General features: G+C 64.5%; 101 protein-coding genes and 1 riboswitch (2 of these 102 running past the window's edge). Of the genes, 65 read left to right on the top strand and 36 right to left on the bottom strand.

What is annotated here, in order from left to right; translation table 11 throughout:
• Positions 1–63, bottom strand: the beginning of a protein-coding gene (locus CLV47_RS01675; protein ID WP_106347481.1) for a TetR/AcrR family transcriptional regulator. It extends 534 nt beyond the left edge of the window; only the first 63 of its 597 coding nucleotides appear in the window; its start codon is at positions 61–63; its stop codon lies beyond the left edge, outside the window.
• Between the two features lie 108 nt (positions 64–171).
• On the opposite strand from CLV47_RS01675, the gene CLV47_RS01680 reads away from it, so the two are divergent.
• Both CLV47_RS01680 and CLV47_RS01685 read left to right on the top strand, forming a co-directional pair.
• A complete protein-coding gene (locus tag CLV47_RS01680; RefSeq protein WP_238145162.1) occupies positions 172–1596 on the top strand; it encodes an aldehyde dehydrogenase family protein in 1425 nt (474 codons plus the stop codon).
• 99 nt (positions 1597–1695) lie between these two features.
• On the top strand, positions 1696–2004 hold the full coding sequence (locus CLV47_RS01685; RefSeq protein WP_106347252.1) for an EthD family reductase: 309 nt from the start codon (positions 1696–1698) through the stop codon (positions 2002–2004).
• Between the two features lie 95 nt (positions 2005–2099).
• Here CLV47_RS01685 and mftD read toward each other — a convergent pair whose 3' ends face one another.
• A complete protein-coding gene (mftD, locus tag CLV47_RS01690; RefSeq protein ID WP_106347253.1) occupies positions 2100–3275 on the bottom strand; it encodes a pre-mycofactocin synthase MftD in 1176 nt (391 codons plus the stop codon).
• A gap of 54 nt (positions 3276–3329) precedes the next feature.
• Entirely contained in the window at positions 3330–3560 is a 231-nt protein-coding gene (locus tag CLV47_RS01695) for a hypothetical protein (RefSeq protein WP_106347254.1), read from the bottom strand.
• Between the two features lie 235 nt (positions 3561–3795).
• On the opposite strand from CLV47_RS01695, the gene CLV47_RS01700 reads away from it, so the two are divergent.
• From CLV47_RS01700 to CLV47_RS01710, 3 genes are all read left to right on the top strand, one after another.
• Positions 3796–4470, top strand: a complete 675-nt coding sequence (locus tag CLV47_RS01700) for a DedA family protein (protein WP_238145163.1) — start codon at positions 3796–3798, stop codon at positions 4468–4470.
• A gap of 77 nt (positions 4471–4547) precedes the next feature.
• Entirely contained in the window at positions 4548–4973 is a 426-nt protein-coding gene (locus tag CLV47_RS01705) for a rhodanese-like domain-containing protein (protein ID WP_106347483.1), read from the top strand.
• A gap of 131 nt (positions 4974–5104) precedes the next feature.
• Positions 5105–6628 carry a class I adenylate-forming enzyme family protein gene (locus CLV47_RS01710; RefSeq protein WP_106347256.1) on the top strand — a complete coding sequence of 508 codons (1524 nt, stop codon included), beginning with the start codon at positions 5105–5107 and terminating at the stop codon, positions 6626–6628.
• A 113-nt stretch (positions 6629–6741) separates the two neighbouring features.
• On the opposite strand, the gene CLV47_RS01715 is transcribed toward CLV47_RS01710, so the two are convergent.
• The 6 genes from CLV47_RS01715 to CLV47_RS01740 all read right to left on the bottom strand — a co-directional run bounded on the left by CLV47_RS01715 (position 6742) and on the right by CLV47_RS01740 (position 14497).
• Complete coding sequence (locus tag CLV47_RS01715) at positions 6742–8415, bottom strand: DUF885 domain-containing protein (protein ID WP_106347257.1); 1674 nt, start codon at positions 8413–8415, stop codon at positions 6742–6744.
• Positions 8416–8473: 58 nt separating this feature from the next.
• Positions 8474–9025, bottom strand: coding sequence for a nucleosidase (locus CLV47_RS01720; RefSeq protein ID WP_106347258.1), 552 nt, complete (start codon positions 9023–9025; stop codon positions 8474–8476).
• 49 nt (positions 9026–9074) lie between these two features.
• On the bottom strand, positions 9075–10646 hold the full coding sequence (locus tag CLV47_RS01725; protein ID WP_202862323.1) for a PH domain-containing protein: 1572 nt from the start codon (positions 10644–10646) through the stop codon (positions 9075–9077).
• On the bottom strand, positions 10643–11170 hold the full coding sequence (locus CLV47_RS01730; protein WP_106347259.1) for a PH domain-containing protein: 528 nt from the start codon (positions 11168–11170) through the stop codon (positions 10643–10645). Before CLV47_RS01730 ends, CLV47_RS01725 begins: the two co-directional genes overlap by 4 nt.
• A 74-nt stretch (positions 11171–11244) precedes the next feature.
• Positions 11245–13749, bottom strand: a complete 2505-nt coding sequence (locus CLV47_RS01735) for an ABC transporter permease (protein WP_106347260.1) — start codon at positions 13747–13749, stop codon at positions 11245–11247.
• Positions 13730–14497, bottom strand: a complete 768-nt coding sequence (locus tag CLV47_RS01740; RefSeq protein ID WP_202862324.1) for an ABC transporter ATP-binding protein — start codon at positions 14495–14497, stop codon at positions 13730–13732. The genes CLV47_RS01735 and CLV47_RS01740 overlap by 20 nt, the downstream gene beginning before the upstream one ends.
• 407 nt (positions 14498–14904) lie before the next feature.
• On the opposite strand from CLV47_RS01740, the gene CLV47_RS01745 reads away from it, so the two are divergent.
• From CLV47_RS01745 to CLV47_RS01795, 11 genes are all read left to right on the top strand, one after another.
• Positions 14905–15933 (top strand): ABC transporter ATP-binding protein, encoded by a 1029-nt coding sequence (locus CLV47_RS01745; protein WP_202862325.1) that lies wholly within the window; start codon positions 14905–14907, stop codon positions 15931–15933.
• On the top strand, positions 15930–16964 hold the full coding sequence (locus tag CLV47_RS01750; protein ID WP_170110913.1) for an ABC transporter ATP-binding protein: 1035 nt from the start codon (positions 15930–15932) through the stop codon (positions 16962–16964). Before CLV47_RS01745 ends, CLV47_RS01750 begins: the two co-directional genes overlap by 4 nt.
• Positions 16965–17013: 49 nt before the next feature.
• Positions 17014–18594, top strand: a complete 1581-nt coding sequence (locus tag CLV47_RS01755; protein WP_106347262.1) for an ABC transporter substrate-binding protein — start codon at positions 17014–17016, stop codon at positions 18592–18594.
• 10 nt (positions 18595–18604) lie between these two features.
• On the top strand, positions 18605–19663 hold the full coding sequence (locus CLV47_RS01760) for an ABC transporter permease (RefSeq protein WP_170110914.1): 1059 nt from the start codon (positions 18605–18607) through the stop codon (positions 19661–19663).
• Position 19664: 1 nt separating this feature from the next.
• On the top strand, positions 19665–20564 hold the full coding sequence (locus tag CLV47_RS01765; protein WP_106347264.1) for an ABC transporter permease: 900 nt from the start codon (positions 19665–19667) through the stop codon (positions 20562–20564).
• Positions 20554–21663, top strand: a complete 1110-nt coding sequence (locus tag CLV47_RS01770; protein ID WP_170110915.1) for a CoA transferase — start codon at positions 20554–20556, stop codon at positions 21661–21663. Before CLV47_RS01765 ends, CLV47_RS01770 begins: the two co-directional genes overlap by 11 nt.
• The gene (locus CLV47_RS01775) at positions 21660–23021 is read left to right on the top strand and encodes a CaiB/BaiF CoA transferase family protein (protein ID WP_106347266.1); all 1362 of its coding nucleotides are present in this window, start codon (positions 21660–21662) and stop codon (positions 23019–23021) included. Before CLV47_RS01770 ends, CLV47_RS01775 begins: the two co-directional genes overlap by 4 nt.
• Positions 23018–24262, top strand: a complete 1245-nt coding sequence (locus CLV47_RS01780) for an acyl-CoA dehydrogenase family protein (RefSeq protein WP_106347267.1) — start codon at positions 23018–23020, stop codon at positions 24260–24262. Before CLV47_RS01775 ends, CLV47_RS01780 begins: the two co-directional genes overlap by 4 nt.
• Positions 24259–25374, top strand: a complete 1116-nt coding sequence (locus CLV47_RS01785; RefSeq protein ID WP_106347268.1) for an acyl-CoA dehydrogenase family protein — start codon at positions 24259–24261, stop codon at positions 25372–25374. Before CLV47_RS01780 ends, CLV47_RS01785 begins: the two co-directional genes overlap by 4 nt.
• A 39-nt stretch (positions 25375–25413) precedes the next feature.
• Positions 25414–26268 carry an enoyl-CoA hydratase-related protein gene (locus CLV47_RS01790; RefSeq protein ID WP_106347269.1) on the top strand — a complete coding sequence of 285 codons (855 nt, stop codon included), beginning with the start codon at positions 25414–25416 and terminating at the stop codon, positions 26266–26268.
• Between the two features lie 118 nt (positions 26269–26386).
• Entirely contained in the window at positions 26387–27001 is a 615-nt protein-coding gene (locus CLV47_RS01795; protein WP_106347270.1) for a TetR/AcrR family transcriptional regulator, read from the top strand.
• 44 nt (positions 27002–27045) lie between these two features.
• On the opposite strand, the gene CLV47_RS01800 is transcribed toward CLV47_RS01795, so the two are convergent.
• The gene (locus CLV47_RS01800; protein WP_106347271.1) at positions 27046–28239 is read right to left on the bottom strand and encodes an MFS transporter; all 1194 of its coding nucleotides are present in this window, start codon (positions 28237–28239) and stop codon (positions 27046–27048) included.
• Between the two features lie 377 nt (positions 28240–28616).
• Between CLV47_RS01800 and CLV47_RS01805 the strand changes: the two genes are divergently transcribed.
• The 10 genes from CLV47_RS01805 to CLV47_RS01850 all read left to right on the top strand — a co-directional run bounded on the left by CLV47_RS01805 (position 28617) and on the right by CLV47_RS01850 (position 40833).
• On the top strand, positions 28617–29834 hold the full coding sequence (locus CLV47_RS01805; protein WP_106347272.1) for a CaiB/BaiF CoA transferase family protein: 1218 nt from the start codon (positions 28617–28619) through the stop codon (positions 29832–29834).
• A gap of 1 nt (position 29835) precedes the next feature.
• Positions 29836–30963 (top strand): acyl-CoA dehydrogenase family protein, encoded by a 1128-nt coding sequence (locus tag CLV47_RS01810; RefSeq protein ID WP_106347273.1) that lies wholly within the window; start codon positions 29836–29838, stop codon positions 30961–30963.
• On the top strand, positions 30963–32030 hold the full coding sequence (locus CLV47_RS01815) for an acyl-CoA dehydrogenase family protein (RefSeq protein ID WP_106347274.1): 1068 nt from the start codon (positions 30963–30965) through the stop codon (positions 32028–32030). The genes CLV47_RS01810 and CLV47_RS01815 overlap by 1 nt, the downstream gene beginning before the upstream one ends.
• A gap of 4 nt (positions 32031–32034) precedes the next feature.
• Positions 32035–32802, top strand: a complete 768-nt coding sequence (locus CLV47_RS01820; protein ID WP_106347275.1) for an enoyl-CoA hydratase/isomerase family protein — start codon at positions 32035–32037, stop codon at positions 32800–32802.
• 459 nt (positions 32803–33261) lie between these two features.
• On the top strand, positions 33262–34128 hold the full coding sequence (locus CLV47_RS01825) for a hypothetical protein (protein ID WP_146135253.1): 867 nt from the start codon (positions 33262–33264) through the stop codon (positions 34126–34128).
• Entirely contained in the window at positions 34125–35264 is a 1140-nt protein-coding gene (locus CLV47_RS01830; protein ID WP_106347277.1) for a CoA transferase, read from the top strand. The genes CLV47_RS01825 and CLV47_RS01830 overlap by 4 nt, the downstream gene beginning before the upstream one ends.
• Positions 35261–36550: a CaiB/BaiF CoA transferase family protein gene (locus CLV47_RS01835; RefSeq protein WP_106347278.1), complete on the top strand. Its 1290-nt coding sequence runs from the start codon at positions 35261–35263 to the stop codon at positions 36548–36550. Before CLV47_RS01830 ends, CLV47_RS01835 begins: the two co-directional genes overlap by 4 nt.
• A gap of 70 nt (positions 36551–36620) precedes the next feature.
• Positions 36621–37877 (top strand): acyl-CoA dehydrogenase family protein, encoded by a 1257-nt coding sequence (locus CLV47_RS01840; RefSeq protein ID WP_106347279.1) that lies wholly within the window; start codon positions 36621–36623, stop codon positions 37875–37877.
• Positions 37874–38995: an acyl-CoA dehydrogenase family protein gene (locus tag CLV47_RS01845; RefSeq protein ID WP_106347280.1), complete on the top strand. Its 1122-nt coding sequence runs from the start codon at positions 37874–37876 to the stop codon at positions 38993–38995. The genes CLV47_RS01840 and CLV47_RS01845 overlap by 4 nt, the downstream gene beginning before the upstream one ends.
• Before the next feature lie 41 nt (positions 38996–39036).
• The gene (locus CLV47_RS01850; protein WP_106347281.1) at positions 39037–40833 is read left to right on the top strand and encodes a gamma-glutamyltransferase family protein; all 1797 of its coding nucleotides are present in this window, start codon (positions 39037–39039) and stop codon (positions 40831–40833) included.
• 22 nt (positions 40834–40855) lie between these two features.
• Here the strand turns inward: CLV47_RS01850 and CLV47_RS01855 are convergent, their stop codons facing one another.
• Positions 40856–42364, bottom strand: a complete 1509-nt coding sequence (locus CLV47_RS01855) for a flavin-containing monooxygenase (protein WP_106347282.1) — start codon at positions 42362–42364, stop codon at positions 40856–40858.
• Between the two features lie 126 nt (positions 42365–42490).
• On the opposite strand from CLV47_RS01855, the gene CLV47_RS01860 reads away from it, so the two are divergent.
• Positions 42491–43024: a DUF488 domain-containing protein gene (locus CLV47_RS01860; protein WP_106347283.1), complete on the top strand. Its 534-nt coding sequence runs from the start codon at positions 42491–42493 to the stop codon at positions 43022–43024.
• 17 nt (positions 43025–43041) lie between these two features.
• On the opposite strand, the gene CLV47_RS01865 is transcribed toward CLV47_RS01860, so the two are convergent.
• Both CLV47_RS01865 and CLV47_RS01870 read right to left on the bottom strand, forming a co-directional pair.
• Complete coding sequence (locus CLV47_RS01865) at positions 43042–44223, bottom strand: MFS transporter (RefSeq protein ID WP_106347284.1); 1182 nt, start codon at positions 44221–44223, stop codon at positions 43042–43044.
• Position 44224: 1 nt separating this feature from the next.
• The gene (locus tag CLV47_RS01870; protein WP_106347285.1) at positions 44225–45256 is read right to left on the bottom strand and encodes an adenosine deaminase; all 1032 of its coding nucleotides are present in this window, start codon (positions 45254–45256) and stop codon (positions 44225–44227) included.
• A gap of 129 nt (positions 45257–45385) precedes the next feature.
• Between CLV47_RS01870 and CLV47_RS01875 the strand changes: the two genes are divergently transcribed.
• Positions 45386–45979, top strand: coding sequence for a hypothetical protein (locus CLV47_RS01875; protein ID WP_146135254.1), 594 nt, complete (start codon positions 45386–45388; stop codon positions 45977–45979).
• Here the strand turns inward: CLV47_RS01875 and CLV47_RS01880 are convergent.
• From CLV47_RS01880 to CLV47_RS01905, 6 genes are all read right to left on the bottom strand, one after another.
• Positions 45976–46821, bottom strand: a complete 846-nt coding sequence (locus CLV47_RS01880; protein WP_106347287.1) for an energy-coupling factor transporter transmembrane component T family protein — start codon at positions 46819–46821, stop codon at positions 45976–45978. The genes CLV47_RS01875 and CLV47_RS01880 overlap by 4 nt on opposite strands.
• Complete coding sequence (locus tag CLV47_RS01885) at positions 46821–48296, bottom strand: ABC transporter ATP-binding protein (RefSeq protein WP_238145167.1); 1476 nt, start codon at positions 48294–48296, stop codon at positions 46821–46823. The genes CLV47_RS01880 and CLV47_RS01885 overlap by 1 nt, the downstream gene beginning before the upstream one ends.
• A complete protein-coding gene (locus tag CLV47_RS01890; protein ID WP_170110916.1) occupies positions 48293–48925 on the bottom strand; it encodes an ECF transporter S component in 633 nt (210 codons plus the stop codon). The genes CLV47_RS01885 and CLV47_RS01890 overlap by 4 nt, the downstream gene beginning before the upstream one ends.
• A 68-nt stretch (positions 48926–48993) precedes the next feature.
• Positions 48994–49095: riboswitch (TPP riboswitch) on the bottom strand.
• Positions 49096–49167: 72 nt separating this feature from the next.
• On the bottom strand, positions 49168–49989 hold the full coding sequence (locus CLV47_RS01895; RefSeq protein ID WP_170110917.1) for a PP2C family protein-serine/threonine phosphatase: 822 nt from the start codon (positions 49987–49989) through the stop codon (positions 49168–49170).
• A 106-nt stretch (positions 49990–50095) separates the two neighbouring features.
• Positions 50096–51706 carry a cation:proton antiporter gene (locus CLV47_RS01900; protein ID WP_106347291.1) on the bottom strand — a complete coding sequence of 537 codons (1611 nt, stop codon included), beginning with the start codon at positions 51704–51706 and terminating at the stop codon, positions 50096–50098.
• Positions 51707–51841: 135 nt separating this feature from the next.
• On the bottom strand, positions 51842–52618 hold the full coding sequence (locus CLV47_RS01905) for an SIR2 family NAD-dependent protein deacylase (protein ID WP_106347292.1): 777 nt from the start codon (positions 52616–52618) through the stop codon (positions 51842–51844).
• 147 nt (positions 52619–52765) lie between these two features.
• On the opposite strand from CLV47_RS01905, the gene CLV47_RS01910 reads away from it, so the two are divergent.
• Both CLV47_RS01910 and msrA read left to right on the top strand, forming a co-directional pair.
• Positions 52766–53035: a hypothetical protein gene (locus CLV47_RS01910; RefSeq protein ID WP_106347293.1), complete on the top strand. Its 270-nt coding sequence runs from the start codon at positions 52766–52768 to the stop codon at positions 53033–53035.
• 35 nt (positions 53036–53070) lie between these two features.
• Entirely contained in the window at positions 53071–53766 is a 696-nt protein-coding gene (msrA, locus tag CLV47_RS01915; protein ID WP_202862326.1) for a peptide-methionine (S)-S-oxide reductase MsrA, read from the top strand.
• Positions 53767–53793: 27 nt separating this feature from the next.
• Here msrA and CLV47_RS01920 read toward each other — a convergent pair whose 3' ends face one another.
• Entirely contained in the window at positions 53794–54411 is a 618-nt protein-coding gene (locus tag CLV47_RS01920) for a TetR/AcrR family transcriptional regulator (RefSeq protein ID WP_170110918.1), read from the bottom strand.
• A gap of 163 nt (positions 54412–54574) precedes the next feature.
• Here CLV47_RS01920 and CLV47_RS01925 point away from each other — a divergent pair, with 163 nt between their 5' ends.
• From CLV47_RS01925 to CLV47_RS01950, 6 genes are read left to right on the top strand one after another with little or no spacing between them, the layout of a single operon-like run.
• On the top strand, positions 54575–55708 hold the full coding sequence (locus CLV47_RS01925; protein WP_106347295.1) for an acyl-CoA dehydrogenase family protein: 1134 nt from the start codon (positions 54575–54577) through the stop codon (positions 55706–55708).
• 41 nt (positions 55709–55749) lie between these two features.
• Positions 55750–57705: an AMP-binding protein gene (locus CLV47_RS01930; RefSeq protein WP_106347296.1), complete on the top strand. Its 1956-nt coding sequence runs from the start codon at positions 55750–55752 to the stop codon at positions 57703–57705.
• On the top strand, positions 57702–58175 hold the full coding sequence (locus tag CLV47_RS01935; protein WP_106347297.1) for a MaoC family dehydratase: 474 nt from the start codon (positions 57702–57704) through the stop codon (positions 58173–58175). The genes CLV47_RS01930 and CLV47_RS01935 overlap by 4 nt, the downstream gene beginning before the upstream one ends.
• A complete protein-coding gene (locus tag CLV47_RS01940; RefSeq protein ID WP_106347298.1) occupies positions 58172–59689 on the top strand; it encodes an acyl-CoA carboxylase subunit beta in 1518 nt (505 codons plus the stop codon). The genes CLV47_RS01935 and CLV47_RS01940 overlap by 4 nt, the downstream gene beginning before the upstream one ends.
• 19 nt (positions 59690–59708) lie before the next feature.
• Positions 59709–60536, top strand: coding sequence for an HpcH/HpaI aldolase/citrate lyase family protein (locus tag CLV47_RS01945; RefSeq protein WP_106347299.1), 828 nt, complete (start codon positions 59709–59711; stop codon positions 60534–60536).
• 20 nt (positions 60537–60556) lie between these two features.
• Positions 60557–62320, top strand: coding sequence for an acetyl/propionyl/methylcrotonyl-CoA carboxylase subunit alpha (locus CLV47_RS01950; protein ID WP_106347488.1), 1764 nt, complete (start codon positions 60557–60559; stop codon positions 62318–62320).
• 414 nt (positions 62321–62734) lie between these two features.
• Here the strand turns inward: CLV47_RS01950 and CLV47_RS01960 are convergent, their stop codons facing one another.
• Together CLV47_RS01960 and CLV47_RS01965 are read right to left on the bottom strand one after the other, a co-directional pair.
• A complete protein-coding gene (locus CLV47_RS01960) occupies positions 62735–63919 on the bottom strand; it encodes an ATP-binding protein (protein ID WP_106347301.1) in 1185 nt (394 codons plus the stop codon).
• A gap of 59 nt (positions 63920–63978) precedes the next feature.
• Positions 63979–64770: an LLM class flavin-dependent oxidoreductase gene (locus tag CLV47_RS01965; RefSeq protein ID WP_106347302.1), complete on the bottom strand. Its 792-nt coding sequence runs from the start codon at positions 64768–64770 to the stop codon at positions 63979–63981.
• 73 nt (positions 64771–64843) lie between these two features.
• Here CLV47_RS01965 and CLV47_RS01970 point away from each other — a divergent pair, with 73 nt between their 5' ends.
• Positions 64844–66013 (top strand): MFS transporter, encoded by a 1170-nt coding sequence (locus CLV47_RS01970; RefSeq protein ID WP_170110919.1) that lies wholly within the window; start codon positions 64844–64846, stop codon positions 66011–66013.
• 142 nt (positions 66014–66155) lie between these two features.
• Here the strand turns inward: CLV47_RS01970 and CLV47_RS01975 are convergent, their stop codons facing one another.
• Positions 66156–67463, bottom strand: a complete 1308-nt coding sequence (locus tag CLV47_RS01975; protein WP_202862327.1) for an MFS transporter — start codon at positions 67461–67463, stop codon at positions 66156–66158.
• A 164-nt stretch (positions 67464–67627) separates the two neighbouring features.
• On the opposite strand from CLV47_RS01975, the gene gltB reads away from it, so the two are divergent.
• Positions 67628–72148 carry a glutamate synthase large subunit gene (gene gltB, locus CLV47_RS01980; RefSeq protein ID WP_106347305.1) on the top strand — a complete coding sequence of 1507 codons (4521 nt, stop codon included), beginning with the start codon at positions 67628–67630 and terminating at the stop codon, positions 72146–72148.
• Positions 72141–73607 carry a glutamate synthase subunit beta gene (locus CLV47_RS01985; protein WP_106347306.1) on the top strand — a complete coding sequence of 489 codons (1467 nt, stop codon included), beginning with the start codon at positions 72141–72143 and terminating at the stop codon, positions 73605–73607. Before gltB ends, CLV47_RS01985 begins: the two co-directional genes overlap by 8 nt.
• Positions 73608–73625: 18 nt before the next feature.
• Here CLV47_RS01985 and CLV47_RS01990 read toward each other — a convergent pair whose 3' ends face one another.
• Positions 73626–74192 (bottom strand): mismatch-specific DNA-glycosylase, encoded by a 567-nt coding sequence (locus CLV47_RS01990; protein WP_106347307.1) that lies wholly within the window; start codon positions 74190–74192, stop codon positions 73626–73628.
• A gap of 41 nt (positions 74193–74233) precedes the next feature.
• Here CLV47_RS01990 and CLV47_RS01995 point away from each other — a divergent pair, with 41 nt between their 5' ends.
• Positions 74234–74692 carry a hypothetical protein gene (locus tag CLV47_RS01995; protein WP_106347308.1) on the top strand — a complete coding sequence of 153 codons (459 nt, stop codon included), beginning with the start codon at positions 74234–74236 and terminating at the stop codon, positions 74690–74692.
• A gap of 282 nt (positions 74693–74974) precedes the next feature.
• On the opposite strand, the gene CLV47_RS02000 is transcribed toward CLV47_RS01995, so the two are convergent.
• Positions 74975–76051, bottom strand: coding sequence for an IS110 family RNA-guided transposase (locus CLV47_RS02000; protein ID WP_106347489.1), 1077 nt, complete (start codon positions 76049–76051; stop codon positions 74975–74977).
• Positions 76052–76445: 394 nt separating this feature from the next.
• On the opposite strand from CLV47_RS02000, the gene CLV47_RS02005 reads away from it, so the two are divergent.
• Positions 76446–76658 (top strand): ribbon-helix-helix protein, CopG family, encoded by a 213-nt coding sequence (locus tag CLV47_RS02005; RefSeq protein WP_106347309.1) that lies wholly within the window; start codon positions 76446–76448, stop codon positions 76656–76658.
• The gene (locus CLV47_RS02010; RefSeq protein ID WP_106347310.1) at positions 76655–79021 is read left to right on the top strand and encodes an FUSC family protein; all 2367 of its coding nucleotides are present in this window, start codon (positions 76655–76657) and stop codon (positions 79019–79021) included. The genes CLV47_RS02005 and CLV47_RS02010 overlap by 4 nt, the downstream gene beginning before the upstream one ends.
• Before the next feature lie 83 nt (positions 79022–79104).
• On the opposite strand, the gene CLV47_RS02015 is transcribed toward CLV47_RS02010, so the two are convergent.
• Positions 79105–80346 (bottom strand): acyl-CoA dehydrogenase family protein, encoded by a 1242-nt coding sequence (locus CLV47_RS02015; RefSeq protein ID WP_106347311.1) that lies wholly within the window; start codon positions 80344–80346, stop codon positions 79105–79107.
• Between the two features lie 257 nt (positions 80347–80603).
• Between CLV47_RS02015 and CLV47_RS02020 the strand changes: the two genes are divergently transcribed.
• The 8 genes from CLV47_RS02020 to CLV47_RS02055 are packed head-to-tail and all read left to right on the top strand — an operon-like array spanning position 80604 to position 91802.
• The gene (locus CLV47_RS02020) at positions 80604–81929 is read left to right on the top strand and encodes an MFS transporter (protein ID WP_238145169.1); all 1326 of its coding nucleotides are present in this window, start codon (positions 80604–80606) and stop codon (positions 81927–81929) included.
• Positions 81929–84052: a molybdopterin oxidoreductase family protein gene (locus tag CLV47_RS02025; RefSeq protein ID WP_106347313.1), complete on the top strand. Its 2124-nt coding sequence runs from the start codon at positions 81929–81931 to the stop codon at positions 84050–84052. Before CLV47_RS02020 ends, CLV47_RS02025 begins: the two co-directional genes overlap by 1 nt.
• The gene (locus CLV47_RS02030) at positions 84049–85686 is read left to right on the top strand and encodes an FAD-dependent oxidoreductase (protein ID WP_106347314.1); all 1638 of its coding nucleotides are present in this window, start codon (positions 84049–84051) and stop codon (positions 85684–85686) included. The genes CLV47_RS02025 and CLV47_RS02030 overlap by 4 nt, the downstream gene beginning before the upstream one ends.
• Before the next feature lie 10 nt (positions 85687–85696).
• Positions 85697–88300 (top strand): nitrite reductase large subunit NirB, encoded by a 2604-nt coding sequence (gene nirB / locus CLV47_RS02035; protein ID WP_106347315.1) that lies wholly within the window; start codon positions 85697–85699, stop codon positions 88298–88300.
• A complete protein-coding gene (gene nirD / locus CLV47_RS02040; protein ID WP_106347316.1) occupies positions 88297–88707 on the top strand; it encodes a nitrite reductase small subunit NirD in 411 nt (136 codons plus the stop codon). Before nirB ends, nirD begins: the two co-directional genes overlap by 4 nt.
• Positions 88704–89930, top strand: a complete 1227-nt coding sequence (gene cobA, locus CLV47_RS02045; protein ID WP_106347317.1) for a uroporphyrinogen-III C-methyltransferase — start codon at positions 88704–88706, stop codon at positions 89928–89930. Before nirD ends, cobA begins: the two co-directional genes overlap by 4 nt.
• Entirely contained in the window at positions 89927–91069 is a 1143-nt protein-coding gene (locus CLV47_RS02050) for a uroporphyrinogen-III synthase (RefSeq protein WP_202862328.1), read from the top strand. The genes cobA and CLV47_RS02050 overlap by 4 nt, the downstream gene beginning before the upstream one ends.
• Positions 91062–91802, top strand: coding sequence for a sirohydrochlorin chelatase (locus CLV47_RS02055; protein ID WP_106347319.1), 741 nt, complete (start codon positions 91062–91064; stop codon positions 91800–91802). Before CLV47_RS02050 ends, CLV47_RS02055 begins: the two co-directional genes overlap by 8 nt.
• A 13-nt stretch (positions 91803–91815) precedes the next feature.
• Here CLV47_RS02055 and CLV47_RS02060 read toward each other — a convergent pair whose 3' ends face one another.
• The 3 genes from CLV47_RS02060 to CLV47_RS02075 all read right to left on the bottom strand — a co-directional run bounded on the left by CLV47_RS02060 (position 91816) and on the right by CLV47_RS02075 (position 95278).
• A complete protein-coding gene (locus CLV47_RS02060) occupies positions 91816–93021 on the bottom strand; it encodes an amidohydrolase (protein WP_106347320.1) in 1206 nt (401 codons plus the stop codon).
• A 222-nt stretch (positions 93022–93243) separates the two neighbouring features.
• Positions 93244–93747: a DinB family protein gene (locus tag CLV47_RS02065; protein ID WP_106347321.1), complete on the bottom strand. Its 504-nt coding sequence runs from the start codon at positions 93745–93747 to the stop codon at positions 93244–93246.
• Positions 93748–94429: 682 nt separating this feature from the next.
• Positions 94430–95278, bottom strand: a complete 849-nt coding sequence (locus CLV47_RS02075) for an SDR family NAD(P)-dependent oxidoreductase (protein WP_106347322.1) — start codon at positions 95276–95278, stop codon at positions 94430–94432.
• Between the two features lie 110 nt (positions 95279–95388).
• Here CLV47_RS02075 and CLV47_RS22290 point away from each other — a divergent pair, with 110 nt between their 5' ends.
• The gene (locus CLV47_RS22290) at positions 95389–95682 is read left to right on the top strand and encodes a LysR family transcriptional regulator (RefSeq protein ID WP_170110920.1); all 294 of its coding nucleotides are present in this window, start codon (positions 95389–95391) and stop codon (positions 95680–95682) included.
• Between the two features lie 26 nt (positions 95683–95708).
• On the top strand, positions 95709–96305 hold the full coding sequence (locus tag CLV47_RS02080) for a LysR substrate-binding domain-containing protein (protein ID WP_238145171.1): 597 nt from the start codon (positions 95709–95711) through the stop codon (positions 96303–96305).
• Between the two features lie 120 nt (positions 96306–96425).
• On the opposite strand, the gene CLV47_RS02085 is transcribed toward CLV47_RS02080, so the two are convergent.
• Positions 96426–96932 carry a hypothetical protein gene (locus CLV47_RS02085; RefSeq protein WP_106347323.1) on the bottom strand — a complete coding sequence of 169 codons (507 nt, stop codon included), beginning with the start codon at positions 96930–96932 and terminating at the stop codon, positions 96426–96428.
• A gap of 414 nt (positions 96933–97346) precedes the next feature.
• Here CLV47_RS02085 and CLV47_RS02090 point away from each other — a divergent pair, with 414 nt between their 5' ends.
• The 3 genes from CLV47_RS02090 to CLV47_RS02100 are packed head-to-tail and all read left to right on the top strand — an operon-like array spanning position 97347 to position 99953.
• Entirely contained in the window at positions 97347–98456 is a 1110-nt protein-coding gene (locus CLV47_RS02090) for an Rv3169 family protein (RefSeq protein ID WP_106347324.1), read from the top strand.
• A 10-nt stretch (positions 98457–98466) separates the two neighbouring features.
• Positions 98467–99501 (top strand): phosphotransferase family protein, encoded by a 1035-nt coding sequence (locus CLV47_RS02095; RefSeq protein ID WP_106347325.1) that lies wholly within the window; start codon positions 98467–98469, stop codon positions 99499–99501.
• Entirely contained in the window at positions 99498–99953 is a 456-nt protein-coding gene (locus CLV47_RS02100; protein WP_106347326.1) for a hypothetical protein, read from the top strand. Before CLV47_RS02095 ends, CLV47_RS02100 begins: the two co-directional genes overlap by 4 nt.
• A gap of 13 nt (positions 99954–99966) precedes the next feature.
• Here CLV47_RS02100 and CLV47_RS02105 read toward each other — a convergent pair whose 3' ends face one another.
• Positions 99967–100560 carry a TIGR03086 family metal-binding protein gene (locus CLV47_RS02105; protein WP_106347327.1) on the bottom strand — a complete coding sequence of 198 codons (594 nt, stop codon included), beginning with the start codon at positions 100558–100560 and terminating at the stop codon, positions 99967–99969.
• Between the two features lie 32 nt (positions 100561–100592).
• The gene (locus tag CLV47_RS02110) at positions 100593–101360 is read right to left on the bottom strand and encodes a maleylpyruvate isomerase family mycothiol-dependent enzyme (RefSeq protein WP_170110922.1); all 768 of its coding nucleotides are present in this window, start codon (positions 101358–101360) and stop codon (positions 100593–100595) included.
• Between the two features lie 119 nt (positions 101361–101479).
• Here CLV47_RS02110 and CLV47_RS02115 point away from each other — a divergent pair, with 119 nt between their 5' ends.
• The 4 genes from CLV47_RS02115 to CLV47_RS02130 all read left to right on the top strand — a co-directional run bounded on the left by CLV47_RS02115 (position 101480) and on the right by CLV47_RS02130 (position 106114).
• On the top strand, positions 101480–103033 hold the full coding sequence (locus CLV47_RS02115; protein WP_106347329.1) for an AMP-binding protein: 1554 nt from the start codon (positions 101480–101482) through the stop codon (positions 103031–103033).
• Positions 103033–103800, top strand: a complete 768-nt coding sequence (locus tag CLV47_RS02120) for a crotonase/enoyl-CoA hydratase family protein (RefSeq protein ID WP_106347330.1) — start codon at positions 103033–103035, stop codon at positions 103798–103800. Before CLV47_RS02115 ends, CLV47_RS02120 begins: the two co-directional genes overlap by 1 nt.
• 68 nt (positions 103801–103868) lie before the next feature.
• A complete protein-coding gene (locus CLV47_RS02125) occupies positions 103869–104609 on the top strand; it encodes an aminotransferase class IV (protein ID WP_170110923.1) in 741 nt (246 codons plus the stop codon).
• A 26-nt stretch (positions 104610–104635) separates the two neighbouring features.
• The gene (locus CLV47_RS02130) at positions 104636–106114 is read left to right on the top strand and encodes an SDR family NAD(P)-dependent oxidoreductase (protein ID WP_238145172.1); all 1479 of its coding nucleotides are present in this window, start codon (positions 104636–104638) and stop codon (positions 106112–106114) included.
• A gap of 5 nt (positions 106115–106119) precedes the next feature.
• On the opposite strand, the gene CLV47_RS02135 is transcribed toward CLV47_RS02130, so the two are convergent.
• Together CLV47_RS02135 and CLV47_RS02140 are read right to left on the bottom strand one after the other, a co-directional pair.
• Complete coding sequence (locus CLV47_RS02135) at positions 106120–108048, bottom strand: alkyl/aryl-sulfatase (RefSeq protein WP_106347333.1); 1929 nt, start codon at positions 108046–108048, stop codon at positions 106120–106122.
• Between the two features lie 35 nt (positions 108049–108083).
• Entirely contained in the window at positions 108084–109433 is a 1350-nt protein-coding gene (locus tag CLV47_RS02140) for an MFS transporter (protein WP_238145173.1), read from the bottom strand.
• Positions 109434–109567: 134 nt separating this feature from the next.
• On the opposite strand from CLV47_RS02140, the gene CLV47_RS02145 reads away from it, so the two are divergent.
• Complete coding sequence (locus tag CLV47_RS02145) at positions 109568–110491, top strand: LysR family transcriptional regulator (protein ID WP_170110924.1); 924 nt, start codon at positions 109568–109570, stop codon at positions 110489–110491.
• On the opposite strand, the gene CLV47_RS02150 is transcribed toward CLV47_RS02145, so the two are convergent.
• Both CLV47_RS02150 and CLV47_RS02155 read right to left on the bottom strand, forming a co-directional pair.
• Entirely contained in the window at positions 110492–111364 is an 873-nt protein-coding gene (locus CLV47_RS02150; RefSeq protein WP_106347335.1) for a LysR family transcriptional regulator, read from the bottom strand. It abuts the gene before it with no gap.
• Between the two features lie 18 nt (positions 111365–111382).
• Positions 111383–111889, bottom strand: a complete 507-nt coding sequence (locus CLV47_RS02155) for a winged helix-turn-helix transcriptional regulator (protein WP_106347491.1) — start codon at positions 111887–111889, stop codon at positions 111383–111385.
• 107 nt (positions 111890–111996) lie between these two features.
• Between CLV47_RS02155 and CLV47_RS02160 the strand changes: the two genes are divergently transcribed.
• From CLV47_RS02160 to CLV47_RS02180, 5 genes are all read left to right on the top strand, one after another.
• Complete coding sequence (locus CLV47_RS02160; RefSeq protein ID WP_106347336.1) at positions 111997–112392, top strand: tautomerase family protein; 396 nt, start codon at positions 111997–111999, stop codon at positions 112390–112392.
• Positions 112393–112435: 43 nt separating this feature from the next.
• On the top strand, positions 112436–113275 hold the full coding sequence (locus CLV47_RS02165; RefSeq protein WP_106347337.1) for an MBL fold metallo-hydrolase: 840 nt from the start codon (positions 112436–112438) through the stop codon (positions 113273–113275).
• A gap of 142 nt (positions 113276–113417) precedes the next feature.
• The gene (locus CLV47_RS02170) at positions 113418–114206 is read left to right on the top strand and encodes a crotonase/enoyl-CoA hydratase family protein (RefSeq protein ID WP_106347338.1); all 789 of its coding nucleotides are present in this window, start codon (positions 113418–113420) and stop codon (positions 114204–114206) included.
• Positions 114207–114282: 76 nt separating this feature from the next.
• Positions 114283–115017 (top strand): enoyl-CoA hydratase-related protein, encoded by a 735-nt coding sequence (locus CLV47_RS02175; RefSeq protein ID WP_202862329.1) that lies wholly within the window; start codon positions 114283–114285, stop codon positions 115015–115017.
• Between the two features lie 59 nt (positions 115018–115076).
• Positions 115077–115343, top strand: the 5' portion of a protein-coding gene (locus CLV47_RS02180; protein WP_238145174.1) for an SDR family oxidoreductase. Its footprint extends 447 nt past the window's final position; only the first 267 of its 714 coding nucleotides appear in the window; its start codon is at positions 115077–115079; its stop codon lies off the right edge, out of view.

Raw genomic sequence — 115343 nt, forward strand, 5'->3', positions numbered from 1 at the left:
GCGTACGGCCACTTGCAGGAGCGAGTTGGCATCGTGTTGTTTGCGGCGTACTGGCTTGGTCATGGCTCCACTCGGGACGAAACCGACCGTTCGGTCGGGCGTAACGTTAGTGTGCACCAAAACCACGTAAAACTCCATACAAACGCACGGATCGACTATCAAGGAGCATCGGTGAACAACTACGACATTTACGTCGGCGGCAAGTGGGTACCCTCCACCTCTGACAAGCGCATCGAGGTCATCAACCCGACGACCGAAGAGGCCATCGCCACCGTCCCTGACGGCACTAAAGAAGACGTCGACGCCGCCGTCACCGCGGCTCGCAAGGCATTTCCCGAATGGTCGTCGAAGACTCCGCAAGAGCGCGCGGAATACCTCGTCAAGGCCAACAACCTGCTGAAGGAGCGGTCCGCCGAATACGCGCAGACCGTCACCGACGAGCTCGGCGCTCCGATCAAGATTTCCAACATGGTCCACATGGGTACGCCGATTGGCACGCTCAAGACCTACGCCAAGCTGGCTGACGAGTTCGAGTGGGAGAAGGAGGTCAACAACTCCATCATCGCGCACGAGCCAATTGGTGTCGTTGGTGCGATCACGCCGTGGAACTACCCGCTGCACCAGGTGACGGCCAAGACCGCCCCGGCCCTGCTCGCCGGTAACACCATCGTGCTCAAGCCGTCCGAGCTGGCGCCGCTTTCGGCGTACAACTTGGCGAAGGTATTCGACGAGATCGGCCTGCCTGAAGGTGTTTTCAATGTCGTCAGCGGTCGCGGCGAGGTTGTCGGCGACGCGATGTCGTCCCACCCGGACATCGACATGATCTCCTTCACCGGCTCGGGCCGCGCGGGTACGGCGATCTCTAAGAACGCCGCCGACACGATCAAGCGCGTCGCTCTTGAGCTTGGTGGCAAGTCCGCGTCGGTCATCATGGACGACTTCGACGACGAGGGCTTCGCGAAGGCGGTCAAGTCGACGGTCAACCAGTGCTTCACCAACGGCGGCCAGCGCTGCACCGCGTTCTCCCGGATGCTCGTGCCGGCGGCGAAATACGACCAGGCCCTTGAATTCGCGAAGGCCGCGGCCGAGAAGCACGCCCCGGGCGACCCCAACGACGAGTCGACCCGCCTCGGCCCGATGGTCTCCGAAGCGCAGCGCGACCGGGTGCGTGGCTTCATCGACCGCGCAGTAGCCGATGGCGCCACCGTCGTAACCGGCGGCTCGGAAGCGCCCGAGGGCCTGGACAAAGGCTTCTTCGTCAAGCCGACCGTCCTCGCAGGGGCCAAGGAAGACAGCGAGGTCGCGCAGGACGAGGTGTTCGGCCCGGTCATTACGGTTTTCCCGTACGACGACATCGACGACGCCGTACGCCTCGCCAACAACACGAAGTACGGCCTCGCGGCCGGCGTGTACGGCGCGGACGCCGACAAGTCGCTCGCCGTCGCCCGCCGGCTGCGCGCAGGTCAAGTCGACATCAACGACGGCCGCTGGAACTTCATGGCGCCGTTCGGTGGCTACAAGCAGTCCGGCAACGGCCGCGAGCTGGGCTCGGAAGGTCTCGCCGAGTTCCTCGAGACCAAGGCGATGCAGCGCTAGTTCGTCGATTTCATAGTTAACTGGGAAGATCGGGCTCGGACTACCGGGCCCGATCTTCCTGTCTATCGCTCGAGGGCGGGCTCGGTTACGATCCGAACTATGACTACCTCATTGTTTGTGACCTACCGTGTGCCCGACGACGCCGCGGCGTTCGACAAGAGCTACTTCGACGGGCATGTCCCGTTGGTCAACAAGATGCCGGGGCTGCTCGAGAACCGCGTCAACAAGGTCGTGCAGAATATCGCCGGCGAGCAGAAGCTCTACGTGATCACCGAACTCGTTTTCGAGAACGCCGAGGCCGCCCAGAAGGCGCTGGGTTCTGAAGAGGGCAAGGCGACCAGCGTCGACCTCGCGTCCTGGGGCGGCGACAAGCTTGCTTCGATCTACCTATCCGAGCGCGCCGTCTAACCCGCACCTTCAAATAAGGTCATACGTCCCGGTCGCGAGCCTTCACAGGCCGAAGTTGCCGCCGGGACGTATGACGCTATTTGGTTGACGACGTCCTAGGCGCCGAGGGCGCGCATGAAGCCCGGCTGGATGACGAGGTCGTCGATCGACAGATCGTGCACCGAGGAGTGCCCGAGCCCGAGTACGCCGGAGTCGATACCGCCGCGCAGGATGTCCAGGACGTTTTCGACGCCGGCCTGTCCGTTGGCGCCGAGGCCCCACAGGTAGGCGCGACCGATCATCACCGCACGTGCGCCGAGCGCGAGGGCCTTCACCACGTCGCTGCCACGTCGTACGCCGCCGTCCATCACGACCTCGATCTCGTTGCCGACCGCCTCGACGATCGGTCGTAGGGCGCGGATCGACCCGGGAGTGCTGTCAAGATTGTTGCCGCCGTGATTGGACACCGAGATAGCCGAGACGCCCGCATCGACCGCGCGACGCGCGTCGTCCACCCGCATGACGCCCTTGAGCATGAACGGCCCGCCCCATTGTTCGCGTAACCAGGCCACGTCCTCCCAGGTCGGCAGCGGGGTCTGCATCCACTCGCCGTACGCGCCGAAGAACGTCGGCGCCTCGCCGCCGGGCGGCGTGAGATTAGGGGTGGTCAGGTCCGGGATCTTGCCGGCCTTGGCGAAGTCCAGCAGCCAGCGTGGCCGGCGCAGCCCCTCGGGCGCGAACTTGATCATGGTCTTGAGGTCGAGCTTCTCGGGGATTGCCGGGCTGCCCCAGTCGCGGCCGTTGGAGAACGACCAGTCCAGGGTCATAATCAGCCCCTTCGCCCCGGCCGCGCGGGCGCGTTCCATCCGCTGCACGAGCACGTCGCGGGTGCCGACCCAGTACATCTGAAAGAACGTCTTGGGGTTGACGGCGGCTACTTCCTCGATCGACTTGCTGGCAAACGAGCTCAGCGCCATCGTCGTACCTCGCGCCGCCGCGGCTCTGGACACGGCGACCTCGCCTTCGGGGTGCACGGCCTGTACGCCGGTCGGCGAGATCATTACCGGCATCGAGATTTCCTGGCCCATCACGGTGGTGCCGAGTTCACGTTTCATTGACAGGCCCGCGACGTGCGGCGCGAAACCGAGCTCGCTGAACGCGGCCATGTTGTCGTCGATGGTCAAGCCCTTTTCCGACCCGGCGACCAAGGCGCCGTACACCGAAGGCAGCAGCCGTTTCTTAGCGCGTCGCTGCGCCTCGGCAACGGTCTCAAACCATTCGTTCTTAGCCATGACAGAACCCTTCAATCGACGTCATCAACCGATAAGTTTGCCCGTGCGGATCGGCTAGGCGGCGTCGGGGGCCTCGTCGTACTCCCGGTCCTTCGGCGGAGCAAGGTCAAACAGGAATCCCGAGTAGACGATCTCCGGCTCATTGCCGGACCGTTTGAGCCGGCGGGCGCGGACGGCAAATACGGCGGCGATCGCCCAGGCGAGCAGGGCGGTGACGGCGCCGGCCGCGACGATCAGACCGAGGATGACGAGCACAAACAGCGTCGTCGAGCTCGTGTCGAACATGGGTAGCGCCTCCCGCCGGCCGGTGGCCGAGACCAAAAAGCCAATAGTACGTCGGCGAGCCGAATTTCTCGGGCGCGCTGGGCGCATGTCTGTCGGTGCGGGGACGGTACCTCGGGTGGGTGAGCGTCGTTCGGAACGGCGTGTTTCGTACGGCCGGCCGCTCGTCGCGGCGAAACGGCGGTGAGTTGGGCCGCGTCCACAGGCAACGTTCAAGTTTCACAGATAAGGTTTTGGCGTGACAGTGACATATCAGGCCTCGATCCTGCCCAGTTGGCTCGACCCCGCCAACATAATTTCCGGCATGGGCGGGTTCGCACTGCTCGGAATCTGCCTGATCCTGTTCGCCGAGTGCGCGCTGTTGATCGGCTTCTTCCTGCCCGGCGACACGCTCCTGTTCTTCGCCGGCATCTTCTGGGCCAGTGGCGCGATTGCGACGCCGCTCGTCGTACTGCTGGCAGCAATGGCGCTTGCGGCGTTCATCGGCAACATGGTCGGCTATTGGATCGGCTACAAGGTCGGGCCAGCGGTGTTTAAACGCCCGGACGCGAAGTTCCTTAAACCGGAGTACATCCAAAGGTCCGAAAAGCTCTTCGACAAGTACGGCAAGCCGGCGATCGTGCTGGCGCGGTTTGTGCCGGTCGTCCGTACCGTCGCGCCGGTTATGGCCGGCGCCTCGAAGATGGACCGCAAGATCTACGCGCTCTATTCAGCGATCGGCGGCGTCGCGTGGGTCGTCGTGGTGACACTGCTCGGGATCTGGCTCGGCCAGGTCGCGTTTATCCGGGACCATCTCGACCTGGTGATCGTCGCGGCCGTGGTGATCGTCGTACTGTTCTCCGCGGCTCCGGCGCTGATGCATTTCGTGCAGAAGCGCAAGAATCGGACTCAGACCGCTGAACCGACCGACTGACGTCTCGACGCTCGGTACGCCGCGGGCTTGCGGTCGCGTGATTAGATCGACATCACGTGGCAACGAAGGAGAAGCCGATGACCGACAATACGCGACCACCGCTGAAAAAGGGCGTCATGCAGCTCGTCGACGAAGCGATGAGCGAGGTAGTCACGCTCACCGTGGACGAGGCAGCGGCCAAGGTTAACGATCCGAACGTCTTGTTCGTCGATATTCGCGACTCGCGTGAGCTCGACCGGGAGGGGCAGGTTCCGTCGGCGTTCAACGTGAACCGCGGAATGCTCGAGTTCTGGGTCGATCCGCAGTCGCCGTACTTCAAAGAGCCGCTTGGTGATGACCGCGAGAAGGTCTTGTACTGCGCCGGTGGCTGGCGATCTGCGCTCGCGGCCAAGACCCTTCAAGACATGGGCATCTCGAACGTGTCGCACATCGAAGGCGGATTTGGTGCCTGGAAGGAGGCCGGCAAACCGGTCGTCGACAGGGAGAGGCACGGCAAGAAGTAGCCACGCGGGCAGTTGCGACCTATTCCCAAGAGGATGGGTCCGCAGTAATTTAGATGCGGGCGTTGCCGCACATCTCAGTCGAGCCAGCCGTTGCCTCGACGCGTTACTTGTAGCGCCGGGGGAGCACCACCATGAACCTCGCGAATATCTTGAGCCGCGCCGCAACGGAGCACCCGGACCGGGTCGCGCTGCGCATGGGCAGCGTGGAGGTGACCTATGCGCAGTTCGTCGAGCAGAGCCGGAGATTTGCCGGATTTCTGCGCGAGCAAGGGCTGAAACCAGGCGAGCGCGTCGCCTGTTGGGCGCCGAACTGCCTGGAATACCTGCCGGTGATCTTTGGTGCATGGTGGGCCGGCGGCGTGGCGGTCCCGCTCAACTATCTGTTCGGGGCCGACGCGCTACGCCATGCCGTCACTGATTCCGAGGCTCAGTGGGTGTTGGCACGAGGCGAGGATGTCACTCGGCTGCAAGAGCTGCTGACCGGTCTTCCGCTCGCCGGACGGATCATCTCGGCTGCGGGGGCGGAGCACTCAGACTATGACTTCGCGACGATCTCGCGGACCGCTTCGCCGCTGGCGGAAGTGCAGCCGCGACTCGACGACGAGGACGCGCTGCTGATGTACACCAGCGGGTCGACCGGCATGCCCAAGGGCGTGCGGCAGACGCACCGCAACACCGGCTCGCAGGTCGACGCGGTGATCGACATCTGGGGGATTAACGGCGACGACCACGCGCTGAACTCCATGCCGTTGTTCCACGTCGGCGGACTTCAACTGTGTAGCTTGCCGGTGTTGGCGCGCGGCGGGCAGATCACGTTCATGCCGAAATGGGACCCCAACGAGTGGCTGAGATTGGTCCAGGAGTCGCGACCGTCGATCGGCGGGCTGATCTCCACCATGCTCATCGACGTCGGAAACCTCACTCAGGACAACCCGACTCGGTTGGACTCGATGCGCATCTGCATGTTCGGCGGATCGCGTACGCCGCCCGCGCCGGTGCAACGTTTCGTGCGCGGGACCGGCGTCGTACCGACCGAGATCTACGGCCAGACCGAACAGAACGGCCTTGCCGTGACATATCGCGCCGGCGAATCGCCGCGCGAAGAGTCGATGGGTCGCGCCCTGGACCAAATCATGCGGTGGCAGCTGGTGCCGCCGGGCGGTGACGAGGCACTGCCGTCAGGCTCTGAGGACGTCGGCGAATTCTGGGTGCGCGGCGACGCGGTGACGCCAGGGTACTGGCGGATGCCGGAGTTAAACGCCGAACGATTTGTCGACGGCTGGTTCCGCACCGGGGACCTGGTGCGAGCAGACAGCGAGGGATACTTGTACTACGTCGACCGGATCGACGACATGATCGTCAGCGGCGGTGAGAACGTCTATCCGCAGATGGTGGAGTCGCATCTCGCGTCTTGCCCGCAGATCGCGGAGGTCGCGATCATCGGCACCGCCGACGACCGGTGGGTGCAAAAAGTAACGGCGGTCGTTGTGCCGTCGGCCCGGGGAGTCAGCGCTGAGGACATCTATAGCTACTGCGAAACCGATCCGAATCTTAAAGGACTGCAGCGACCGAAGCGCATCGAGTTCGTCGATGCCCTGCCCCGTACCGGAAGCGGCAAGCTCAACCGGCCCGAGTTGCGGCAGCAGTTCCCCTGACAAGCCGTCTGATTCGATAAGCGAGTGCTCGTGACCCTCGACAGCCGCATCAGCCGCGCACCCGATGTGCGCTGCGCGGTCGCCACTCCGTAGGGCTATCGGTAAACCGTGGGTCAGTCGAGGAGCGCGGAGCGCAGAGTATCCAGGCCGACGCCGCCGATGTCGAGAGCGCGGCGGTGGAAATCCTTCAGCGAAAACGCGTCGCCTTCGCGGCGGCGTACCTCGTCACGCAGCTGTTCCCAGATGCGCTGGCCCACCTTGTACGACGGTGCCTGACCGGGCCAGCCGAAGTAGCGGTTGACCTCGAACCGGACGAACGCCTCCTCCATGTTGACGTTGTCGTTCATGAAGTCGAACGCGTAGTCGTAGTCCCACACGCCCTTGCCGTCGAGCCGCTGCTTGCCCAGGTGCACGCCGATGTCGAGTACGACGCGGGCCGCGCGCATTCGTTGTCCATCGAGCATCCCGAGCCGGTCGGCCGGGTCGTCGAGGTAGCCGAGATCTTCCATGAGGCGTTCGGCGTACAGCGCCCACCCCTCTGCGTGCCCGCTGGTGCCACCGAGTTGCCGCCGCCACGTGTTGAGCAGCGCACGGTTGTAGACGGCCTGGCCGATCTGCAGGTGATGGCCAGGCACGCCCTCGTGGTAGACGGTCGTGGTCTCGCGCCAGGTGTCGAACTCCGTGACGCCCTCGGGCACCGACCACCACATCCGCCCGGCGCGGGAGAAGTCGTCACTTGGCCCGCTGTAGTAGATCCCGCCGTCCTGGGTCGGCGCGATCATGCACTCGATCCGGCGTACCGGCTCCGGGATGTCGAAGTGCGACTTTGACAGGTCCGCGACGGCGGTGTCGGCCAGCCGCTGCATCCATTCCTGCAGCGCCTTTGTGCCATGCAAGCGCTGCGACTGATCGGCCTCGAGGTGCGCGATCGCCTCCTTGACCGACGCGCCGGGTTTGATCTCGTTGGCTATCGTGGTCTGTTCGGTGACCATCCGCTCGAGCTCCTCGACGCCCCATTCGTAAGTCTCATCAAGGTCGATCACGGCGCCGAGGAACCTGCGCGACTCCAGCGCGTAGATCTCCCGGCCGACCGCGTCCTGGTCCGTAGCCGCGGGCGCGAGTTCTTTGGCGAAGAAGTCCGCGAGTTCGCCGTACGCCGCCGCGGACGCGTTCGCCCCCTTCGCGAGGTCGGCCGTGAGCGATGCCGGCAGGGGGGCCCCGGAGTCCAGTGCGGCCGCGCCGGCGAATGTACCGAAGAAGCCGTCCGCCGCGGCATGCCGTTTCAGCTGGTCGAGCACTTCGCGTACCTGACGCCGAGCCGGGGTTTGCCCGTCGCGGATACCCGCTCGCAGGGTTTCGACGTACCCGCGTACGGCGCCGGGCAGGTTGCCCAGACGCTCGGAGATGGTCTCCCAGTCGCCCTCGGTCGCGTGAGGCATGAGATCGAAGATGCCGCGGATCGACTGCGCAGGCGACTCGAGCACGTTGACATCGCGCTTCCACAGGCCGGCGTCGTACTCCTCGACGGTCAGTCGCAGGTCGGCGAGCATGTCGGTCTTGGTCACCTGATCGACCGAATCGGCGACCTCGGCCGTTTCAAGTGCAGTGATGACTTTTTTGGTCGCGGCGATGCGCTCCTCATGGCCGGCGGGGGATAGGTCGGCGTACTCGCCCACGCGGCCGGGGAGACCGATCCAGACAGCGATGTCGGGGACGAGGTCGGCGAGGGTGACGACCCAGCCTTCGGCTATACGGTCGATGGGCGTGGGCTGGCGCGTCGGAGTCATACCCTTCAGCGTAGTGACGGTCGCGTGTCCTGTCGCCGTACCCGTGCACGCTGACCGTTCAGCGGAGGTTGTCGCGCAGCCAGTCGGCCAGGATCCGCGCGCTGTGATCCACCTGCTGTGGCCAGTCCATGGCGGATTCGTCGGCCTGGTCGCTGATGTGCTTCACCAGCCGCACCGGTATGCCGAGTTGCGCGCAGGCCCGGGCGATCGCGAACCCTTCCATATCCACCATGTGCGCCTCCCTGGCAAGTGCGTCGCGTACGGCGGGATCGGTGATGAAGCTGTCACCGGTGGCGAGCGTCGTACCGTCCCCGCCGTCGATCTCGATCTCGTCGACCACGGGGTAGCCGAGTGAACGCAAAACCGCGGCGCTGATGTCGTGGTTGCGCACCAGCGACGGCGTAAACAAGCCAGCGACGTCGGGGCGAAGTGCGCCGGCGGTACCGATGTTGATCACTGTCGGCTGGCCGTCCGACTCAAGCACCGCGCGGGTCACGGCGATGGCGGCGTCGACCTTTCCGATGCCGCAGATCACGACCCGGAAGTCGGTGGGCACGTACGCCGCCTCGGACTGCGTTGCGGAAACGACGATGACATCGGACGTGGACACGGGGTCCTCTCGGTTGAGTGGTGCGGTCGGAGAAGAGGTGGGGCAAACGTCAGGCGAGGAACTGTCGCAACAGACCTGGTACGGCGGACTCGGCGAACTCGACTGCTATCGAGGGCTCCAGGTCGCGGATGTCGTAGTGCTGAGCGCCCGCGGCGGTGGTTGCGGTGAGGGTGATAACGCCGGACCGGCGTTGAAAGAACGACTGACGCAGATTCCAGCCAATGACGCCGTCACGCTGCAATACCGACGTACGCCGTGACAGCGATCCGGCCCGGCGCACCAGGTAACCGTCGTGCAGGGCGTGGCCGAGGTTGCGGTAGCGGTCTCGGGCCAGTAGTGCGCCGATCGGAATCAGCGCGAGTGACACCACGGGAACGACGCCGGACAGGTCCGGGATCAGCGGCAGGCCGGGCTTCCACGCCAGTACGGCGATCGCGATCACGACGCCCGAGACCAGGAATGCGCGGCTGTAGCGCCGACGGTTCGCGATCGGGCCGTGCCGGGTAAGGGGCGCAGTCAGCGCGCCCCGATCGCGCAGCACCTCGCCGCCGACCTGGGACGCGACGGACACCGGTGCGGGTGGGACCAGCGTCGATCCGCCCTCGCCATTGCTCTCGCGACCCTTGGCGCGAAGGCCGGTCGAGATTGCGGACATCCGTCCCGCATGGGCAATGCGCAGTAGTAGCGGTTCGACGAGCTCGACGCCGCGCAGCCGTCGTTCCTCGATGCTGGTCGCTCGCGTCGTGAGCAGCCCGCGGCTGACGTGCAGTGTGCCGCCGTCGTGTCTGCTGAGCCGGAACCTCCAAAACGCGAGGACGTAACCGACGACCGAAAGCAGCGTGACGATGAGGAGAAGGGCGATAGTAACGATCGCGACGGCTACCCAGGTGGAGAGCTTCGCGAGCGCCTGTGTCGTCTGCTCGATCGCGGCGATCCTGTTGATCTGCCCGCCGATCTCATTGAGAATCCGCCACGCGAAACCGACGATGATCAGACCGGAGATGACGCCGGACAACGTAAGCGGCGCGTACCGGATCCATTTCGGATCGAGCCGCAAGATCAGATGCTTGGCCGTAGCGTCCGGCAAAGTGGTCGGTATGGCGACCGTTTCGCCGGACGTCAGCGAGTCGGCGTGCGAGGCCGGCGTACGCCGATGGAGCAGGTCGATGCGAAGCTGCTGCGCATCTTTGGTCGGTAACGAGTCGAGGATGAGCCGGTTGTCCCGGCCGGTGCTCGCGGTCCCGATCTCGACCTTGGCCAGCCCGAGCGCCCGGTGCAGGATGTCTGAGGTCAGATCGACGGTGCGCACCCTGTCTGCGGACGCCGCCAGCGCCTTACGACGAAACAGCCCGGTGCGCACTTCGATCTTGTCCGGCGTGATCCGGAAACGGGTGGTGACCCACCGCAGGAGCGCCATCATGATGACCAGGACGCCGGCGCCGAGCGCCCACCAGTGTCCTTTGCCGCCTGAGTTGCCGAGGAAGAACACCCCCACGAGCGCCGGGAAGAAGCGTCCGATTTCCTTGATGGGATGGATGAGGAGCATCCGCGCATTGAGCCGGCGCCATTCTGAATCCGCCTCCGGTAGGTTGGCGAATCCTTCGCGCAGAGTCTCGGTCACGTCGCGTCGTCCTGTGCGGCTTCGGCCGAGGCCGTCAGGTCGCGGATGACCTGCTCGGCGACGGGACGGTCGAGCCCGGTGATCTTGAGCGGCCCCGCCGCCGATGCGGTCGTGACAGTGACTTCGGCCAGCTTGAACAACTGCTGGATCGGACCCCGCTCCAGGTCGACGGTCTGCACGCGTGACAGCGGTGCGATACGTCGTTCCTGGGTGAACCAACCGGACTGCGTGTAGACCGCCGTGTCGGTGACTTCCCAGCGATGCACCCGATAACGCCACTGCGGTTCGATGATCGTGTTGAGGGCGAGCAGCACCAGCGTCGCGATCGCAATTGGCCAACGCCACTGCGAGTCTCCGTCATCGATCACCCACCAGATGACCTGAGCGACGATGACTGGGATCCAGCGGAGCGGCGTACGCGCCGTCCAGTACCAGATCGCACGCTTACTCACCAGATACGCCGGAGGGCGTAGCGCGAAGTCGGTCCGGTCATCAGCCGTGTCGGAGTGGGCGGGTATGGTCATGCTCCTAGCGTGCCATGTCCCCTCTGGCCGCGCGTGGTCGTGAGTCACGATGCGGCCCCTGACATCTGTCATGGCTATTCGCGGGCCGAGATCACGTCCGCCGGGGCCGGTCGCAAAGCCGATCTGGCGGCAAGGGAACTCGCGGCCCACGTGAGTGCGCCGGCTGCGGCGACGATGACGCCGTACATCCACCACGTGATCGATGCGGGACCGTTAGTCACGCCATGCGCATATGCGTTCACTGTTGCAAGGCCGATCGTCGTACCGAGTACGACGGCAACCAAAGTCGCGGCGCCGACTTCCAGGTGCAGCATGCGGATTACGCCACGACGTTTCATGCCGGCGAGCCGCAGCAGTGCGAACTCGCGGGACCGTGCGGCGGTTGCCATGGCGAGCGTGTTGAAGACCGCGATTGAGGTGAAGCCGCCGATCAGCGCGAGAATCATGTAGCCCATTCCCTTGGACACGCCTTCGCCGCTGCTATGTTGTGCGGCGCGGAACTGGTCCGCCGACATCACTTGTACGCCGGCAACCGCATTCCGGAGCTGCGCCGTCGATGCTCCGCTGATCTTCAGGGACGAGCTATACGCCGAATCACCGTGCGCAGCCAGCAGATCGAAGGACAGCACAACTCCTGGAAAAGCCAGGTCGTTGCGATATATCGCGCCGACGACCAGGCTGATCGGCGTGCCGTCGCTGAGCCGTAGGTCGACCGGCTCGCCCACGCGCAGCCCGAGATCGTTCGCAGTCGCGCGAGAGAGCGCGAGCTGGTTGTCGTTGAGATTCGCGCTACCGCTGATGACGCCGAGATCGATATTGTCCCTTAAACCGTCGAGTGTAAGACCGGTGGCGTCGTACTTTTCGCGCCCAAACCACACCTTTCCGTGGGTCTCCTGGGTGACCGCGTGTACGCCGGACACCGAGCGTGCGGCGGCCGCTTGGGTGGCGGTGACCCCGGGACCGGGAGCGACGATCACGGAGTCTGCGCGCGTCGCGGCTACTCGTTGGGCGGCGGTCGCATCTTGCAACGCGGTCGGCGGGAACAGAATCGTGCACGCCATTGCGACCCCAAGCGCCATTGGCGTGACGATGGAGGCAAGCCGTCGAGCATTGGTGCGGTTGTTGGCGGCTGCGAGGAATCCGGACCGACGTGACAGCACCGACAGCCCGACGCCGAGAACAATCGACGCGCCGCGCATGAGCGTCGGGCCGAGCAACGCGATCGCGACCGCTGCGGCAATCACGGACAAGAAGCTCACTGGCGAGGCGCCCGCGTCGCTATGCAGATGCGCGGTTAGGAAGATGAACCCTGCGCCGACGCCGGCTGCAACCACGCCCAGCACAATGCGCACGACACCAAGACGCCGCGGGCCGACTGCCGCGTCGGCGAGAGCCTCTGTCGGGCGAATCGCTGTCGTACGACGCGCGCTCACCCGGGCAGCAGTCCACGCCGCCATGACGGTGGCGACCACTGCTATGCCGATCGGAATCAGCCCGACGTCGATTCTGAGATTCGGCGGTATAACGCCAAAGTGGGCGAACCCATCGCCCAGGAGTCGCGACAGAGGGATCCCCACTCCGGCCCCGATCAGGCTGGCAACAATACCGAGCAGCAACACCTCCGCGCCGATCATCTTGCGCACTTGCTTGGGTGTGGCGCCCAGCGCGCGCAGGAGCGCGAGTTCGCGTTCGCGTTGTCCGATGGACAGTGCCAGAGTGCCTGAGACGACGAGGATCGCAATCAGCAATGAGATACCGCCGAGTACAGCGCCGAGGCTGATCAACGTCGTACTCGACCTGGCTACGCCAGGAAACTCCACCGCCCCACGGCGATCGCCTGTGAATGCCTCCGCGCCTGCTTTACCTGCGGCGGCCTGGATGGCGGTTAAGTCGGAGTGCGTGGCGCCCGGAAGGCCGATCGCATAGAGCAGCCCCGGATGGGCCGCGAGCGCACTTGCCTCGGAGTCGGCGAAGAAAATGGTCGTCTGATGCGATAGCTGCTGTTTGGTGATGCCGGAGACGACGTACGGCGTGGCGCCGGCCGCCGTCTGGATATTTACCGCGTCGCCGACGTGAAGTCCCGCTATATAGGCGATCCGCGCATCCACGACGACCTCACCAGGCAACTTCGGCGGACTGCCCTCAGCGAGGGTGAATGGTGCGAGACCCGCCGAGCCCCACCCGTGACCGAGCGACTCGCCGTACCTCGAAGTCGGGATCGGCGTACCGTCCGGACGCAGCACGGAGGCGCCAAAAGTGAGCTCGCCGACGGCGTCCTGCCCGCCCGGTAGTCCTTGAATCTGGTCGAGTAGTGAAGCATCGATCCACTCGTGCTGCGTCAAGGCCTTGGTCTTGATCTTCGTCTTGTCTCCGGAGATCTCCGACACTTTTAGGAGTTGGTCGGCGGCAACGACCACCGGGGTTGCGGTGTACCGCTCGGTCGAAACGGCGCCGCGGATACCGGACTCGAGCAGACTGCCGCACGCAGCGACGAGCGCTGCCGCACATATAAGAGTGACGAAGGCGGCGATGAAGCTGCCCTTGCGGGCGCGGAGTGTCTCAAACGCGAGCGTGCGCATGCGTGGTCCCCGTTCGCAGGTCGGACATGCGAGCGGCAATCGCCTCCGTCGAGGGGCGTCCGAGCACTCCCGCGATTTCGCCGTCGGCAAGGAAAAGTACGTGGTCGGCGATTGCCGCAGCCACGGGATCATGCGTCACCATCACGACCGACTGGTGCATCTGGTCGACGGTGTTTCGCAGTAGCATCAGCACATCGTGACCCGTGGCGCTGTCGAGTGCTCCGGTCGGCTCGTCGGCGAAAATGACATCCGGCCGCGCGACCAGGGCGCGCGCGATCGCGACTCGCTGCTGCTGGCCGCCGGAGAGCTGGGCCGGACGGTGCGTGGTGCGTTCGCCTAGCCCGACCCGCTCGATCACCTCGTGCAGCCAGGCGCGATCCGGACGATGACCGGCCAGCCGCATCGGGAGCGTGATGTTGTTCAGCACGCTCAGGGACGGGATCAAGTTGAAAGACTGGAAGATGAATCCCACGCGTTCGCGGCGCAGCTCGGTGAGCTTCACTTCGCGCATGCCGGTCAGGTCGGTGTCGCCGAGCGTGATCTGTCCGGAGGTCGGTAGGTCGAGACCGGCAGCGCAGTGCAGGAAGGTGCTCTTACCCGAGCCGGACGGTCCCATGACGGCGGTGAACGAGCCGCGGGGGAGGGTCACGCTCACCTCGCGGAGTGCATGTACGGCGGTCGCGCCCTTTCCGTACCGCTTGGACACGTCGACCAGTGTGACGCACGGGTCCGTCATCATCGGAATCATGCCCCAACGCTATGAGCGGGGTGGCGTGTGCGCGATGGCGGCAGATCCCGCCTTCTACCTGTAGTTATCTCCAGTACTGGGCGCGCGCCACGGTTCGCCCCTTGGCACGCCAACCTCCTCCTTGTCCTGGCAGATGCGACATGACGGGGAAGAGACTCAGCCGACAAGGAGTCGGTTGCCGATCATGCCTGCCGCGCCGCTACGTGTGCGGCAGGTCACTTCTCAGGTCTTGTCTTTCTAGAATCTGTCGTGCAAACTATGTGCAGTGCAACTGCAAGTAGGGGCGCAAGTCGCGCTGTTCTTGCGATCTCGGCGTGGCAGGCGATAAGCCGTGACTCCGAAACGCTAACCACCGCACGGATTCGTGCGGTCGATCTTTCGTACCCTCAAACTGGAAGTAGCGGCCCATGAACCCGCGCATTGAAATGACGTCGACGTCGGCGTCACCTACCGTCCTTGATCGGGCGCGCCTCCTTGCCGTCGATAGTTTGGGTGTCTCGATCGGCGGCGTGGAGTTGCTCTCCGAAGTGTCGTTCTCGGTCGATGCCGGCGAGGTTGTCGGCCTCGTGGGGGAGTCGGGATCCGGGAAGACCCTGACTGGGTTGAGCTTGATGGGTCTTCTGCCGGGTTCGGCGGTCGTGTCCGGATCGGTTCAGTTCCAGGGCAAGGAATTGCTTGCAGCGGAGCCGGAGGAGCTTCGTCAACTACGCGGCAACGAGCTGAGCATGATTTTTCAAGAGCCGCGGGCATCGCTGCACCCGGCCCGCCCGATTGGCAAGCAATTGCTCGACGTCATCCGGGCGCATGAGGACGTCTCAAAGGACGTGGCTCGTGCGCGCGCAATCGATTTGCTGAGTCAGGTGGGTCTGCCGAACCCGAGACGAACACTAGATTCGTACACGTATGAGCTTTCCGGTGGCATGTGCCAGCGGGTGATGATCGCTATGGCCCTGATCTGCGAACCCGCGTTGCTGATAGCGGATGAGCCGACGACTGCTCTGGATGTCACTATCCAGCAGCAGATCATCTCGTTGCTGCGGAACCTGGCCGAGGAACGCGGGATCTCGGTCGTTCTGATCAGTCACAACCTCGGTGTCATCAGTGACATCTGTTCGCGAGTTGTCACAATGTATTGCGGGCAGGTCGCCAATATCGATTCCACGGATGGACTTCTGCGCCATCCGCAACACCCATATCCCAGCGCGTTGTTACAAGCGTCCAAGATCGATCTCGACAAAACTGACGACTGGGTCGGTATCGGCGGCTCACCGGCGAACCCAGCAAACCCGCCCAGCGGATGCCGCTTCGGCCCACGATGTGCATATCGCCGTGACGAATGCGCCGCGGCGATCCCGCCGATAGCGATCGCGTCTACCGGTGCTCTGACCAGATGTATCAGGCACGCCGAGCTCGAACTGGTCGGGGTGACCGAATGAGCGTCGTCAATGCGGACCGCGCGGCAACTATCGACCGCGGCCGCGATGTCGCGTTGCGCGTCAACGACCTGGTTGTCTCGTACGGGAGTGGACGTAACGCATTGCGTGCGGTCGATGGCGTGACGGTCGAGATCGAGCGTGGCAAGACACTCGGCGTTATCGGAGAGTCCGGGTCCGGGAAGTCGACCCTGGCGATGTCTATCGCGGGGCTGGTTCGGGCCGCGTCCGGAACCATCGAGCTGAGCACCGGTGGGAGCGAACTCCAACCAGCGGCGAAGTCGATCGGTCGTGATGGGTTCGTGCAGGTCATCTTCCAAGACCCGCTGCTTGCGTTGAGCCCGAGTATTCCGATTTGGAAGAGCGTGGTGGAGCCTCTCGTACCGTCCAAGCTCCGGATTCCGACCAAGTTGAAAACCAGGGCAGTGGAGCTTCTCGAGCGTGTTGGACTGAGCGCGGATCTCGCTGACCGACGACCAGCTCAGCTGTCCGGCGGGCAGCGCCAGCGAGTCACGATCGCCCGGGCGCTCGCGTCGAAGGCGCCGATCATCATGTGCGACGAGCCCGTGTCCGCGCTCGACATCTCATTGCAGGCCGGCGTACTGAGACTCCTGGACGAACTTCGGAAGGATGACGGGCTCACGTATCTGTTCATCTCGCACGATATGTCTTCAATAGCGCGCCTCGCCGATCAAGTTGGCGTCATGTACCTCGGTCAGCTCGTGGAGATCGGGCCGGTGAAAAGCATTCTTCGACGGCCAATGCATCCCTATACGAGCGCACTTATCAGTGCGATTCCGGTCGTCACGCTCGAGAAGCGAACCGATAAGCGAATGTTGTTGCCCGGCGAGATCCCGGATGGGCGCAACCCTCCGTCTGGATGCCGATTCCGCACGCGATGCCCATTCGCACAGCCGCTGTGCGCGCAGAAAGCACCGCCAATGCAGTTAGCAGACGAAGACTCCAGTCATCAAACCGCGTGCCACTACTGGCGCGAGATCCGCGACGGCGAACTGCAACCGCGATCCGCCTAATCCTGCATTCCCTGTGTATCAACGACTTACTGCCCAAGAAGGAGACCTGATGGCCCACACGTTAAGAGGCGTTCCACGCCGAAAGCTCGCTCCCGTGATTGCGATGGCGGCGAGCGCGCTCACCGCATTAAGCGTGGTGTCATGTTCGTCGGGCGCCTCGGGGAGCACCGACACGGCCGCCAATAAGGACGCGACACTGAAGGTCGTCCAGGGCGCCACCCCAAACCAGTTCGACCCCTGTGGAACGGCCAACGGCTCCGAGACAACCTCGATGAACTTGATTTACGCGCCGTTGATCCGGGGCAATCCGGCAACAGGCGAGCTGTCCCCGGGCCTCGCGACAAGCTGGAAATTCTCTGACGACTCGCTGTCGCTCACGCTGACCCTGCAGGAGGGCTTGACGTTCCAAGACGGCACCCCATTGAATGCTTCCACCGTCGCCGAAAGCCTCAACCAGTGCCTCGCGCTGGGAAGCCAGACCGTCGACGAGATCGAGAGTGTCAAGGCCGAGGGCACGAAGACGCTGGTCTTCCACCTCAATGCGCCCAATGCCGGCCTACCTGAGATCCTCTCCTCTCGGCTCGGGCTGATCGCATCGCCTGCGGCTCGCGAGAAGGAAGGTACGGCCTTTGGGTCGAAGCCCGTCGGTGCCGGACCGTTTACGCTCGAGACATTCACGCCCGGCTCGACCATCAGCCTCAAGAGGTGGACCGGCTACAAGGAGGCCGGAGTGCCGGCGCCGAAGGTCGCCGCTATAGAGATTTCGATCATTACCGATCCCTCCGCCCAAGTTGCTGCGTTGTCCGGCGGTCAGGCGGACTTCGCGTTCTCGCTTAACTCCACGGCGGCGAAGACCCTGAAAGACACGCCTGGCGTCACGTTCGATAGTTACCTCGGGGTGTCCGTGGCTGATCTGAATATCGACCGAAGCCACGGGCCGCTCGCCGACGTGCGGGTGCGCCAGGCCATCAGCTATGCGATTGATCGTAAGGCTCTTGCCGAAGTAGGCACCGACGGTCTGAGCGACGTTGGGTCCGTCCAGCCATACCCGCCGGGCCATCCGTACTACGACAAGGGGCTGGCCTCGACGTACGACTACAACCCGAAAAAGGCGAAGCAGCTGCTGGCAGACGCCGGCTACCCCAATGGCTTGAAACTCAATGGGGTGGGTCTGGACGGCGCAATCTATGTCAACAACGGAATCGTGATCGCCGACCAGTTGGCAAAGGTTGGCATCGACGTGACATTCGAGGCGAAGGCGCTCCCCGAGGCGACTAAGTCGTTCTATACCGATCACAAATACGATCTGATGTCGACCGGGATGAACTCCGGGCCAGACTGGTACTCGATCTACCGGCGACTACTGACCACGTCGTCAGCGGGCAACGCAGGACACGTGCCCTTGGACGGCGGCAACGAGGCCGTCGCAGCCCTAGGCGCATCGAAAGACCAGGACGAGCTGAACGCCAATATCAAAGCAGCCAACAAGGTCTACCAGGCCGAGCTGCCGATCATCCCGCTCTTCTACAACCCGATCTCGGTCGCGTGGACCGACAAAGTCGACAATGCAAAGAGCGCTCTGGCGATCAACGGACAGCCCGATCTCGCTGCTCTCTCGATCAAGCAGTAGGGCATCGACAATGCATGCGATCGAGAAGACGGCGCCGCGACTGGTCGGGGGTGAACCGGCCGGTGCGGCGCCGGAAACCGGACAACCCGAAGATCCGGCAGAATCGAAAGGGTCGTCCCGCAAGATCGGGCGATTCGTTCTTCGGCGCCTTCTATTGTTCATCCCGACTGCGATCGGTGCGGGCTTTCTGACCTTCCTGCTCGTCAAGATCATCCCTGGCGGCCCTGCGTACGCGCGGCTGGGAGAGGACGCAACGCCGCAAGCCATAGCGGTGGTCGAAAAGCAACTGGGGCTGGACCGACCGTTTTTCGAGCAATTCTTCTCCTGGCTCGGCCGAGCGGTGACCGGTGACCTCGGAGAGTCCTTCCAGACCGGGCAACCAGTGATGGATCTGGTCAAGAACGCCCTGCCAGTCACCATCGAGCTAGTGCTCATCGGGATCGTGGCAACCGTACTTATCGCCATACCGATCGGCGTTTTTACCGCCAAACGAGCCGGACGGCCATCGGCAAACTTCGTCAAGAGTGTTTCCGGCCTCGGTCTCGCGGTGCCTGACTTCTTCCTTGCTCTGTTGCTGATCGACCTCTTTGCGGTGTGGCTGGGCTGGTTCCCGCGGCTCGGTTACCCGCGGTTTACCGAAGACCCGCTGGGAAACCTCTATCACATAGTGCTTCCTGTGGTGCCGATGATTTTAGGAGGGTCTGCCATCGTCATCCGGCAGGTCAGCGCCGCGATGATCGACGCGCTAGCGAGCGATCACACGCGAACAGCCCGGGCTATGGGGATCCCGGAACGGGTGGTGGTCTGGAAATACGCATTTCGTGCTGCGATGCCCACCGTGCTCAATGTGGTTGCGCTTCTAGCGCTGGGGATGCTCGGCGCCACGCTCATCATCGAGAAGATCTTCGTGCTTCCCGGGATGGGAGGCACGTTGGTCAACGGTATCGCCGTACGTGACTACACGCTGATCCTCGGAATCGTGCTCATCTACGTCGTGATCGCGCTGCTGGTGAACCTGATCGTCGACATCATCAGCGGAATCGTCAATCCTGCGACAAGGGGTGCATGAGATGGATTCTGCAGTCGACACGGAACCCCGAAACTTTGGGGCGACCAGGCGCTCGCGACGGCGTCCCAAGATCGGTCTGATTGTTGCGGTCGCCGTACTCGCTCTGGTATTGCTCGCGGCGATCTTTGCCCCTTGGGTCGCTCCGCACAGCCCTCTGACCAACGACCTTCCCAATCGTCTCGCGGGCCCGTCCGCGTCTCACTGGCTCGGCACCGACCAGTTCGGGCGGGACGTCCTCAGCCGGCTGATCTGGGGCGGGCGCAACGCGTTCGGTGGAGTTGCCATCGCGATCGGAGTGACACTCGTCGTGGGGATCCCCTGGGGCACGGTGGCTGGCTACTTCCCGAAGTACGTCGGCACTACGCTCATGCGCGTCGCCGACACCGTCATTGCCTTCCCGACGTTGGTCCTGGCGATCGCGATCACCGGTTCCCTCGGGGCCGGGCTGGTGACGTCGATGATCGCCATCGGGCTGGTCTTTTCGCCGAAGACCGCACAACTGACGCGCGCGGGTGTTCTCGCGCTACGTAGCCAGGAGTTCGTCCTGAGCGCGCGGCTCGGCCGGGTGCGGATGCCGATCATCGTGATCCGGCATATTTTGCCGATCGCGCTGCGCCCGGTCGTCGTACAAGTCACGATTTATACCGGTCTCGCGTTTGTGATCCAGGGCGTGTTGGCGTTTCTCGGACTTGGTCCACAACGCCCGACACCAAGCTGGGGCAGCGATCTGTCTGATGGATACGCGCAAATACTGTCCTCGCCGGGGCAGATCATCGCACCTGGTCTTCTGCTCGGAATTGTGGTGATGTGCGTATATCGCGTGGGAGATGCACTTCGGGACCGGATGAGTGCCGGTGCCCTTGATGATCAAGCTGCAAAGGATGAGGTCGTTGTCGCCTAATACCCAGTCGCCACTGTCCGGGGTCGTTGTCCTCGACACGAGCGAAAGTATCGCCGGCCAGTACGCCGGACGCCTGCTTGCTATGCACGGCGCGGACGTACTACTCATGGAACCGCCGGGAGGCACCCGCACACGAACAATGACTCCGCGTACTTCGGACGCTGACTCATATCTGTTCCGACATCTCAACCAGGGCAAGCGTTCGGTAGCACTCGACCCTTCGACTGACAGAGAACTTCTCCGCGGCCTGGTCAAGCGCGCCGACGTCATACTGCGCGGGCCTGACTCACCGCCGATGGGCTCGGTCCCGGACTCGGCGATCGACTGTGAGGTAAGGGATTTCCCGACCTCCGGACCGTATCGGGACTGGCAGGGCAGTGAGTTGATCCACTACGCGCTGAGCGGCACGATGAATGCCACCGGCGATATCACGCGCAAGCCGATCTACGGCGTCGGCCGGCGATCGTCCTACGCAACCGGCACTTCGGCGTACATCACCGTCGTGTCGGCGCTGTGGGAGCGTCGCTCATCCGGCCGCGGGCAGCATGTAGAGGCGACGGTGTTCGAGTCCCTGGCGGCAATGGGGCAAAACCTGATTAGCCAGTACAGCTACAACGGCACCGCCGAGACGCGCGCGAAGTACCCCGGATTCCTTGCGATGCTTCAGTGCAAGGACGCATGGGTCATCATGTTCGCGATCAGGGGCTGGCCCACGATGTGCCGGGTCTTCGGGCTTGAGGAACTCATCGACGATCCGCGCTTCCTTACCTCAGGTGATCGCTTGGCGAACTGGGAAGCGGCAGTAGAGATGTTCCGCGGCCCGGCCAGCACGATGCTCGCCGATGACGTCGTCGCCCAAGCGCAGGCCGGTCGAGTCAGCGCGGAACGGGTCAGCTCGCTGTCCGACCTTGTCGGATCGCAGCAGTGGTCCGCACGCAGCATGCTGCGCACCGTGCCATCCACCGACGGGCAACGCGAAGAGGTCGCGATGAGCCGGATCTTCACCAACTCCTCGGCAGACACAGAAGTGCGATTTGCCAGTCCCTGCTACGGAGACGACGTGGTGTTTGCGCAGTCAATTGCTGGGGAGTCGAAATGATCGAACGAGTACGGACCGGGCCGCTAAGCGGCGTACGAGTCTTGGAGTTCTCTACGGCATGGGCCGGGCCGTACGCCGGTCGGGCGCTGGCTTTCCTCGGCGCCGAGGTCATCAAAATTGAGGCGCCGAACCATCCAGACTCCTGGCGTGGCACTCGGTCGGCGGGCGCACCGGTCTACTACCCCGAGCTCACGCCCGGCGAGTCGCCGCAAAATCGAAGCGTCCTGTTCAACTCGCAGAATATCGACAAACTGTCGATCGGGCTGAACCTCAAGTTGGACGGTGCCCTCGGTGTCATGTACAAATTGGTCGAGCAGGCTGACGTCGTACTGGCCAACTTCACGCCCGGCGTCCTCGACCGGCTCGGAATCGGCCACGCCGATCTGAGCAAGATCAACCCACGCATCATCGTCGTGGAGATGCCCGCATTCGGCCCGGGTGGTCCTATGGCGACGCACCAGGGTATGGGCAAGACTATGGAACCGGCAGCCGGAATGACCGCACTGATGGGTTACGGCGACGGCAAACCGGTGCTCACTGGCCCGGCGATCGTGGACCCCACTGGCGGTCTCAACGCGGTGTCGGCCACCGTCACCGCGCTGGAGCTGCGTGAGCGTACCGGCGTCGGCAGCAGGGTCGAGCTCGCTCAGGTCGAGGCCGCATCCCACTGGATCGGCGAGTTTGTCTTGGCCAACGCCGATACCGGGATCAACCCGACGCCGCAAGGCAATCGGGTTGACTACGCGGCGCCGCACGACGCGTTCGCCTGCGCCGGTGACGACGAATGGGTCGTGATCGCCGTTGAGGAGGCCGACCAATGGATGGCCCTGTGCCGCGCGATCGGTGATGCTGGGCTTGTCGACGACCCGAGATTTGCCACGTTGGAAGCACGTCTGGCACACCAGGACGAGCTGGACCCGATCATCGAGTCATGGACGGCGCGTCACGGCAAATGGGAAGCCGCCGGTCTCCTCCAGTCCGTCGGCGTACCGGCGGCACCGGTGCTCGGTGGTGCTGAGATTGCCGAGAGCGAGGCGATGCGCGAAGCGGATGGGCTGATCGTCTCACTCAATCATTCGGCGGTCGGCACCCGTGACTACAGCGCCTTTGGATTCCGGCATGGCCGCACTCAAGGTGCGCATCGCTACGCCGCACCGCTGTTCGGTGAGCACAACGACGAGGTGTTGGGTGACCTTCTTGGATTTGATCCGACTGAGATCGCGGAGCTACGGGCATCGGGAGCAGTAGGGGATCGGCCTACCGCAGATACCGATACGCCGCGCACTGTCCAAACGACCGACGTGTCAGCCGCAGCCAGCGACGGGCATCTTGAGCCCGCAAAAGGAGGTCATGCATGAGCACGACAGGTGCACCTTCGCCAATCGCGTACAGCGAGTCGGCGTTGTCGTTCCGCAAGGAGATCCGCATTTGGCTGGCCGATAACGCGCCCGACGAAGTCCGCGGCCTCCGTGTCCCGCGAGAGCCGTCACCCGAGATCGAAGCGGTGATCGCCCGGTGGGCGCAGACGCTCACCGAAGCGCGGCTCATGTGCGTCGCGTGGCCGGAAGAATACGGCGGCCGAGGACTCTCCGGCGTCGAGGTCGCGATCATGAACGAAGAGTTCGACCGGATCGACGTACCGCGATTGACCCGTGGAATGGGCGAGTCGCTCGTCGGTCCGGCCATCATCGCGCACGCGACCCCCGAGCAAAAGCGGAGATTTCTACCGCCGATCATTTCCGGGGAACACGTCTACTGCCAAGGGTTCTCCGAGCCGGGCGCAGGATCGGACCTCGCCAGCCTGACGACCTCAGCGATCGTCGACGCCGACCGCCTCGTGATCAATGGCCAGAAAGTATGGACCTCGGGGTTCTTCAAGGCGAACATGATCTTCACGCTGGTGCGCACCAATCCGGATGCGCCGAAACACCATGGAATCTCGTATGTCCTTGTGCCGATCACCATCGACGGGAAGCCCAACGGCATCGAGTTTCGGCCGATCAACCGGATGACCGGACTGGCCCACTTCTCGGAGACGTTCTTCGCGGATGCGGTGGCGCCCCTGGACAACGTGATCGGTGGCCTCAACCACGGGTGGCAGACGGCGATGACCACGCTCGGCAGTGAGCGAGGCGCCAGTGCGACGACCGCCCATCTGGCGTTCTTCCGCCGGTTCTGGCAGCTCGTCGGTCAGGTGCGGGCGCGCGGCCTCATCGACGATGTGCGGGTGCGAGAGCAACTTGCCTGGATGTATGCCGAGGCAGAGGTGCTGCGCTACACCGGTTTCCAACTCATGGCGACCCTTGCCAGTGGCAACACGCCAGGCGGCGCCGGCAATGGATCGAGCAACAAGATCCGGTGGTCGGAGTACGAACGCCGCATGGCCGAGATTGCGATGGACCTGCTCGGCCCGGACTCGCTGGTGGTCGGTCCCGGTTACGAACTCGATGAGTGGCAGGAGGAGTTTCTGGTCACCCGGTCCCACACGATCTGGGGCGGGACCGCAGAGGTGCAGCGAAACATCGTCGGTGAACGAGTCCTCGGCCTACCGAAAGATCCGCAGCCGATAAGCAGCACGACGCCGAGAGGTAACCAATGACACTGGCGATCACGGACGAACAGAACGACCTGCGAGCGACGGTGCGCCGTTTCGTCGACCGTGAGCTATCACTCGACCGAGTGCGCGAGCTGATGGCGACGACCGAGGTGTTCGACCGCGACCTCTGGGTGCGGTTCGACACCGACCTCGGGATACTCGGCCTGTCGATCCCCGAGGAGTACGGCGGCAGCGGCGCCGGACAGCAGGAACTCGGCTATGTCTTCGAGGAGTTCGGCCGGTCGCTCGTGCCGTCGCCACTGTTGGCAACTCATGGTCTTGCGGTACCGGCACTCCTCGCGAGTGCCGATGTGGCTGCGGCGCGGCGGATACTTCCCCAGATCGCTGTTGGATCCACGGTCGCGACCGTTGCCTGGATGGCGCCCGGGGGCGACTGGGTCGTGCTCGCCCCCGAAGTCGTGGGCACGCAGACCGCGGACGGATGGCGGCTGACCGGGCCGACGTCTTACGTGCTCGACGGGCTCAGTGCCGATGTACTGCTGATCGTCGCACGTACCGAGGACACCGTCAGTCTCTTCGCGGTGACGGACGATGCGGCTGGAGTACGGCGTACGGCACTTCCGCCGCTGGATCAGACCCGCCCGTTAGCCAAGATCGAGCTGACCGAAGCTCCGGCAACCCTGATCGGCGAGTACGGCGATGGTGGGCGCATCCTCTCGACTGCGCTCGACTACGCCGGCACCTTGCTGGCCGCGGAAATGGTCGGTGGGGCACAGGCCTGCGTGGACATGAGCGTCGAATACGCCAAGGTCCGTGAGCAGTTCGGCCGACCCATCGGCTCTTTTCAGGCGATCAAGCACAAATGCGCCGAGATGTACGTCGCCGTCGAGGGCGCGCGCGCCGCCGCCTACTTCGCCATGTGGACGGCCACCGAAGACCCGACCGAACTGCCGCGCGTCGCGACGGTCGCAAAGTCAATGGCCGCCGAGGCGTACTTCCGCGCGGCGGCCGACAACGTCCAAATCCACGGCGGTATCGGGTTCACCTGGGAACACGATGCGCACCTGTATTTCAAGCGCGCCAAGGCATCGATGCAGCTCTTTGGTGATGTCGGGGCGTACCGACGGCGGTTGGCCGACCGAATCGGCCTCTAGACGAGCTAACGAACAGATCGCTACCGAGAGGGAGACAGAATGACAACCGCTCAACTGAAGACCGACTACGAGTCGATCATCGCCGAACGCCGAGAGCGGGTCGGCATCGTGACGCTGAACCGTCCGGACCGCTTGAACTCGTGGGACTGGCTGATGTCCGCGGAGATCAACCACGCATTCGGCGAGTTCGACCGCGATGACAGTATCGGCGCGATCGTGCTGACCGGGGCGGGCCGCGCCTTCTGCGCCGGCGCCGGGCTGCAGCCGGCTGGGAAGACTTTCGACGGCTCACTCACCAAGGAAGACGCCGAGTCGAAATATCCGGGTGCGGTCCGTGGCGCGGATAAGCTTCGCACCCCGGTGCTTGCCGCGGTCAACGGTGCGGCCGTCGGTGCCGGCATCACGATGGCGCTGCGCTGCGACATCCTGTACGCCGCCGAGGACGCCAAGCTGGGGTTTGTCTTCAACCGCCGCGGCGTGATCCCGGACGCGGACCTACTCTGGAGCCTCCCACGGCTCATCGGCTACTCGCGGGCGATGGACCTGCTGCTCACTGGGCGAATCTTCAGCGGCGAGGAGGCCTACCACGTCGGGCTCGTGTCCAAGGCGCTGCCGAAGGAAGAGGTTCTGGAGGCGACCCTAGCCGCCGCGCACGACATCGCCGAAAACGTGGCGCCCGTGTCTGCGGCGCTTACCAAGCTCGTCGCCCGCAAGTTCCTTGAGGAGACCGACCGGACCGCGGCCTTGGAGCTCGAGCGGGTGCTTTTCCGGTGGGCCGGGCAGCACGCCGATGCGCCTGAGGGCGTCAACGCCTTTGTCGAGAAACGCTCGCCGAAGTGGACGCTGTCGAAAAATGACGACTTCCCGACCGAGCTTTTCGACGACGGTCGGTGATCAGTTTCTGAGGTGCTCGCCATTGAATTCGCGGCGGGTGCCTCAGATCCCATCGGTTTGTCCTACGGTTGTCAGTAGCCGAAAAGGAGAAGAGTCCGTCCACAGTTAGGAACACCAGGTGCCGGATCCGTCAGCCAAGGTCGATGGGCGAACGCTTCGCGCGGAAAGAACACGTGAGTCCGTCATCGATGCGTATACCGCGCTGCTATTAGGTGGGAATCTCAAGCCGACCGCGCAGGAGATTGCCGCCAAGGCAAACGTTTCGCAGCGCGCTGTGTTCAACAACTTCAATGACCTTGAGACGCTGGTGGCGGCGGTCGGCGCCCGGACATTGGCGATTGCGACGAAGGACTTTGAGAGGATCCCCGTCGATCTGCCGCTTGCCGAGCGGATCCTGCGGTTCAGCCGGCGGCGAGCCAAGGTACTCGAGAGCATTGGGCCAATTACCCGGGCGGTCCAGTTGCGGATACCGTTCTCGGCCGACGTACAGAAGAGCCGCGCTCGACATTACGACCGAGTACGACGTGAGATCCGCAAACTGTTCGCCGATGAGCTCGCGGCAGCGGTAGACGAGAAGAGCCTCACGAAGGCGCTGCTGGTCGCCAGCTCGGCGGCGGCGTGGTCGTCCGCCCGGGATGATCTGGGGTTGGGCGCGGAAGAAGCCACCGAGATACTGCGTCGTACCGTCACCGGTCTGATCCGCGACTCAGTCAACCCGTCCGTTAGCGACTGACCGGCCCACACGTCCGCAACGAGACGACTGAGACGGCGGTGGCGTCACCACTGCGGCGTGGACTCGTCGCGGACCGGCACCATGAAGATCGCGGCAAACGGTACGACGGCCGCGACCGCGAACCCGACGGCGTACCCGGATGATCCGATCAGCGCGCCGAGCGCGATGGGTGTCGCCGACCCGACGATGTTCTGACCGGTGTTCTGGATGCCGAGCGCGCGGCCTGACCACGCCGAACCGGCTATCTCGGCTACCGCGGTGAAGGCTAGCCCGTTGTCTGCCACGCTTGCGATCCCGCCGACCACCAGCATCGCTACCGCGAGCCACGGCGCGATCGCGTCGCCGAGCGCGAAGACAAGCAGAATGATCGTGACGCCGATCGCGAGCTGGCGCATTGGCCGTAGCCGGGACTCGACCCGATCGGACCACCAGCCGGACGCGATTCGACCGACGGCGCCGACGATCTGGATGCCGGCGACGAACGCGCCCGCGGCCTTGATGCCCCAACCCTCTTCGTGGACCAGATAGTCCGTAGCGAAGGCGCCGATGAGGAACTGGGGTACGACGAGCATCGCGCTTGTGGCGTGCACCCGCCAGAGCACCGGCTTGCGGTACGGCGAGGGAGTGCCGACCGTGTCGGACCGAGGTGGCCTGGGCGGGTCTGGTGCAAATGCGGCGACAAGCAGGGCCGACAACAAGCACAACGCGGCCGGCAACAGCAGCGACCGAAACACGCCGTGCGAGATGGCTAATGCGGGCAACGCGAGCCCGGCGACCGCCACGCCCAGCGGCTGGGCGGTCTGCCGGATGCCCATCGCCAGCCCACGTTCGGTGCGCGGAAACCAGCCCATGATCATCCGACCGCTGGCGGCGAAGACACAGGCAGCCATCGCGCCGCCTACCCCGAGCAGCAACAGCAGCGCCGTGCCGTCCAATGACCCGAACCCGAGAGCGCCCACAGCCACGGAGGCGAGCGCCAGCCCGGAGGCGATTACGACCCGCTCGCCGTACCGATCGGCGGCCGCACCCCAGAGGATCAGCGTCAGCAACAGCCCGGTCGTCGGCGCGGCGACGTAAATGCCGGCGTGCGCGAGTGTCAGGTCGAGCGTGTCTCGCAAGGTCGGGACGAGGAACGGTACGCCGTACACGAACGAGCAGGCCGACAGCTGAGCCAGTACGCCGATCGCCAGGACCACCCAGCGCCGTCTCGAAAGGTGTTGCGCTGGTAGGTCGGTCACATCCGGTGACGGTACGCCGACCGTCCATATCTTGGTAACTCATCCCACGATGTAGCACCGTCAACACTGCGTGCACCGCAGGCCTCCCGGCCGGCACGTTTGGCCCCTTGTCGCGGAGGCCTCCTCCCGGTCGCTGCGTAAGAGGAATGACGGGAAGAAGTCTCGGTCGATAAGAACCGGCCAAACTGGAAATGACGTCCGCGTCGAGTTTGCTCAAAGAGAAATGCGCAGGTCAAAGCACTCATGTAGGGCCATGAGCGAGCCATTTGCTGCACCGCGCGGAGCGCCTCGACGGTCGCGACGTAAATTGTTAGCCAGCCGAAGTACCCGCCGTACCCTCGCGGCGCTGGTAACAGTTTTCAACAGCGGAGAGTGCCGTGAGCAGTGCTGAGACCGATGACCGAGCGCAGATTGCCGATCAGGCGCATAAGGAAGGGCCCCTCGCTGGGATCAGAGTCCTTGACCTGACGCGCGTGGTCATGGGCCCGCTGGCCACCCAGGTGCTCGCCGACCAGGGCGCGGACGTCATCCTCGTCGAAGCCAATGGCGGCGACACCAATCGCGTGATGGGCCCCGGGCCGCATCCTGAGCTGTCCGGTGTCGCGCTCAACCTGCTGCGCAACAAGCGCTCGATCGACGTCGACCTCAAGTCCGAGGAAGGTATGGCGCTGATCCATCGATTGGTCAAGACGTGCGATGTGGTCATGGCAACGATGCGACCGCAGGTGCTCACCCGGCTCGGCCTGGACTACGAGTCGCTCAGCAAGATCAAGCCGGACCTGGTCTACTGCCAGGCGCAGGGCTGGCCGATGGCGAGTGAACGAGCCGAGGAACCGGCGTACGACGACATCATTCAAGCCGCTAGCGGCGTCTCAGATGCGCTGGAGCGGATTTATGGCGAACCGGGGCTCGTACCGACGATCTTCGCCGACAAGGTCAGCGGACTGGTGATGGCGCAGTCGGTCTCGGCGGCACTGTTCCATCGGGAGCGGACCGGCGAGGGACAGCACATCGAAGTGCCGATGCAGCAGGCGACCAGCGCGTTCATGCTCGTCGAGCACGGCAGTGGCGCGATCACCGAACCGCCGCTCAACGTGCCCGGCAGGCCAGCAGCCGGGTACCAACGCATTCTCTCGCCCGAACGCCGCCCACACCGCACCAAGGACGGCGAGATCCACATCTTCCCGTACCTGCCGAAGCACTACGTCGCGCTGTTCAGTGAGGCCGGAATGCCGGATGCGGAAAACGATCCACGGTACGCCGACAAGCGCGCGTCGCTGGTGCACTCCGACTCGCTCTATCGCGACATTCGCAAGATCGCGCCGTCCCGCACCACCGCCGAGTGGCTGACGTACTGCAAGACGGCAGGCATCCCGGCGACCGATGTCGCGAGCCTGCAGGACTTGGTCGATGCGCTGCCGCTTTCCGAACACCCGACGGTAGGCAAGTACCGGGTCATTCCCGCGATGGCAAACTTTGGTAAGACACCGATCGGAGTGGTACGCCGTACCGCCCCGCTGATCGGTCAGGACACCGACGACGTGATCGCGGAGCTGGACCAGCTCGAATCCGACAACACAAAGCACAGGGGCTGACATGCAACTCGAGGCAACGGAACTCACCGAGGCCGAAATGGCCTTGCAGATGGAGGTTCGGGAATATCTGCAACAACGACTGCCCGCCGGCACCTACGAGGTCGGTCTGGGCATGGCCGCCAACAACGATGTGGAGTTCTCCAAGGATCTCGGCGCCAAGGGCTGGCTGGGCATGGCGCTGCCCAAGGAGTACGGCGGCGGCGGTCGGACCGCGGTTGAACGACTGATTGTGGTCGAGGAGTTACTTGCCGTCGGTGCACCGATTGGTTTCCATTGGGTCGGCGACCGGCAGTCCGGGCCGAGCATCGCCAAGCACGGAACCGAAGAGCAGAAGCAGGCGTTCCTGCCCGGGATCGCCAGCGGCGAACTCGGTTTCGCGATCGGCATGAGTGAACCGGATTCAGGATCGGACCTCGCGTCGCTGCGCTCGCGCGCGGAGAAGATCGATGGGGGCTGGCGCATCAACGGCACCAAGATCTGGACCTCAGGCGCCTACCAGGCGACCACAATCCTCGGGCTGTTCCGTACGTCGGAGCACAAGCACGAAGGCTTGACGCAGTTCATCATCGACCGCAACGTCGAAGGCCTCACAATTTCGCCGATTCCATTCATCGACGGCACGCGGCACTTCTGCGAATTGTCGTTCGAGGACGTCTTCATCCCGGACGAGCGCCGCCTCGGAGAGGTCGGCGGCGGCTGGGCCCAGAACACCGGCGAACTCGTCCTCGAACGCGGCGGCGTCGACCGCTGGATGTCGCTGATGCCGATTCTCGAGTGGTGGGCCGCATCCGACGCGGTCAAAAACAGCCCTGGCGCGCAGGCGGACTTGGGCGCGATCGCGGCCCGTTCGTGGGCTTTCCGCGGCATGAACCTAGCGGTGGCCCGCATGGTCGACGACGGAAAGTCGCCGGTCACCGAGGCCGCGCTCATCAAGGAGATGGCTACCCGGTTCGAGCAGGAGAGCCTCGATACCGTTGCCCGGCACTACGGACGTGCGCCGGACCTGAATTCCGACGACCCGCACGAGTCGCTGTTGGCCCGCGCGATCTTGGTCTCCCCGTCGTGGAGCATCCGCGGTGGCACCAACGAAATCTTGCGCACCGTCATCGCGAAGGGACTGGGAAAGTAATGACTACCACCAATGACCACACGGTTGACCGCGACCTGATCGCGACCGTTATTTCGCTGTTCGCCGCTAAGAGCGGTCACGACGTTGTCATCAAAGCCGAGGAAGAGGGACTGCTTCCAAGTCTGTGGGCCTCGGTATCAGAACTCGGGCTTCCGCTCGTCGGTATCGACGATACTGCCGGCGGTTCCGGCGGCACGCTGCTCGATCTGCTGGCGATCCTGCACGCTGCCGGCCAGCACGCCGTACCCTTGCCGTTGTCCGAGACCCATCTGGCGGCATGGCTTCTGAGTGAAGCCGGTCAGCAGGTGTCCGATGGTCCGATGACGGTCGTGCCAGGTACGCCGAAGGACACGCTGGCCCTCACTGATGGCGTGGTGAGCGGCCGAGCGTACGACGTGCCGTGGGCCCGCGGCGTCGACCGGATCGTCGCGCTTGTCAACGATTCGAGTGGCGCGCCGTACGTCGTCACGATCGATCCGGGCGCCTGCGAGATTACGCCGGGGACCGACCTCGCCGGCCAGCCGCGCGATGTCATCGAGGTAAAAGACCTTGCGGTGGAGGCAGTCTCGTCGCCGGTCGACCGGGACGGGCTGCTGCTTCGCGGTGCGCTCGTGACGGCCGCGAAGATGGCCGGCGCGCTCGAGACGATCGCGACACTCACCCGCGGCTACACCGAGGAGCGGGTCCAGTTCGGGCGTCCGATCAGCAAGTTCCAGGCCGTCCAGCAGCACGTGGTCACGCTGTTCCAGATGGCGACTATGGCCAGCCTTAACGTCAGTCGGGCTGGGCGTACGGCGATGGATGGGCCGGCGTCGTTTGAGATCTGCGCACTGAAGCAGGTCGTCGACAAGAACGCCTCGATCGCCATCCGCGCGGCGCATCAGGCACACGGCGCGTTCGGCATGACGCAGGAATACCGGCTGCAGCAGCTCACCCGCAGGCTCAACGCGTGGCGGAGCGAGTTCGGCGACGAGCTACAGCTGGCGTCCCGTATTGGCAAGGCAATCAGTAACGCAGGAAAACTCGAGCACGTCATCGTCGGCGGCAGCGCCGTACTGGAGGTATGAGCACATGAGCGACCAACTGTCCGTTGAGATCAACGACTTCGTCGCGGTCATGGAGATCCATGGCGCGCCCAACAACTACTTCAACAAGTCGCTCGTCAGTGAGATAGCCGAACGCGGCTTCGAGCTCGATAATGACCCGAATTGTCGCGCGATCGTGCTCTGCTCTGAAGGCAAGCACTTCTGTGCCGGCGCCAACTTCGGCGACGACAGCATGGAGGGCGACCGCACGCAGACTTCATCCGAGCTCTACCGCGCAGCGGTCCGCATCTTCGAGATCAAGACGCCGATGATCGCGGCCGTCCAGGGATCTGCCGTCGGTGGCGGCCTCGGTCTCGCCTGCGCCACGGACTTCCGGGTGGCATCGCCCGCCAGCCGTTTCGTCGCCAACTTCTCGCTGCTGGGCTTCCACCAGGGTTTCGGACTGAGCGTGTCGCTGCCGGAGATCATCGGCAAGCAGAAGTCCATGGACATGCTCTACTCGGGACGTCGGGTCGGTGGCGAGGAAGCCTTTGCAATCGGTCTGGCCGACCGCCTGGTCGAGGACGGCAAGCAGCGCGAAGAGGCCATCGCTTGGGCGAAACAGATCGCCTCCGCGGCGCCGCTGGCGATCACGTCGATCCGAGAGACGCTTCGCGATGGTCTCGCCGAGCGCATCCGCGTCGTACTCGAGCGTGAGCTCGATGAGCAGAGCTGGCTCTGGAAGACGAAGGACTCGCAGGAAGGCGTCGCGGCTAACCTCGCCCGTCGTACGGCGGTCTTCACCGGCGAGTAACCCGCCGGTCCGTCACAAAATCTCTGCCGATCCGTCACAAAATTCCGCCGATCCGTCACAAAATCTCTGCCGATCCGTCACAAAATTCCGTTCCGTCCGTCACCCTCGCACCGTGCGTCGCGCTTGAGTTGCCATTCAAGCGGGCTGGACACAGACGACGCCGTTTCGGTCTAGTTCCGCTCCCCGTTACCGGCGTAGGACCACATTTGTACCGCTTCGCAGCACGCGCCAGATGCATTTTGCTGCGAAATAGCACAAATGTCCGATTATGCGGATCGTGCGTGACGAGGTCGCGGACGGTGGGCTACGAACTCGCGGATTCTCGTACGACGAAAGCGTGGCGCTCGGGATGTGCGTAAACCTTAATCCGACGATGTGCTGATTGCGCGGAATCGACTCGTAGGGTAGAAGTATATGCAGTGAAAGTGCACATACTTATAGTCGCGAGGTGGATTCTGCATGTCAATAGAGCAAAACGTGATCGCGGGAATGACGCGGCGACCGCGCAACCTGCATCAGGGGAAGCCCGGCAGTATTCACGACGACTCGACGGCACGGAAGCTCGGTTTCCGCGGGGGCACTATTGCTGGCAGTTACCACATGGAGCAGGCCGTGCCGTTGGTCGCGCACCACTTGGGCGCAACGCCGGAGGAGTGGTTCAACAGCGGGACGATGGCCGCGTATTTCCTGCAACCGACCGTTGACGACCAGCAGGTCACCGCGTTTCTGAGCCCCGACGCAGGATCGGATGCGAATCGTGCGGACCTGTGGATGGAGACGGCAGACGGCGGGCGCGTGTTCGAGGGCTCGGCGAGTGTCGGAGAGCCTGATGGGCCGAGCGCGCTCGCGGCGAAGATGAATAGCCGTGGCGCGGACGAGCGCAGGATTCTTGCGGCGATCGAACCGGGAGAAGAACTCGATCTCGGGGAGATCGTCGCAAAGGGCGAGTCGCAACGAAATCGCCTCGCCCAAGGCCTGATGGCTGAACCATTGCCCTGGTATCGCGGCGAATCGCCGTGGGGCGGGGCGATTGCCTCTCCCGTGGTGGAGGTCGGCTTCACATTCGAGAATGTCAAGCAGGAAATCATCCAACGTCGTGGACCGGGCGTCGTCGGCCTGTATGGAGCCATCGAGGTCCGCCACTTCGGGGAACCGCTGTTGCTCGATGAGAGCTATCGCGTGACGAGCACCGTCCGCGATATGGGTTGCACTCCTAAGACGGAGTACATGTGGACCGAGACCGTCGCGAGCCGAGCGGGCCGCCCCGTCCTGTCGGTGCTGATGATGAGCCGTGTCATGAAGGCCTCGTCTGAGCTGTACGCATGAGCGGCTCTGTTGCGAAGCGGGCGCCGCGAAAGGCGGACGTCCGCCCTCCTGCTCTGCGGCACCTGCACGTGGTGGACCTCAGCGCCGGGGTCGCCGGGCAATATTGCTGCCGTGTCTTAGCCTCTGCCGGCGCCCGCGTGACTCTTGTGGAGCCGCCAGAGGGTACGGCGACTCGACGTATGCCGCCGTACGACGCGAGCGGCGACTCGACCCTGTTCCGTCACCTGAACCAGGGCAAGCACGGCGTCGTTGTGCCGAACTCTGCCGATGGCGATGCTCGCCTGGCCGATCTTGTCGCGTCCGCGGACGTGATCGTGCGAGACCTCCCCGGCGGGGAGATCAGTTCGGCGGTGCCCATTCCGGAGAGCGCCATCGACTGCGTGATCAGTGACTTCCCGGAGGACGGGCCGTACGCGACGTGGAAAGCGGACGAGATGGTGCACCAGGCGCTGTCGGGCTATATGAACGCCACCGGGCGCGGAGACCGACGTCCGCTATTCGGAGTCGGCCACCGGGCGTACTACGCCTGCGGTACGACGGCCACCACCAGCATCCTCGCAGCGCTGCACGAACGCCGTCGCTCCGGGCAAGGCCAGCGCGTACGTGCGACCGTCTTCGAGTCGATTGCCGCGATAGGGCAGAACTTCGTCACGCAGTACACCTACAACGGCACCTCAGAAAGTCGTGCCCGCTACACAGGCCTGCTCGCAACGCTGCGCTGTTCGGACGGATACATCGTCATGTTCGCGATGCGCGACTCAGCGGCCGTCTGCCGGACTTTCGATGCCGAGCACTTGATCACCGATCCTCGATTCGATAGGCCCGCCTCACTCATCCGCAACTGGGACGAGCTCGTGCAGGTCTTCCAGGCCAAGGCGCAAACAATGACCACCGCTGAGGTGGTCCGCCGCGCTCAGGCAGAACGAATCAGCTGCGAGCGGGTCGCCACCCTGGGTGAGTTACTCGATTCAGAGCAGTGGCGCGAGCGAGACGTAGTGCGAGCTGTTGGGCCCGCTGACGGAGGGCCGACAGAGTTCGCATTGGGACCCCTATACCGAGTCTCGGGATCACCAGGTGGCGTAACCACGTCGAGCCCACGCCTAGCGCCCGCATCGCGACGGGTGGCTGGTCGATGAATCACACGAACACCACTTTGACGGGGCCGCTCAGCGATATTCGGGTTCTCGACATGACCACGGCGTGGGCGGGGCCGATGGCGAGCCGGAGCCTTGCGTGGCTCGGCGCGGACGTCATCAAGATCGAGGCTCCTGGTCGCCCGGACGGTTGGCGCGGATTCCTGACCGGCGGGGCGGCACACCACTATCCCGATCTCGAGCACGGCGCGCGACCGTACAACCGCGACCTGCTGTTCAACACGCAGAACCACGACAAGAGGTCCCTTGTCCTCGACCTGAAAGCGCCGCACGGTCGCGATGTGTTCCTTGAACTCGCGGCGTTGAGCGACATCGTCGTTGCTAACTTCACGCCGGGTGTGCTCGACCGGCTGCGGATCGGGTACGACGATTTAGCCGAGGTAAACGACCAGATCATCGTCGTGGAGATGCCCGCCTTCGGATCGACCGGACCGATGGCCTCGCATTTCGGCATGGGCAAGACCATGGAAGCCGCGTGCGGGATGGCGGATCTGATGGGTTATGGAGATGACGATCGGCCGGTGCTCACCGGACCCGCGATCCTGGATCCCATCGGTGGGTTGAACGCCGCCAACGCCGCGGTTGCGGCGCTCGAACTGCGCGCCGAGACGGGAATTGGTTGCCATATCGAGGTCGCCCAGACCGAAGCAGCCGCGCACTGGATCGGCGAACTCTTCCTCAACGAGCTGGGAGGCGGTGCGCCGCAGATCAAAGACGGCAATCGGATCCCGGGGGTGACTCCGCACGAGGCCTTCCCCGCTCTAGGAGATGACCAGTGGGTCGTCGTTGCCGCACGAGACGAGCAAGAGTGGCAGTCGCTATGTGAGGTCATTGGCCGACCCGACCTTGCCGCCGATAGCGAGCTCGCGAACCCCGATGGCCGGTACCGTCGCAAGGACGACGTTGAATCCGCAGTGGCGGAGTGGACCGCGCAACGCGACAAGCGCGCCGCCGCCACGTTGTTACAGGCCGCGGGAGTTCCGGCCGCACCGGTCTGCGATGGTGCCGACGTAGCGGGCGATCCTGGGTTGGTGGCGAGCGGGATGCTCCAAGAGATAACCCATCCGGAGGCTGGCACACACATCTACCCCGGTCTGGCGTATCGCCTCGACCGCACTCCTGGCGGCATGTCTCGCCCAGCCCCATTGTTCGCGGAGCACAACGAAGAGATCCTCTCCGAGATGCTCAGCAAGTCTGAGGAACAGATCGCCGCGCTCGCCGCGACGGCGACCATTAGCGACACACCCGTCATCAAACCGACCAAATAGACAGCGCCCGTGCCGACGTCCGCTGCCGAGCCCGCGGATGGCGCGCCGTATGTTGCAAGGAGAATCTGCCATGCAGAACCGCGTCATTTCTCGACCGCCAGTCCCACCGACCGAAGTCGCGGTGAACGCCGGACCTGAAGTTGCGCGGTTCCGACAGGAGTTCCGTGAGTGGCTGAAGCAGCACGCGCCCGCGGACCTCCGGGGCGTCGCGTGGCCGGTCTCCGAGCACAGTCCACACCGGCAGCGCCTGCTGGAATGGGGCAATGTCCTGGCCGAGGCCGGATACATGTGCGTCGCGTGGCCGACCGAGTACGGCGGACGGGGCCTGTCTCCGACCGAGATCGCGGTGATGAATGAAGAGTTCGACAGTGCGAACGTCCCGAGGGTCACTCGCGGTCGAGCCGAGACCACCGTCGGTCCAGCGATCATCGCGCACGGAAGCCCGGAGCAGAAGGCGTATTTTCTCCCGCGGATCATCTCGGGCGAGCATGTCTATAGTCAGGGTTTCTCCGAGCCGAACTCCGGCTCGGATCTCGCGAGTCTGCGCACGAGTGGCTTCGTCGAGGGCGACGAACTGGTGATCAACGGCCAGAAGGTGTGGACCTCTGGATACTACGAAGCGACCATGATGTTCGTGCTGGTCCGTACGGATCCGGACTCGTCCAGGCACTCGGGAATTAGCTACGTGCTCGTACCGGTGAAAGATAACGGGCCCGGGACGGGCGTCGAGTTCCGACCGATCCGTCAGTTGACGGGCAAGTCTGGGTTCGCGGAGACCTTCTTCGAGGATGCGCGGGTACCGCTGTTCAATGTAATCGGTCAGCTGAACGATGGCTGGCGCGTCACCGTCACTACGCTGGGTCACGAACGCGGGAACCGCGCGACGACCGCCCATGTCGGGTATGCGCGCGACTTCTGGGCCCTTGTTGAGCAGCTGCGCTCACGGGGCGATCTGTCGAATCCCGTCGTACGGGAGAAACTTGCCTGGGCCTGGACGCAAATCGAAACCATGCGCTTCTCGGGCCTGCAACTGCTCGCCACGCTGGCGGCCGGCCAGGACGCGAGTAGCCGCGCCGAGAACGGGTCGTCCACCAAGATCCGGTGGTCGGAATATGCGCGGCGGTTCGGCGAGATCGCGCTCGATCTGATCGGACCGGACGGCCTGACTTCTGGGAATTCGAACCCCGGCCGGCTGGGCCACTGGCAGGAGAGTTTCCTGAGCAGCCGGTCGGGGACGATCTGGGGCGGAACCGCTGAGGTGCAACGCAACATCATCGCCGAACGAGTGCTTGGCATGCCGAAAGAAAATAGAGGACAAGGCCGATGAGCTTAGCTATCACGCAAGAGCAACAAGACCTCACGAGCGCGGTGCGTCGGTACCTTGCGAACCGGTCACCATTGACCAGAGTCCGTGAAGTGATGGACCATGACGTCCCGCATGATCCGGAGATATGGCGCGGCCTCGCTGACCTCGGCGTACACGGCTTGGCGATCCCCACCGAGTACGGTGGCAGCGGCGTCGACGCATCGACGCTCTCGCACGTGATGGAAACGATCGGGCGTGCGCTCCTGCCAGGGCCGTGGCTGGCAACCCTCGGTCTTGCAGTACCGCTGCTGCTGGCCAGCGAGGACGCTAATGCGATGTCGCGGTATTTACCGGCTATTGCAGAAGGGCAGTCTGTGGCTACCGTGGGGTGGCTCACCCCGGGGTGTGGTTGGGAGGACATCGGTTCGGCGGTCACCGCGCGCGAGGTCGATGGCCGCTGGCGACTCAACGGAAAGGTCGCGTTGGTCCTCGATGCGCCTGCGGCCGACGTGATTCTCGTAGTCGCGTCGTCCGGCAACGAGATAAGCGTCTTCGCCGTGGACGCTTACACCGTTGGTGTCTCGACGCAGCATGTCCCCGCACTTGACTGCACTCGGGGCCTCGGCGACGTCACGCTGACTGATACAGAGGCCAGCCTCGTCGGGAAGGTGGGCGGCGGTGCCGAGCTTCTCGAACGGGCCCGCGAGCAGGCGTACGTGCTATTGGCGGCGGAGATGGTTGGCGGCGCTCAGGCCTGTCTTGACTCGGCCGTGGGCTATGCGCTGCAGCGTGAGCAGTTCGGGCGATCGATTGCTTCATTCCAGGCGATCAAGCACAAGTGTGCCGAGATCCAGGTCGACATCGAGGGAGCTCGCTCCTGCGCCCGATACGCCGCCTGGGCGTGCGGGAACAGCCCCGCTGAGGTTCCTTACGTGGCCGCGCTGGCGAAGGCATCGGCTGCCGATGCCTTCTTTCACGCCGCCGCGGAGAACATTCAGATCCACGGAGGCATCGGTTTTACGTGGGAGCACGACGCGCATCTTTACTTCAAGCGAGCGAAGGCGGACCAGCTCTTGTTCGGCGATACGTCGGCGATGAGGCTCAAGCTCGCCGACCAGTTGTTCGGCCCCACTGGGTAGAAGGGGCAGCGGGCCGTCGACCGCTAGGTAATGTCGACGTCATGTTTACGACGCGACCGGAGCTTACCGGGACCTTTGGGGCAGTAGCCTCGACGCACTACCTCGCCAGCCAGTGTGGGATGGCGGTGTTGGAGGAGGGTGGCAACGCGTTCGACGCGGCCGTCGCGACGGCATTCGTGATGCAGGTGGTCGAACCGCACCTCAACGGACCCGGCGGCGACATGCCGCTCATTATGCGCAAGCAGGGCGAGTCGCCGAAGGTGTTGTGCGCGCAGGGCGTCGCACCGATGGGCGCAACCATCGAGCATTACCGCTCGCTGGGCCTCGACGTGGTACCCGGCACGGGGCTGCTCGCGCCGGCGCTACCGGGCGCCGTACCCGGCTGGCTGACGCTCCTGCGCGATTACGGCACGCGTACGCCGCGCCAGGTCATGCGTTTCGCCATCGAGTACGCCGGGGCCGGTCACCCGCTCATCGCCGGCGCGGCGACCACGATCGACCGGATGGCGGGCTACTTCACCGAGTCTTGGCCGACGTCGGCCGCGACGTGGTTGCCCAACGGCCAGGCGCCGCAGGCGGGTGAGGTGTTTCGAAACCCCACCTTGGCCGCAACGTACTCCCGCCTGTGCGACGAAGCCGAAGCCGCAGGTAGCGACCGTGAGGCTCAATGCGATGCCGCGCTGCGCGCGTGGAGTCACGGGTTTGTGGCAGAGGCAATCGACGCGTTCGCGCGGCAGGAAGTCCCTGACTCGTCCGGCGCCCGGCACGCGGGAGTGATGACGGGCGAAGACCTGGCGCGGTGGACGCCGACGTACGAAGAGCCGCTCAGCCTCGACTGGCGCGGAAAGACCATCTATAAATGCGGTCCCTGGTCGCAGGGCGTGGTCTTGCTCGAACAGCTCGCGATCCTCGACGGGCTCCTACCGGACCGCCTCGAGGACTGGGACGCTGCCACGATTCACAGTGTCGCGGAGGCAGCGAAACTCGCGTTTGCCGACAGAGATGCATTCTGCGGTGACTCGCTTGACAATCCGGTCGACGTTAGCGGACTGCTCGATCCGGCGTACGTCGCGCAGCGCCGCGCCCTGATCGGAGCTGAAGCGTCGCTGGAGCTACGCCCCGGGTCACTCAACGGTGTCGCCGGCCGGCTCGCGTCCGCCGTACAGGTCCGGACTTCCTATGAGGCAAGCAAAGTCGGCCAGACCGTCGCCGGTATCGGCGAGCCGACTATCGACCGTAAAGGGGTGACCCGCGGCGACACGTGCCATTTGGACGTTGTCGACCGGTGGGGCAACGTCGTCTCGTCGACGCCGAGCGGCGGGTGGTTGCAGTCGTCGCCGACCATCCCGGCGCTCGGCTTCGCGCTCGGCAGCCGTTTGCAGATGACCTGGCTCGAGGAAGGTCTACCGTCGTCGCTGCGACCGGGACGCCGTCCGCGATCCACGCTGACTCCGTCGCTGTCGACCGATGAGCACGATGTCACGACGTCGTTCGGTACGCCGGGCGGCGATCAACAAGACCAATGGCAGCTGGTGTTTCTGCTCGGCCAGGCTATCCGCGGGCTCAACCTTCAGGAGGCCATCGACGCGCCGAGCTGGCACTCATCCGGCGTGGTCTCGTCGTTCGACCCCCGGGTGTGGGAACCCGGCGTACTCGACCTCGAGTCACGTATCCCGGACGCCGTCATCGATGAGCTCGCCGACCGCGGACATCGCATCCGGCTCGCCGGTGACTGGGCCCTTGGTCGCATGTCGGCGGCGTCGTACGACCCACGAGACGGGCTCATCCGCGCCGGCGCCAACCCACGAGGCATGCAGGGGTACGCCGTCGCCCGCTGACCCGCCGTACGAGGGAGCCGTATCAGCGGTATTCGAGACCGTCTTCCACGTCAATTTCGGGAAAGATCTTGGCCTCGTGGTCGTATTCGTACAAATGCTTCCACGGGTCCCGGTCACCCTGCTTGTAGAGCTTGTCAAGCGAACGCATCATGTAGCCCGCACTGATGTTCTCCGAGTCGACCCACGGCATCAGCGGCATGTCTTCGTCTTCGGGACGCAGGGTCGGTACGACGACGTGCGCATTGCGCTCGACCATGTGCCCGAAGATGCGACCGACGAGCTCGTTGATCATGTCGATCCGCAGCGTCCAGCTGTGCCGGAAGTAGCCGAATGCGTAGGTCATGTTTGGGACACCGCTGATCATGAGCCCACGCCAGGTCACGCGTTTGGTGAAGTCGACGGGCTCGCCGTCCACCTCGAACGGGATGTCGCCGAACGTTGACATGTTGAAGCCGGTCGCGGTGACGATAATGTCGGCCTCCAGCACCTCGCCGGAGGAGATCTGCACACCCTTCTCGACGAACTCGTTGATCGTGTCGGTGACGACCGAGATCTTGCCGGCACGCATCCGCTCGAAGAAGTCGCCGTCGGGGACTCGCACGATGCGCTGCTGCCATGGCCGGTATTTCGGCGTGAAGTCCTTGTCGATGTCTGCGCCCTCCGGAAGCAGGTCTCGGATGCCGTCCAGCAACATCTCGCGAGCCTCATCGGGGTTCGTCTGGGCGAGCGTCGTAATCGCGTCGCTCTCCATGATGTATTGGCGCCGAAGGATCTCGTGGGTCCATGCGGGTGGTAGGTCCAGCGGTTCCAGCATCTTGGCGAGGTCGTGTACGACGGGCCGCGCGGCATAGAACGATGGCGAGCGTTGCAGCACGGTCACGTGCTCTGCCGTCTTGGCCATCTCTGGGGCCACGGTCGCCATGGTCGCGCCGGAGCCGATGATCAACACGCGTTTGTCGGCGTAGTCGACATCCTCTTGCCACTGTTCCGGGTGTACGAGGGTCCCCTCATAGCGATCCATGCCCGGCCAGTTGGGCGTGTAGGGCTCGTCGAAGTTGTAGTAACCCTGGCACATCCACAAGAAGTTGGCGGTATAGCGCACCTGCTCACCGGTGTCGCCCCGGGTGACGTGGGCGGTCCACTGACTGTCCTGGGATGACCACTCGAGCGCGGTCACTCGGTGGCTGTAGTGGATGTGACCGGCCAGGTCTTCCTCCTCGATGACCTCTTCGAGGTACTTGAGGATCTGGTCAGCGGTCGCGATCGACGGGCCGCGCCACGGTTTGTGCTGGTAGCCGTAGGTGAACAGGTCGCTGTCGGAGCGGATGCCGGGGAAGCGGTGTGCCCACCACGTGCCGCCGAAGGCATCCTGCGCATCCAGGATCGCGAAGCTCCGGTCGGGGTATTTGTCGCGCAGATGGTGCGCGGCGCCGATACCGGAGACTCCGGCACCCACAATCAGTACGTCGACATGAGTAACGTCGCCGGTACTCGTTTCCTGCGGGAGATCAACTGTTGCGGTATCTGTCATGCCTTCTCATCCCTCCGGTGGAATACGGTTCTAATTTGACGCTACCCCGAAGGCGCTACGTGTGACCAGGGAAGGGTGGGTGTCGTCCTCTCCCGAGCAGCAACCGTGGCAGGGTTCAATAGCGGTATGGCGACGACCAAGGTGTATACGATCGGGCATTCGACGCATCCCATTGACGAGTTCCTCGAGATGCTTAAGGTGAACGGCGTACGACGGCTCATCGATGTGCGGACGGTGCCCGGCTCGCGGCATAACCCGCAGTTCGGTGCGTCTGAGCTAGCCGAAACCTTGCCGGATGCGAACATCGAATATCAACCGATGAAATCATTGGGCGGCCTACGGCATTCTCCTGCCGGAGAGTCGACGATCAACGGGGCATGGCGCAACAAGAGCTTCCGCAGCTACGCCGACTATATGCAGACGGCCGAGTTCTCAAGTGCGATAGATGAGTTGGTCGAGTTAGCGAAGGAGCAGCCGGTCGCGATCATGTGCGCCGAAGCGGTGCCCTGGCGGTGTCACCGATCGCTCATTGCTGACGCGTTACTGGTCCGAGGCCAGGAGGTATGCGACATCATGAGCCCGACGTCCACAAAGGCACACACGATGACCAGCTTCGCGAAGGTCGAGGGCCTGCGTCTGTGGTATCCGTCCGACGAGTGACCGGGCCTCGATTCGGCTCAGGTACGACGGCTCAGTACGACGCCGACGACGGCCAGTACGGCGAAGACGCCGGCCGCCGCGGCGTAGCCGCCCAACCCGTCGGCCAGCAACGCGCCGGCAAGGGGCGAGATAGCGATCGCCGCGGCGATCGGTGCGTTGAACAGGCCGCTGAGCGCGCCGAAGTTTGCCGTGCCCCATCGATCGGCGACGGACGTCGGCATCAGCAGGGTGTGTGAGCCGCGGACCGCACCGATGAAGATTGCCGCCGCGATGACAATCCCCACCGGACCGGGAATGGTCGCGACGAGAGTTAGTGCAACGACGGTGAGTATCATCTGCGTGGAGATGCGAGCCCGCGGCGTACCTTTGCCGCTCAACGGGGCGAAGACAAGTCGCCCGGCGACCTGTCCGGCACCGACCAGACCGAAGGTCAATGCGGCGAGTGAATCACTGAATCCACGCGCGGTGAGCAGCGGAATCAAGTTAAGCGTGACCGAGTAGAGGCCGAGCCCGGCGACCATCGTCGCCGCCTGGAGCGCGCGGAACCGCTTGGTGTGGGTGATCGCGCGGAGTTCGACGGCAAGGGCGGTCTTGCCGGTCGCACCCCGCGGGGTTGATGGCCACGGCGCGCGCAACGCCACGAGGTGCAGCGGAAGGGTAATGATCAGACCGATTGCCGCCAGCACAAGATATGCCTGGCGCCAGTCGAGATGGTCCAGCAGCAGCGCAATGAGCGGAGCAAAGACGGTCGAGGCGAACCCGGCAACCAGCGTGAGAATCGTGAGCGGCCAGGCCCGACGTACGCCGTACCACCGGGTGAGCGCCGTGAACGCCGGCGGATAGAGCGTCGCGGACTGAGCGACGCCGATGACGAGCCACGCGACGATGAAGACGGCGAGGTGCGGCGCCTGCGAGCAGAGTACGAGGCCCGCCGCGCCGATCACCGAACCGGTCGACATCACGATCCGGGGACCGATCCGGTCCAGCAGTCGCCCAATCCAGATCCCCATGAACGCCGACAGCAGGATCGAACTGGAGTAAATGGCAGCGATCGTCGTGCGCGACCAGCCGGTGTCGGACGAGATGGCCGCGGACGCGACGGGCAGCGAGTAGTAGAGGACGCCCCAGCTGACGATCTCGGTGACTGCTAGCGCAACTAGCGCGCGCCGAAGCTCACCGTCGGTCGCCTGCCGGGCCAAGCTAGGACCGACTTGCCGTGTCGTCGATCTGGTCGATCAACGCCCACTTGTCGGCCTCGCCGATGAACGACGCGTGCACAGCCGCTTTGGCGAGGTCGACGATGCCGTGTCGGTCCAGCCCGAGCAGTTCGGTCGCAATCTCGTACTCACGGTTGATCGTCGTACCAAACATCGGCGGATCGTCGCTGTTGATCGTTACCGGTACGCCGGCCGCGACCAGCACTGGCAATGGGTGCTCCTCGATCGACGGCACACACCGGGTCGCCACGTTGGACGTCGGGCACACCTCCAATGCGATGTTGTTCTCGGCGAGGTACGCCATCAGCTCCGGATCGGTGGCCGCGGCGATGCCGTGCCCGATTCGTTCGGCGCCGAGGGTGTGGATCGCGTCCCAGATCGTCTGTGCGCCGGTCGACTCGCCGGCATGCGGCACCGAGTGCAGCCCGGCCGCGCGGGCGGCGTCGAAGTACGGCGCAAACTGGGGTCGCGGTACGCCGATCTCGGGGCCGCCGAGGCCGAAGCCGACAAGCGTCGACGGGCCATGCTCAAGCGCGACCTTAAGTGTGCCTTCCGCGGCTTCAATCCCGGATTCGCCTGGGATGTCGAAGATCCAGCGCAGCGTGAGACCGAGGTCGCGTTCGGCGGCGACGCGGGCGTCTTCGATTGCCTCGACGAAAGCTGCGGGATCGATTCCGCGGATGACCGAGGTGTACGGCGTGACGGTGAGTTCGGCGTACTGGACGTTTTGGGCTGCGAGATCGGTCGCGACGCCGTAGGTGAGCTCGCGTACGTCGATCGGCTCGCGGACGAGGTCGACTACCGACAGATAGACCTCGATGAAGTGTCCGAAATCGGTGAACGTGAAGTAGTCCGCGAGTGCATCGGGGTCCGACGGCACGGTGCCTGGATGTCGCGCGGCGAGGCTCGCGACGGTAGCCGGTGATGCGGAGCCCACCTGGTGTACGTGGAGCTCGGCCTTCGGCAGGTTGGCGATGAACGCGGCGATATCGGGTGGGACTGGCGACTGTGTCATCCGCCAATTATCGCCTGTCGTCAAGCCATCAACGGAACCGCAACTCCGGTGGCGTGGTCGGACTCGAGATACGAGATGATGGGTTCCGTCCCGTCGCTGACACCCGAACACCGAGGAAATGATGCCGAGATGACCCAGTCGCCCTACGGAGGCCAGTCGCCGTACCAGAATCAGGGTGGCTATCAGGACCAGCCTCCAGCGACGAAAAACAAACTGCCCGTGGTGCTCGCGGGACTGATTGCGGTCGTCGGTCTCGCCATCGCGGTCGTCATCATCGTGGTCGGCAGGTCCGGTTCGGGCGACAATCAGGCTGCTGGGGACGGCGGCCAGTCGGGTACCTCCACTCAGTCAGCGCAGTCGGACGCCAGTAAGACCTCCGACAGCAAGGGAACCAAGTCCGACAAGTCGAGTGGCGCCGGGGACACGGTGACAAAATCCGAGCTTCCAAAGGGATTCCCCGTTCCCGATGGCTTAGACATCTCGACCTACAGCACGGGCGGCGAAGTTAGCGGTCTGGCGACACTGACCGATCCTGAAGCGGCGTATAACTTCTGGATGAGCGAACTGCCTAAGGCCGGCTACGAGATCAGCGACAAGACCAAAACCGGCTCAGGTGAGAGTCTGATCGGCCAGATCACCTTCTCGGGGAATGGTTACGGCTCCTCGACCATCTCTATCGTCGGTACAACGGCCGCGATCGGGCTAAAGCCTAAGACGGACTAGCCGAAAATCGTCCGGAACGTACCGCCGATGATGCTGTACGCCGTCGCGCCGGCGCAGACGATCACGGTCACCAGGACCAGTAGCGTGTCGCGCCGGCGCCAGAATGACTCGCGGGCAAGCGAGCGTCGCCGCCCGTCCCCTGAACTGGTCGAGGGGCTGGAGCGATCCGGGTCGAACCCGCGCGAATCCATCGCCGTGGCGAGCCGGGTGGCGCGGCGTACCGACGACACGAGAAGCGCGACCAAGCTGGCGGTCAGCATCCGGGCGTGCCTGAGCGGGTTCGCGCCGCCGGAGATCCCACGGGTACGACGGGCCATCTTGATGTGCTGCCAGTCGTCGTAGATGAGCGGGATCATGCGCACCGCGGCCAGTGAGCCGATCGCGAATCGCGGCGACGTGTGCCAGTGCGTGATGAGCGCGTCGCCGAGGTCGGTCGGTTCGAGGATCGCGAAGAACAGGACACCCGGTAGGGCCATTGCCAGCAGCCGGACCGCGACCGCGCACGCGGCACCGAGTGAGCCGGACGTGACGTGGAGGGGACCCCACTGCAGCAACGTCGTACCGCCGCTGGCGGCCGAGAAGATCAGGTTGGTGAGTACGACGACGGCTAGGGCGAGCGCGATCGGCCACCCGCGCGCCCACCACTGGCGCGGCGTCATCCGTGACATCACGACCAGTGGAATTTCGGCGGCGAGCACGATGAGCGAGACTCGCAGGTCGAGGTTGATCAGCAGAGTCAGGGAGATGACCAGGATGATCGAGATCCCCACGAGCGGGTTGTACCGTCGTAGCAGCGATTTCGGCGCGGCCTGACCGAAGCCGACGAGTCCGGGAGGCGGCATCAGCGCACCTCCTCGGTACGACGCAGGCCGATAATCTCGTCCGAGAGCGTGTCCACCAGCAGGTGGTCGTGAGTTACCAGCAGCAGTGCGGCGCCGTCGTCACGCTGCTGCGCCAACAACCGATGAAGTTCCGCCCAGGTACGCCGGTCCTGGCCGAAGGTCGGCTCGTCGAGCACGAGGACTCGTGGTGCCGTCGCTAGTGCGGTCGCCACCGAGAGGCGTCGCTTCTCGCCCCCGGAGAGTGTGAAGGGGTTGGCATCGGCGAGATGCGTGAGATGGAGACGTTCGAGTAGTTCCTCGGCGCGTCGTTGAGCGTCGTGCCGGCCCGCCCGCTGTGCGCCCAGGGCTATTTCGGCCGACAGCGTCCCCGTCAAAAACTGGTGCTCTGGATTCTGGAAGACGGTACCGATCCGTGATACTAGTATCGACGCTTTCCATTTGTGTAGGGGTTTCCGTCGAATCTCCGCATTCGCGAGGGCGTCGGTTGCGGTCACGCTCCCACTACTGGGGCCGCGGAGCCCCGACAGCATCATCGCCAACGTCGATTTGCCGGACCCGTTCGGTCCGACGAGTGCCGTTGTCGTGCCTGCTCGCAACGTGAAGTCGGCGGGCTGAGGCAAGAGTGGCCCGTCGGCCGAGTGACGATAGCGTGGCGCTGCCGCGTGCATCAGGTCATCACCAACGGCGCTGCAGAAGCTTGGTGCTACTGGCGCGGAGTCGTCGATCCAGACCCCTTGTGCGGCAAGGGATGTGGCCTGCGCGCCGATAACCGTGCCCGGTGTGCCGTCGGCGATGACCCCGTCCTGCGAGTCGATCACGATCACCCGGTCGACGATAGGCAGGGCCACCGAGACCTTGTGCTCGATCATCAGGATCGTGCTTGACCTGCTGCGGCGCAGTCGATCGAGCGCACCGACGACGGTTGCCGTGCCTTCCGGGTCGAGATTCGCCGTCGGCTCGTCAAGCAGCAGGAGTCCCGGTCGCAGCGCCAGTACGCCGGCTAGCACGAGACGTTGGCGCTCGCCGCCGGACAGCGAGTGGGTCGAGCGGGTCACGTCGTACTTGAAGTCGACTTGTGCGAGCGCGTCGTGGACGCGCGGCCAGATGTGGTCCATTGGTACGCCGTGGTTTTCGAGTCCGAAAGCGACCTCGTCACCGCACCTGCCCATGACTATCTGCGCGTCCGGGTCTTGGAAGACGATGCCCGAGCGGCCGTCACCAGGACGCGGTGGTTGGCCGTCGATCAGGATCTCACCCTCGATATCGCCGGACTCGTAGTCCAGCAGGCCGGCGATCGCGCTGAGCAGCGTGCTCTTCCCGGCGCCGGAGGCGCCCAGTAAGAGCACTCGTTCGCCGGGCTCGATGGTGAACGAGATGCCGCGTACCGCCCAGGTCGGGCGCGCGAGATGCCGAAAGCCGAACCCACGCACCTCAATCCGGGCGGGGGACCGACCCCGGTCGGGGTGCGGGCTCACGCAGGTATGCGCCTCTGCTCACGCCGGGCCGGCAGCGCGCCGGACGCTTGCAAAGCCTTGTGCAGAGCCAGACTCGCGAGGCCGCACACGACCAATGCGCCGATGGTCGTCGCTACTACGTGCACGACTTTCCAGCCGGTCGCGAACTCCGGGTAGTACGTCGTGACGTCTAGGAGCCCGGACGCGATTCCCGCCGTGGCGCCGGAGAGGAAGACGACCAGTGGCTTCCAGATGCGGTAGAGGACGACGGCGTACCCGACTTCGGCGCCGATTCCCTGGATGACGCCGTACAACAGGATCGAGCCGCCCGACCATGGCGCGCCGAAGAGGACCGAGACGAGTGCGGCGAGCGACTCGGCCAGGATCCCCGAGCCGGCGCGCTTCGTCACCAGGGGCGCGAGTACGCCGGGCAGCAGCCAGACGCCGACGATCAGGCCGCCCCACGGAGATCCGGCGAAGAGTTTGTCGAATGCGGGGCTGATGGTGTTCCAGCCCCAGAAGACGACGCCGAAGACGACGCCGATGACGGCGGTGATCAGAATGTCGGAGGTCCGCCATCGCGAAAATGCGGTCGATGCGCGGGCCTTGGTCGGCGTACTACTTGCGCGCGTTGGTTTGGTACTTGTCACGTTGATCCCTGCCCTCTGGTTCAAGGACAGAAAAGCGGCACGTCTCGCCGTGGCTCATCCTTTCGAATCGCCCGCGGCGTTCGACTCCCTGCGCTGGCATTACCCAGATCAGGTGTGAGGGTCTGCGGTTGCCCGCACTCTCAGCGCTGTGCGCTCCCCTGTCGTACTTAGGAGTGTTACAGGTCCAACTGTAGGGCAGGCGGCGTCGATGGTGGCGCCGGGGTGAGCCTGGCGTGGCTGGGTCAGGCGTGCTGCGTGACCGTCGGTGGATACCGACCGTGGTCGATCTTGATTGGTTCGGTGCGCGGGTACGCCTCGGGCGGCGCGTGTTGTCCGGTCTCCGCGGTTTCGACGATGTCCGCGAGGATCACCGTCACGTTGTCCGGCGCGCCCGCGGCGAGGGTGAGCGCGATGAGCTTGTCCGCCGCGGCGTCGATGTCCTCAAGATCGAGGGCCGTGGTGATGTCGTCGATATCGACGTAGTCGGTGAGGCCGTCGCTGCACACGAGATAACGATCGCCGTGCATCCGCACCAGCGTCGTGAAACGGGGCTTGACCTTGCTGCCGTCGACCGATTTGACGATGACGCTGCGATAGGGATGGTCATGTGCTTCCTGCGCCGTGATCTCGCCGGAATCGACCAACATCTGCACGAACGAGTCGTCGCTGGTCAGTTGCGTCAACCGAGAACGACTCCGCTGGTAGACGTACGCCCGCGAGTCGCCGACGTTGGCCACCACGATCCGCCGGTCGCCGAACAATATCGCGGTGGCCGTCGTACCCATCCCGGCCAGTTCGGGGCTTGTCTCGACCGCGGCCGCAATCGCCTTGCTGCTCTCATCGATCGCGGCCGCCAATGTTGTGTAGAGGCGCGGGTCGACGGTGTGTTCGTCGATGTCGGCGAAATGCTCAGCGGTGATCGCCGACGCGACCTCACCGGCTTCGTGTCCGCCCATCCCGTCGGCGACGACGATGAGTCGATTGCCTACGTGGTAGGAGTCTTCGTTGTTTCCGCGTTTCAGCCCTGGGTGCGTGCGCGCCGTCGCGTTGATGGCATATGACATCGGGTGCTCACCCCTCATCGGCTGATCTGGTGCTGGTCAATCTTACCCATCAGTGGCGATCGGGCGGGGTACGTCGCAACGTGCGTACGCCAAGGTGACGCGGATGCTAATGATCGGTCTCATCATCGGTGCCTTCGGCTATCAGCGTGTTCTGATGTCCGCGGCGGTTATGCCGGCGGATCAACCCGGATTCCTCCAGATCCAGATCCCGCTCGATCTGCTGGTAGCTCCCTTCGGACAACTTGCCGTTGTTGCGCAACCGGATGTACGTCGCGCGCTCGGATGCGATGATGTCGCGCCGTACGTGGTTGATCGTGTCCTGGTACTGCAGGTAGAGGTCGCGGTCGGCCTCGGCAACACTCGCCTCGGCGCCGCGGGCTTTAAGCCAGCGTTCGACGAGCAACCGCGCGGGCGCGGGGAGGTGGTGTTGGTCCAGTGCCGCGTGGGCGATCTCGCTGGCGCCCGCCATCGCTTCGTGGCGGGCCCGTCGTACCTCGATGGCGGCCGTCTCCGGATCGTCCGCATGTACGCCGACGATCCGAGCGAACCATGGCAAGGTTGGCCCTTGCAGGACGAGTGTGCCGAAGATGACGACCACCGTGCACAACAGAATCAGGTCGCGGTGCGGCGTATCTAGCGGCAAGGTCTGTGCCGCCGCCAGCGAAACAACGCCGCGCATCCCGGCCCAGGACACCACCGCCAGCTTCCGAGGCTCCAGGCGGTGCTCGCGGCGGAATAGGCGCGAGAGCGCGTCGCCGCCGTACACCCAGAGCGGCCTGCTGAGCACGACCACGAGCAGGGTGGTGACCGCGGCCAGCAACGCCGTACCCGCGCTCTCCTGGACCGATCGGACGATGTCCCAAAGCTGCAGTCCGATCAACGCGAAGACGGCACCCTCCAGGACGTAACGCAGCGTCGCGAACGTCGCCCCTTCGACGATCCGGACGTCTCCTGACACATGAGTCGCAGAGGTGAAGCCGACGATCAGCCCGGCGACGACGACCGCGAGTACGCCGGAGCCGTGCAATTGCTCTCCGAGGAGGTACGCCACGAATGGCGTAATCAGCGACAGCGCGGTGATCGACAACGAATTGGACAGTGCGTTGCGTGCCCAGGAGACGCCCACGCCGAGGATCGCGCCGACGGCGAGCCCGATCGCGGCGGACGTCGCGAACTCGCCGACCGCGGCACCGGAACCAAACGTGCCGACGCCGATCGCGGTGACCGCCACCTTGAGCATGACGAGCGAGGTCGCGTCGTTGAAGAGCGACTCGCCTTCGAGCAGTGTCACGACGCTGCGCGGCAGCCCGACCTTGCGGGCCACCGCCACCGCGGCGACGGCATCCGGTGGGGCGACGACCGCGCCAAGCGCGAGCGCCACCGGAAAGGGGATCGCGGGCACGACTGCGTGCACGATCAGGCCGACCACCACGGCCGTCAGGATCACGGCAACGACGGCGAGCTGCAGGATCGGTCGGAGCAGCTTCTTGAACGCGATGATCGAGGACTCCATGCCGGCGGCGTACAGCAGCGGCGGGAGCAGGATGAACAGAATGACGTCGGGTGACACGGTGAAGCTGGGTACGCCGGGGATGAACGACACGCCGAAACCGATGAGGACCAACAGCACCGGTGCGGCGATGCGCAGCCGGCTGGCGAGGCCGTTGACGATGATGACTCCGGCGACGAGGCCGATGACCGGCCAGAGCTGAGGCATGACCTCACCCTAAGACCCCCGATCCGTGTCGTCGTCCTCTCGCAACTCCACGTATGTGCCGTAACGCAACGCCGCTGGCAAAATTTCGCTGCCAACTGGCACATGTGTGCCCGAACGGCCGTGACGGAGGCGGCGTTAGGCGAGAGCGCTGCGGACGGTCGGGGGCAGTACTTCGCCGGCGCGACCGGTCACCACGAGCCGGGCGATCGAGTCAAGCGGCGTCGGCTCGTCGTTGATGATCGCCAGTTGTGCGCCGTGTCGTACGGCGTGGACTGGCAAGTCCGCTGCGGGGAAGACTTGCAGCGACGAGCCAATCGCCAGCACGAGGTCGGCTTGCTCCATCAGATCGGTGGATGCCTCGATGATGCCGGGGAACAGCATCTGGCCGAACGATACGGTCGCGGACTTCACCAGTCCTCCGCAGTCAGGGCAGCGCGGATCCGCCGTACCGGCGGCGACCAGGTCGAGAGCCCATGCGGTGTCGGCGCGAAATCCGCAGCCGTCCGGCGTACCGGCCACCGGCGCCGCACCAATGCACATCACCTCTCGCGCCGTCCCGTGGATTTCTACGACGTTGGTCGAGCCGGCGAGCTGGTGGAGACCGTCGATGTTTTGGGTTATCACCCCAAGGCTGCGACCAGCCTTGTCCAACTCGGCCAGTGCCAGGTGGGCGGGGTTGGGCGCAGGCGTGTTGCCGAGGAATTCCTTGCGCATCGCCCACGAGTTTGCCCGGACCTCGGCTGATCCGACGTACTTGTCGAAGGTGAATTCGCGCGGATCGTATCGGGTCCACACGCCGCCGGGTGAGCGGAAGTCGGGAATGCCGGACTCGGTCGAGATGCCCGCTCCGGTAAACGCGACGATTCGCGCGCTGTCTCGCATCAGGTCGGCAAGAGCGTCGGTGTCAGGCATGCCAGCCAGCCTACGACCCCAGCATTTCGTCAGCGCAATTACAGGCACAACACAGATTCGCGGAGGACAATGTCAACGTAGCTCGGTGAGGGAACGTCTTGCTAGCAACAGCACTCCAACAGCGAGCACGTCGCATCTGGGGGAACTATGTCGCCTAAGAGATCGATTCACCGCGACCGAACAGATATCTGGTCGACGATCGCCTTCTTCTTCGGAGGGATCGGCGCCATTATTGGCTGTTTCGTCGCCATACTAGCCAGCGTCCGGCACCAAGGCGACGCGATCACCTGGGGATTGGCGATAGCCAGTGTGGGCGTGGCGCTTGTCGCCTTCGCCGACGCTATCGACATCCGTGCCGCTCGCGTGTGGCGGGCCGCGCGGGTTAAACGCGACCGCGAGCACTCGTCATCACGTTAGATGCGCGCCGGCAACGCTGGGCATAGGCTTTGGGCATGGGACTTTTTGGTGGAACGCCGTCCATGATCGACGAACGCGTAGCTCTCAAGGGGCGCGCGGACTACGGGTACGCCGTACCCGACACGCACGAAGTGCTCGGCAACCCGATCAAGCCGCCGTACCCGGACAACCTCGAGGTCGCCGTCTTCGGCATGGGCTGTTTCTGGGGCGCGGAACGCATCTTCTGGCAACTCGACGGGGTCTGGACGACGGCCGCGGCGTACGCCGGGGGCTATACGCCGTACCCGACCTACGAAGAGGTGTGCAGTGGTCGGACGGGGCACGCCGAGGTCGCTCTGGTTGTGTACGACCCGAAGCAGATCACCTTCGAGGCGCTGGTCGCGGTGTTCTTCGAGAACCACAACCCGACCACCCGCTACCAGCAGGGCAATGATGTCGGCACGCAGTATCGCTCCACCATCCTGACGACGACTCCGGAGCAAGCCGAGGTCGCTGACAAGGTGCGTACGGCGTACCAGGCTCGCCTCACCGAGGCCGGTCACGGCGAGATCACCACCGACATCGAACCGGTGGGGCCGATCTATCTGGCTGAGGACTACCACCAGCAGTACTTGTTCAAGAACCCCAACGGCTACTGCAACCACGGTTTCAACGGGATCGCCTGCCCAGTAGGCATTCTCGCGCAGGACGAGGTGCCGAGTCAGCAGTCGGTTCTCGGCAACACCGACTGATCGAGCGTGTTGCCAGTTAGTGAACTCTCACAAGCTGACCGTGTGTGGGTCGGTATTCAGACTTGCCAGTAGGTATGCGGCGATCTGGTTACCGATCTGTTCTGGAGTGAGACTGCCGTGCGGGTCATACCACTTGTAGACCCAGTTCGCTGCGCCGAGACAGGTATTGACATACATCGTTACGTCGAGCGTTGCGCTCGAGCGGTAGCGGGTAGTGAGCCTGTGAAGGACGTCCTTAAGGATGCCTTCGTAGTCGTGTCGATGTTTGAGTAGTCGGTCCATCATGTGCCGTGGGAGCTCTTCTTCCTCCTCGAAGAACACCTTGTGCATTGCCTGATTGGTGCAGGTCGCGACCACACGTTGGACGATGAGCGCTCGGAAAGCTTCGATGGGGTCGTCGACCTCGTCCGAGATCGCTATCGCCTCCGCAACGGACCGTTCCATGAGGTCCTCGTAGAGGCGGACGAGGATCTCCTCTTTGCTGTCGAAGTAGTGGTAGAGGGTTGGCTTGCTCAATCCGGATGCGACGGCGATCTCGTTCATCGACGTTCCGCGGTAGCCACGCTGGCTGAACACGTCGACGGCGGCGGACAGAACTTCCTGTCGCCGTGAGGCGGCGTTACTGGGGCGCCCAACTTTCGCCACTTCTGTCTCCTCCTCGGTGCCGCTGCTCGGCGAGATCCGCTCAACCCTAGTTGTCGCGCTCCGCGACGTTGTGAACGTGGTCGCCGGGTCTGGGCTCTTGCCTACCTATGATCGCAGAGTTATTGTAGTTTACCGACCAGACGGTAAACTAATTGGAGCGACAATGACCCTCGCACCCGAGCACCGCGACTTCCAGTTGATGTGTCGCGCATTCACCGACAAACAGGTACGCCCTGCGGTGGCACAGGCTGAGACTGACGGGCGCCTTACCGATGAGCTCTGGCGATCAATGGGAGCTGCAGGAATGCTCGGCCTGATGACACCCGAAGAGCAGGGCGGGAGTGGTCGCGATCAGGTAGCCGTCGCCATAGTCGCCGAGGAACTCGCCAGGGCAGCCGGTGGCGTTGCGATCGGTCCGTTGGTAAGTGCATACATGGCCGGTACACACATCATCGATAACGGCACCGATGCCCACCGCGAAGAGTTTGCCGAAGGTATCGCGGCGGGGGAGAAGATTGCGTCGATCGCGGTCACCGAACCTGGCGCGGGGTCGGACGTCGCGGGCCTGATCACCCGGGCAGTAGCGGCCGATGACGGCTACCGCATCACGGGTCAGAAGATGTTCATCACCAACGCCGGATTGGCCGACGTCCTTATAGTCGGCGCCAAGACCGAGCCAGGACGCGGACACCGCGGTATTACGACATTTCTCGTTCGAGCAGGTACCGAGGGTCTGTCCGTGGGAAAACCGCTGCCCAAGATGGGATGGCGGTCATCCGATACCCGCGAGGTGATTCTGGACAATGTGTTCGTCCCGCGCAGCGACATCGTCGGCGGACTCAATCGTGGCTTCTACCAGATCATGGCGGCCTTCCAGCTTGAGCGGGTCATCCTTGCAGCGATGGGTGTTGGGCACGCCGCCGAAGCGTTTGAACTGGCGATCCGTCACGTTCGAGACCGCGCGGCCTTTGGCGGGCACCTAATAGACAAGCAGTCAGTCCGCCACCGTCTGGCGACGATGGAAATCGACCTGGACACTGCCCGGATGATCACCTACCTCGCGGCCGAGCAACTGCGGACCGGGCATCCCGACGCGCCGCGGACGGTAGCCAAAGCGAAATATCACGCGGCCGTTGCAGCCGCCCGAGTGGTCGATGACGCCGTGCAGCTTCACGGCGGGTCCGGATACGTAGAAGAAGGTGACATCGCCCGCCATCAGCGTGACGTCCGGATCCTCCGCATCGGAGGCGGAGTCGACGAGGTGCAGCTCGACATCTTGAGTAAGGCCTACGCCTGAGTTCATAGCGCCGAACCGTTGGACCGTCCAAGGAGGAATGAATGTCTGACAATCTGAGTGAAATGCTCGCGGCACCGCTGCTGCCGTTGCGCGAAGAGTGGGTCGCGCCGGACTACCAAGAGGAGGCGGCGCACGCGCGCGCTCTTCATGATGAAGATCCCGACCTGTATTGGGAGTGGGTCGCGAAGCAGCATCGTTGGCAGCGGCCGTGGTCGACGCTGCGCACCGGCGGGTTCGGCGATTTTGAGTACTACGTCGGTGGCCGCATCAACGTTGCGGACAATTGTGTCGATCGCTGGGCGGAGGACCCACAGACTCGCGACAAGCCAGCCGTGATCTGGGAGGGGGAACCTGGCGACAGTCGCACCGTCACCTATGCCGAACTTGCAGACGAGGTTGGTCGGTTCGCCGCCGGCCTGTCCTCGGTCGGGGTGCGACGGGGCGATATCGTGGCCATCTACCTTCCCAACACGGTCGAGGCGTTCGTGGCAATACACGCATGCAACCGCATTGGAGCTATATATACGATTCTCTTCTCTGGATTCAGCGAGGAGGCCGTGCGGTCGCGGTTGGCGCAGGCCGAGCCGAAGGCGGTCGTTGTCGCGGATGCGAGTTACCGTCGCGGACACGAGGTGCCGCTGCTTGACACACTTCGCGCCGCCCGGGCCGACCTCGTCGAGCAACCGGTGACGATCGTGTTTGACCGTACCGGGCACGGAGTTGCGCTGACCGACGGAGAGGTCGACTACGCCGAGTTGCTCGCGCAGCAAACCGTGTCGGCGCCCATGGCGCAGATGGATCCGAACGAGCCGGCGTTCCTAATATTCACGAGCGGAACCACGGCGAAGCCCAAGGGTGTCGTGCACAGCGTCGGTGGTTTCCTCGTTGGAACCTGGGCCAATGCGCACTGGCAAGTGGGCCCGCAGGATCGTGACGTCTACTGGGTCGCGGCCGACGTCGGGTGGCTTACCTTCCCTATCCAGGCTGTCATCGGTGGACTGGCCAACGGCATGACGATCGTTTGTTACGAGGGTGCGCTCGATGCGCCGACGAATGAACGTTTCTACCAGATCTGTGAGAAGCACGCGGTTACGAAATTGCTCGCCGCACCTACCGTGTTGCGCATGTTGCGTGGACTCGGCGAGGAGATCAACCATGCACATCCGCTGCCGTTGCTCAAACTTGTGACAGCGCAGGGTGAACCACTAGATAGCGAGACCTTCACCTGGACGAATGAGCATCTAAGTGGCGGGCTACCGGTGATCAACGCCTACGGCCAGACCGAGACCGGTTCGACCTGGACCTACCCCATCTACGGAGTGGATCCCCTCAAGGCCGGATCCGCAGGCACCCCCGTCCCGGGTCACACGTGTGCCGTCGTCGACGACGAAGGTCAGCCTGTTCCCGTTGGCGTAAAAGGCAACTTAGTCATTACTCGTCCGTTCCCCACTCTGGCCCGTTCGGTCTGGAAGGATCCCGATCGATACAAGGAGACCTATTTTGCACGGTTCCCTGGTGCGTACGCGACCAGCGATGAGGCGGTCATCGACCCGGATGGCCATTTGTGGGTGCTGGGCCGATCCGATGACGTGATCAACGTTGCGGCCCACCGGATATCGACGATGGAGATCGAAGAGGCAGTCGGCGGTGTCCCGGATGTGCTTGAGGCGGCGGTCGTCGGCGTCTCCCACGCGACGAAGGGGACTGTGCCGGTGGCATTCGTGCGGCTCACCCAGGACGCACCCTCGGACACTGTCGACACGATCACGAAGACCGTGCCGCAGCAACTCGGAAAGTACGTCCAGCTGGGTGCGGTGTACGTCGTTGACGCGTTGCCGCGCACTCGGACCGGAAAGACGGTGCGCCGGCTGTTGCGTGACGTTGCTACCGATGGTCGCCCAAGCGGTGACACCAGCGCGGTAGAGGACATCGCCGTACTCGACCGAATCGTCGAACTGGTGAGTCGCGCCAAGCAGAACTCCGGGGCGCAAGGATGAGCGCTGCTCGTCCCACAACGGGCATGTGGTTCGAAGAGCTCGCACCTGGAACGATCGTCCAGCACGCGGTGCGCCGCACCGTGACTGAGACCGACAACGTGCTCTTCACGACGATGACGATGAATCCGGCGCCGCTGCACTTGGACGCGGCTTATGCCGCGACCACCGAGTTCGGCAAGCCGTTGGTGAACAGCATGTTTACCATGGCGCTTGTTGTCGGACTCTCCGTGCACGAGCTGACGTTGGGCACGATAGTGGCCCAACTTAGCGTGTCGGACGCGGTCTTCCCGGCTCCGGTCTTTCACGGCGACACCATTCGAGTGGAGACCGAAGTGCTCAGTGCGCGGGAGTCTAGTTCGCGTCCGGGCGCAGGCCTGGTTGTCTTCGAACACCGCGCATACAACCAGAACGAAGTACTCGTCTGCAAGCTGCAGCGCACGGGCCTGATGCATAAGGAGCCACGAGAGTGACGGACTCGCAGATTCCTGTTCTTGAAGCCATTGACGCGGCCCGCGCCGGGAACAGTCCCGAGCGCTGGCCGGAGAAGATCCCGGTCCGCGATCGGGTCGCACTCCTTCTCGACCCGGGATCGTGGGTCGAGGACGGCCTGCTAGCGAACAGCGCTAGTGAAGGTCTCCCGGCCGATGGGGTGCTCACCGGGGTCGGAACCGTGCACGGCCGAACGGTAGCGGTCATCGCGCACGACTTCGCGGTCAAGGCCGGTTCGTGGGGTGAGTTGACGGTCGAGAAACAGATTCGAATTCTTGAGCGCGCCGATAGAGACCTGCTCCCGGTCTTCTACCTCGTCGATTCCGCCGGTGGGCGGCTGACCGACCAGTTCGGGTTCTTCCATGGCAGCCGTGGCGCTTCGCGCATCTTTCAACTCCAGGTGGCACTGTCCGGGCGAGTGCCGCAGATCTGCTGTTTGCACGGCCCGTCGGCGGCCGGGGGCGCCTACATGCCCGCGTTCACCGACTGGGTGGGCATGGTCAACGGCAATGCCTCGATGTATCTCGCCTCGCCGCGGGTTGCCGAGATGGTGACTGGTGAGAAGACCACCCTCGAGGAGATGGGTGGTGCGATGATGCATGCCAGCATCTCAGGGTGCGGCGACGAGGTTTTCGACTCGGATTGGGAGGCTATCGCCGCGGCACGGCACCTGCTGTCCTACCTCCCCGACGACTGGCGTACTCGGCCGGCAGAGGTCGAGGCACGTCAACCCGCGCGCCTTGACTGGCCGGCGAACTTGATTCCCGAAGAGCAGAACGGCGGATACGACGTTCGCGATGTGATCGACCGCCTGGCCGACGCGGACAGCTTCTTCGAAATCAAGGCGCGCTGGGCCACGGAGATCGTCGTCGGTTTCGCTCGCCTCGACGGCTCGGTCGTCGGTGTAGTGGCGAACCAGCCGTCAGTGCGCAGTGGCGCGATATTCGTCGATTCGGCCGACAAGGCCGCCCGGTTCATCAGCATGTGCGACGCCTACAACATCCCGTTGCTGTTTTTGCAGGACGTGCCCGGCTTCATGGTTGGAGTCGCAATCGAGCGTCAGGGGATCATCCGACACGGCGCGAAGATGGTGACCGCGATGGCCAGCGCCGAGGTTCCGAAGGTCGCCGTGGTACTCCGTAAGGCATATGCAGCGGGCTTCTACGCGATGTGTGCGCCAGGTTTTGAGCCGCGTGCCACCCTCGCCCTGCCCGGCGCGACGATTGCTCCGATGTCGCCGGAGGCCTCCACTAACGCTATCTACGCGAGAAAGATCGAGGCCATTGAGGACGATAACGAGCGCGAACAGTTCGTCGCCGAGAAGGTTGCCGAGCAGTCTGCTGATGCCGACCTGCTCAACGTCGCGAGCCGGCTCATCGTCGATGCGGTCGTGGAGCCCGGTGACCTGCGCACCGAACTGGTCCGGCGGTTTCACGCTGCTCAAGGCTGGAGCCGGTCTGCGAACCGTCGCCATCATGTGATCAGCCCCGTCTGAAGGAGATTGTCTTCATCCCATGAGCCAGATAACCGTCGCACCCCGCAGCGTGCTGTTCATGCCAGCCTCCAAGCCGACAATGGCGGCAAAGATCCCCGACATCCGGCCCGACGTCGCCGTACTCGACCTCGAGGACGCGGTGCAGCACGGCGCCAAGTCGCAGGCGCGCGAACAGTTGCGTGCCATCCTGACCCAGACACAGTTGCTGGACGGGGACGTCCCGATTCTGGTGCGCGTCAATGAGATGGGAAGCCCCTGGATCGACGAAGACTTGTCGCTCGTCCGCGAGATTCCCCGCGTGGGAGTGGTCCTACCTAAGGCCGAGTCGCCCGAGGCCGTCGAACGGGTGCGTTTACTACTGCCGGACCGTCACCTGATGGTGGGTGTGGAGAGCGCGCGCGGGGTGGCGGACGCGCGAGTCATCCTGGAGGCCGGCCCCGATAGCTGCTACTTCGGCGCCGAAGACTACATCGTCGACCTCGGCGGGCGACGCACCAACGCCGGCAACGAGGTGCTCTATGCACGCAGCCAGGTAGTCCTTGCCGCCCGGCTCAGCGGCGCGTACGCCGTCGACCAGGTAGTCGTCGCCGTACACGACGATTCCGCGTTTGAGGCCGACGCCGCGGTGGCGCGCGATCTCGGATACAACGGCAAGCTGTGCTTGCACCCGCAGCAGGTCGAAGTTTCGCACCGAGTCTTCTCGCCCTCGCCGGAGGAGGTAGCGCACGCCCGGCGCGTCGTGCGGGCCGCCGGCGACGGTGTTGGGTTGGTAGACGGAGCAATGGTCGACCACGTGCATGTCCGGCAGGCACGCGACGTACTCGCCAGATCCGGCGGAGCCTCGTAATGAGAATCGGAGACCCGTCGATGACAGTCCAGCCCGAACTGCGTCATGGAGACTTCACCGGTGTTCTGGTGGCAAACCGCGGCGAGATCGCCGTGCGAGTGATCCGGACTGCCCACGATGAAGGTCTGCGTACCATCGCCGTGCATTCAGACGCGGATGCCGACGCCCCGCATGTCCGTCTTGCCGATGAAGCGCACGCGCTGCCCGGCAACCTCGCCGCCACGACGTACCTCGACATTGAACGACTGGTCGATATCGCCTTGGCCAGTGGTGCGGAGGCGGTCCATCCCGGCTATGGGTTCTTGTCCGAGAGCGCCGAGTTTGCACGCGCGGTAACGGCGGCCGGGCTGATCTGGGTTGGTCCGCCACCCGCCGCGATAGAAATGCTCGGCGACAAGGTCAAGGCCCGCGCGGTTGCGCGTAGCGTCGGGGCGCCACTCACCCCAGGTACCGCGGAGCCGGTGTCCTCGGTGGCCGATGTGGACGAGTTTGTCGCGGCTCACGGCATGCCTATCGCGATCAAGGCAGTCTTTGGCGGTGGCGGACGAGGCCTGCGCGTGGTTCACGACCGGTCCCGGATCGCCGAAGAGTTGGAGTCGGCGAGGCGCGAGGCGGTTGCCGCATTCGGTCGCGGCGAGTGCTTCATCGAGCGCTACCTTGAGCGGCCGCGACATGTCGAGGCTCAGCTACTTGTCGACCGCTACGGTGACGCGGTCGTCGTCGGGACCCGCGACTGCTCGCTTCAGCGTCGTCATCAGAAGCTGGTCGAGGAGGCGCCGGCGCCGTTCCTCGCAGAGGAGCAGACGGGCGCGATCGTCGACGCGTCGCTGCGAATCGGCGCCGCGGCCGGCTACGTCGGCGCGGGAACCGTGGAGTTTCTCATCGGGAACGACGGCACGGTGTCGTTCCTGGAGGTCAACACGCGGCTACAAGTCGAGCATCCGGTGACCGAAGAGACGACAGGGGTCGACCTTGTCAGCGAGCAGTTCGCGATCGCACGGGGAGAGCGGCTTCGATTCAGTGTGATGCCTCCGGCCCGGGGACACAGCATCGAGCTGCGTATCAACAGCGAGGATCCGTCGGAAGGCTTTCGGCCAGTTCCAGGACGGATCACCCGGTGGAACTTCCCGCGCAGCCCGGGTCTGCGTCTCGACGCCGGGGTCGAGACGGGTACCACCGTCACCGAGTTTTACGACTCGATGCTCGGCAAGCTCATCGTCACCGGCAAAGACCGAGCCACCGCGCTTGCACGAGCGCGCCGAGCACTTGAGGAGCTTCATGTCGAGGGCGTGCCTACCGTGCTCACGCTCGATCGGGCGATCCTCGCGCATCCCGACTTCACCGCGCCAAACGGCACGTTCGGGGTGCACACAGGTTGGATCGAGTCGAACCTTGACCAGCTACTCGGCGAGGACCGCAGCGGCGACGACTCGTCCAACATCGTTGAGGTCGCGATCGGGCGGAACGTCCACCGCATCGAGCTTCCCGGCCTGGCGACGCTTGGTGAACGCGCTGACTCGATCCGCTCCAGCGTCAACCGAAAGATCGCGACCGTGGAGTTGAGTGACGCGGTCGTGACGCCGATGCAGGGCACTGTGGTGAAAGTGATGGTCGCCGAAGGTGACCGCGTGGTGCAGGGCGACATAGTGGCTGCTCTCGAGGCAATGAAGATGGAGAATCCGGTGCTGGCCCATCGTTCCGGCACGGTGCGCAACCTGAAGGTCGTGGTCGGGGACGTGTGCGGTCAGGGGGAGCAGATCTGCGTGATCGAGTCCGATTCCTGAGCGACAGTAACGTTGAGGTAGTCGCCGAATCCGCGGTTGGTGAAGCCGAGTGGCCATGCGCGGCGACCGGGGAAGCGAGGCGTCTTCCGGTGCCGGCTACGGGGGCATGTCCACTAGTTACATGTCGAAGATGACGGCCAGCGTAGTGCGAATCTGTTGGAGTACAACTGGGCCCACGTTTCCAAGATTCGACCGCACTCTGCTGACGGCAACGGAACGCACGTGCTCCACACCAGTCTCCCGGATTGTTCGAGTGAGTGGCACGACCAGCACGACGTTCGGGCCACCACGCAAGATCCTGCCTGCAGTGACGATCACGGCAGGCCTAATCATCCCCGCTTCAGACCCAGATGGCGCGTGGTCGTTTCGGACATATACCGTCCTACGATCGTGTAGACAAATATGTCTACAACCTCAGTCGTCGGCGCGGTCGCGGAGGTAGTCGCCGAATCCGTTGATGGTGAACCCGAGCTGTCCGTGTCCGGTGACACGGATGATCCCCTTCGCGATCAGTCGGTCGCGCGGTTCGCTCAGGCTGCGGCTCGCCACGTGTAGTGCGGTCGCGATGTCCGTGCGGCTCACCGACGTACCGCCGATGTCGGCCATTGCTTGAAGGAACGATTGTTCGGCAGGTGTGGCAGCGTTCCACCGAGCCCGGTGCAGCGTCTCAAGATCGGTGGCGATCGTCTGTCGGGCCGTGTGCACGTGCGCGAGCGTGATCTGCCGTCCGGCGTCAGGCCTGCCGGCGGCCCGCCAGGCGGCGTCTCCGAGAAGCTGCAGCGTGAACGGAAAGCCCTCGGCGTATTCGACCGCGGCTCGTAGTCCATCCGGTGCCCACGTGACGCCAAGTCGTTGTGCCGGGCGGACGAGCGCGGCTATCGCGGCGTTCGGCGATAGCAGGTCAAGCGGCTGATAGTCCCACCGCTCGGTGAAGCTGGCGGCGGCGCGCAGCACCGTGTCGGAGTTCGGTAGGCCGGCGGCGAACACGGCGGCCGGAGCGGCGCCGCTACCGGGGAGGTGTTGCAGGTTTTGCCAGCCGTGCGCGAACGAGCTCAGCCCGACCTTGTCCGCGTCCTGAATCTCATCAATGAGTAGGACGAGCCCGCTGTGCTTTTCGCGCTGCGCGGCCTTAGCCGCTTCGGCGAGAAACGTGGTCAGCTCACCAGCGCCGGCCGGGGCTCCCGGATCGTGAGCGGAAGCGTCCGGCGCAGCAAGCTTGGCCTCGGCACCGACGAGACCCGGTACGCCGACGCGGACCTTGAAGCTGGCCCTGTTGGCAAGGTCGTGCAGCTTGCGACGGGTCCGCGGCGCCCAGCCGTCGGTGGCGATCTCGAACTGCGCGGCGATGTCTGCGATCAGGCTGCCGCCGCCACCGGCGACCCAGATCGTCACCGCGCCACGTTGTTCGGCCATCCGTCGTACTTGGGCCAGCATCGACGTCTTGCCGACGCCGCGCGGCGCGATGTCGATGCGGGGCCGGCCGATAAACTGTCGCAGGTCGGCCATCAGCGACAAGCGCTCGTCGAACTCGGCGAGTTGGTGGTCGCGACCTGGCACTTCGGGCGCGATAGCCCCAGGCGTGTACGGACTCGGCTGCACGTCCTTCTCCCGATACTTTACGATAGTTCAGCCAAAGTATCACAAAGTATCGGTAGAAGTCACTGCCCCGACAGTTGAGCGAGCACCGGAGCGAAGTCGTCAACGAAGTCCTCGGCCACGACGATCTCGTCAACGCCCCAACGTTCTTGGCGTCCTTGCAGTACGTCGACAATCGCGGCCGGATCGGCCGGCAGCATGCCGATGGCGCCGCCGTTGAGCAGCGCATCGCCGTTGATGCCGGCCCGGGCCATATACGCCGGCAGCCGTCCGCCGACGCCCATCGCCTGCAGGGACAGCGGTACGGCGGGTGCAACAGCACGCACCTGTTGCACCGCGGCGTCGAGGTCTTGCTCGGTGGCGGCCGGCCTGAGCGCGAGCGCGACGCAGTCGACGACCGGCGCCGCGGCCGCGATCATCTTCTCGCCGCTCGCGGTCACCACGATCGGTGGCGCCGGCGACACCTCGGCTCGTACGGCGCCCGCGACGTCGAGTAGTTGCTGCCGGCGCTGCGACCCGGTCGGCCACGGGAGACCTAACTGGGTGGCTTCCTTCTGCGCGTCGGGACGTCCGGTCCCCAGACCAAGCTCAAAACGCCCGTCCGACAGGACTTGTAGCGCGGCGGTTTCGCGTACGACGGCAGCCGCCGACCGCAACGGTATGGCGAGCACCCAGGTGCGCAGTCGCAGTGTCGTTGTGACGGCCGCCGCGGCGGCGAGCGTCGGAAACGTGGACGGTATGGCGCCGGCGTCCGGCACCAGGACCGCCTGCCATCCGGCACCCTCGAGCCGTCTGGCTCGCTCGGCCCAATCGGCGCCGCTTGTTGTGGGCGTGGCTATAACGGCAAACTTCATGATGCCTCCAGGGGTCATTGTCGAGGCTAACCCTGCTATCGCCTGTTGCGGAGGTCATCAGTACCGTGCGGATGTGAAGCAAACTGCGTCGTCCGCGAGCGATTCGGTGGACGGGCGCGGGCGAAAACCGCGCGTATGGGCGTTGTACGCCGGCGGGTTTCTTGGCCCGTTCGGCGGCGGGATGACCACGACGATGTTGCCCGAGATGGGACACAGCGTGCACGTCGGTGTCGCCGACGCGGCCCTGTCGATCACCGTCTACATGGTGCCGTTCGCCGCCGTACTGCTGATCTCAGGTTCGCTTGCCGAACGCTGGGGCAAGCAGCGCACCCTGAGGGCGGCGTACGCCGTCTACATCGCCGCCTCGGTGCTGATTTTGTTCGCGTCGAGTCTCGGACTAATACTGCTGGGACGGGGACTGCAGGGGATCGCAAACGCATTCGTGACACCGGTCTTGCTGGCCGTGCTCTCGGACATGGCCAGCTCCGAACGGCTAGGCCGCACTCTCGGGCTGTTCGGGTCGTGCCAGGCCGCCGGGCAGGCCATGGCGCCGTTCGCCGGCGGGATCGCGGCCGAACTCGGCTGGCGATGGGCGTTCGCGGCTTCGGCCGTGGTGGGTCTGGTGCTCATGGTGATGACGCCATCCGGAGGCGCGCGTACGGCGCCCGCCGTCGAGAAGGGATCGGGCAACGTCCTGCGCCGCGGAGTGATCGTCGCGGCACTCGCGGCCGCGGCGGCGTACCTCACGATGATGGGCATGTTGCTGCTCGGCGCACTCATGGCCTCCGACACCTTTGGCGCAAACCCCACTATGCGCGGGCTGGTGGTCGCCAGCTGCGGTGTCGCAGGACTGGCCGCGGGTCCGCTGGTCGGGAGCTTCACCGACCGCGTCGGGATCCGGGTGGCCGGCGCCGTACTCGCGCTCGTCCTAGCCGGCGCCGCAGTGATTGCCGGTCTCGCGCCGGCACTGATCGTGATGGTGCTGGGGATGCTGATCGGCGGCGCAGCGAATACCGGAGTCCGCGCGGCAACCAGCGTGCTGGCCGTGCGGACCGTGCCGAACAACCGGGGCGGCGCGGTGTCGTTCGTGCTGGCCTTCCAGTTCGTCGGCGCCGCGATCGCGCCGGTGATCTGGGTGCCGCTTTACCACGCGAACGGTGACCAGGTCCTCGCCTGGGCCGCGGGCGGAGCCGTCGTTGCCGCGATCCTGCTGGGCGTGTTTTCGGGTACGTCTCGCAAATAGCGAGCGAGTTGGGGTAGTCGGCTTGCGGACGTTTCGCGCCCATACAAATGCTCACATACGTGCCGGTTCGCATCAGGTCCGAAGGGAATCAGTGTGCGCATCGGCACATGTGTACCGGAATGTCACGGGGGTCTGATCGCGGCTAGGTGGCGGTGTCGACGGGGCGGCGTACCGGCAAGATGGCCAGCAGGCCCGCGAGCAGGACGAGCAGGATGCCGATCGTGCCGGCCCGGTCCGAGCTGAACAGGAAGCTGAACAAGCCGAACAGCGCCGGTGCGAGGAACGACACGGCGCGTCCGGTCGTGGCGTAGAGGCCGAACATCTGTCCCTCCTGGCCGACTGGCGACAGGCGCGCCAGGAAGGTGCGCGACGAGGATTGCGCTGGTCCCACGAATAGGCACAGGAACAGCCCGAAGATCCAGAACATCATGCTGCCGGACACGAACAGCAGCACGGTGCCGGCGACCAGCATCCCGACCAGCGAGACCACGATGACCGTCTTAGGTCCGGTGCGGTCGTCGAACCGGCCGGCGGTGAGCGCACCGAGCGCGGACACCACGTTGGCGGCGACGCCGAAGATCAGCACGGACGCGGCGGTAAAGCCGTAGACGTTGACGGCCAGTACGGCGCCGAACGTGAAAACGCCCGCCAGTCCGTCCCTAAACAGCGCGCTCGCGCCGAGGAAGAACACCGTGTGCCGGTCCGAGCGGTAAAGGTCTCGGATGTCGCGAAACAGCTTGCGGTAGGCCTGGAGGAAACTAGGTCGCCGATCGGCGGGGATCCCCTTGACCTCAGGCACCTTGAACAGCACCGGGAGCGCGAACACCGCAAACCAGACCGCGGCAAACAGTGCGACAACCCGGAAGTTCAGCCCGCCGTCCGTGCTGACGCCGAACAGCGCGTCGTCCTTGATGAAGCCGACGTAGCAGACCAGCAGCAGCACGATGCCGCCGAAATAGCCGAGCGACCATCCGAACGCCGACACCCGGCCGATGTTGTGCGGCGTCGAGACCTGCCGCAGCATCGCGTTGTAGGACACCCCGGCGAACTCGATGAAGATCGATCCCGCGCCGAGCAGGACCAGGCCGATCCACAGATAGTGGTAGTCGTCCTTCACGGCGAACAAACCCACCGTGGCCAGCACGGTCAACCCGGTGAATACGCCGAGCGACAGCTTGCGGTGCCCGCCCGCGTCCGCGCGTTGTCCGGTGACCGGTGCGAGTACGGCGATCAGGAAACCCGCGATGCCGAGGGCCCAGCCGAGCCACGTACTGGCGCTGATTCCGCCCGGCAGGTCGTCGCCGACTGCTTTGGTGAGGTACGGGCCGAAAACGAACGTCAGGATGACGGCATTAAATGCGGCCGAGCCCCAGTCCCACAGTCCCCACGCCGCGACCTGACCGCGGGTCGCGGGGCTACGTATCTCATCTGGGCTCATTAGGGCGCTCACCAGCGAAGCGTAGCCGAGGGCGTGCTCCGTTCGTCTCAACTTTCGATGAACACACAGGGCATGTTGTACGCTTAGGAACTTGCATGGGCCAATGTCGTCCCGCGCTCTAAAAAGCACATTAACTGTATCCATCGAGATGCACTTGACGACGGGAGAATGCCGCTATGCAAGCATTCCCGCCACCGCAGGGTTTGTACGACGGACGCCACGAGCACGATGCTTGTGGCGTGGCTTTCGTCGCGACACTGACGGGCGACGCCAGCCACGACATCGTTGCTAAGGCGCTGACTGCGCTGCGCAACCTCGAGCACCGCGGAGCCTCGGGCGCCGAACCAGACTCCGGCGACGGCGCCGGGATCCTTCTGCAGGTTCCGGACGCGTTCTTGCGTGCAGTTGTCGACTTCGATTTGCCCGAGGCCGGGGCGTACGCCGTCGGCACCGCCTTCCTGCCCGGCGATGCCGAGGCCGTGGCGCAGACCCGCCGCCAGATCGAGAAGATCGCCGGCGAGGAAAATCTGACCGTTCTGGGCTGGCGCGACGTACCGATCGAGCCCGGCATGCTCGGCGCGACCGCGCGCGGCGTCATGCCCGCCTTCAGTCAACTGTTCGTCAGCGCCGCAGGCGCGGCGCTGACCGGAATGCCGCTGGAGCGGGCGGCGTACTGCCTGCGCAAGCGTGCCGAGCACGACTCCGACGTCTACTTCCCGTCGCTGTCCTCGCGCACCCTCATCTACAAGGGGATGCTGACCACCGACCAGCTCGACAAGTTCTTCCCTGACCTGGTCGACGAGCGGTTGGCCTCGGCGATGGCCGTCGTACACTCCCGGTTCTCGACCAACACGTTCCCCAGCTGGCCGCTGTCGCACCCCTTCCGGTTCATCGCGCACAACGGCGAGATCAACACGGTGATGGGTAACCGCAACTGGATGCGCGCCCGCGAAGCGCTGCTGCAGAGCGAGCTCATCCCCGGTGACATGGAGCGACTCTTCCCGATCTGTACGCCGGGCGCGTCTGACTCGGCGTCGTTCGACGAAGTGCTCGAGCTGTTGCACATGGGCGGGCGTTCGCTGCCGCACTCGGTGCTGATGATGATCCCCGAGGCATGGGAGAACCACGCCGAAATCGACGAGAAACGCAAAGCGTTCTACGCCTTCCACGCCGCGATGATGGAGCCGTGGGACGGCCCTGCGTGCGTCGTATTCACCGACGGAGCACAAATCGGCGCGGTCCTCGACCGCAATGGTCTGCGGCCCAGTCGCTACTGGGTCACCGACGACGGCCTGGTCGTGCTCGCGTCGGAGGTCGGCGTACTCGACCTCGACCCGGCCACAATTGTCCGTAAAGGCCGGCTGAAGCCGGGCCGGATGTTCCTCGTCGACACCACCGAGCACCGGATCATCGAGGACGAGGAGATCAAGAACGGTCTTGCCGCCGAGCATCCGTACGGCGACTGGCTCAAGACCGGCCAGATCCGCCTTGATGAGGTGCCCGACCGTGAACACGTCGTGCACACTCGCGCGTCGGTTACTCGCCGACAGCAGGTCTTCGGCTACACCGAGGAGGAGCTGCGGATACTGCTGACGCCGATGGCGAACTCGGCCACCGAGCCGATCGGGTCGATGGGCACCGATACGCCGATCGCCGTGCTGTCCGCGCGCCCGCGGCTACTGTTCGACTACTTCTCTCAGTTGTTCGCTCAGGTGACCAACCCGCCGCTCGATGCCATCCGCGAAGAACTCGTCACCTCGCTGCACGGCTCGATCGGCCCAGAGGCCAATCTGCTCGAGCCCTCCGAGGTCTCGTGCCGCCGGATCCTCGTGCCATTCCCGGTCATCGACAACGACGAGCTGGTCAAGATCCGGCACCTCAACCGTGAAGGCACTCTGCCGGGGTTCATCACGCACGTCTCCCGCGGGTTGTATCCCGTGGAAGGCGGCGGCGCGGCGCTCCAGCAGCGGCTCGACGAGATCTGCGCCGAGGTCTCGACCGCGATTGCCGAGGGCGCGCGAATTATCGTGCTGTCCGATCGCCATTCCACGGGCGAACTGGCACCGATTCCGTCGCTTCTTATGACTTCAGCCGTGCATCATCACCTTGTGCGTGAGAAGACCCGGACCCAGGTGGGGCTGGTCGTCGAGGCCGGCGACGTACGCGAAGTGCACCATGTCGCGCTTCTCATGGGATACGGCGCCGCCGCGGTCAATCCGTACCTCGCTATGGAGTCCGTCGAAGACCTCGCGAAGGACGGCTACTACGTCACCGAGGAACCGCATCTCGCAGTGCGCAACCTCGTCAAGTCGCTCGGCAAGGGCGTGCTCAAGGTGATGAGCAAGATGGGTGTCTCGACCGTCGCGTCGTACACCGGTGCTCAGATCTTCGAGGCCGTCGGGCTCGCGCAACCCTTGGTGGACAAGTACTTCACTGGTACGACGACCAAGCTCGGCGGCATCGACCTCGACACCATCGCCGAGGAGGTCGCCCGGCGACACCGCACGGCGTACCCCGTCGACGGTCTTGCGCCCAACCACCGCACGCTCATCATGGGTGGGGAGTACCAGTGGCGCCGCGAAGGTGAAGAGCACCTGTTCGACCCGCAGACGGTCTTCCGGCTGCAGCATTCCACCCGTAACCGTCGCTACGACATCTTCAAGCAGTACACCGACCGAGTCAACGAGCAGTCTGAGCGACTGATGACCTTGCGCGGTCTGTTTAAGTTCAAGGAAGGCCGCGAGTCGGTTCCGATCGACGAGGTGGAGCCGGTTTCGGCGATCGTCAAGCGGTTCTCGACGGGCGCGATGTCGTACGGGTCGATCAGCATGGAGGCGCACGAAACGCTTGCCATCGCGATGAACCAGCTCGGCGGTAAGTCCAACACCGGTGAGGGCGGCGAGGACGCCGAGCGGCTCTATGACCCGCAACGGCGGTCGGCTATTAAGCAGGTCGCGTCCGGCCGGTTTGGCGTGACGTCGGAATACCTCACCAACTCCGACGACATCCAGATCAAGATGGCGCAGGGTGCGAAACCCGGCGAGGGCGGACAGCTTCCCGGCAACAAGGTCTATCCGTGGGTCGCCAAGACCCGCCATTCCACGCCCGGCGTGGGACTGATCTCGCCGCCGCCGCACCACGACATCTACTCGATCGAGGATCTCGCTCAGCTGATCCACGACCTGAAGAACTCCAACCCATCGGCGCGGATCCACGTCAAGCTCGTCGCCGAGGTCGGTGTCGGCACGGTGGCTGCGGGCGTATCGAAGGCGCACGCGGACGTCGTACTGATCTCTGGTCATGACGGTGGCACCGGAGCCGCCCCCATGACGTCGCTGAAGCACGCCGGCGGTCCGTGGGAGCTCGGGCTCGCCGAGACGCAGCAAACCCTGCTGCTCAACGGATTGCGCGACCGGATCGTCGTACAGGCAGACGGTCAGCTCAAAACCGGACGTGACGTGATCGTCGCGGCGCTGTTGGGTGCTGAAGAGTTCGGCTTCGCGACGGCTCCACTTGTGGTGTCCGGCTGCATCATGATGCGTGTCTGTCATCTCGACACCTGCCCGGTCGGCGTCGCGACTCAAAACCCGGTGCTGCGCGAGCGGTTCAGTGGCAAGGCGGAGTACGTCGTCAACTTCTTCGAGTTCATCGCCGAAGAGGTGCGCGAACTGCTCGCGGAACTAGGTTTCCGCAGCATCGAAGAAGCGATCGGGCACGCTGAGGTCATCGACGTCGAGCGTGCGGTCAACCATTGGAAGGCGTCCGGACTTGACCTCAGTCCGGTGTTGTACGTGCCGGAACTCGCCGATGGCGCTCCGCGGCACAACACCACGGGTCAGGACCACGGCCTGGACAAGGCACTGGACAACGAGCTCGTGAGGCTCGCCGAAGACGCGCTCGAACGCGGTGAGCCGGTGCGCGCGCAAGTGTCGATCCGCAACGTCAACCGCACGGTCGGCACGATCCTCGGGCATGAGGTGACTAAGCGTTACAAGGGCGCGGGTCTGCCCGACGGCACGATCGACATCACGTTCACCGGGTCCGCCGGGCAGTCGTTCGGCGCGTTCGTGCCGGCCGGGATCACGTTGCGACTCGAAGGTGACGCTAACGACTACGTCGGTAAGGGACTTTCCGGAGGCCGCATCGTCGTACGCCCAGACCGCGCCGCGACATTCGAGGCGCAACACCAGATCATTGCCGGCAACGTGATCGGGTACGGCGCGACTTCCGGTGAGATCTATCTTCGCGGTCAGGTCGGCGAACGCTTCTGTGTCCGCAACTCCGGCGCCACCGCGGTCGTCGAGGGCGTCGGCGACCACGCCTGCGAATACATGACCGGTGGCAAGGTGGTCATCCTCGGATCAACCGGCCGCAACATCGCGGCTGGTATGTCCGGCGGCGTCGCCTGGATTCTCGATCTCGATGAGGCACGGGTCAACCGCGAGCTCGTCGAGCTGCATCCTGTGGTGGACGAAGCCGCGGATGAGCTGGAAACCGCCGTACGACGGCACTTTGAGGAGACCGGGTCGCCCGTCGCCGAGGCGCTGTTGAAGGACTGGTCCAACAGCCTGACCCGATTTACCGAAGTAATGCCCCGCGACTTCAAGCGCGTACTGGTCGCGCGTGCCGAAGCGCTTGAACAAGGTCTCTCCGAAGAAGAGGCCGCGACTCGGATGATGGAGGCGCTCCATGGCTGATATTAGAGGTTTCCTAAAGCACACACGTGAGGAAGCGGCGCACCGACCGGTAGCCGAGCGCGTCAACGACTGGAACGAAATCTATCCGGACGGCATTCGCCGTGCGTTGCTGCCGATCATCTCTACGCAGGCGAGCCGCTGCATGGACTGCGGTATTCCGTTCTGCCATCAGGGATGCCCGCTCGGCAACATCATCCCGGAGTGGAATGACCTGGTGTACCGCGACGACTGGGAAGGCGCTTCGGAGCGGCTGCACGCGACGAACAACTTCCCGGAGTTCACCGGCCGGCTGTGCCCCGCGCCCTGCGAGACGGCGTGTGTACTCGGGATCAACCAACCAGCGGTCACCATCAAGAACATCGAGGTCTCGATCGCTGACACGGCTTGGGAATCGGGATTCGTGCGCCCTCAGCCGCCCGAGTGGCTTACCGGCAAGACGGTTGCCGTCGTCGGGTCCGGGCCCGCTGGGCTCGCGGCCGCGCAGCAGCTGACCCGCGCCGGTCACACCGTCGTCGTTTACGAGCGCGATGACAAGGTCGGTGGTTTGTTGCGTTATGGGATCCCCGAATTCAAGATGGAGAAGAAACACCTCGAACGCCGTCTCGACCAAATGCGTCGCGAGGGCACGATCTTCCGCCCGGGCGTCGACGTCGGGCTCAAGCCGACCGGACTGGAGCTGACGAAGCGATTCGACGCCGTCGTACTGGCGATCGGCGCGACGGTACGTCGTGATCTGCCGGCGCCGGGTCGTGAGCTCGATGGGATCCACCAGGCGATGGAGTATCTGCCGCAGGCCAACAGGGTCGCTTCGGGCGAAGAGGTCGAAGATCAGATCGTCGCGACCGACAAGCACGTAGTCATTCTCGGCGGCGGCGATACCGGTGCGGACTGTCTTGGTACGGCGCACCGGCAGGGCGCGAAGTCGGTGACCCAGCTGGAGATCATGGCAGAGCCTGGCACCGAACGTTCAGAAGCTCATCCGTGGCCGACGTATCCTGCGATCTTCCGGGTTTCCGGTGCTCACGAGGAGGGCGGCGATCGGGTGTACGCCGTCTCCACAAAGGAGTTCCTCGGCGACGATTCGAGTCATGTGCGGGCGCTTCGGTTGGTCGAAGTTTCTATGCAGGATGGGAAGTTCGAGGAGATCGCGGGTAGCGAACGTGAGATCCCGGCCGATCTGGTGCTCTTTGCGTTGGGCTTCACCGGGCCGCAGCAAGATGGTGTCGTCGAACAACTCGAGACTGAGCTCGATGAGCGGGGCAACGTCGTACGCGATAGTGACTACATGTCCACCACAGATAGGGTTTTTGTGGCTGGTGACTGCGGCCGTGGCCAGTCGTTGATTGTCTGGGCGATCGCCGAGGGTCGCGCCGCGGCGTCGGCGGTGGACAAATACCTCACGGGTGCGACGACGCTGCCGTCGCCGATTCTGCCGACGGAGCGCTCGATCACCGTTTAGACCTGCGCGACGGCGTACCTATTCAACGATGCCGGCCTCGATGGCCGGTTCGCGGTACGCCGCCGCGAGGCTGGCGACAGTTTCGTGGGCATTGAGCCCGCTCGGGTTGGGCACGATCCATAACGGTCTGTCGGCGATCCGCTCTTCCTGTCGACCGGTCTTCGCCTTGGTCTTGCCAAACGCGGTCCGGTACGCCGTGATGCCGGCGATCGCGACGACTCGAGGCTGGTGCGTCGCGACGAACCGCGTGAGCTTTTCAGCGCCTGCTCGAAGCTCGTCTTTGGTTAGCTCGTCCGCGCGAGCAGTCGCGCGAGCCACGACGTTGGTGATGCCGACGCCCCGCTGCGTCAGGTAGTCGCGGTCAGCGTCAGGCATGCCGCTCGACCACGTGAGGTCTCGCTCAGTGATGCCAGCTAGCCGAAGCGCCGGGTAGAACCGGTTGCCCGGATACGCGAAATGCGTCTGGGTCGCGGCAGACCACAGGCCGGGGTTGATGCCGACAAAGAGGAGTTTGAGGTCGGCTGGAATGAGACCGTTCAGGGTGGCGTCGCGGAACGACTCGAGCTCACTCCTGCTGAATCCCACAATCTGCCTCGTCTCTCAGAATCCTCGATTATCCTAAGGCCGTGAATACTCCGCAGCAGCCCGTCCCGCCGGATCTTGTTTTCAAGAGCGGCCTGTATTGGCGCCAGAGTGCGTTCCTCGGCAACAAGACCGTGCCGGTGATCTTGACTCTTGCGGGCGGCTGGCTCACGCTGACCACTCGCACCGAGCAGGTCTTTCAGGTGCCGTTGCCTCAGGTAGCCGTGAAGTTCAGCAAGCTGTCGACCATGTTTCTGACGGTTGCCGGTAAGAAGTATCCGATAGTCGGAATCGGCGCGGGAATCTCACCGAAGTTCTCAGAAGCCCAATTGCAAGAGCTCGCCAATGCTCACGCGACGGCGACGAGCCGGTACGCCGGCAGCGTGCCGGGCCTCATGCAAGGTAGCCCGCTGGGCGGTCTCGCGGCCTCAGTCGCCGACTTCTCGAGGATCCGCGCCAACATCGCGCCGTGGAAGGAAATCTTCGGCGCGCACGGCCTCTAACCGCCGACATTCTCACCCGCAAGCGAGATATTGGCGTCCGGACCCTAGCCGGATCTTAGGTTGCAGCCGCGAGATCAACCGGGATGCGTTCGATGTTGGAGTAGTCGAGGTGCGCGGTGTGCGGTGGTGCCGGGAGTCGTACTCGAGACCGGCCTGTGGATAGACGCGAGACCGTCCGCGTGCAGTGCAGTCCGTGGTCGGGGACCGGATCGGCATACGGAAGCGACGGACGGCGAGAAATTCGTGACGGACGAGCGGACATTCGTGATCCTTCTATGTTTGTCAAGCCGGGTTTGGGGCCGGTTTCGTCTTGTTGAGGGTTCGGTAGATCTGTCGGGCGAGGTAGCGTTTGAGGACCCGTTGGATGTCCCTGGTTGTTTTGCCTTCGGCGCGGCGTTTGTCGACGTAGGTCTTGGTGTCGGGGTCGCGTCTCATGCGGGTGATGGTGACGAAATACAGTGCCCGGTTCAGGCGCCGGTCGCCGCCGCGGTTGAGGCGGTGTCGTCCGGTGGTGTTGCCCGAGGACGCCGGGATCGGGTTCACGCCGGCCAGGGCGGCGAACGCGGCCTCGGAACGCACCCGGCCTGGATGCGACCACGCGGCCAGGCAGGTCGCGGCGGTGACCGGCCCGATACCGGTCTCTTGTAGCAGGGGCGCGGCCTGGCTGGATTGCACTGCCTGGCGCAGGCGCGTGGTGTTCTCGGTGAGGTCGCGGTCGAGGGCGTGGATCCGCCCGGCTAGGCGGTTCGCTTCGGCGCGGGCGGCCTGATTGGCCAGTGGTTCTTTGTGGACTCTCCAGCGCGCGGCCTGGCTGACCTGCGCGGCGGTCAGTGGCCGGCGGGCGTCGATGCCCAGGTCGTGCACGCGCAGCAGCGCGGTCAACGCGTTCACCGCGCGGGTACGCTCGCCGGTCATCGCTTCGCGGGCGGTCAGCAGGATCTGCAGCGCGGCGCGCACGCCGCTGTCGGCTCGGGGGCGGCGCAACGTGGTCACGTCCAGGCCACGCACGGCGTCGGCTATCCGCCGCGCGTCGAGGGGGTCGGACTTACCGATCCCGTGCTGGGCGCGGGCGTTCATCGCCGGCGCCTCGGCGACCTGCCAGCCGCCGGCAGCGACCGCGCCGGCTAACAACGCGCCGTAGGAGGCGATGCCCTCGATCACCCACAGCGTGTCGGTGACCGCGCCGGTACGGTGTGCTACCCAGTCGATCGCGCGCCGCAGGCCCGCGGCGGTAGTCGGGAACTGGCAAGTCTGGATGTGTTCGCCGGTGTCGGCGGCGATGAGCGCGTACACGTGGTTGCGGGCGTGGGTATCCACGCCTACCACGAATCTGAAGTGATGCGCGACGATACTAGACATAGCGGTCTGATCCTCTCCGTTGCAGGAATGTGCGGTCCGGCCGTGACGGTCGGCGCCGATCCTGGGGTGGATCACTTCGGAACAGGTCTGTGATGAGTCACGCCACGGGTGTGGTGGACAGCCTTCTGATCAGGTCACCGTAGTGGGCCAGGCAGGCGCCGGCCGCCAACCCCGGGGATCGGACAGATCACGAACAAGGCACCCTTGCGAGGCCAGACGGATGGAGAGTCACAACCACGGAGCAGAACGGTCAACGCCTACCCTGCCAGCCAGTCCCAGACCAGCCACCACCACACTCACAGACGGATCGCGCTGGGCGAGTGTGACGAATCAGCGTGTCGGCTGGGCGCTTGACCAGAGATTCGCTTAACAACTGTCGACCTAGCATGCTGTCATGACAGCAGCCAAGGTCTACACCATTCGCGTCCCCGAGAGCGATGCGCAGCAGATCGAGTTCGTCGCACGCGTCGAGGGTCTGTCCATAAATGAGCTCTTCCGGACGGCCCTTGATCAGTATTTTGAAGTGCTGAGAGACGACGCCGGCTTCGTCGGTAGGGCAAAGGCTCAGCTGGCCCACGATCGCAAGATTGCTAAGCGGCTCGTATGACGGAGGCGATCGCTGAGCAGCCGGCCCGGCTTCCGGGGCGAAGACCGTTGTTGTCGCGACCGCCGGAGTGGTTTGACAGGTTCCTCGGTTCCGACCCGGGCATGACGCGGCTGCGGATGGCGCTACAAGGTGTCATCACGATTGCGTGCGCGTTGCTCGCCGAATACCTATTCGTGCATCTGACAGGCGCCCTCGAAATCGATCCGGGCCCGGTGGATCTTCCGCCCGCGCAGGCCGCGGCGATCGCGGGGCAGCACCATGCGGTTCTCGTCATCGCCATGATGCTCGGTGCAGTGACCGCCATGAACGGCTCGTTCATGGCTGGTAGCGCGTCCAGCCCCGGCGAACAGCTGATCAACTATTTGCTTATGCCGATACCGCTGGTGGCCGGCCTCGCAACGGGTCTGGCGCTCGGCGCGTATCGCACCCTCGCGCTTCTCTCACTTGTCATCTTCCTCGCGGTCGGCGCCTACTGTCGCCGGTTCGGGCCACGAGGGTTCTTCGGCGGCACATTGCTGTTCATGGGCGGCTTCTTCGGGTTCTTCTTACACAGCGCGATCGGGCTGGCCGACATAGGCTGGCTCGCCGCGGAGATCTGCGTCGGCGTACTCGTCACCATTCTCGTCAACTTCGTGTTCTTCTACCCGAGGCCGCAACGTGCGCTCGACCGGCTGCGGCGCAGCTATACGGTCCGGGCGCGATCGGTCGCGGCGTACGCCGCCGCCCTGTTTGAGACGGACCACGACCTGGAGCGCGCGGCCACCCGCTTGCATCGACAGCTGATACGGCTCAACGAGACGGCGCTGATGATCGACGCACAGTTGGGACATCCGAGGTTGAGCGCGCCCGGCTTTCCGGCCACCGCGCTGCACCAGCGGCTGTTCGACGCCGAGCTTGCGCTGGGCAACGTCGCTCGGTTCTCCGAGGCTATCTGCCGGCTTGAGACAAGGCCTCATGTCCTCGACCGGGTCCATCGGGCACTCACCGCAATCCGCGATGGGGACGGGGCGAGCGCGCGCGCTTTGGCCAACCAAGTGCTCGACGAGCTTCGCGCCACAGCAGAGTCCGAACAGTACGGCTCCCGAGGCCGGGTGCTTCTGCATCGTTTCGGTACGTCGGTGATCACGTTGATCGATGCACTCGAGGCGTGGCGCACGGTCGGCGTTGAGGAGCCGGCGACCGAACCCGATGAGTTCACGCCGTCGGTGGAGTTGATGGCAGGGTGGCTGCCAGGATCGCGGTCGGTCAGCGCGACCGCCTCAAACGAACGCGGCGTGGGCCGTCTGGACCGCATCGCGCTGACTCCGAACGTCCGAGTTGCGATCCAGATGGCTGTCGCGGTGACCATCGCGATCCTGCTCGGCGAGTTGCTGTCCGAACGCCGGTTCTATTGGGCACTGATCGCGGTATTCGTCTCGTTTATGGGCACCAGCAACGTACGCGAGCAGGTCAACAAGTCTTTCTACCGTGTGGTGGGTACGTTCATCGGAATCATGCTCGGCGCCCTGGTGGCCCACGGCGTCCGCAATCACACCAGCCTGGGAATTGTGGTGATCCTCGGTGCGGTCTTCCTCGGCATGTACCTGATGCGCATCAGCTACATGTTCATGGTTATCGGGATCACCGTGATGGTGTCATTGCTGTACGTCCAGTTGAACGAGTTCTCCGACTCGTTGCTTGTGCTGCGCCTCGAGGAGACCGCGATAGGCGGCGCGGTTGCCATCATTACCGTGCTCTGCGTCTTCCCGTTGCGGACCGGTCGGGTGCTGCGGGTTGCCGCCCGCGAATACATCAGCGCACTGTCATCGGTGGCGACCGCCAGCGCGCGGTTGCTCATCGACCCAGCCCACGCGGTCGACCTGCGCCCAGCAGCACGGCAGGTCGACGCGGCGTACCAGGCACTCGACACCACCGTGCGCGCGATTCGACTGCCATTTTGGTCGCCGCAAGGGGACGGCAAGATCACCGAGCTGGTGCAAATCGCCGCCGCGACACGCAACTATGCGCTCGAGCTCGTCTCCGAAGCCGCACACGTGCAGCCGGTCGAGTGCGCCCGCACGCAGCTGGAAGACGCCATCGGAACGTTCGAGACGTCGCTGTCGGCCGTGGTTGTGAAACTCGGCGGTGAAGCAGAAGGTGACAATGAAGGGGAAGGCGACGGCGTCTACATTCGATCCGCGTCGCTGTTCGACCAAGTCATGACCTCGATCCCCGAGCATTTCGAATCTGGTCCGGGGCGCCGGATCCTGCGCGACCTTGTCCTCATCGACTCCGCTATGGCCTCCATCGCGGAGACCGCGGGGATGACCGTACGGGCACTGGACACGAACGCTTCGGCTATCGACGTCGAACACCGCGCGTAGACCGGGCCCGGCCGCTCAGAATTTGCGCGCAGCCTCGCCCGGCATCCGCTCCTCTGCGGCACTTGGTGTGTTTGGCAGGCTCGTCAGAGTTCCACGTCGCCGGAGCGGAGCGAGGCAAGGATCGTACGCAGGAGAATCTCGTCCGTGCCGTCCGCGACCCGCAAGGCCCGGAACGTGCTCAGCGCTTCGACGAGATGCAGCTCGTTGGAGAACCCGATCGCGCCGTGCGTCTGGATGGCGCGATCGACCGCATAATTGGCGGCCTCGATCGCGAGGTACTTCATCATCGGAAGCTCCTTGCGAGCAGGCCTACCTTCATCAAGAAGTCGAGCCGTGTTGAGTGCGACGAGATGCGCTGCGTGAAGTCGCGCCGATGCCTCAGCAAGCGGGTGACCAATTGCTTGCCGGTCGAGCAGCGGCTCGCCGAACGTCTCACGCTGAGCCCCATAGTCAAGCGCCGTCTGGAGGGCCCAGGTGCCGGTGGCGACTGCGCGCGCAGAGTTGTAGATCCGTCCGAGCGAGACTCCCTGCATCGCGGCGCGGAACCCTCGATGCTGGGTGCCGATCAACTGCCATGGCTCAAGTCGGACATCCTCAAAGACGGTCTCGCCCTCGTTGCCGCCGATCTCGCCCCACATCTTGATGATCGAATGCAGCTCGAGTCCGGGACTGTCCATCGGGACCAGGAAGGCGCTGATGCCGCCCTTGCGCGCGGCTTGGGCGTCGGGGTCGGTCACGGCGAACACGACCATCCAGTCGGCGATCGGGACGTGCGTGGTCCAGATCTTGCGACCGTTGAGCGCCCATCCATCGCCGGACGGCGTGGCTCTGGTGGTCATCGCCATCGCATCCGAGCCGGCTCCGGGTTCTGACATTCCGAAGCAGAGGATTTGTTCACCGCTGATCAGGTTCGGCCATACTCGCTCCTTGACCTCATCGGTGATTCCCTCTAGAGCGATGCTGGGCCCAAAGGCCCAGTGTGAGATGGCGAACTGGGCCAGCCAGTTGCCGGGCGGGCACAACTCGTACACCCGTTTCCATGCTAGGTAGTAGGCCAGGTGTCCGAGTCCCGAACCTCCGAGGTGGGTCGGGACAGCGAGGTTGAAGTATCCAGCCTCGGCAGATGCCATGCGTATGTCTCGAATGATCTGGACGACCTCCGGAACGAGACGCCCGTCATTGTCATAGTGCTGTCGTGGGTCCTCGAGAAGCGCGCGGTGCGTCTCGTGTCGCCCAATCACTTCCTTCCGGACAAATCCGTCCAGTCCGGACACGAGGTCGGCGAGGTAATCAGGGATGAGATCCGACGTTGGGCTGCTAGACATGGGGAGGCGCTGCCTTTCGGGTGACGCTGGGTTCTGATGCCGTTTCCGCTTAAGTCCAATCTGTCATATCAAGGTCGTAATGTCCGGCCGCCGCAGAAGTTGTGCCGGCGCTATAAGAACGCGCGACGCTCACCCGCAACCGGCATCCTGTGCGTTCGCCGTTACCAGGGATTTACGCGTGACGCGGATTTCTGAAACATCGCATTCCTAGCCTCATGACTATCACCCACGACGTGGGTCATAGATGGAGGCCGAATGTGACCACCCAAAGCGTGAACCAACAACCGTCCGAGACCGCACCCAAGAACCCGGTCCACCGCAGTGGCCGCTGGATCGACAACTGGGACGCCGAGGACGAGACCTTCTGGCGCAACGGCGGCAAGAAGATCGCCAACCGAAACCTCGGTATCTCGGTCTTCGCGGAGTTCCTCGGGTTTGGGATATGGGCGCTCTGGAGCATCGTCGTACCGCAGCTGAACTCTGTGGGCTTCGCCTTCACCATCGACCAACAGTTCTGGCTGATCGCCGTGCCCAGCCTTGTCGGAGCTACCCTTAGAATCCCTTATACGTTCGCGATCCCAATGTTCGGGGGGCGCAATTGGACCGTTGTCTCGGCGTTATTGCTCCTGGTGCCGACCGGGTTGCTTGCTTACTTTGTCTCCCGTCCAGAGACATCGTTCGGCGTCATGCTCCTCGTGGCTGCGACGGCCGGCGTCGGCGGTGGAAATTTCGCGTCGTCGATGGCCAATATCTCGTTCTTCTACCCGCAGAAGGAGAAGGGGAGAGCGCTTGGGCTTAACGCGGCCGGGGGCAACGTCGGTACGGCGGCCGTTCAGTTCGCCGTACCGATTGTGATCGCTATCGGTGCTGGCATCGCGCTGGAGCGCGCTGGGCTGATGATGATCCCGTTCATTCTGCTCGCCGGGTTCCTCGCATGGCGTTTCATGGACAACCTCACGTCCGCCAAGGCCGACTTCCGGGCGTTCGCCGCCGCGGCCCGCAACAAGCACACCTGGATCATCTCCTTCCTCTACATCGGGACATTTGGGTCGTTCATCGGTTACTCCGGCGCATTTCCGACCCTGCTCAAGGGCCAGTTTCCGCAGATGACGCTGTCGATCGCTTTCATGGGGGCACTTGTCGGCTCCCTAACCCGCCCGCTCGGCGGCATTATCGCCGACAAGGTCGGCGGTGCGAGGGTGACGATTGCGTCGTTCATCGTCATGGCCATCGGCGCGTACGGCGCGATCCTGGCGCTTGGGTCAGGGAACTTCATCTTGTTCTTCCTCTCATTCATGCTGCTGTTCATCGCGACGGGGGTCGGCAACGGTTCGACGTACCGGATGATTCCGGCCGTGTTTACAGTGAATCCGAAAGCGGCGGCCGGCTGTATCGGCATCGCGGGCGCGATTGGCGCATTCGGCGGCTTCCTCATTCCGCGTGGATTCGCGGTCTCTAACCAGATCGCGGGAAGCCTCATACCGGCGCTGTATGTCTTCATCGGCGTCTATCTGGTGATGGCCGTGACGACCTGGGCGGTCTACCAACGCCGTGGTGCCCCGATGGCGACTGCGAAGATCTAATGTCTCGACCGGATCCCACCAACACGCACTGCCCGTACTGCGCCCTGCAGTGTGCGATGTCCCTCGCTGGAGACGACGTCTCAGAGCTCGAGGTCAAGGGCCGAGACTTCCCGACCAACAACGGCGGAATGTGTCAGAAGGGTTGGACGAGTGCAGCGGTCCTGAGTACGCCGGACCGCATCACGAGCCCACTCATCAAAGACGCGGACGGCGAGCTGCGCAGCGCGTCATGGGGCGCGGCGCTGGACCTTGTGGCAGCGCAAATCCGCGTGACGCAAGAGAAGTACGGCGAGGACTCCGTTGCGGTCTTCGGCGGGGGCGGCCTGACGAACGAGAAGGCCTACGCGCTGGGCAAGTTCGCGCGCACGGTGCTGCGCACGCCGAACATCGATTACAACGGCCGGTTCTGTATGGCCAGCGCGGCCGCGGCGGTGAACCGATCCCTCGGGATCGACCGCGGACTACCCTTCCCGTTGACGGATCTGGGTGGTGCGCAGGCGATTCTCCTGCTTGGAAGTAACGTCGCCGAGACGATGCCGCCGTCGTTGCGGCACTTCGCCGGTGCGCGTGAGCGAGGCGGACTGGTGGTCGTCGACCCACGTCGGTCGGCTACCGCGGCCCTGACCGAGGACGGTGCGGGAATGCACCTGCAACCGGTCCCCGGCACCGATCTGGTCGTTCTTCTCGCGCTGTTGCACATCGTGTGGGCGGAGAACCTCGCAGACCGGGACTACCTGTCAGATAGGACAAGTGGCGCCGGCGATGTACGCCGAAGCGTCGCGACCTGGTGGCCGGAGCGTGCAGAGCAGGTATGTGGAATAGCGGCCGACGAGCTGCGCCAGGTGGCGCGGGCCTTGGCGGCGGCGTCCGCGTCACGAGGCGGGACAGGCGCCTACATCCTGACCGGACGAGGTGTGGAGCAGTCGACGCAGGGGACTGCGACCGTCACGGCGGCGATCAACCTCGCGCTCGCGCTCGGTCTACCGGGGCGTCAGGGCAGTGGGTACGGCGCCATCACCGGCCAGGGCAACGGGCAGGGCGGACGTGAGCATGGGCAGAAATCCGATCAGCTGCCCGGTTATCGCAAGATCGACGACCCGCTAGCACGCGCGCACGTCGCGAAGGTCTGGGGCGTGGACCCGGCATCGATCCCGGGTCCGGGTAAGCCCGCGGTGCAGCTACTCCAGGACCTTGGAACCTCTGGCGGCCCGAAGATCCTGATGGTCCACGGCAGCAATCTCGCCGTCAGCGCACCCAACGCCGGCAACGTCATTGACCGACTCAGGTCGCTGGACATGCTCGTCGTATGCGATTTCGTCCCGTCCGAGACGGCACTTCTCGCGGACGTCGTACTGCCGGTCACCCAATGGGCGGAGGAAGAGGGCACCATGACCTCCCTCGAGGGACGGGTGATCCGGCGCCGTAAGGCACTCGATCCTCCGGAGGGCGTGCGATCCGAACTGGAGGTCCTCGCAGAACTTGCCGCCAGGCTCGCGCCGTCGGTCAGCTTCGACACCGACCCATCAGTGGTGTTCGACGAACTTGCCCGGGCCAGTGCGGGCGGGCCGGCCGACTACAGCGGGCTGAGCCACGAGCGCCTCGACAGCGAGCCCGTGTCCGGCTACTACTGGCCGGTACCGCGGCCGGATCATCCTGGTACGCCGAGGCTCTTCCAAGACGGGTTCCCAACTACCGATGGGAAAGCGCGCATGGTGGCCGTCGATCACGTGGGCCCGAACGAAGATCTGCGCGCCGATGCGCCGATCTACCTCCTCACCGGGCGCGTGCTGTCGCACTACCAGTCGGGCGCGCAAACTCGCCGCATCTCTGAGCTCAACCGAGCCGAGCCAGCGCCGTACGTCGAAATGCATCCGCTGCTGGCGATCCGGCTCGGGGTCGATGACGGTGACGCCGTACGGCTGACCACGAGCCGCGGATCGATTGAGGCGGTGGCGCGGTGGAACGACAAGATCCGGCCAGACAGCGTTTTCATGCCCTTTCATTGGGGTGGGTCAGGCAGCGTCAACCAGATCACGAACGATGCGACAGACCCGATCTCCGGAATGCCGGAGTTCAAAGTGTGCGCGGTCGACGTCCAATGCTTAGCAAAGGTCAGCCGATGACAGACAAAAAGGTTGTCGTCGTCGGCAACGGCATGGTCGGCTCGAGGTTCGTCGAGGACCTTGTGGCCCGGGACCCGGATGAGCGGTTCCAGATCACCGTGCTCGGAGCGGAGGAGTACGCCCCTTACAACCGAGTGCTGCTCAGCGAGGTCGTGGCGGGCAACGTCGGTGTGGCGTCATTGACGTTGCCGTCGACGAACGATTCGCCTAGAGCACGCATCATGCGTGGGACGACGGCCATTGCGCTGGATCGACGTGGCCGGCGCGTCATCACCGCGGACGGGGGTGTCCATCCGTATGACTACGTCGTACTCGCCGCCGGCTCGAAGGCGAGAATCCCGGCTACTAGGGGACTATCGCCTATCGGCGGACTTCCCGCCGGCGTCCACGCACTGCGCACCCTTGATGACGCCCGTGAGATCGTGGCCGCGACCGTGAATGCCCGGCGCGCAGTAGTCGTGGGCGGGGGAGTGCTCGGGCTCGAGGCAGCCTGTGGGTTAGCGAAGCGCGGGCTCCGGGTGACGCTGCTTCACGGTTCGTCGAATGTGATGGGTCGCCAGCTCGGACCGGAGGCGGCCGCCGTGGTCGCGCGCGCGGTCGCGGGCCTGGACATCGATCTGCGCACAGATGTCGTGACCGAGCAATTCGTCCTCCGGGACGGCCGGGTGACAGCCGTGCGGTTTGCCGCCGAGCAGATCGATACCGACCTGGTCGTGCTGGCGTGCGGCACGATCCCGGAGACCGTGATCGCTTCCAGCGCGGGCCTTTCGGTCGCAGAGGGTGTCGTGGTGAATCGCAACCTCGCGAGCCCGGATGATCCGTGCGTCTTCGCCATCGGCGATTGTGCGCAACCGTCCGAGGGCTCGAGCGGTTTGATTGCGCAAGGGTGGGAGCAGTCGCGGCGCCTTGCTGCCCAACTGACACGTTCACGCGCTCCGGAGTCGCCCACGCTGATCCGCGATACGCCGCGTCGACCGAGCATGGCGCTGCGCATCGCAATGGAGCACCTATCTTCTGCTCAGCTCGACGCGCGCGGCACCGACGTCGTACGTCTCAAGGCGGCCGGTCTCGACGTCGTGACCATGGGCGCCCGCCCGGATGCGGCGAATTCTGCGCAACGGGTCGTGCGCCTCAGCGATCCTGCGGCGGGCCGTTTCCTTGAAGTGGTCGTCGAAGACGGCCGACTCACAGGGGCCGTCTGTGTCGGGTCGGGTCAGGTCGGTGCCGACCTCGTCGTGACCTACACGCGGGGTACGCCGGTGCCGACCGACCCTGCGTACCTCCTGCTGCGGTCTTTAGGTGGTACGCCGGCCACGGCGAACGACCCCACCGCCATGCCGGAGGACACAGCGGTCTGCCGCTGTAATGGGGTGACGAAACGAGACATCGTCACCGGATGGCGAGACGGCGCGGCTACGCTTGATCAGATTGCGTCCGTCACGCGGGCGACCACCGGTTGCGGCGGCTGCAAAGAGGCGGTGGCCGGCCTTATCGACTGGATGGCGAAGTCCGACCCCGACCGGTCGTCCTCTCCCATAGGCGGCGCCGGCGGAGAGAACAGTGTTACGGCCCCGAAACACGCGGTTACGACGGCGAAACCGTTGATGCACTCGGCCGAAACCCGCCGTGGATAACGTTTCGCGCATGGCACCACTACCTACCAAGCACCTCGTCGTCGCGGGCGGCGGCATGGTCGCGCACCGTCTAGTCGAAACACTGCGCGCCCGCGACGAGTCCAACACGTGGCGGATCACCGTGGTCTCCGAAGAGCACGCGCTGCCCTACGACCGGGTGGCGTTGACCAGCTTTTTCTCGGGAAGCACGGCCCACGACCTCGCGCTCGGTGACGTTGCACTGTGGGACGACCCGCACGTCGATCTGATCCGCGGCGGGGCCGTCACGACGATCGACCGGGGCGCCCGGACCGTGGAGGTTTCCGATGGGCGTTCGCTCGCGTACGACGAACTTGTCCTCGCGACCGGCTCCTACGCTTTCGTTCCGCCGGTGGACGGGCACGACTTGCCCGGTGTCTTCGTCTACCGCACGCTCGACGATGTTGCTTCCATGCGTGAGTGGGTCGAGGCCAAAGCTCGCGCGATTGGCGGCGAACGTCCAGTGCGCGGCGCCGTCGTGGGCGGCGGGCTTCTAGGACTCGAGGCGGCGGGAGCGTTGCAGGCGCTTGGTGCGCAGAGCACGGTCGTCGAGTTCGCGCCGCGGCTGATGGCCCTGCAGGTCGACGATGGCGGCGGTCAGGCACTCGATCGGCTCATTACCAGCCTGGGCATCGACGTACGCGCCGAGACCGCGACCGCACAGATTGCAGCCGGAGAGGACGGTTGCGCGGCGACCATGGAATTCGCCGACGGTGCCCGCCTCGACGTCGATGTCGTGGTCTTCGCGACCGGCGTACGCCCGCGTGACGAGCTCGGCCGTGACGCGGGTCTCGCGTTAGGCGAGCGCGGCGGGATTGTGGTGGACGACTCCTGCCGCACCGAAGATGAAAATATCTGGGCCATAGGGGAAGTGGCGTGCATCGATGGCCAGTGCCTCGGCCTGGTCGCACCCGGAAACGCGATGGCCGACGTTGTCGCCGACCGGCTGCTCGGCGCAGAGGCAGTGTTCCCCGGCGCCGACATGTCCACCAAGCTCAAGCTGCTGGGCGTGGATGTGGCGAGCTTCGGTGATGCCTTCGCCGCTACGCCGGGCGCATTGGAGATCGTGTACGCCGATCCGATCGCCGGTGTATATAAGAAGGTTGTCCTCTCCGACGATGCGCGGACGCTACTCGGCGGCGTACTCGTCGGAGACGCGAGCGCCTACGCGGCGTTGCGACCGATGGTCGGACGAGAGCTCCCGGGCGATCCCGCGGCGTACCTGCTCCCTGAGGGATCGGCGCCGGCCCCGGGTGCTGACCTGCCAGACGACGCGACCGTGTGCTCGTGCAACAACGTGACTGCAGGGACGATCCGGTGGGTCATTACCGACGGCGAATGCACCGACCTCGCCGGTGTTAAGGCGTGCACCAAGGCGGGGACCAGTTGTGGATCCTGTCTTCCGTTGGTCAAGAAGATCGTGACGACCGAGCTTGAGAAGTCTGGTATCGAGGTCTCCAAGGCGCTGTGCGAGCATTTCGACCTTTCCCGAGCGCAGTTGTTCGACGCGATCTTGGTGTCGGATCTGCACACCTTCAGCGAGACCATCGCCCGGTTCGGCCGCCGCGATGGCGATCGCGGCTGCGATATCTGCAAGCCGGTGATCGCCTCGATCCTGGCGTCGCTCGGCAACGGGCACATCCTGTCCGGCGAGCAGGCGACGTTGCAGGACACCAATGACCACGTGATGGCGAATATCCAGAAGGACGGCACTTACTCCGTCGTACCGCGGATTCCCGGTGGCGAGATCACGCCGGACGGTCTGCTTGTCATTGGTCAGGTCGCCAAGGATTTCGGTCTCTACACCAAAATTACTGGCGGGCAGCGCATCGACATGTTCGGCGCGCGCATCGAGCAATTGCCCATCATCTGGAAACGCCTCATCGACGCCGGTTTCGAGTCCGGTCACGCTTACGGGAAGTCGCTGCGCACGGTCAAGTCGTGCGTCGGGTCGACCTGGTGCCGGTACGGCGTACAGGACGCCGTCGGGATGGCGATCGAGCTCGAGCTGCGCTATCGCGGACTGCGCTCACCGCACAAGATCAAGCTCGGCGTGTCCGGCTGTGCGCGGGAGTGTGCCGAGGCCCGCGGCAAGGACGTCGGCGTGATCGCCACGGACAATGGCTGGAACGTGTACGTCGGAGGCAACGGCGGCTTCACGCCCAAGCATGCGCAGCTGCTCGCCGAAGATCTCGATTCACCGACTCTCATCCGGACGATCGACCGCTTTCTCATGTACTACATCCGCACCGCCGACCGACTTCAACGGACCGCGGCGTGGCTCGATGATGTGGAAGGCGGCCTTGATGAGGTCCGGGCGGTCGTGCTGGAGGACTCGTTGGGCATCTGCGCCGATCTCGACCGCGCGATGGACGCGCACGTCGAGGACTATGAAGACGAATGGAAGGCGGCGCTGGACGACCCAGAAACCCTGCGGCGCTTCGGTTCTTTCATTAACGCGCCCGACGTGGCAGATCCGACGCTCGCCTACGTCGTCGAGCGTGGGCAGCCACGCCCCGCGACGTCGGTTGAACGTACGGCGACCGGAGATCGCGGCGTACTCATCGCTGGAACAACCCTGGAGGTACGCAGATGAACACGATGGTCCGGACGAAGCTAAGCCAATGGCGGCGGGTGTGCGACATCGAGGAACTGGCGGTCGAGCGCGGTCGTGCGGCACTGATTGGCCGCGAACAAGTCGCGCTGTTTCGGACCGCGTACGGCGATGTCTACGCGGTGCAACAGCTCGACCCGTTTAGCGGGGCCAACGTGATCTCCCGAGGCATCGTCGGCAGCCGAGGGCACGTCCCGACCATCGCATCGCCTATGTACAAGCAGGTTTTCGACCTTCGGACGGGCGACTGTCTGGATTCCGCCGGCTATGCGGCGGTGGACGGCGGGGACGGCTCGCTGAAGATCTGGGATGTCTTGATCATCGACGGCGATGTGCTGGTGACCCAGATGCCCGTCGAACCGGTGCCGCAGTTGCGCAGCTCGGCATGACCACGCTCGTCGGCCTGGAGCTTGCTGGCCGGGCCGTCCTTGTGGCCGGAGGCGGGCCGGTGGCCGCGCGCCGGATCGCCCAGTTCGTCGCGGACGGGGCCGACGTACTCGTGGTCGCGCCGGAGATATGCGAGGACCTGACTGCGCTGGTCACAGACGGCGCAGTGGCGTGGCGCCCCGATACGGTGCGCGACAGTGACCTTGACGGAGTCTGGCTGGTGCACACGGCTACAGGCGATCGTTGGGTCGATCGGCAGATCGCCGAGTGGGCCGAGAACCGACGCGTGTGGTGCGTGAACGCCGGCTCGGCTGCGCACGGCACCGCGCGCACTCCCGCCACTACGCGCAGCGGAGACGTGCTTGTCGGTGTGGTGACCGATGCGCGCGCCGACGGTGATGGCGGTGATCCGCGCCGGGTCGCAGCGATCCGGGATGACCTCGCCGATCATCTACGCTCTGGCGAAGTAGACCAACGGCGGCGTCGTACTGGCCCTGGGCGCGTCGTACTGGTGGGCGGTGGGCCGGGCGCGTCCGATCTGTTGACGGTTAAGGCCCGGCGATTGTTGGATCAGGCTGACGTCGTTGTTACAGATCGACTCGGCCCGATCTCAGCGCTTGACCGGCTGCCGGCGGATGTCGAGGTGATCAACGTCGGCAAGGCGCCGGGCGACCATCCGGTGCCACAGCACGAGATCAACCGCATCCTGGTCGAAAGGGCACAACGAGGACAGTTCGTCGTACGGCTCAAAGGCGGCGACCCGTTCGTGTTTGGTCGCGGTGCAGAGGAAGTCTTCGCGTGCCGTGAAGCGGGAATCGCCGTCGAGATGGTCCCCGGGGTCAGTAGCGCGCTCAGTGTTCCTGCTCTTGCCGGGATCCCGTTGACCCACCGCGGGCTGGTGGCCTCATTCCAAGTTGCCAATGGGCACGATCCACTCGGGCCCGGGGCGCTTCGCAATATCCGCGACCGGACCGCGACGCTGGTGGTGTTGATGGGCGTATCGATGCTTGCGCACATTGTCGAGCAGGCCATTGCCGCCGGTGCAGATCCCGAGCTTCCCGTGGCCATCGTCGAGAACGGTGCCAGCGACCGCGAACGTGTGACACGAGCGTCGCTTAGTCGGATCATCTGTCGCGCAAGGGAAGTCCGTGTGGTCGCGCCGGCAGTCATCGTCATTGGTGACGTCGCTGAGCTTGATCTGCGCGACTTCTCTGGAGCGGCGTGAGCGGGGCGCCCCGGTCCTCACTCGGCCAAGTAATGGCCGGATGCACCGTGCTGATCACGGCGGATCGGCGTTCGGCGGAGTTGGCGGCCGCACTGGCGCGCCGGGGAGCCGACATCCTGCACGCTCCGGCGCTGAGCATGATCCCCAACCACGACGACGAAGCACTTCTCGCTCGGACTCGCGAGATCATTGACGAACCGCCGGATGTCCTGGTCGTCACGACGGGTATCGGGTTTCGTGGCTGGATTGAGGCCGCGGACGCGCACGGCATTGTCGACGCGCTGCTCGCGGTGTTGGGTCGCGCCCGGATCGTCGCTCGGGGTCCGAAGGCGCTGGGAGCGATCCAGGCCGCGGGCCTGACGGTCGACTGGGTCGCGGAGTCGGAGACGTCGGCTGAGATCGCGGAACTCCTCTTGGCCGATGGGGTCGATGATCTGCGGATCGCGGTGCAGCACCACGGCGCCGGTGCGGATGGCCTCGACGATGTTTTCGCGGCATCCGGCGCGAAGGTCGTCAGCCTCGTCGTCTATCGCTGGGGTCCGCCGCCGGACGAGGACGCGTTACGGGAGTCCGTGCATGCCGCCGCGTGCGGCGAGGTCGACGCCGTCGTATTCACCTCCGCGCCCGGCGCCGAAGCGTGGCTGCGTGTGGTCGAATCGAGGCGCGTCGCGGACGCCGTCATCGCTCGGTGCGTCAGCGGCGACCTCGTGGCGGCAGCCGTCGGCCCGGTCACCGCGAGGCCGTTAATACGCCGAGGAATCACACCGCTGATACCCGAACGTGGCCGGCTCGGTGCGCTTGTGCGAGCGCTCGTGCGCCACTACGAGGGGACCGAAACCCAGGCTCTCGATACAGTCGCCGGCCGGTTGCAGGTCCGTTCGCGGGTCGCCGTACTCGACGGGGAAGTCCTGGCACTGTCGCCCAGCGGGCTGGAGGTGCTGCGGCTTCTCGCGACCGCGCGCGGCGACGTCGTACCTCGTGATCAGGTCCTCGAAGTGCTACCCGGAGACTCGCGGCACCCGCACGCCGCCGAGGTCGCCATCGCGCGATTGCGCGAGGCGAGCGGTGCACGGCAATTGGTGAAAACCGTCGTCAAGCGCGGCTACCGTTTGGAATTAGGAGCGCGTGAGAATGCCTAGCCTCATTGGATGTTCACACGGCACCGACAGCGTCGACGGGCGCGCTACCGTGCGCGCGCTACTTAACGACGTCGCGACCCTTCGCCCAGATCTCGATGTGCACGAGGCGTTTGTCGACGTACAGGAGCCGCGTCTCGATGCGGTGGTCGATGGCCTCGCCGGTCCACACGCGCGCAAACCGCACGAGGTTGTCGTCGTACCGCTGCTCCTGTCGGGCGGGTATCACGTCAATGTTGACGTGATGGAAGCCGTCGCCGCGGTGGGAGGCAATGCCGTGGCCGCAGGCGCTCTGGGGCCGGACCCTCGTCTAACGGCGGTCCTTGTCGATCGCCTCAACGCGGTCGGCGTACGGCCAGGAGATGCGGTCGTGCTCGCGGCCGCCGGTTCGTCGGACCCTCGCGCACAAGCCGACATTGAGCTCGTCGCTCAGGACCTGCGCGCGCATCACCAGGGACCGGTGACAATCGGCTTTGGGTCTATCGCTAAGCCCGCGCTTCCTGACGCGGTATCTGCTGCGCGCCAGGCGTTGTCAGGAAATGCCCGGGTCGTGGTTGCGGCGTACCTGCTGGCGCCCGGCTTCTTCTACGACAAGATCCGCGCCGCGGGCGCAGACCTGGTAACCGCCCCGCTCGCTCCAGACGCCCGGTTGACGGCGATCGTCCTGGATCGCTTTTCAGCTGCCGTTCGGGCGCGTGGTCACCGGCACCCTTCTAATCCAGTCATCGTGGGATAAATTCGTTTCCCGATTAGATAAGTATCTGCCCATCGCGAACGACGACGCGACCGGCGGCCATCACCAGCGACCGTTCGGGAGCCCGCATGAGCGCGTCCTGTGGATTCTCGGCGTCGACCAGAACGATGTCGGCTCTGGCCCCTTCGGCCAAACCATGTTGCGTGCGGCCAACGAAACTACGGCCCTCGGACGTCCCGATCTCGATCGCCTCCCGCAGCTCCTCGTCGTAGCGGAACCCCGATACCTGGGCCAGCAGCCGCGCGAGATCGAGCATGTCGCCCGTGCCGTACGGCGTCCAGAGATCGCGAATTCCATCTGTTCCCAGTCCCACGGGGACACCGGCATCTCGCAGGGCTCGGAGGGGGAGCGGGGCGGGACGGACCGGGGCCACCGTCGTCATCGAGACCCCAGCCTCGGCGAACTGCGCGATGATCTCCGCGCGTCTTGAGGCAGCGACCTCTCCAATCGCGAACCCGTGCGCGACGTTAACCCGGCCGGCGAGCCCTGTGCGGCGTGCCCGGTCGGCGATGAGCTCCATTTGAAACGCGCCGAGCTCGCCCGCGTCGTGCAGGTGAATGTCGATACCGACTCCGCGATTTTCGGCGATGCCGAACAGCGCATCGAGCTGACCGACCGGGTCGCGGTCAATCCCGGCCGGGTCAAGGCCGCCGATGTAGTCCGCGCCCTCGCGTGCGGCCAGGTCCAGCAACTCGACCACGCCTGGACGGCGTAGCACGCCATCCTGCGGGAACGCGACAATCTGAGCGTCAATGGCGCCGCCGAGCTGGGCGAGCCCCTCGCGGACCACCTCGATGCCGCGGACGCCGATACCGAGGTCGACGTCGACGTGAGTGCGGATAGCCGTTGTGCCTGTTCGGAGCGATTCGCGCAGCACAGCGAGCGTCACTTCGACGCCGGGGATGCCGAGGCGTTCGCGGTGCTCACGCTCGTGGGCGATACGTCCCTCGGTGGTGGCTTGACCTCCGTAACTGACCCACGGCTGTCCCCACCAACTCTTGTCCACATGGGCGTGGGCGTTGATGAACCCGGGCAAAGCCAGCAAGCCCGCCCCGTCGATGTCGATCGCGGACAATCCGTCATACGGGCGGATTCCGATTATGTGCCCGTCGCGGATGAGTATGTCGGCCGGTGCGCCGCCCCAGGGACGGACATTGCTTAGGACCCTCGTCGCCGCGGACCTGGCCGCACTGTCGGGCATTAGGCCGCGCCTTCGTCCACGTTCTTGCGTGGGATGTCCACGGTTCGCTGCGTGTAATCCATATCGCTCCTCTGCTCTCCCGATGAAGGTCGATGACGTCGGCCGTGCGGCCGTTCCCGGACAGGTGGGTGTTCGGTGTCGTTCAGACGTCTGGCGACGATTTAGGGTACGTCGCCGCTCAAAGAGTCGACACCGTTGGCCGACCTAGACGGCCGCGATGCTTTAGGGTGTCGGAGCCTGAGTTGGACACTGATCGATCTGCTCGCGCAGGATGTCACCATGGCCCGCGTGCCGGGCGAACTCTTGAATCATGGCGACCAAAGTCCAGCGCATGCTGACTGTTCCTTCTCGGGGATTGTCCTTGATGTCGTCGAGGGCGAAGCCGGAGGCGATCTCCCGCGAGCGCTGGCTTGCGCGCTCATACTCGGCGATCACGTCGGCCAGCGTCTCGTCGTCTGCGACGCTGAAGGTGCCTTCGTCTCGCTTTGAGTAGCCGTCGCATTCGGACTCGTCGAGTCCCGCCCAGAATCGTTGGAACCAGATCCTTTCCGCTGCTGCAGCGTGTTTGACCAAGGATATTGGAGTCGTCAGTGATGTCACTAGTCGTCTGCGGGCGTCGATTTCGGACAGGCCGCGCACGGTATTGATGAGCGCTGCACGGTTACGATCGAGCATGTCGTCAAGTATCGCTCGCTCATTGCCGGTAGCGATCGCTTTGGTATTCATGGGCATTCGTTCCATTCTTTTGCGGGTCAAACTTGAGTCGTCCGCCGGTTGGCGGATGACTTGGGTGCGTGGTGGGGTTTAAGCGAGGGCACATCCAGTGGCCGAAGATGTAGCCAAGAGTCGGAGTGTGCAAGTTGTCCGAACATGCTGTGCCGCAAGAAATGATCGATGGCGGCGACGCAGGAGCAACGATGGCGGTTTTGCCCTGTCCAAAAAACAAGGTGTCAGAGACGCCAGCCCGCACTATATCGCAATGAACGTCCGCGCATTCGTCACTGACTTGCGGTGGCTAGCTGAGACCGTTGTCAAGCGGGACTACCGTCTGGAATTAGGAGCGCGCGAGAATGCCTAGCCTCATTGGATGTTCACACGGCACCGACAACCTCGACGGGCGCGCTACCGTGCGCGCGCGGTCCCGGACAATGCCGTAGCCGCAGGAGCTCTCGGGCCGGACCCGCGGCTAACGGTGGCCTTGTCGATCGCCTCAACGCGGTCGGCGTACGGCCAGGCGACGCGGTCGTGCTCGTGGCCGCCGGTTCGTCGGACCCTCGCGCACTCGCCGACATGGAGACTGCGCAGCAGGCTGTGGTCTCGGAGTACGAGTTCGTTGGCCGGGACACTCAATGCTCGTTCCGTTGTAGTTGGGTTGCGGGCAGGTCCGAAGCCTCGTGACGCGGGAGAATCAGCCAAGGGATGAAGTGGTTGCCGGCGGGTCGCCGAACGCTGCCAAAGATGTGGGCTGCCATTCGCGCCAGGTGTATAGGCGCTCGGCGTACTCGGCCTCGATACCTGCCAAGGCACGACCGAAGACGACGCGTGGCGGCGGGTTCGGGGCATCGACTACCGCGAGAATTGCTTGCCGGGTCGCAGCTGGGTCGCCTCGCAGCCAGCTACTCCGGTCGATGCCGTCACGCACCCGGTTGTACGCGGGAAGTGCCGCGCTGCGACGTAGGCCGGTGCTTCCGAATCCTGTTGCATAGGGGCCGGGCTCGACGCAGGTCACATGGATGCCGAAGTCGGCGACTTCTAGTCGAAGCGATTGGGACAGGCCTTCCACCGCCCATTTGCTTGCGTGATAGGCGCCGAACTGTGGGAACGCGACGATCCCGCCTTCGCTGGTCACCTGGACGATGTGTCCACTGCCTTGCGCCCGCAGAATCGGCAGGACGGCTTGGGTGACCCAGAGCATGCCTAGGAAGTTCGTCTCGAGCGATGTGCGTATCTCATGCTCGCGAAGCTCCTCGACCATCCCGACCTGACCGAACCCGGCATTGTTGATCACCACGTCGAGACGACCGAAGTGCTGATGAGCCTCACCCACGGCGTGGGTTACCTGTGTTCGGTTGGTGACGTCGAGCTGTAGAGGCAGGACTGCGTCGCCGTAGCGGACGACCAGGTCGTCGAGCCGGTCGACTGAACGCGCGGTGGCGGCCACCTGGTCGCCGCGCTCGAGTGCAGCCTCCGTCCATTCGCGTCCGAACCCGTTCGAGGCGCCGGTGATGAACCACGTCTTGTGATTTGTCTCGGTCATCTGTCTCCCAATCGGTTGAGGGTTTCCTCAACCATGCGCCACTTCTGCTCTGTTCTGTAGCGACGATTTGGCACTCATGCCCTGCGCAAAACGCATGGCACAATTGGCTAATGATCGACGATGTGACACTGTTCGGCCTGAAGGTGCTGCGGCAGGTGGCAGCCACCGGGTCGTTCGCCGCCGCCGCGAGCGAGTTGGGTTATACGCAGTCCGCAGTGTCTCGGCAGATGGCCGCTCTTGAAGCGGCCGTCGGGGAGCAGTTGTTCGAACGCGAGCGGCGTGGCGTAAGACTAACGCCGGCCGCCGAGATCGTCCTTTCCGGCGCGACGCGCGCCCTCGCCGAGCTGGAGACGACAGGCCAGCAACTCGCTGGCCTTCGCGACCGCGCAGCCGGCCGTTGGTGATCGGGGCCTTCCCGACGGCCTGTGCCGTGCTCGTTCCGCGTACGGTGGCTGCGCTGCTCAACGCCCATCCGGCCCTGCAGGTCGTCATCGACGAGGCGGCCACCCCTGTCTTGCTGCGCCGACTACGAGCCCGGCGTCTCGACGTAGCGCTCGTAGCGTTGGGGACCGCGCCGGCCGAAAGCGATGTCACCAGCTTTCGTGCGCACGCCCTACCCGTCGTGGGACTGCGGATCGCAGTCCCTGCTGATCACCGCTTGGCGCGCCGCCGCACCGTCCAGCCGCGCGAACTCGCCGACGAAGCCTGGATCGCAGGCGTGGGAAGCCCTGGCGAACCGCAATTCGGCGCCTGGCCCACCGTTGGTGAACCCCGCATTGCTTACACCGTGCGACATTGGACCACCCGGCTCGGCCTCGTGGCCGCGGGCCTCGGTATCACCGTGCTGCCCGGGACGATGGCCAGCACGGTTCCCGCCGATGTCCGCGTGTTGACGGTGCACGATCGTTCCTACGCCGGGGGCAACAGCACAATATTGACCCGCAGCGACCCGGGACGCGCGACGGACTTGGCCGTCAACGCCCTACTCGAGCAGGCCAGTGCACTACGAGCTCAAGCGAACGACTAAAGAACGTGTTCGTATGGCGCTGCGAGTTGTGAGGAGCCTGGCACTCGTACCCGCGTACCGATTGTCCAGCCACGGAAGCCTCGGATCGCTGCAGCATCCGATAGGTTCCCGATATGGCGCTCAAGCCGGATGCCGCGGATGCCGCTGTGTGTTGATCTGGTCGAGGCCGACGATGTAGCAAGCCAGCGCGAGCGCGAAGCATCCCGCCATGATCATCGACGAGTAGTCCTTGTTGAAGCTGAGGAAGCTCGCCCCGTTGAATGCCGCGCCGATGATAGCGAGCAGTCCGACGAGCGCGGCAGCGATAGGGCCACGCTGGCCGTAGCGCACCGCCGCAATGAGCCCGGCGATGCTGGCGAGCACCATCGCCAGGCCGAGAGCGACGTGCGCGGCCAGCCACACTCCACCGTCCGGCACTGCCCAGCCGATGCTGTCGGCGATCCCCGACAGGTAGCCGGCAGGGTGCGCTCCGGGATGCTTGGAAGGGATAGGGACGAACAAGTTCACTATCATGCCCAGCACGAATTGGATCAGCAAAAGCAAACACAGCGTCAGGTCCAGGCGCCGCAGCACGACGTGCGCGTCGCCGATAGCGCGTCGGCCGGAGGTTGCCTGTCTTGCACTCACGCCCCTCAGTATCGTCCGACGTTTGCGCGATCACCATCGGAAGTCGCCCTGATCCCGCCACCGGTCTGGCTCGTCGCCGCAAGCGGATCGCGGTGTGGGTTGCTCGCGGTCCCGTCCGGGTCAGCCCGGCGTACTACTCGAACAGGCCGCCACGGCGGACAGTCCAATAAACGTCAAGCCAGTGCCGACCACGGCACGGCGGGTGAGAGGTGCTGCTTCGGTCATGGCGGTAGTCCTTCCGTCATAGACGTCGGTCAGATCTCTACACCGACCCGGACCGAGAACGTTCAACTACCGGCGTAGCGGAATTGATCGAATCGGCCAGATTCTTGCGGGAACTGGGCGTTCACCCTACGTTCAATCAGAAGCCAGAGTTCAACGAGAAGCCGCGAGCAACTAGGGAGCCGACATTTCATGCTGACCAAGGCCGACGACTACCCGATCCACCAGACCCCGGATCCCGTCGCTTTCGCGGGCACGGATCGCAACTTCTACGATCGCTACTTCTTCAACGGATATACGCGCACTGGTGATGTCTTCTTCAGCGCCGCACTTGGGGTGTACCCGCAGTTGAACATCACGGACGCGTCGTTCTGCCTGGTGCACAAGGGTGTGCAGCACAACGTGCACGCCTCGCGGCATCTGGGTATGGAGCGGCTGGACACCGAGGTCGGGCCGATCAAGGTCACGGTCCTGGAACCGCTGCGGTCACTGCGGGTTACGGTCGACAGCAACGATCAGGGCATCACCGCCGACCTGACCTTCCACGCGCGCGCCGTACCGGTGCAGGAACCACGGTTCACTCGCCGCAACGGACCCCGCGTATTCATGGACGTCACGCGCATGACGCAGAACGGCACGTGGGAAGGCTGGATCGAGATCGCCGGCGAGCGGATCGACGTATCCCGCGACCAGTACGTCGGCACCCGCGACCGATCATGGGGTGTGCGCCCAGTCGGCGCACCCGACGCGCAACCTCTCGCGCCCGCGATGCCGCCCCAGTTCTACTGGCTCTGGGCACCGCTGAACTTCGACGACCGGATCACGCTCTTTCATCAGAACGACGACGCGGCGGGCGATTCGTGGAATATCAGTGGGGTCATGTGTGGCCTGGACGGTGCCGAGCCGGAGAAGATGGAGAAGAGCCGCGCAGAGATCACCTACCTGCCCGGCTCGCGGTATGCGAAGTCCGCGACGATCTTCTTCGACCACAAGAGCGGCGGTCAGACGCGGATCGACCTGACGCCGAAGTGGAATTTCTACATGCTCGGCCTGGGTTATGGCCATCCGGATTGGACGCACGGTGGGCATAAAGGGCCGCTCGTTGTCGGCGGTGAAAGCTTCAAGCTGTCCGACATCACCAGCTACCACCCACCGCATCTGCATATTCAGGCGTTCGTGACCGCGACGCTGACCTCGCCGGACGGTACGACGCGCGACGGCTGCGGCGTACTCGAGCAGCTCATCATCGGGCCGCACGCGCCGTCTGGCTTCAAAGACGTCCTCGATCCGTACGAAGGCTGAGGGGCTGGCCGTGGAAGATCTCGCTGGGCGGCTCGCCGCCTACCTGCAACATCGGATGCCTGCGGTCTCGAACGTCGATATCCGCGACCTACGCCGCATGCACGGTGGCGCGAGTCGCGAGACGTACTGCCTGACGGCGACGTGGGACGACGGCGGAAGCACGGTGTCGCGGCCGCTGGTGTTGCGCCGCGATCCAGTGGCGAGTCTCATCGAGACCGAGCGCGATCTCGAATACAGCGCCTACCGCGCGTTTCATCCCACTGGGCTGCCGGTGCCCGAGCCGGTCTTCCTCGAGACGGACTCGAAGTGGCTCGACCGGCCGTTTTTCGTGATGGAACAGATCGAGGGCTGCCTGCCCGGGTCCTTCCTCGCACCTGAGCCGTACGGCGAGAAGGCCGCCGTCGTCGGAGAGCAGTTCTGGACCCACCTTGGCCATATCGCCAAGGCCGATCCCGACGAGATCGGCTTCGCGATGGCTCGGCTGGAGCCGAGTGAGTGCTGGAAGCGTGAGCTGGCGAAGTGGGAGAAGGTCATCGACGAAGATGAGCTTGCGCCGCAACCAATCGCGCGGGCCGCCATCCGGTGGCTAAGGAGTTATCCTCCATCGCCGGCGGAGAAGATCTCCGTCGTGCATGGGGACTACCGCACCGGCAACTTCCTGTGCAACGACGACGGTGAGATCAAGGCGATTCTCGACTGGGAGATGTGCCATCTCGGTGACCCGTTGGAGGATGTCGCGTGGGCGTCCGATCCTTTATGGGCCAACGAGAATCCAGAGCGGCCCGGCGGCATGATCGCTCGTGATGAGGGGGTTCGCCTGTGGGAGAAGGCAAGCGGGCTTACCGCTGACCCGTCGCGGCTGCGGTGGTGGGAGATCTTCAACTCGCTCAAGGCGCTCGCCATCTGGATCTCGGCCGGCAAGGAGTACCAGATCGGCGCGAGCGGTGACCCGCTGCTGGTGTTCTCGAGCTGGTACCCGATGAGCGTGCACAACCGGCACCTCGCGAAGCGGATTGCGACGTTACGTAAGGAGGCACGCGCATGAAACCCGACGTACCTGTTGTGATGGGCGGCTTCCTCGCCGCCTTGGCCACGGAGATCGCGCCGAACCTCGGCGGCGAGTACTCGGCTGGAAACGCTTCGACTATGGGACTAGCGCTGTTCTTCGCGGGGCAGGAATTCGAGCGTGCGGCGGAAATCCGGGTGCGTGAGAATACCGAGATGCGAGAGTTGTTTGCGGATGCCCAGGCCAGCGACGTCGTTGCTGATGAGGCACTGCGCGCCCGACTGCGCGAAGCGTCGAAGGGTACGGACGAGTCGCTGGCGATCAGCGCCTTGGACCAATCGAACGCGGAGCTCAAGACGCTACTGATCGATATGCAGGTCGCGCTCGAAGCATCGACCACGACTTCCGCGGCGCAACTCGAGGACAAGGTGTGGAACCACCTGGTGGGTTCAGCGGAACGCCGCAAGCTGGTGCTTCCGCCGACGGCCTAGCGACCGTCTGCTGCTAGGCCGTCCAGTCCGGCGAGCGGCCCAGCAAGGCGAGGATCTGGTCAAGTGGCGCGGCGTGCGAGGGCACCGATTGGGCCGGGGCGAACGCGGCACCGTCAGACTTGCGTTCGTCGCCGTTGGGTACGGCGGCGGCGATTTTCAGCGCTATATCTGCGATGTCGGGATCGAGCTCGACACTCTCGCCGATCGACTGGGCGACATCCCAGCTGTGTACGACGTAGTCGATGAGGTGGAAGCCGATCGCCTGCTTACCTGGAAACGTGATGTCCTCGCTGATCTCGGGCAGCGCGAACTGACGCTCAAGAACGTCCTCGAGGGAAAACGCGGTGACGACGTGCTCGGCCGCGGCGGCGTACTCCGCTACCGGATGGGTGCCCACCGAACGCAGTTCCCAGACGCCCCGTTCCGCGCCGTTGCCCGCGGCCGCCGCCGCAAAGCCGTAGTGCTGCGTGATCATGTGCTCGAGCAGGTCACGCAGCGTCCAGCCCGCGCACGGTGTTGGCCGGTCGAGATCGCTGGCGCTGACGTTGGAGACCGTGTTGGTGCTCAGTTGGATGACGCGTTCGTGGACTTCCCGGATGTCGCTCATGGAGTCTCCTTCACTAGTGCTCGGTGGTGCCGTTAGGACCAGCTGATGCGTGACCGCTCCCGCCACAGGTCGAGTACGTCGGCTTGCCCGCGGACTGTGATCTCGGCGCCCCGATTCCACAGGCCGAGCAGCAGTTGTGCCGCCGTACCGGCAAAAGTAGCGTCTGGGTAATTGGCCCGCATCGGCTCAGTGACGATCCGCTCGGCGATCGTAAGTGTCCACGCTCGAGCGGCGTCGTCTGGAGCGATGGAGAGCGTCACGGGATTCGCCCGGTCCCATTGCGCGTCATGCCGTGTGACAAATCCGGAGACAATCTCGTCGATCCCGTCGAGCGCGACTGCCGAGTCGAGCGCTACTTCAGCCGCCACAGGGACCCTACCCAGCCGCGCGGATAGGGCATCGACGCTGTGGATGGTTGTCTCGAAGGCCTGCCGGCGCGCCCAGAACCGTCGTGGGGGAGGGGCGTCGTTGAGGAACACCATCGCCTCGGCATCGTCCGGCGCCGACTCCAGCGTGGTTAGCAGATCGCGGACCCCCTCGGCGTACCACTCGAGGAGGCGGGGGCGCGGAATCTCCCGGAGATAGTCCGTGTGATCGTCTGGTTCGGCGCCCTGTTGGTGAAACTGCCACGCAGCCCATCGATGGACCATGCCTTGATGCGCCACCAGATCCGCCACCGTCCAGTCGGGGCAGGTGGGCACGGATGCATCGAGTCCGGCGGTCGCCGCATGGTCGGCGAGCAACGCGCCAGCAGATCGAATCACATCCAGATGCGCGGCGAGCTCAAGAGAAGTGGGCACGAGAATCAGCATGTCATGCAGGTCATTTGTGTGCCAAGCCGATTTTCGGGGGCCATAGCCGACAGTCCAATTGGACTGTAGATTGGCGTGAACCTGTCAGACCATGAATTGGGGACCTCATGATCACCGCCGAACTAATCCGGCGCGGCGCCGAACGGTACGCCGACCGCACCGCCCTTGTGTACGTCGATGGCGTCAACGCCGACCGTGCTCTGACCTACCGCGAGGTCAATGACGCGTCCAACCAGATCGCAAACGTGCTGATCGCGCGCGGCATCGCCAAGGGACAGCGTGTCGCTCTGCTAATCGGCAACGGGCCGTGGTCGGTGTCAGTCGACTTCGCCTGCGTCAAAGCGGGAGTGACCCGAGTGCCGCTCAACGGGCGGCTGTCGCTGGCCGAGCATCAGCACATGCTCGAGGAGACCGAGTCGACCGTGTTGATCCACGACGAGGCGTTGACCGGCCGCGCGGAGGAGCTTCTTTCGCACCTGCCGCAAATCACTGCTCTTGGGCTTGGCGCGCCGGCGGCGGGCGGCGGTGACGACCTGCTTGAGGTGATCGCCGACGTACCGGCCGACGACCCGCGCGTCCCGCTGGACCCGAGCGACCCGCTGATGTGGCTCTACACGTCCGGTACGACGGGCAAGCTCAAGGCCGTCGAGCACACGCAGGGCAGCTACGCGGGGATCGTCGCCAACATTCTCGCCAACCTCGTCTCACCTGGGCTGAGCTCGAGCATGCTGCATGCCGCGTCCCTCGTGCACGCCAGCGGCACCTTCGTGGTGCCGTACTGGCTCCGCGGCGGGCTGTCCGTCGTACTTCCCGGGTTCGATCCCAAGCTGTACGTCGCAACGATCGAGAAGTACAAGATCACCGAGGTCAACCTCGTCCCCACCATGATCGGGATGCTGTTTACCACCGGCGTACTGGATGGCGCGGACACGACCTCACTGGACACGATCGTCTACGGCGCGAGCCCGATGCCGCGGCCGGTCCTGCAGAACGCTATTGATCACTGGGGCCCGAAGCTCGTGCAGTACTACGGGCAGACCGAGGCGCCGCTATGCATGACCGTGCTCGACAAGGACGATCACGCCGATCCGGCGTTGTGGGCATCGTGCGGTCATCCGACAGTCGATGCCGAGATCGAGCTGACCGACGATGACGGCAACGTCGTACCGGATGGTGAGATAGGCGAGATCCGGGTCCGCGCGCCGTTTGGCATGTCTGGCTATACGAACGCCCCGGAGCTCAACGCCGAGATGCTGGCGCCGGGTGGCTGGATCCGCACCCGCGACATGGCTCGCCGCGACGGCCGTGGCTATCTTTACCTGGTTGACCGACGTAGCGACATGATCGTCACCGGCGGTTACAACGTGTATCCGCGTGAGGTCGAGGACGTGCTGTTGACGCACCCCGCCGTCGCCGAGGCCGCCGTCGTCGGCGCGCCGGATGAAAAGTGGGTCGAGGCGGTGACTGCATTCGTCACCCTCAAGCCAGGCTCCGAGGCGACCGAGGCGGAGCTTCAGCAGCTCGTGGCCGGCGAGCTCGCTCGCTACAAGATCCCGAAGTCGGTGACATTCGTCGATGACATCCCGAAGTCTGCGGTCGGCAAGATCTTGCGCCGTGCGTTACGCGATCCGCTGTGGGCCAACGAAGAAGGGCAGAAGTAATGAGTGACCTGGTTACCGTCTCGTACGACGGGCCCGTGACGATCATCAGCATCAATAGGCCGGAGGTACGTAACGCGGTCAGCCGGCCGACCGCCGAGGCTCTTGCCGACGCGTTCCGCGCGTTCGATGCCGATGAGGACGCCGCCGTCGCGATCCTGACCGGCGTTGGCGACACGTTTTGCGCCGGAGCCGACCTTAAGGCCTTCAGCGAAGGCAATCCCAACCGTGTCGAACCAGACGGCGACGGCCCGATGGGAATTTCCCGCCTTCGGCTCTCGAAGCCAGTAATAGCGGCGATCCGCGGTCATGCGGTCGCCGGCGGACTGGAGCTCGCGGTCTGGGCAGATCTGCGCGTGGTCGACGAAACGGCCGTGTTCGGCGTTTTCTGCCGGCGCTGGGGGGTCCCCCTGATCGACGGTGGCACTATTCGGCTACCGCGGTTGATAGGTCAGAGCCGCGCGATGGATTTGATCCTGACTGGCCGCCCGGTCGACGCGGACGAGGCGCTCGCGATCGGCCTGGCCAACCGCAAGGTGCCGGGCGGCGAGGCGCTCACCGCGGCGGTGACGTTGGCAAAGCAGTTGGCTGCCTTTCCTCAGGTATGCATGCGCAACGACCGGCTCTCGTCGCTGGAGCAGTGGGGGATGAGCGAGGAGGACGCGATCTCCGTCGAGTACGGGTACGGCGTGGGCTCGCGCAACGCCGGCTCTCAGGACGGCGCCAAGCGCTTCGCCGACGGCGAGGGGCGACACGGCACCTTCGCCTAACCCGCGATCCGTCACAAAATACCCGACGATCCGTCACAAAATACCCCGCGATCCGTCACAATGTCTCCGTGCATCCGCCACCGAGTCCCCGCCCATCCGTCCCACTCGAGATTCGCGTGCACGAGGGGATTTTCGAGACCGTGCTCATCGTGGACGGCGTCGTACGCGAGTTGCCGCCGCACATGGCAAGACTCCGGCGTTCGTTCTGGGAATGCTATCGAGTCCCGCTCGACCTCGACGCGGATGCCGAGGTACGCCGGACCGCCGCGCCGTACGCCGGATACCACCGCGCCCGCATCGTGGCCACGCCCGAGGACCCGACCCGGCTGCGCGTCGAGGTGCAGCCGTGCGATCCGCCCGTGCCGCTTGAGCAGCAGCCCGGTCTGATGCTCCAGGTACGCCGCGCGCACGCGCTCGCGCCGCATAAATTCGTCGATCGCGATGCGCTCAACCACGCCGAAATCGGACTCGGCTCAGACGAGGCGGTCGTGTTCGCCGACTACGACGGGCTCGTGCTCGAGGGCAGCCGCAGCAACATCTTCGTCGTACGCGATGGCCAGATCTGCACGCCACCGCTCGACGGGCGGATCCTGCCTGGCGTCAGCAGGCAGCTGATCCTCAACTATGCCGACGATATCGGCGTACCGGTGGCGATCGCGCCCATCTCCCTTGACGAACTAGCCGCCTCGGAGGGTGCGTTTCTGACCAACTCAATCCGCGGGGTGCAGTGGGTACGCCGCACCAGCGGGGCGGAATGGGTCGAGCCGCACCCGCTCACTCGGCTAATCGCGAGTCACGATGCCGGGTGACCGCGGCCGCCGACTATCGTGGCGTGGTGACTGAGCCAGATCCCCTTACTGCCGACGACAGCGGTGGCATTGACCCGCAACACCTCGCGCTGTGCCTCGACGTCCTATCGCGAGTCGAAGCGCTGCACCCTGAGCATCCGGACGCAATCGCCGTACGACGAGCGACCGGACGCCTCTACAAGCAAGTCAAGTTGGCCAGGCGCTATGAGCGACGTGACGCGATCCTGGCCGCCGACCGGGCAGTTGTGGCGGCGACCGCGACCGGATCACCCAACCGGATCGACGATGAGACTGAGGGCATCCCGCTCGTCTCCAACGCTGCTGGTGCGCTCGCCGGCAAGCTGATTAAGCCGCGCCCGTGCTACATCTGCAAGCAGGAGTACGTCGAGGTAGATGCGTTCTATCACCAACTCTGCCCGAGGTGTGCGGCACTCAACCACGGTCGCCGCGCCGCACGGACCGATCTCACCGGGCGTCGCGCGCTGCTCACTGGTGGCCGCGCCAAGATCGGCATGCATATCGCGCTGAGGCTGCTGCGTGACGGGGCGCACACCACGATCACGACGCGGTTTCCCAACGATGCGGTACGCCGTTTCACCGCGATGCCGGACAGCGCCGAGTGGCTGCACCGGCTGCGGATCGTCGGCATCGACCTGCGCGATCCTGCGCAGGTCGTCGCGCTGGCCGACTCGGTTGCACAAGCGGGGCCGCTCGACGTACTGATTAATAACGCCGCTCAGACCGTACGACGCTCGCCAGGTGCATATGCGCCGTTAGCCGCTGCCGAGTCCGACGTACTGCCGGACGGGCCCCTGCCGGAGATCCTGACGTTTGACCGGATCTCGGATGCGCACCCGGCCGGATTGACCGGTTCGCTGTCGTCACATCCTGCGCCACACTTGCCCGAGAACGCGAGTGGGCACGAAATCTCCAGGCTCGCGATGATCGCCGGGTCGGCGTCGCTGGAGCGGATCGCCGAATCCACAGCCATCGACGCCGGCGGCCTGGTGCCCGATCTCAACACGATCAACAGCTGGACTCAACGCGTCAACGAGGTCGACCCGCTGGAGCTACTCGAGGTCCAACTATGCAACATGACGGCGCCGTTCATCCTCATCAGCCGGCTGCGTGCCGCGATGGCCGCGAGCACGGCCCGACGCAAGTACGTCGTCAACGTCTCGGCGATGGAGGGCGTCTTCAACCGCGGTTTCAAGGGTCCCGGGCATCCGCATACCAACATGGCCAAAGCGGCGCTCAACATGCTGACTCTGACCAGCGCGAAGGAGATGCTCACTGACGGCATCCTGATGACGGCTGTTGACACCGGCTGGATCACCGACGAGCGCCCGCACTACACAAAGATCCGGCTCGCCGACGAGGGTTTCCACGCCCCACTCGATCTCGTCGACGGCGCCGCGCGGGTCTACGACCCGATAGTGCAGGGCGAAGCCGGCACCGACCTCTACGGCTGCTTCCTCAAGGACTACGCACCCGCGAACTGGTGACCGCGTTAGTTCGGGGTCACGATGTTGAATGACGGACTGAAGTTGTCCAGCAGGGACAGCAGTTTTTCGAACGCGCCGCGGTCTCCGGCGATATCGATCGAGCCGTCGGCAACGGCATCGTCGAGGGTCGCGGCACCGCGCACGATGGCGCCGAATCCCTGACGGGTGGTCGTTATAGTGGCGTCGGCGTCCGGCGACTGCTTGTCGCGGGTGTGGAAGAGTACGCCGTTCTGCACCGTCACCAGGTAGCGCTCGGACGGCTCCGTAGTGACGAGGTTGAGGTGCAGCACGGTGTCGCCGGCCTTGGGCGAGTTGAGCCGGATGCCCATGAAATCGAGCAGCATCTCGGTCGTCATCGCCAGCGGGATCTCGGTGCCGCCCGCTCGGCGTTTGCCGCTGACCTGGAGTACGCCGTTGCGCAGCTCATGGGCGCCGGTGAGATAGAAGTTGCGCCACGGACCGCTTTCGGCCTGGTAACCGAGTTGCTCGAACGTCTCGGCCTGCAGCCGTTTGGCGTCGTCGTTGTCAGGTTCGGCGGACAACACGTGCTTCAGAAGCTCAGCGCCCCAGCGATAGTCGGCCTCCGCGAATGCCGCGGTCGCTTTGTCGATGACGGCCGACGCGCCACCGAGCGCGGCGACGTACCGCTCACCCATCTCGCGTGGCGGTAGCGGATTGAGGTTGGCGGGGTTGGCGTCAAAGAAGCCCAGATACCTTTGATAGACGGCTTTGACGTTGTGGTTGAGCGATCCATAGAGGCCGCGGTTGGCCCAGAAGCTGGCCAATGGCGCCGGCATCTGGATCATTTCGGCGATCTCGACCATGGTGTAGCCGTGGTTCGCCAGCCGCAGGGTCTCGTCGTGCATGAACTTGTACAGGTCACGCTGCTTGCCGATGAACTCCCGCACCGCGTCCTGACCCCATACCGGCCAGTGATGGCTGATGAACATTACGTCCGTCTCATCGATGAACAGCTCGATGGCCTCGTTGAGGTAGCCGCTCCAGGAGCGTGCGTCGCGCACCTGTGCGCCCCGCAGCGTGTAGAGGTTGTGCATGACGTGCGAGACGTTCTCGGCCATGCACAAAGCCCGCAGTTCGGGGATGTGGAACGTCATCTCGGCCGGTGCTTCGCTGTCCGGCGTGTATTGGAAGACGAACCGCAGCCCGTCCAGGGTGAGCTCCGAGCCGGTCGTGTTGATCGAGTGCGTGGGGGCGATGAGCGTGTTGGTGCCGCCGGGAGTGGTGACGCCGAGGCCTGTGGTGACTTGGCCGAGGGGGCCGCGGGGGAGCAGCGGGCCGAACATATACATGGCGCGGCGCAGCATCGCGTTTCCGGCGTAGACGTTTTCGCTGATGGCCTCGTCCATGAAACCGGTCGGTGCCACGATTGGTACGCCGCGCGCCACGAGGTCGGACTCCTCAACGATCCCGCGGACACCACCGAAGTGGTCTACGTGGCTATGGGTGTAGATGATCGCGGTGATGGGCCGCTCGCCGAGATGTTCGTGGACGAGCTGCATTCCCGCGGCCGCGGTCTCGGCGGTGGTGAGCGGGTCGATCACGATGTAGCCGGTGGCGCCCTCGATGATCGTCATGTTGGAGATGTCGTAGCCGCGCACCTGGTGGATTCGGTCGGCAACGGTGAATAGGCCGTGTGCCTGGTTGAGCTGCGCCATCCGCCACAGGCTGGGGTGCACGCTGTCGGGAGCCTCCGCACCGATAAACGCGTACTGCTCCAGGTCCCAGACCGGACGCCCACTCGCACCGGCAATCGTCGGCGGCTCGATTGACGCGATCCGGCCGCGCTGGGAGTCCTCGAACGCCTGCCGGTCGCCGAATGGCAGAGACTGAACCGCCTGGGAGTTCGCCGCGCGGGTGGCGTCACTCGCCGGCCGCGGGCTCGAGTTGGCGCTTACCTTGTTGTCGGTCGTCATCGGGTCGGGCCTTTCGTCGGTTCGTTCAGATGGTGTCATGCGGCGCTCACGGAAGAGACATCGTCGCGCTCAATTACGGCGTTCTGCCGCAGTCGCAGGGCATCGCGCTCAGGCCGAATAAAGACTGTGGCGATGACCCCAGCGACAATCAGTAACAGTGCAGTGATCAGGAAGCTGATCTCGTAGCCGTTGTGTGCGCCGATTGCGTCGATGAGCCTGCCAGTCAGGTAAGGCGCGATGATGCCGGACGTTGCGTAGATCGCGGCGTACGTGCCGAGCACGCGTCCGCGCTGCTTCGGCGGCGATATCTCAGAACAGACCGTCAGCGACAGCGCGAAGATGATGCCGGCGAGGTTGAACCCGATCGTCATGAAGACGATCTTCACCCAGCCGGTCGGGACGAAGATGAAGCCGAGCATGGCCAACCCCGAGACCGTCACACAGACGCCACCGAGAATCCCGCGCGCCTTCCGGCTGGACATTCCACGTCGCATCATCCGCCCCGTGAACCCGCCTTGGAGCAGTTGCCCGAGCGCGCCCGCTGCCCACGGCAGGATGATCAGCGTGCCGGTCACCGTGGTGCTGTAACCCAGTTGAGTCTCCAGATACTTCGGCAGCCAGGCGACCAGAAGTGCCAATGCCCAGTACGCCGCAAAACCGGCGAACACGCTCGACAGCCACGTTCCGCTCGTCAGAATCCGCCAGGTAGGCATCCGTGTGGACTCGACCTCCGCGGTCGAGACCACGAGTGAGTCGTCATTCTTGCCGTCTCGCCCCACGAAGATCCAGACGACCGACCACACTAGGCCGATCACCGCGAGCAGTAAGAATGCGGCGTGCCAGCCGTGGTGCACGATCACCCATGTGATCGCCGGCGCGCCGACGATCACGCCAAGCGGCGCGCCAATGGTGACGATGGCGCTCGGCAGACTCCGGCCGGCATTGTTGAACCATTTGTGCACGGCGTAGTTGGCGACCGGAAAAGCGGGTCCTTCTGCCGCCCCGAGCACGATCCGGCTGACCAAGAGCGTCCCGAAACCGACTGTCCCGATGAGTGGCACCTGACTGACTGACCAGATCAGCGCCATCACGAGGATGATCCATTTTGTCGGCACCCGGTCGGAGATGATGCCGACGGCGAGCGCGGCAACGCTGAACAGGAAGAAGAACCCGCTGGACAGCAAGCCATACTGGCTGTTGGTGAGGCCGAGGTCCTTCGTGATGTCGACGGCGGCGAGTCCGAGCGCCGCCTTGTCGGCGAAGTTGATCAGCATGAACACCAGGAGCATCACGGTAATGACCCAGGCCCGGCCCGTACGGCGTCGCGGAGAGGACGCGATCTGCGTTGAGCCCTGCACTTGCGCATTTGCTTGGGTCGCGGTCACGGTTCTCCCTAGTTCGGTCGCCAGCTTGATGGCACCCGCTGATTTAAATACCGCGCGAGTATTACGTCAAAGACCAGAGTTGGTATAAATGCATAGGCATTGGCTATATGAATCAGGGTGTAGGACGAGACGACGTGGGATGGCGTGACGTGGTCGATTCGTGGATGACGGGGTCGGTCGACGTACGTCGGCTCGAGTACTTCCTTGCCGTCGTCGACTACGGAGGCGTGGTGAAGGCGGCGGCCGCGATTCCCGTCGCCCAGCCATCGCTGTCGCGGTCAATCAAGACGCTCGAACACGAGCTCGGAGTCGCCCTGTTCGACCGGAGCGGGCGACGGCTAGAACTAACCGACGTCGGTCGTGCGCTCGTTGCGCCCGCCCGACAGATGCTTGCAGACACGGCCGCGGCGCGCGCGGCCGTGGACGAGGTCTCGCGACTTAGCGGCGGCCGGCTGGATATCGTTGCGCTTCCCACGCTGGCGATGGGTCCGCTGGCCGAACTCACCGGCGAGTTCCGCCGTCGCTACCCGCGAGTCGGCGTACAGATCCTGGCGCCGAAGGACTCGACAGACCTCCTCGAGATGGTGCGCACCGGGGTGTGCGAGGTCGGCCTTACGGTGCTTCCTATCGGCGCCGGTGGCTTGGTGCAGCACAATCTTCCGAGCCAGGTGTTCGATCTGGTCGAGCCGCCCGACGGCAAAGCGCCGCCCCGGCCCGGTGACCGACCGGTCGCGAGAGCTGATCTGGTGGACATCGACTGGGTCGCCACGCCCACCGGTCGGTCGAGCCGCCGGCTGCTGGAGCGAGCGTTGGAGAGCGTCGACGGGATACCGAATATCGTGGTCGAGACCGATGCGGCCGAGGCCGTCGTACCGCTGGTCCTCGCCGGCGCCGGAGCGGCACTGTTGCCTCGTCGAATGGCGTTGCACGCGGCCGAACAAGGCGCGCGTGTGCGGGCGATCGTGCCGCCGGTGTCGCGAGACATCGCGGTGGTCTGCCGCCCGGGCGCCCTGTCGCCGCCGGCGGCCGCGTTCGTTGAGATCGTGCGCACTCTCTGATCAGGTGTCGCTGCCAGCGATCGCCAAAAGCGCATGGGCTGCGGGCGAAAGGTCGCCAGCGCGATGGAAAAGCCCGACCTTGCGGTAGATCTGAGGCTCGAAGCGACGTTTAATTGCTCCTCGCCGGACCGCCTCGTCGGCCCGTGGCCTTGGCAGGACCGACGGCCCGGCACCAGCCAGGATCATCGGGACGACAGCCTCCCGATGGGCGACTTGAACCGGGATGCCCGTCCGTACGTCCGCTTCCAGCAACATGCGTTCGAAGAAGTCCCGCTGTGCTGTTCCGCGCGGTACGGCGATTATGCCGATTCCGCGCAGGTCGTCGAGTGTGATGGGCTCGCTGCTCTCCGGCGTACCGGGCGGCTGGACGAAGAAGAACTCGTGTGATGCGATGACTTGCATCTGGAGACCATCGAGCGGTTGCGGAAGGTAGCCGAAGCCCAGTTCTGACGAGCCGCCGTGGACCATCTGGATGAGCGAGGACTCGGCTTGCGGGGCGGCCAGGCGGACGTGCACATTGGGGTTCTCACGACGAAATCGACCGATGAGTGGCGCGACTGGATCAGACAAGAGGGCAGCCTCACCGACCAGATCCAGCCTCCCGCCAGACAAGCCCAGAGCGCTCGCCACCACCGACCGTGTTGTTATGGCGTCCCGGATCATTCGGCGGGCGGGCGTGATAAACGCGTTACCGGCGGGCGTCGGGATCATTCTCCGGCCGACCCGGTGGAACAGCTCGGCGCCGAGGTCACGTTCGAGCGCCTGCAGGCCCTGAGAAAGCGACGGCTGAGCGACCCGCAACGCGAGAGCGGCACGATGGATCCCGTCGTGGTCGAGCACCGCTAGGAAGTACTCGACCTGGCGCAGCTTCATACCCACAACTAACCGTGATCAGCCGACGGAACTTGGAAAACGTGCTTCCACGTCGGGACGACCACGTAGCTTCTCGGGGAAGCCGGGACCGATCTCCCGGGTCACATTCTCCGAGGTGAGCGGCTCTCCGCAGTGGTCGCAGACCACCCTGGCCTGGATCTGGTGACCGCACGTGTCGTGCCGCGTGATCACCGGTGGGCCACTCTCTTCGGCCAGCCACTTGTCGCCCCACGCCATGATCGCGGACAGGACAGGGTAGAAATCGCGGCCCTGCTCAGTCAGTACGTAGTCGTAGCGGGCCGGGTTCTGCTGGTAGGGCACTCGGTCGAACAGGCCAGCCTCGACGAGACGCTTGAGACGAGTGTCGAGGGTGTTGCGTGCAAGGCCAAGAGACTGCTGAAAATCGTCGAACCGTTGCACGCCGGCGAACGCTTCGCGGAGCACTAACGGCGTCCACCAGTCGCCGATGAGGTCCATTGTGCGCGCGATCGAGCACGGCCAATTCGCCAATGAGGTTCGTTTCATGCTGTCCATCATAGCGAGTTGCTCTACAAGACTGACTCTGCTACCTTCCACTGAGTTGTTCTACAAGACTTACTCCGTCACTTCCCTCTTACGGATTGGATCGGTTCATGCCCTTCTATACCTGCTATACATCCGAAGACGCTCTCTCGGCAGACCAAAGAGCACATATCGCGGAGGCCATCACCCGGATCCACGTCGGGCACACCGGTGCGCCGCGAGGCTTCGTACGCGTGCTGTTTCAAGAGTCGGCCAAAGGCGACTGCTACACCGCCGGCGAAGTCGCTGACTTCGGGATGATCCGAGGAGTCATCCGCGCCGGCAGGTCAGCACAGACGAAAGAGGCCTTGCTTCGCGACCTGTGGGAACTGTTGCAGACCGTCACTGGGCTCGGCGACCACGAGCTTCTCGTGTCTGTGCAAGAGAACCCGGCAAGCAACGCGATGGAGGGCGGCGAGGTCCTGCCCGAGCCGGGCCAGGAGGCGCAGTGGATGGCGCGTCACTGACGCTCGACTTCTGTAATACCCACGAGGTGCATCGGAGAACGCAATGACTACAGCAATGATCGAGCTTGACGTATACACCGCCAAGGGTAGGGACTTGCCCAACGGCGGGATCTTTTCCCCGACTACGTCCACCTTGGTCATGGGCCCGCGCGAGGCGGTGCTGGTCGATACGGCGTACATGAAGGAAGACGTCGCGCGGATCGCGCGACGCATCGAACGCTCCGGCCGGCACCTGACCACCATCTACATCACCCACGGGCACGCCGACCACTACTTCGGCATCGAGTGGCTGCTGAAGCGATTCCCGGATGCTCGCGCCGTCGCGCTCCCGTCCGTCGTCGCGGACATCGAGAAAACACACGCGGCGTCGAGCAAGCAGTGGCACGACTACTTCGGTGACGACACCATGCAAACCACCGTCTTCCCCGAGCCGCTCGGCAGCGAGGCCCTTACCGTAGATGGCGCTGAACTTCTTCCGATCGACGTCGGCCAGGCTGACATCGACCCCAACACGATCCTGCACATGCCGGCCATTGACGCGGTTATCGCGGGGGATGTCATCTATAACGGCATTAATCCGTTTCTCGCGGCGTCCGGTGCGAGCGAATGGCCGCTATGGATAGAAAGCGTCGACAAAGTCGCCGCACTCAAACCCCGCATCGTGGTGGCCGGTCACAAGCGGGCGGATCTTCCCGATAACGACATCGAGGCGAGTGTCGGAGCTACCCGCGCCTACATCTCCGACTTCATCGCCGGCGTCGAGAAATGCACCGACTCACGCGAACTCGTCGCCAGGATGCAGCAGCGTTATCCCGACTACGGCAACCCGAGTGCCCTGATCCTGTCGGCCGTGCTGGCCATCAAAGGCAAGAAGTCAAAGTAACAATGAAGTCTAGTAACACTCAAGCGCATCAGCGGTCAGAGGTTCGCCCTCGACGGCGGGGAGCCTCGTCTAGTCCCGGGCCATCCGCGCAGTTGACAAATTAAGCCACAACCAGCCAAACCCCAACAACACAGGAGCACAGATGAGCACCGACGCACCGGTAGGCGAAGTCACGATGGAGACCGATGGTCACATTGCCGTCATCACCGTCCGCAATGAGGCGAAGAAGAACTCTTACACGCCAGAAATGATGGACCAGTTGAGCGATCATCTGACCGGGTACGAGGATGATGACAGCCTCTGGGCCGCGGTGCTTTGTTCCGCTGGAGAGCACACGACTGCGGGACTGGACATGCCGAAATTCTTCGGCCCCAACGCGACTGCGGAGCCGCGAGACCCGAACAAGGTCGATCCCTTCGGCTTGGGGCGTCGTACGACGAAGCCGCTGATCGCCGTTGTGCAAGGGATCACGTTCACCGTCGGGATCGAAATGATGCTGGCTGCCGATATTGCGGTCGCTGCGGACACCGCGGTGTTCCAGCAGTTGGAGTCCAAACGCGGGATCGCACCATTCGGTGGAGCGCACTTCCGGTATTTGACCCGCACCGGCTGGGGTAATGCGATGTATCACCTGTTCCTATGCGACAAGTTCGACGCTGCTGAGGCGCTGCGCCTTGGTTTCGTGCAGGAGGTTGTTCCGTATGGCCAGCACATGGATCGTGCGATGCAGCTTGCCCGCGAGATCTGCAAGAACGCGCCGATTGGTATCCGCGCAACGAAGATAGCGGCGCAGAAGTACATCAATGCCGCGGAGCGGGCCGCCATCGACTGCATCCCAGAGATCCGCGAGACGGTGTTCGCCACCGAGGACTCCAAGGAAGGCATTCAGTCATTCATCGAGCGCCGCGAGGCCAACTTCAAGGGCCGCTGAAAGCGTCGCTACTTAAGCCGATCAGAATCGAGACTCTACGTTGACTGGTATCCAGGTAGCGAGGTCGAATGACATCTTGACGTTGACATTCGACCGTGCCGATAAGAAGAATGCAATTACCGACACGATGTATGGGACCCTCGCTGATGAGATCGCCGGTGCAGAAGGCGATCCCGACACGCTGGTGATTCTGCTGCGCGCGGAAGGTGACACGTTTACGGCTGGCAATGACCTCGCTGATTTCAGGCAGTCCGAGACGGAGAACGTCGATTCCCCCGAGAAGAATGTACGGCGGTTTTTGCACGCTCTGACCACCGCGAGCAAACCAATAGTGGCGGCGGTGCAGGGTAAAGCTGTCGGAGTGGGCGCCACGCTGCTGCTGCACTGCGACCACGTCGTACTGGCTGAAGGCGCCGCTCTCGTGACGCCGTTCGTGGGCCTTGGTCTGGTCCCCGAAGCGGCCTCGTCGCTGCTGCTGCCTGCTCGAATCGGTCACGTGCGGGCGTTTTCGATGTTCGCGCTCGGCGAGCCCGTCCCGGCGGAGTCGGCGCTGGCGTGGGGCTTGGCTAACAGCGTCGTACCCGTCGCCGAACTCGATTCTGCGGCGTACGCGATCGCGGCACGACTCGCCGCACAGCCGGCCGGCGCGGTTGCGGCTACAAAGCGGTTGATGCGATCGCCGGAGGCGCTACAGACACGAATTGATGAGGAGAGCGCGCGGTTCTACGAGCGACTCAAAACGGCGGAGGCGCAGGAGGCTTTCGCGGCTTTCGGCGAACGGCGCCCGGCAGACTTCAAGAAGTTCCGCTAGCTTGTGTCGCCTGATGGCATGCATTTAATTCCCATAAGACTCGAAGGTGGCGGGACGAAGTGACGCAAATCAGATCGGTTGAAGGCTCCGTCGTTTTCGTCACGGGCGCCAGTGGCGGGCTCGGGCAGCAGTGGGTGACCCAATTCCTCGAACGGGGAGCGGTCAAGATTTACGCAGCCGGCCGGACTCAGCGCGACTGGAACGATGAACGGGTCGTGCCAGTGCACCTAGACGTCACCGATGAGGAATCGATTGTCGACGCCATGCGAGTCGCCGGTGACACGACTGTCCTGGTCAACAACGCGGGGGCCACGCTGTGGGAGCCG

Source organism: Antricoccus suffuscus (assembly GCF_003003235.1).
Classification (GTDB): Bacteria; Actinomycetota; Actinomycetes; order Mycobacteriales; family Antricoccaceae; genus Antricoccus; species Antricoccus suffuscus.

Excerpts from the sequence above, each read along its gene's own strand:
- CLV47_RS02100 (WP_106347326.1), top strand. The coding sequence starts at position 99,498 with ATGAAACCCGACGTACCTGTTGTGATGGGCGGCTTCCTCGCCGCCTTG.
- CLV47_RS01760 (WP_170110914.1), top strand. The coding sequence starts at position 18,605 with ATGCATGCGATCGAGAAGACGGCGCCGCGACTGGTCGGGGGTGAACCG.
- CLV47_RS02015 (WP_106347311.1), bottom strand. The coding sequence starts at position 80,346 with ATGTCTAGCAGCCCAACGTCGGATCTCATCCCTGATTACCTCGCCGAC.
- CLV47_RS02030 (WP_106347314.1), top strand. The coding sequence starts at position 84,049 with ATGACAGACAAAAAGGTTGTCGTCGTCGGCAACGGCATGGTCGGCTCG.
- CLV47_RS01765 (WP_106347264.1), top strand. The coding sequence starts at position 19,665 with ATGGATTCTGCAGTCGACACGGAACCCCGAAACTTTGGGGCGACCAGG.
- CLV47_RS01840 (WP_106347279.1), top strand. The coding sequence starts at position 36,621 with ATGCAGAACCGCGTCATTTCTCGACCGCCAGTCCCACCGACCGAAGTC.
- CLV47_RS01935 (WP_106347297.1), top strand. The coding sequence starts at position 57,702 with ATGAGCGCTGCTCGTCCCACAACGGGCATGTGGTTCGAAGAGCTCGCA.
- CLV47_RS01825 (WP_146135253.1), top strand. The coding sequence starts at position 33,262 with ATGTCAATAGAGCAAAACGTGATCGCGGGAATGACGCGGCGACCGCGC.
- CLV47_RS01810 (WP_106347273.1), top strand. The coding sequence starts at position 29,836 with ATGCAACTCGAGGCAACGGAACTCACCGAGGCCGAAATGGCCTTGCAG.
- CLV47_RS01930 (WP_106347296.1), top strand. The coding sequence starts at position 55,750 with ATGTCTGACAATCTGAGTGAAATGCTCGCGGCACCGCTGCTGCCGTTG.
- CLV47_RS02155 (WP_106347491.1), bottom strand. The coding sequence starts at position 111,889 with ATGAAACGAACCTCATTGGCGAATTGGCCGTGCTCGATCGCGCGCACA.
- nirD (WP_106347316.1), top strand. The coding sequence starts at position 88,297 with ATGAACACGATGGTCCGGACGAAGCTAAGCCAATGGCGGCGGGTGTGC.
- CLV47_RS01820 (WP_106347275.1), top strand. The coding sequence starts at position 32,035 with ATGAGCGACCAACTGTCCGTTGAGATCAACGACTTCGTCGCGGTCATG.
- CLV47_RS01815 (WP_106347274.1), top strand. The coding sequence starts at position 30,963 with ATGACTACCACCAATGACCACACGGTTGACCGCGACCTGATCGCGACC.
- CLV47_RS01910 (WP_106347293.1), top strand. The coding sequence starts at position 52,766 with ATGTCGCCTAAGAGATCGATTCACCGCGACCGAACAGATATCTGGTCG.
- CLV47_RS01755 (WP_106347262.1), top strand. The coding sequence starts at position 17,014 with ATGGCCCACACGTTAAGAGGCGTTCCACGCCGAAAGCTCGCTCCCGTG.
- CLV47_RS02090 (WP_106347324.1), top strand. The coding sequence starts at position 97,347 with ATGCTGACCAAGGCCGACGACTACCCGATCCACCAGACCCCGGATCCC.
- CLV47_RS01900 (WP_106347291.1), bottom strand. The coding sequence starts at position 51,706 with ATGCCTCAGCTCTGGCCGGTCATCGGCCTCGTCGCCGGAGTCATCATC.
- CLV47_RS01860 (WP_106347283.1), top strand. The coding sequence starts at position 42,491 with ATGGCGACGACCAAGGTGTATACGATCGGGCATTCGACGCATCCCATT.
- CLV47_RS01775 (WP_106347266.1), top strand. The coding sequence starts at position 21,660 with ATGATCGAACGAGTACGGACCGGGCCGCTAAGCGGCGTACGAGTCTTG.
- CLV47_RS01925 (WP_106347295.1), top strand. The coding sequence starts at position 54,575 with ATGACCCTCGCACCCGAGCACCGCGACTTCCAGTTGATGTGTCGCGCA.
- CLV47_RS01710 (WP_106347256.1), top strand. The coding sequence starts at position 5,105 with ATGAACCTCGCGAATATCTTGAGCCGCGCCGCAACGGAGCACCCGGAC.
- CLV47_RS01965 (WP_106347302.1), bottom strand. The coding sequence starts at position 64,770 with ATGAAGTTTGCCGTTATAGCCACGCCCACAACAAGCGGCGCCGATTGG.
- CLV47_RS02005 (WP_106347309.1), top strand. The coding sequence starts at position 76,446 with ATGACAGCAGCCAAGGTCTACACCATTCGCGTCCCCGAGAGCGATGCG.
- CLV47_RS01715 (WP_106347257.1), bottom strand. The coding sequence starts at position 8,415 with ATGACTCCGACGCGCCAGCCCACGCCCATCGACCGTATAGCCGAAGGC.
- CLV47_RS01950 (WP_106347488.1), top strand. The coding sequence starts at position 60,557 with ATGACAGTCCAGCCCGAACTGCGTCATGGAGACTTCACCGGTGTTCTG.
- CLV47_RS02025 (WP_106347313.1), top strand. The coding sequence starts at position 81,929 with ATGTCTCGACCGGATCCCACCAACACGCACTGCCCGTACTGCGCCCTG.
- CLV47_RS02135 (WP_106347333.1), bottom strand. The coding sequence starts at position 108,048 with ATGACGACCGACAACAAGGTAAGCGCCAACTCGAGCCCGCGGCCGGCG.
- CLV47_RS02170 (WP_106347338.1), top strand. The coding sequence starts at position 113,418 with ATGAGCACCGACGCACCGGTAGGCGAAGTCACGATGGAGACCGATGGT.
- CLV47_RS01735 (WP_106347260.1), bottom strand. The coding sequence starts at position 13,749 with ATGCGCACGCTCGCGTTTGAGACACTCCGCGCCCGCAAGGGCAGCTTC.
- CLV47_RS02055 (WP_106347319.1), top strand. The coding sequence starts at position 91,062 with ATGCCTAGCCTCATTGGATGTTCACACGGCACCGACAGCGTCGACGGG.
- CLV47_RS01875 (WP_146135254.1), top strand. The coding sequence starts at position 45,386 with ATGACCCAGTCGCCCTACGGAGGCCAGTCGCCGTACCAGAATCAGGGT.
- CLV47_RS01850 (WP_106347281.1), top strand. The coding sequence starts at position 39,037 with ATGTTTACGACGCGACCGGAGCTTACCGGGACCTTTGGGGCAGTAGCC.
- CLV47_RS02000 (WP_106347489.1), bottom strand. The coding sequence starts at position 76,051 with ATGTCTAGTATCGTCGCGCATCACTTCAGATTCGTGGTAGGCGTGGAT.
- CLV47_RS02115 (WP_106347329.1), top strand. The coding sequence starts at position 101,480 with ATGATCACCGCCGAACTAATCCGGCGCGGCGCCGAACGGTACGCCGAC.
- CLV47_RS02065 (WP_106347321.1), bottom strand. The coding sequence starts at position 93,747 with ATGAATACCAAAGCGATCGCTACCGGCAATGAGCGAGCGATACTTGAC.
- CLV47_RS01780 (WP_106347267.1), top strand. The coding sequence starts at position 23,018 with ATGAGCACGACAGGTGCACCTTCGCCAATCGCGTACAGCGAGTCGGCG.
- cobA (WP_106347317.1), top strand. The coding sequence starts at position 88,704 with ATGACCACGCTCGTCGGCCTGGAGCTTGCTGGCCGGGCCGTCCTTGTG.
- CLV47_RS01835 (WP_106347278.1), top strand. The coding sequence starts at position 35,261 with ATGAATCACACGAACACCACTTTGACGGGGCCGCTCAGCGATATTCGG.
- CLV47_RS01895 (WP_170110917.1), bottom strand. The coding sequence starts at position 49,989 with ATGTCATATGCCATCAACGCGACGGCGCGCACGCACCCAGGGCTGAAA.
- CLV47_RS01685 (WP_106347252.1), top strand. The coding sequence starts at position 1,696 with ATGACTACCTCATTGTTTGTGACCTACCGTGTGCCCGACGACGCCGCG.
- CLV47_RS01740 (WP_202862324.1), bottom strand. The coding sequence starts at position 14,497 with ATGATTCCGATGATGACGGACCCGTGCGTCACACTGGTCGACGTGTCC.
- CLV47_RS01855 (WP_106347282.1), bottom strand. The coding sequence starts at position 42,364 with ATGACAGATACCGCAACAGTTGATCTCCCGCAGGAAACGAGTACCGGC.
- CLV47_RS01845 (WP_106347280.1), top strand. The coding sequence starts at position 37,874 with ATGAGCTTAGCTATCACGCAAGAGCAACAAGACCTCACGAGCGCGGTG.
- CLV47_RS01750 (WP_170110913.1), top strand. The coding sequence starts at position 15,930 with ATGAGCGTCGTCAATGCGGACCGCGCGGCAACTATCGACCGCGGCCGC.
- CLV47_RS01705 (WP_106347483.1), top strand. The coding sequence starts at position 4,548 with ATGACCGACAATACGCGACCACCGCTGAAAAAGGGCGTCATGCAGCTC.
- CLV47_RS02165 (WP_106347337.1), top strand. The coding sequence starts at position 112,436 with ATGACTACAGCAATGATCGAGCTTGACGTATACACCGCCAAGGGTAGG.
- CLV47_RS02060 (WP_106347320.1), bottom strand. The coding sequence starts at position 93,021 with ATGCCCGACAGTGCGGCCAGGTCCGCGGCGACGAGGGTCCTAAGCAAT.
- CLV47_RS02150 (WP_106347335.1), bottom strand. The coding sequence starts at position 111,364 with ATGAAGCTGCGCCAGGTCGAGTACTTCCTAGCGGTGCTCGACCACGAC.
- CLV47_RS01695 (WP_106347254.1), bottom strand. The coding sequence starts at position 3,560 with ATGTTCGACACGAGCTCGACGACGCTGTTTGTGCTCGTCATCCTCGGT.
- mftD (WP_106347253.1), bottom strand. The coding sequence starts at position 3,275 with ATGGCTAAGAACGAATGGTTTGAGACCGTTGCCGAGGCGCAGCGACGC.
- CLV47_RS01945 (WP_106347299.1), top strand. The coding sequence starts at position 59,709 with ATGAGCCAGATAACCGTCGCACCCCGCAGCGTGCTGTTCATGCCAGCC.
- CLV47_RS01785 (WP_106347268.1), top strand. The coding sequence starts at position 24,259 with ATGACACTGGCGATCACGGACGAACAGAACGACCTGCGAGCGACGGTG.
- CLV47_RS22290 (WP_170110920.1), top strand. The coding sequence starts at position 95,389 with ATGATCGACGATGTGACACTGTTCGGCCTGAAGGTGCTGCGGCAGGTG.
- CLV47_RS01985 (WP_106347306.1), top strand. The coding sequence starts at position 72,141 with ATGGCTGATATTAGAGGTTTCCTAAAGCACACACGTGAGGAAGCGGCG.
- msrA (WP_202862326.1), top strand. The coding sequence starts at position 53,071 with ATGGGACTTTTTGGTGGAACGCCGTCCATGATCGACGAACGCGTAGCT.
- CLV47_RS01880 (WP_106347287.1), bottom strand. The coding sequence starts at position 46,821 with ATGCCGCCTCCCGGACTCGTCGGCTTCGGTCAGGCCGCGCCGAAATCG.
- CLV47_RS01870 (WP_106347285.1), bottom strand. The coding sequence starts at position 45,256 with ATGACACAGTCGCCAGTCCCACCCGATATCGCCGCGTTCATCGCCAAC.
- CLV47_RS01745 (WP_202862325.1), top strand. The coding sequence starts at position 14,905 with ATGAACCCGCGCATTGAAATGACGTCGACGTCGGCGTCACCTACCGTC.
- CLV47_RS01830 (WP_106347277.1), top strand. The coding sequence starts at position 34,125 with ATGAGCGGCTCTGTTGCGAAGCGGGCGCCGCGAAAGGCGGACGTCCGC.
- nirB (WP_106347315.1), top strand. The coding sequence starts at position 85,697 with ATGGCACCACTACCTACCAAGCACCTCGTCGTCGCGGGCGGCGGCATG.
- gltB (WP_106347305.1), top strand. The coding sequence starts at position 67,628 with ATGCAAGCATTCCCGCCACCGCAGGGTTTGTACGACGGACGCCACGAG.
- CLV47_RS02160 (WP_106347336.1), top strand. The coding sequence starts at position 111,997 with ATGCCCTTCTATACCTGCTATACATCCGAAGACGCTCTCTCGGCAGAC.
- CLV47_RS01790 (WP_106347269.1), top strand. The coding sequence starts at position 25,414 with ATGACAACCGCTCAACTGAAGACCGACTACGAGTCGATCATCGCCGAA.
- CLV47_RS02010 (WP_106347310.1), top strand. The coding sequence starts at position 76,655 with ATGACGGAGGCGATCGCTGAGCAGCCGGCCCGGCTTCCGGGGCGAAGA.
- CLV47_RS01730 (WP_106347259.1), bottom strand. The coding sequence starts at position 11,170 with ATGACCATACCCGCCCACTCCGACACGGCTGATGACCGGACCGACTTC.
- CLV47_RS01905 (WP_106347292.1), bottom strand. The coding sequence starts at position 52,618 with ATGCCTGACACCGACGCTCTTGCCGACCTGATGCGAGACAGCGCGCGA.
- CLV47_RS02105 (WP_106347327.1), bottom strand. The coding sequence starts at position 100,560 with ATGAGCGACATCCGGGAAGTCCACGAACGCGTCATCCAACTGAGCACC.
- CLV47_RS02120 (WP_106347330.1), top strand. The coding sequence starts at position 103,033 with ATGAGTGACCTGGTTACCGTCTCGTACGACGGGCCCGTGACGATCATC.
- CLV47_RS02075 (WP_106347322.1), bottom strand. The coding sequence starts at position 95,278 with ATGACCGAGACAAATCACAAGACGTGGTTCATCACCGGCGCCTCGAAC.